This is a genomic window from Paenibacillus monticola, from assembly GCF_009664975.1.
GTDB lineage: Bacteria > Bacillota > Bacilli > Paenibacillales > Paenibacillaceae > Paenibacillus_AQ > Paenibacillus_AQ monticola.
Window position 1 is genome coordinate 56,411 of the sequence record NZ_WJXB01000009.1, and the last position, 94,955, is coordinate 151,365.

General features: G+C 47.3%; 79 protein-coding genes, 1 pseudogene and 3 riboswitches (1 of these 83 cut by a window edge). Of the genes and pseudogenes, 62 read left to right on the forward strand and 18 right to left on the reverse strand.

Going from position 1 to position 94,955, the window contains the following annotated elements; translation table 11 throughout:
* The 5 genes from GJB61_RS21125 to GJB61_RS21145 all read left to right on the forward strand — a co-directional run.
* Positions 1–1,247, forward strand: the 3' portion of a protein-coding gene (locus GJB61_RS21125; protein ID WP_154121018.1) for a phospholipase D-like domain-containing protein. It extends 355 nt beyond the left edge of the window; only the last 1,247 of its 1,602 coding nucleotides appear in the window; its start codon lies off the left edge, out of view; the stop codon is at positions 1,245–1,247.
* 60 nt (positions 1,248–1,307) lie between these two features.
* Positions 1,308–1,685 (forward strand): hypothetical protein, encoded by a 378-nt coding sequence (locus GJB61_RS21130; protein ID WP_154121019.1) that lies wholly within the window; start codon positions 1,308–1,310, stop codon positions 1,683–1,685.
* A 114-nt stretch (positions 1,686–1,799) separates the two neighbouring features.
* Positions 1,800–2,126, forward strand: coding sequence for an ArsR/SmtB family transcription factor (locus GJB61_RS21135; protein ID WP_154121020.1), 327 nt, complete (start codon positions 1,800–1,802; stop codon positions 2,124–2,126).
* 107 nt (positions 2,127–2,233) lie between these two features.
* The gene (locus GJB61_RS21140; RefSeq protein ID WP_154121021.1) at positions 2,234–4,012 is read left to right on the forward strand and encodes a SulP family inorganic anion transporter; all 1,779 of its coding nucleotides are present in this window, start codon (positions 2,234–2,236) and stop codon (positions 4,010–4,012) included.
* Positions 4,013–4,141: 129 nt separating this feature from the next.
* Positions 4,142–4,843, forward strand: a complete 702-nt coding sequence (locus GJB61_RS21145; RefSeq protein WP_154121022.1) for a DUF1361 domain-containing protein — start codon at positions 4,142–4,144, stop codon at positions 4,841–4,843.
* Here GJB61_RS21145 and GJB61_RS21150 read toward each other — a convergent pair.
* On the reverse strand, positions 4,840–5,157 hold the full coding sequence (locus GJB61_RS21150) for an MGMT family protein (RefSeq protein WP_154121023.1): 318 nt from the start codon (positions 5,155–5,157) through the stop codon (positions 4,840–4,842). The two genes, GJB61_RS21145 and GJB61_RS21150, sit on opposite strands and share 4 nt — an antisense overlap.
* 42 nt (positions 5,158–5,199) lie before the next feature.
* Between GJB61_RS21150 and GJB61_RS21155 the strand changes: the two genes are divergently transcribed.
* From GJB61_RS21155 to galU, 9 genes are all read left to right on the forward strand, one after another.
* Positions 5,200–5,709: a DUF2569 domain-containing protein gene (locus GJB61_RS21155; protein WP_195724422.1), complete on the forward strand. Its 510-nt coding sequence runs from the start codon at positions 5,200–5,202 to the stop codon at positions 5,707–5,709.
* Positions 5,710–5,831: 122 nt separating this feature from the next.
* Positions 5,832–7,382 (forward strand): spore germination protein, encoded by a 1,551-nt coding sequence (locus GJB61_RS21160; protein ID WP_154121025.1) that lies wholly within the window; start codon positions 5,832–5,834, stop codon positions 7,380–7,382.
* On the forward strand, positions 7,379–8,533 hold the full coding sequence (locus GJB61_RS21165) for a Ger(x)C family spore germination protein (protein ID WP_154121026.1): 1,155 nt from the start codon (positions 7,379–7,381) through the stop codon (positions 8,531–8,533). Before GJB61_RS21160 ends, GJB61_RS21165 begins: the two co-directional genes overlap by 4 nt.
* A gap of 231 nt (positions 8,534–8,764) precedes the next feature.
* Complete coding sequence (locus tag GJB61_RS21170; RefSeq protein ID WP_154121027.1) at positions 8,765–9,871, forward strand: GerAB/ArcD/ProY family transporter; 1,107 nt, start codon at positions 8,765–8,767, stop codon at positions 9,869–9,871.
* 96 nt (positions 9,872–9,967) lie between these two features.
* On the forward strand, positions 9,968–10,591 hold the full coding sequence (locus GJB61_RS21175) for an alpha/beta hydrolase (RefSeq protein WP_154121028.1): 624 nt from the start codon (positions 9,968–9,970) through the stop codon (positions 10,589–10,591).
* A gap of 18 nt (positions 10,592–10,609) precedes the next feature.
* Positions 10,610–11,422: an aminoglycoside phosphotransferase family protein gene (locus GJB61_RS21180; RefSeq protein ID WP_154121029.1), complete on the forward strand. Its 813-nt coding sequence runs from the start codon at positions 10,610–10,612 to the stop codon at positions 11,420–11,422.
* A 206-nt stretch (positions 11,423–11,628) separates the two neighbouring features.
* A complete protein-coding gene (locus GJB61_RS21185; RefSeq protein WP_154121030.1) occupies positions 11,629–13,779 on the forward strand; it encodes a glycosyltransferase family 39 protein in 2,151 nt (716 codons plus the stop codon).
* Between the two features lie 83 nt (positions 13,780–13,862).
* Entirely contained in the window at positions 13,863–14,846 is a 984-nt protein-coding gene (locus tag GJB61_RS21190) for a glycosyltransferase family 2 protein (RefSeq protein WP_154121031.1), read from the forward strand.
* A gap of 18 nt (positions 14,847–14,864) precedes the next feature.
* The gene (gene galU / locus GJB61_RS21195; RefSeq protein WP_338116010.1) at positions 14,865–15,758 is read left to right on the forward strand and encodes a UTP--glucose-1-phosphate uridylyltransferase GalU; all 894 of its coding nucleotides are present in this window, start codon (positions 14,865–14,867) and stop codon (positions 15,756–15,758) included.
* A gap of 165 nt (positions 15,759–15,923) precedes the next feature.
* Here galU and GJB61_RS21200 read toward each other — a convergent pair whose 3' ends face one another.
* The 3 genes from GJB61_RS21200 to GJB61_RS21210 all read right to left on the reverse strand — a co-directional run bounded on the left by GJB61_RS21200 (position 15,924) and on the right by GJB61_RS21210 (position 18,973).
* Positions 15,924–16,490, reverse strand: a complete 567-nt coding sequence (locus tag GJB61_RS21200) for an FAD-dependent oxidoreductase (protein WP_154121032.1) — start codon at positions 16,488–16,490, stop codon at positions 15,924–15,926.
* Positions 16,491–16,661: 171 nt separating this feature from the next.
* Positions 16,662–18,290, reverse strand: coding sequence for a sensor histidine kinase (locus GJB61_RS21205; protein WP_154121033.1), 1,629 nt, complete (start codon positions 18,288–18,290; stop codon positions 16,662–16,664).
* Entirely contained in the window at positions 18,287–18,973 is a 687-nt protein-coding gene (locus tag GJB61_RS21210; protein WP_154121034.1) for a response regulator transcription factor, read from the reverse strand. The genes GJB61_RS21205 and GJB61_RS21210 overlap by 4 nt, the downstream gene beginning before the upstream one ends.
* A gap of 466 nt (positions 18,974–19,439) precedes the next feature.
* Here GJB61_RS21210 and GJB61_RS21215 point away from each other — a divergent pair, with 466 nt between their 5' ends.
* The 3 genes from GJB61_RS21215 (at position 19,440) to GJB61_RS21225 (ending at position 24,269) form a co-directional block, all read left to right on the forward strand.
* Positions 19,440–20,603, forward strand: coding sequence for a glucose-1-phosphate adenylyltransferase (locus tag GJB61_RS21215; RefSeq protein ID WP_154121035.1), 1,164 nt, complete (start codon positions 19,440–19,442; stop codon positions 20,601–20,603).
* A 23-nt stretch (positions 20,604–20,626) separates the two neighbouring features.
* Positions 20,627–21,730, forward strand: coding sequence for a glucose-1-phosphate adenylyltransferase subunit GlgD (glgD, locus tag GJB61_RS21220; RefSeq protein WP_154121036.1), 1,104 nt, complete (start codon positions 20,627–20,629; stop codon positions 21,728–21,730).
* Between the two features lie 109 nt (positions 21,731–21,839).
* Positions 21,840–24,269, forward strand: coding sequence for a glycogen/starch/alpha-glucan phosphorylase (locus GJB61_RS21225; RefSeq protein WP_154121037.1), 2,430 nt, complete (start codon positions 21,840–21,842; stop codon positions 24,267–24,269).
* Between the two features lie 97 nt (positions 24,270–24,366).
* Here the strand turns inward: GJB61_RS21225 and GJB61_RS21230 are convergent, their stop codons facing one another.
* The gene (locus GJB61_RS21230) at positions 24,367–24,846 is read right to left on the reverse strand and encodes a GAF domain-containing protein (protein WP_154121038.1); all 480 of its coding nucleotides are present in this window, start codon (positions 24,844–24,846) and stop codon (positions 24,367–24,369) included.
* Positions 24,847–25,047: 201 nt separating this feature from the next.
* Here GJB61_RS21230 and GJB61_RS21235 point away from each other — a divergent pair, with 201 nt between their 5' ends.
* Together GJB61_RS21235 and GJB61_RS21240 are read left to right on the forward strand one after the other, a co-directional pair.
* On the forward strand, positions 25,048–25,338 hold the full coding sequence (locus GJB61_RS21235) for a hypothetical protein (RefSeq protein ID WP_154121039.1): 291 nt from the start codon (positions 25,048–25,050) through the stop codon (positions 25,336–25,338).
* 125 nt (positions 25,339–25,463) lie between these two features.
* Positions 25,464–26,018 (forward strand): GNAT family N-acetyltransferase, encoded by a 555-nt coding sequence (locus GJB61_RS21240; protein WP_154121040.1) that lies wholly within the window; start codon positions 25,464–25,466, stop codon positions 26,016–26,018.
* A gap of 115 nt (positions 26,019–26,133) precedes the next feature.
* On the opposite strand, the gene GJB61_RS21245 is transcribed toward GJB61_RS21240, so the two are convergent.
* Positions 26,134–26,601 carry a MarR family winged helix-turn-helix transcriptional regulator gene (locus tag GJB61_RS21245; protein WP_154121041.1) on the reverse strand — a complete coding sequence of 156 codons (468 nt, stop codon included), beginning with the start codon at positions 26,599–26,601 and terminating at the stop codon, positions 26,134–26,136.
* A gap of 347 nt (positions 26,602–26,948) precedes the next feature.
* On the opposite strand from GJB61_RS21245, the gene GJB61_RS21250 reads away from it, so the two are divergent.
* The 5 genes from GJB61_RS21250 to GJB61_RS21270 all read left to right on the forward strand — a co-directional run bounded on the left by GJB61_RS21250 (position 26,949) and on the right by GJB61_RS21270 (position 32,219).
* Entirely contained in the window at positions 26,949–28,292 is a 1,344-nt protein-coding gene (locus GJB61_RS21250) for an MFS transporter (RefSeq protein WP_154121042.1), read from the forward strand.
* A gap of 324 nt (positions 28,293–28,616) precedes the next feature.
* Complete coding sequence (locus GJB61_RS21255) at positions 28,617–29,426, forward strand: ABC transporter ATP-binding protein (RefSeq protein WP_154121043.1); 810 nt, start codon at positions 28,617–28,619, stop codon at positions 29,424–29,426.
* Positions 29,423–30,682, forward strand: a complete 1,260-nt coding sequence (locus GJB61_RS21260) for an ABC transporter permease (RefSeq protein WP_195724423.1) — start codon at positions 29,423–29,425, stop codon at positions 30,680–30,682. The genes GJB61_RS21255 and GJB61_RS21260 overlap by 4 nt, the downstream gene beginning before the upstream one ends.
* 81 nt (positions 30,683–30,763) lie before the next feature.
* Entirely contained in the window at positions 30,764–31,342 is a 579-nt protein-coding gene (locus GJB61_RS21265; protein WP_154121045.1) for an RNA polymerase sigma factor, read from the forward strand.
* On the forward strand, positions 31,335–32,219 hold the full coding sequence (locus GJB61_RS21270) for an anti-sigma factor domain-containing protein (RefSeq protein ID WP_154121097.1): 885 nt from the start codon (positions 31,335–31,337) through the stop codon (positions 32,217–32,219). The genes GJB61_RS21265 and GJB61_RS21270 overlap by 8 nt, the downstream gene beginning before the upstream one ends.
* 90 nt (positions 32,220–32,309) lie before the next feature.
* Here GJB61_RS21270 and GJB61_RS21275 read toward each other — a convergent pair whose 3' ends face one another.
* Positions 32,310–33,569 (reverse strand): BaiN/RdsA family NAD(P)/FAD-dependent oxidoreductase, encoded by a 1,260-nt coding sequence (locus tag GJB61_RS21275; protein WP_154121046.1) that lies wholly within the window; start codon positions 33,567–33,569, stop codon positions 32,310–32,312.
* Positions 33,570–33,753: 184 nt separating this feature from the next.
* Between GJB61_RS21275 and GJB61_RS21280 the strand changes: the two genes are divergently transcribed.
* The 3 genes from GJB61_RS21280 to nadE all read left to right on the forward strand — a co-directional run bounded on the left by GJB61_RS21280 (position 33,754) and on the right by nadE (position 36,973).
* Positions 33,754–35,472, forward strand: coding sequence for a two-component system sensor histidine kinase NtrB (locus tag GJB61_RS21280; protein ID WP_338116003.1), 1,719 nt, complete (start codon positions 33,754–33,756; stop codon positions 35,470–35,472).
* A 139-nt stretch (positions 35,473–35,611) separates the two neighbouring features.
* Complete coding sequence (locus GJB61_RS21285) at positions 35,612–36,046, forward strand: BrxA/BrxB family bacilliredoxin (RefSeq protein WP_154121047.1); 435 nt, start codon at positions 35,612–35,614, stop codon at positions 36,044–36,046.
* Between the two features lie 117 nt (positions 36,047–36,163).
* Complete coding sequence (gene nadE / locus GJB61_RS21290) at positions 36,164–36,973, forward strand: ammonia-dependent NAD(+) synthetase (protein ID WP_338116004.1); 810 nt, start codon at positions 36,164–36,166, stop codon at positions 36,971–36,973.
* A gap of 92 nt (positions 36,974–37,065) precedes the next feature.
* Here the strand turns inward: nadE and GJB61_RS21295 are convergent, their stop codons facing one another.
* On the reverse strand, positions 37,066–37,884 hold the full coding sequence (locus tag GJB61_RS21295; RefSeq protein ID WP_154121048.1) for an alpha/beta hydrolase family protein: 819 nt from the start codon (positions 37,882–37,884) through the stop codon (positions 37,066–37,068).
* Between the two features lie 419 nt (positions 37,885–38,303).
* Between GJB61_RS21295 and acpS the strand changes: the two genes are divergently transcribed.
* Entirely contained in the window at positions 38,304–38,705 is a 402-nt protein-coding gene (gene acpS / locus GJB61_RS21300; RefSeq protein ID WP_154121049.1) for a holo-ACP synthase, read from the forward strand.
* Between the two features lie 48 nt (positions 38,706–38,753).
* Positions 38,754–40,070, forward strand: a complete 1,317-nt coding sequence (gene mutY / locus GJB61_RS21305) for an A/G-specific adenine glycosylase (protein ID WP_154121100.1) — start codon at positions 38,754–38,756, stop codon at positions 40,068–40,070.
* A gap of 159 nt (positions 40,071–40,229) precedes the next feature.
* On the opposite strand, the gene GJB61_RS21310 is transcribed toward mutY, so the two are convergent.
* Positions 40,230–40,838 carry a superoxide dismutase gene (locus GJB61_RS21310; protein ID WP_154121050.1) on the reverse strand — a complete coding sequence of 203 codons (609 nt, stop codon included), beginning with the start codon at positions 40,836–40,838 and terminating at the stop codon, positions 40,230–40,232.
* A 479-nt stretch (positions 40,839–41,317) separates the two neighbouring features.
* Here GJB61_RS21310 and GJB61_RS21315 point away from each other — a divergent pair, with 479 nt between their 5' ends.
* From GJB61_RS21315 to folE, 5 genes and pseudogenes are all read left to right on the forward strand, one after another.
* A complete protein-coding gene (locus GJB61_RS21315) occupies positions 41,318–41,737 on the forward strand; it encodes a GNAT family N-acetyltransferase (protein ID WP_154121051.1) in 420 nt (139 codons plus the stop codon).
* A gap of 183 nt (positions 41,738–41,920) precedes the next feature.
* Positions 41,921–42,538 (forward strand): signal peptidase I, encoded by a 618-nt coding sequence (gene lepB, locus GJB61_RS21320; protein WP_154121052.1) that lies wholly within the window; start codon positions 41,921–41,923, stop codon positions 42,536–42,538.
* Positions 42,539–42,579: 41 nt separating this feature from the next.
* Positions 42,580–44,335 (forward strand): annotated as a pseudogene (gene queG / locus GJB61_RS21325) (tRNA epoxyqueuosine(34) reductase QueG).
* 104 nt (positions 44,336–44,439) lie between these two features.
* Complete coding sequence (locus GJB61_RS21335; protein ID WP_229522175.1) at positions 44,440–44,700, forward strand: YneF family protein; 261 nt, start codon at positions 44,440–44,442, stop codon at positions 44,698–44,700.
* A 52-nt stretch (positions 44,701–44,752) separates the two neighbouring features.
* On the forward strand, positions 44,753–45,346 hold the full coding sequence (gene folE, locus GJB61_RS21340; protein ID WP_154121054.1) for a GTP cyclohydrolase I FolE: 594 nt from the start codon (positions 44,753–44,755) through the stop codon (positions 45,344–45,346).
* A gap of 98 nt (positions 45,347–45,444) precedes the next feature.
* Here folE and GJB61_RS21345 read toward each other — a convergent pair whose 3' ends face one another.
* Positions 45,445–46,581, reverse strand: a complete 1,137-nt coding sequence (locus GJB61_RS21345; RefSeq protein WP_154121055.1) for a Fe-Mn family superoxide dismutase — start codon at positions 46,579–46,581, stop codon at positions 45,445–45,447.
* Between the two features lie 83 nt (positions 46,582–46,664).
* Positions 46,665–47,693, reverse strand: coding sequence for an alpha/beta hydrolase (locus GJB61_RS21350; RefSeq protein ID WP_154121056.1), 1,029 nt, complete (start codon positions 47,691–47,693; stop codon positions 46,665–46,667).
* 245 nt (positions 47,694–47,938) lie between these two features.
* Here GJB61_RS21350 and GJB61_RS21355 point away from each other — a divergent pair, with 245 nt between their 5' ends.
* Complete coding sequence (locus tag GJB61_RS21355) at positions 47,939–48,682, forward strand: IclR family transcriptional regulator (RefSeq protein ID WP_154121057.1); 744 nt, start codon at positions 47,939–47,941, stop codon at positions 48,680–48,682.
* Positions 48,683–48,823: 141 nt separating this feature from the next.
* Positions 48,824–50,611 carry a cellulase family glycosylhydrolase gene (locus GJB61_RS31310; RefSeq protein WP_195724424.1) on the forward strand — a complete coding sequence of 596 codons (1,788 nt, stop codon included), beginning with the start codon at positions 48,824–48,826 and terminating at the stop codon, positions 50,609–50,611.
* A gap of 168 nt (positions 50,612–50,779) precedes the next feature.
* Here GJB61_RS31310 and acnA read toward each other — a convergent pair whose 3' ends face one another.
* Positions 50,780–53,524: an aconitate hydratase AcnA gene (gene acnA / locus GJB61_RS21365; protein WP_154121058.1), complete on the reverse strand. Its 2,745-nt coding sequence runs from the start codon at positions 53,522–53,524 to the stop codon at positions 50,780–50,782.
* A gap of 205 nt (positions 53,525–53,729) precedes the next feature.
* Here acnA and GJB61_RS21370 point away from each other — a divergent pair, with 205 nt between their 5' ends.
* From GJB61_RS21370 to GJB61_RS21415, 10 genes are all read left to right on the forward strand, one after another.
* Positions 53,730–54,755, forward strand: a complete 1,026-nt coding sequence (locus GJB61_RS21370) for an amidase domain-containing protein (protein ID WP_154121059.1) — start codon at positions 53,730–53,732, stop codon at positions 54,753–54,755.
* 19 nt (positions 54,756–54,774) lie between these two features.
* On the forward strand, positions 54,775–55,866 hold the full coding sequence (locus GJB61_RS21375) for a D-alanine--D-alanine ligase (protein ID WP_154121060.1): 1,092 nt from the start codon (positions 54,775–54,777) through the stop codon (positions 55,864–55,866).
* A gap of 32 nt (positions 55,867–55,898) precedes the next feature.
* The gene (locus tag GJB61_RS21380; RefSeq protein ID WP_154121061.1) at positions 55,899–56,216 is read left to right on the forward strand and encodes a hypothetical protein; all 318 of its coding nucleotides are present in this window, start codon (positions 55,899–55,901) and stop codon (positions 56,214–56,216) included.
* Positions 56,213–57,220 (forward strand): UV DNA damage repair endonuclease UvsE, encoded by a 1,008-nt coding sequence (gene uvsE, locus GJB61_RS21385; protein WP_154121062.1) that lies wholly within the window; start codon positions 56,213–56,215, stop codon positions 57,218–57,220. The genes GJB61_RS21380 and uvsE overlap by 4 nt, the downstream gene beginning before the upstream one ends.
* Positions 57,221–57,358: 138 nt before the next feature.
* Complete coding sequence (fabI, locus tag GJB61_RS21390; RefSeq protein WP_154121063.1) at positions 57,359–58,129, forward strand: enoyl-ACP reductase FabI; 771 nt, start codon at positions 57,359–57,361, stop codon at positions 58,127–58,129.
* A gap of 51 nt (positions 58,130–58,180) precedes the next feature.
* Positions 58,181–59,065, forward strand: coding sequence for an inositol monophosphatase family protein (locus tag GJB61_RS21395; protein WP_154121064.1), 885 nt, complete (start codon positions 58,181–58,183; stop codon positions 59,063–59,065).
* 12 nt (positions 59,066–59,077) lie between these two features.
* Positions 59,078–59,368, forward strand: a complete 291-nt coding sequence (locus GJB61_RS21400; RefSeq protein ID WP_154121065.1) for a hypothetical protein — start codon at positions 59,078–59,080, stop codon at positions 59,366–59,368.
* 2 nt (positions 59,369–59,370) lie between these two features.
* On the forward strand, positions 59,371–60,765 hold the full coding sequence (locus tag GJB61_RS21405) for a stalk domain-containing protein (protein ID WP_229522177.1): 1,395 nt from the start codon (positions 59,371–59,373) through the stop codon (positions 60,763–60,765).
* 81 nt (positions 60,766–60,846) lie between these two features.
* The gene (def, locus tag GJB61_RS21410; RefSeq protein ID WP_338116012.1) at positions 60,847–61,443 is read left to right on the forward strand and encodes a peptide deformylase; all 597 of its coding nucleotides are present in this window, start codon (positions 60,847–60,849) and stop codon (positions 61,441–61,443) included.
* 394 nt (positions 61,444–61,837) lie between these two features.
* Positions 61,838–62,458: a hypothetical protein gene (locus GJB61_RS21415; protein WP_154121067.1), complete on the forward strand. Its 621-nt coding sequence runs from the start codon at positions 61,838–61,840 to the stop codon at positions 62,456–62,458.
* 130 nt (positions 62,459–62,588) lie between these two features.
* Here GJB61_RS21415 and GJB61_RS21420 read toward each other — a convergent pair whose 3' ends face one another.
* Complete coding sequence (locus GJB61_RS21420) at positions 62,589–63,905, reverse strand: glutamate-1-semialdehyde 2,1-aminomutase (RefSeq protein WP_154121068.1); 1,317 nt, start codon at positions 63,903–63,905, stop codon at positions 62,589–62,591.
* A gap of 135 nt (positions 63,906–64,040) precedes the next feature.
* On the reverse strand, positions 64,041–65,093 hold the full coding sequence (locus GJB61_RS21425) for an LCP family protein (protein ID WP_154121069.1): 1,053 nt from the start codon (positions 65,091–65,093) through the stop codon (positions 64,041–64,043).
* A gap of 102 nt (positions 65,094–65,195) precedes the next feature.
* Here GJB61_RS21425 and bcp point away from each other — a divergent pair, with 102 nt between their 5' ends.
* Both bcp and GJB61_RS21435 read left to right on the forward strand, forming a co-directional pair.
* Entirely contained in the window at positions 65,196–65,660 is a 465-nt protein-coding gene (gene bcp, locus GJB61_RS21430) for a thioredoxin-dependent thiol peroxidase (protein ID WP_154121070.1), read from the forward strand.
* A 124-nt stretch (positions 65,661–65,784) separates the two neighbouring features.
* Positions 65,785–70,071: an acyl-CoA dehydratase activase-related protein gene (locus GJB61_RS21435; RefSeq protein WP_154121071.1), complete on the forward strand. Its 4,287-nt coding sequence runs from the start codon at positions 65,785–65,787 to the stop codon at positions 70,069–70,071.
* Between the two features lie 70 nt (positions 70,072–70,141).
* Here the strand turns inward: GJB61_RS21435 and GJB61_RS21440 are convergent, their stop codons facing one another.
* A complete protein-coding gene (locus GJB61_RS21440) occupies positions 70,142–70,828 on the reverse strand; it encodes a DinB family protein (RefSeq protein WP_154121072.1) in 687 nt (228 codons plus the stop codon).
* 206 nt (positions 70,829–71,034) lie between these two features.
* Here GJB61_RS21440 and GJB61_RS21445 point away from each other — a divergent pair, with 206 nt between their 5' ends.
* A complete protein-coding gene (locus GJB61_RS21445) occupies positions 71,035–71,487 on the forward strand; it encodes a MarR family winged helix-turn-helix transcriptional regulator (RefSeq protein ID WP_154121073.1) in 453 nt (150 codons plus the stop codon).
* Positions 71,484–72,995 carry a DHA2 family efflux MFS transporter permease subunit gene (locus GJB61_RS21450; protein ID WP_154121074.1) on the forward strand — a complete coding sequence of 504 codons (1,512 nt, stop codon included), beginning with the start codon at positions 71,484–71,486 and terminating at the stop codon, positions 72,993–72,995. The genes GJB61_RS21445 and GJB61_RS21450 overlap by 4 nt, the downstream gene beginning before the upstream one ends.
* A 72-nt stretch (positions 72,996–73,067) precedes the next feature.
* On the opposite strand, the gene GJB61_RS21455 is transcribed toward GJB61_RS21450, so the two are convergent.
* Both GJB61_RS21455 and GJB61_RS21460 read right to left on the reverse strand, forming a co-directional pair.
* Positions 73,068–73,370: a zinc ribbon domain-containing protein gene (locus tag GJB61_RS21455; protein ID WP_154121075.1), complete on the reverse strand. Its 303-nt coding sequence runs from the start codon at positions 73,368–73,370 to the stop codon at positions 73,068–73,070.
* Positions 73,371–73,505: 135 nt separating this feature from the next.
* Positions 73,506–74,456, reverse strand: a complete 951-nt coding sequence (locus GJB61_RS21460; protein WP_154121076.1) for a helix-turn-helix transcriptional regulator — start codon at positions 74,454–74,456, stop codon at positions 73,506–73,508.
* A gap of 122 nt (positions 74,457–74,578) precedes the next feature.
* Here GJB61_RS21460 and GJB61_RS21465 point away from each other — a divergent pair, with 122 nt between their 5' ends.
* A complete protein-coding gene (locus tag GJB61_RS21465) occupies positions 74,579–75,856 on the forward strand; it encodes an MFS transporter (RefSeq protein ID WP_154121077.1) in 1,278 nt (425 codons plus the stop codon).
* On the opposite strand, the gene GJB61_RS21470 is transcribed toward GJB61_RS21465, so the two are convergent.
* Entirely contained in the window at positions 75,831–76,499 is a 669-nt protein-coding gene (locus GJB61_RS21470) for a DedA family protein (protein WP_154121078.1), read from the reverse strand. The genes GJB61_RS21465 and GJB61_RS21470 overlap by 26 nt on opposite strands.
* Before the next feature lie 112 nt (positions 76,500–76,611).
* Between GJB61_RS21470 and GJB61_RS21475 the strand changes: the two genes are divergently transcribed.
* The 11 genes from GJB61_RS21475 to GJB61_RS21525 all read left to right on the forward strand — a co-directional run bounded on the left by GJB61_RS21475 (position 76,612) and on the right by GJB61_RS21525 (position 94,594).
* On the forward strand, positions 76,612–77,949 hold the full coding sequence (locus GJB61_RS21475) for a polysaccharide deacetylase family protein (RefSeq protein ID WP_154121079.1): 1,338 nt from the start codon (positions 76,612–76,614) through the stop codon (positions 77,947–77,949).
* 81 nt (positions 77,950–78,030) lie between these two features.
* Positions 78,031–79,467 (forward strand): DUF58 domain-containing protein, encoded by a 1,437-nt coding sequence (locus tag GJB61_RS21480; protein WP_154121080.1) that lies wholly within the window; start codon positions 78,031–78,033, stop codon positions 79,465–79,467.
* Positions 79,436–81,694: a DUF4129 domain-containing transglutaminase family protein gene (locus GJB61_RS21485; protein WP_154121081.1), complete on the forward strand. Its 2,259-nt coding sequence runs from the start codon at positions 79,436–79,438 to the stop codon at positions 81,692–81,694. Before GJB61_RS21480 ends, GJB61_RS21485 begins: the two co-directional genes overlap by 32 nt.
* A 218-nt stretch (positions 81,695–81,912) precedes the next feature.
* Complete coding sequence (gene guaA / locus GJB61_RS21490) at positions 81,913–83,454, forward strand: glutamine-hydrolyzing GMP synthase (RefSeq protein WP_154121082.1); 1,542 nt, start codon at positions 81,913–81,915, stop codon at positions 83,452–83,454.
* Between the two features lie 257 nt (positions 83,455–83,711).
* Positions 83,712–83,811: riboswitch (purine riboswitch) on the forward strand.
* A gap of 124 nt (positions 83,812–83,935) precedes the next feature.
* Positions 83,936–85,336 (forward strand): NCS2 family permease, encoded by a 1,401-nt coding sequence (locus tag GJB61_RS21495; protein ID WP_154121083.1) that lies wholly within the window; start codon positions 83,936–83,938, stop codon positions 85,334–85,336.
* Between the two features lie 145 nt (positions 85,337–85,481).
* On the forward strand, positions 85,482–87,494 hold the full coding sequence (locus tag GJB61_RS21500; RefSeq protein ID WP_154121084.1) for a glycosyltransferase family 39 protein: 2,013 nt from the start codon (positions 85,482–85,484) through the stop codon (positions 87,492–87,494).
* Positions 87,491–91,315 (forward strand): glycosyltransferase family 39 protein, encoded by a 3,825-nt coding sequence (locus tag GJB61_RS21505; RefSeq protein ID WP_154121085.1) that lies wholly within the window; start codon positions 87,491–87,493, stop codon positions 91,313–91,315. The genes GJB61_RS21500 and GJB61_RS21505 overlap by 4 nt, the downstream gene beginning before the upstream one ends.
* Before the next feature lie 41 nt (positions 91,316–91,356).
* Positions 91,357–92,340 (forward strand): glycosyltransferase family 2 protein, encoded by a 984-nt coding sequence (locus GJB61_RS21510; protein WP_338116007.1) that lies wholly within the window; start codon positions 91,357–91,359, stop codon positions 92,338–92,340.
* On the forward strand, positions 92,330–92,734 hold the full coding sequence (locus GJB61_RS21515; RefSeq protein ID WP_154121086.1) for a GtrA family protein: 405 nt from the start codon (positions 92,330–92,332) through the stop codon (positions 92,732–92,734). The genes GJB61_RS21510 and GJB61_RS21515 overlap by 11 nt, the downstream gene beginning before the upstream one ends.
* Positions 92,735–92,753: 19 nt before the next feature.
* Positions 92,754–93,413 carry a class D sortase gene (locus GJB61_RS21520; protein WP_154121087.1) on the forward strand — a complete coding sequence of 220 codons (660 nt, stop codon included), beginning with the start codon at positions 92,754–92,756 and terminating at the stop codon, positions 93,411–93,413.
* A gap of 117 nt (positions 93,414–93,530) precedes the next feature.
* Positions 93,531–93,611, forward strand: a riboswitch (cyclic di-GMP riboswitch).
* Positions 93,612–93,689: 78 nt separating this feature from the next.
* A riboswitch (cyclic di-GMP riboswitch) is annotated at positions 93,690–93,770 on the forward strand.
* On the forward strand, positions 93,752–94,594 hold the full coding sequence (locus tag GJB61_RS21525) for a transglutaminase-like domain-containing protein (RefSeq protein ID WP_229522179.1): 843 nt from the start codon (positions 93,752–93,754) through the stop codon (positions 94,592–94,594). Its footprint overlaps the riboswitch before it by 19 nt.
* The last annotated feature ends 361 nt before the right edge of the window (positions 94,595–94,955 follow it).

Here is a 94,955-nt window from a genome sequence, read left to right on the forward strand (position 1 = left end):
GTCTAGAGATGCTCTTGGGTGAAATCGACAAAACACAGCGGTATATTCATCTGTCTGTGATGCTGTTCTTTAACGATATTTCCGGAAATCTTATTGCCGAGGAATTGCTTCGTGCGCTTGGACGTGGTGTTCAGGTCCGGATTATGGTGAACTATACCATCACTGCTTTAGGCCATGGGAACAATCTGGAGTTTGGGGAATTTTCCAAAATTTCTGCTCGGCTGGAGGCTGCGGGAGCTAAACTGCTGAATACGTCCAATTCCTGTTACACTACGGTGGGATGGAGTATGAAGCGGGAGGCATTGAAACAGCAGGGCGTCCCGGAAAACATCCTTTTTCTACAGGATAAAGTAGAGAAGGATGTGGAAATTTCTGGGCTGAATGTTATAGACCACCGAAAGTTTATGATCATCGATGGTATAACCTCAGTTATCGGCAGTTTGAATATTGGTGACCAATATACATACGAAACGCCTCTGAAGGAATCATCTATCGCAAGTATAGACGGGCAACGACTTGGAATCCCTAGTAAAGTGGAGGAGTGGCATGACGGTTGTTTTCGGGTTCGCGGAGCTGCGTCGTTGCCACTGAATGTCGTGTTTCAATCGAGATGGATGCTGCTCGGAGGTGATCATTTTGCGGCGGACGATTCCTTCTACCATCCAGATGTGAATTATGATTGCGGAGAGGAAGAATGTACGCTCTTTGTAAGCTTTCCGGGTAATCCGGTCAATCTGATGCAGCAGTATTATCTGGATTTAATCACTTATGCAGCCGAGGAGACGGTAATAGTGAATCCTTATCTGATCGATCAGGCTTTTTGGGATCGGCTGGGTGAGTTGGGTCCAGACTGTTCGGGTCACATATCGATCTGCAACCCACTGCTGGTCAATGATCACCCTACAAACCGTGCGGCGGTGCGCAGTAATATGTACGTACCCTTTTGCAACGGTGTATCTTTTTACGATTATAGCTTAACCGGCCGTTTCTCCCATTGGAAAATCACTTATGACCACAGATCGCGGGCAGTGTTCCATGGCTCTTATAATATCAATGAAAGAAGCGCTTGCCACGATTTTGAATTGGGGCTGCTGGTCAAAGGCGAAGCCTTTGCAAGCAAGGTGAAGTCGATGATCGATTATGATCTTGGCGTCTCCAGAAAAATAACGGATAAGAGGGAATTCTTCAAGCATCCCTGGCTTCATCCCAGTACATATGCGAATAAGTCTACCCAAAACTATACTTGATCGCGGAAGTCCAACTTCATGTATAATGTTCGGTATCACTATACAGATGGAGCTTATGATATGAAAATAATTATTTCCAAAATTGGCTTGAACAAAAATGAGGTCTTCTTTGTCACGGAATACGGTGAGGGCAAGGGCAACTGGTATGGGCCTCATGTGGAGCCTGGTACAGAGTGTGAGGTGGAATTTGAACTTACAGATCTGTTCATGCGATGGGTAGATATTGTGCCGTCAGACAGCGATCACTATAACATTCACCAGGACAGAGATACGATTAGTTTTATCGGTATATTGGATAATCTTGAAGAAGACGGCACGGGATATTTGCGGGTTGGCGATAGTCTAATGATGTTTGAGAGCTTGGGCGAGCCCATGCGGTTGGGCGTTTTTGTAGAGCTGAAAACCAAGGCAGTCAAGATATATCCGCTAGTCCTTTGAGCTAAAATAGGGTATTCCCCCGACTGTCTTCCCTGGAGGTGAGGTTTATCCACCGCTGCAGCTATGCTATGATAGCTAATAGAATCAGAAGTGAAGCAATAAGGAGCAGAGTCCATGAACAGCGAAATTCAGCAATTCAAGACGGAATTTTTTAAGGCATTGGCTCATCCCATGCGAATTCGCATCCTTGAGCTACTGAGCGAAGGCGACAAGAACGTAAATGAACTGCAGGCAATACTCGGTTCTGAAGGATCAGCAGTTTCCCAGCAATTGGCTGTATTACGTGCCAAAAATGTTGTAGCCACAGTAAAAGAAGGCACTACTGTTATTTATTCTCTCCGCGATCCCCTGATTGAAGACCTTCTGGCGGTAGCCAAGCAAATATTTGATAACCACCTTGTAAGTGCCATTTCTATGCTTGAAAGCATCCGTAGTGAGTGAATTTGGAAATCATGAATGTCATTTGGATGTTGACAAGAGCGACAAGCAGGAGTAATATTTACCTTATATTCAAATAATCAGATATTTAGAGAAAAGAAGGTTAGAAGATGACAGGGTGGGGCCGTTATAAAGGCTACAACATTGCTTCTCTGCGCAAGGATATTATCTCAGGGACAATCGTCGGCGTTATTGCCATTCCACTAGGGATGGCATTTGCTATTGCTTCCGGTGTGAAACCGGAGTATGGAATTTACACAACTATTGTGGCTGGTATTCTAATTTCACTGATTGGCGGGTCCAAGTTTCAAATCGGTGGCCCTACAGGTGCTTTTATCCCGATACTCTTCGCTATTGCGATGCAATATGGTTATGAGAACCTGCTGATTGCAGGGATGATGGCAGGTGTTTTTCTAGTCTTGATGGGGGCTCTAAAGCTCGGAGTGTTGATCAAGTTTATCCCGAAGCCGGTAACCATTGGCTTCACAGCAGGGATTGCCGTGATCATCTTCAGTGGACAGGTTGCCAACTTTCTAGGGCTAAAGGATATGGAACGGCATGAGAGCTTTGTCGACAATATGAAAGAGATTGGTATTCATATATCGACTATTAATATTTACAGCATCCTGACGGCTGCAATTTGCCTGATTGTTGTAATACTGACGATTCGGTTCGCTCCAAGAATTCCCGGATCGCTGATAGGTCTCTTATGTGCTACGGTGCTGGCGGCATTATTCTTCAGCGGCAAGGTGACGACTATCGGTTCAGCTTATGGCGCGATTCCTAATACACTGCCAAGCTTCCACTTTCCAGTAATCACTTGGGATAGAATTGTTACTCTAATTCGGCCTGCATTTGTGATCGCAATGTTGGGTTCGATTGAATCGTTGTTGTCTGCCGTTGTTGCAGACGGAATGACAGGTACTCGACATAACAGTAACCGTGAGTTGATCGGTCAGGGTGTTGCTAATATCATTGCACCGATGTTCGGTGGTATTCCCGCGACAGGGGCCATTGCCAGAACAGCTACTAATATCAAAAGTGGCGCTGTATCTCCTGTATCCGGGATTGTACATGGTATAGTTGTATTTCTTATTCTTCTGCTGTTTGCACCCTATGCTTCAAGTATTCCCTTGGCTGCCATGGCTCCAATATTGATGGTAGTGGCCTGGAATATGAGCGAGCGCAAGCAATTTCTTCACCTGCTTAAGATCAAGACTGGAGATTCGCTGGTATTGGCAATCACCTTCCTGTTGACAGTGTTTGCAGATTTGGCACTGGCGGTCGAAGTAGGACTTATTCTTGCCGTAATTCTCTTTGTGAAACGGATGGGTGAGGTTCATCTGGTCTCCAAAGTGCTGCCCGATCCAACTTCAGTTAAAGTGGGCGCACATATGGTTACGGAGAGCCATGATTGTCCGCAAATCGGGATTTATAATGTGGAAGGGCCTTTATTCTTTGGGGCTGCGTACAGGTTCGATAATACGATGCCAGGTTATGGTTCCGATCATCCTAATATTATTCTGCTGCGTATGGGAAAGGTTCCGTTCATGGATACGACCGGAGAAGCCAATTTGGCAGGGTTGATGAAGCAATTGCAGAAAACTGGCGGGAAATTAATGATTTCCGATATTCAGTCCCAGCCGCTTGATCTGCTCAAAAAAACCGGATTATATGAAGCCATAGGCGCGGAGCAATTTTATGACCATACTGGGGAAGCCATTAATGTAGCGCTTGGTGCACTTGATTATAACAAGTGTATCGGGTGTACCCATTCTGCCTTCAGAGAGTGTAAAGCACTTTCTGGTCTTGATGAGGCTGGGAGCCTGCGCGGCTTAAAGGTAGTTTCGAAGCCTGTAGTGGCGCGTGAGCTAAGCGGTGGCATCTGAGTATAGCCCATAAGCGCTTTCTTCAGAAACTGTATAGCAATGATCAACCCGGACGCTTCCTGCGTTCGGGTTTTTAGATTAGAATGAACTAATGCAACGGTATTCCTAATGATAAGGAGAATATTGCTAATGAGGGAACTGAATTATCCGAAGGTGTTTTTGTTCTTGGCTGGGTTGTCTCTGGCTACGCTGGCGGTGTATTATGTGGTTTCGCTGCGGACCGACACCTATTTTTCTTTTCTGATCTGGAATTTGTTTCTGGCCTGGATTCCTTTTTTATTCTCCATGGCTGCTTATGAATTGGACAAGAGGCGGGTTTGGGGACTACTACTAGTTCCATTGGGTATAGCCTGGTTACTGTTTTTTCCGAATTCTCCTTATATTATGACTGATCTGGTGCATTTATCGGGAGGAAAGGGTAAGTACATTGCAGGAGGTACTATTCAGAGCCGTTACTGGTATGATCTGGTCACTCTGCTGCTGTTTACTTGGAGCGGCTGGTTAACTGGATTCTTTTCTCTGTACCAGTTTCAAAGTGTGATTTATCGCAAAAGCAGTCTTCTGCTCTCATGGGTATTCGTAGTGGTTGCTTGTGCGCTGGGTGGTTACGGCGTATTGCTCGGCCGGGTGTACCGGCTTAACAGTTGGGATGTCTTGACGGACCGGCACCAATTGTATCAGTTAGTTCTGGATAGCCTAAACCGGCAATCGGTATTTTTTAGCCTGTTTATAGCCTTCGTGTTGCTTGTTATTTACGCTACGATGTATTTTCTGCTGAACGGTCTGAGCACGAGAGAAAGAGGGCCACATCCTAAGAGACGCAGAGTTTAATCGGTGGGTACAGGGTGATACTCATATTGGATTAGGTCTATAGCGCCTTTTTCATCAAAAAGTATACCTTCTCCCAGCAGATAGAGCTTCTGCAGTGAACTGGATTCCTCATCCATGATGGAAATTATGCCTTTTACATTAACGACTCTATGCCATGGCAGCTTATGCAGCCGGCTCATAGAATGAAGAATGCGAACGACCTGCCGAGCTCCTCTTGGGCTTCCTGCGGTACGGGCGATTCCTCCATAAGTCATAACCTTCCCCTCGGGGATAGACTGTATGATGTGGATAACCTTTGCTGTGAATGGTTTCATAGTGGAGCTCCTTTCATCAAAATATAACAGAGGATGTGTAAGATGGGGACGTTGATACCGGGCGACAAGAGAATGGAAATTATTCCGAACAAACCCAGCGGCTTGGGCGGCTGGATGATTCTGGTACAGATTGGACTTTATTTATCGATATTTCGCCTTATAGCTTTGATCTTTAATTATGTGATTCCATCGTTTAAACCGGAAATATGGGATGCTCTTACTTTACCGGATTCGCCTGCCTATGATTCGATGTGGAAGCCGTCGCTTATCTTTGAATCTGTAGCTAATGTTGTCTTCGTATTGTTTTCCATTTTCCTGCTGGTCTTGCTGTATCAGAAGAAATCCACTTTTCCTCGCTGGGCGATCTTTTATTATGTCACTAATCTGCTTGTACTTATTGTCGATTATGTGCTAATGGCTAATATCGAAGTTTTGCAGACGTTAGACGAAGGGAACTCTACGCAGGACATTGGAAGACTTGTCGTCTCTTGCGCCATCTGGATTCCTTATTTCATACGCTCAAAGAGAGTGCATAACACTTTTATACATTAAGAATCATTATAAGGGAAGTCGCTTATGGCGACTTCTTTTTTTTATGTATGTTCTTAGGAGAATAGGAGTGAGAGGTACGGGGGATAATCTCAAGGAAAGCTACTGTGACAGGAGTGACTACTGTGGAGAAACATCCCGCTGGAGCGAATAGCACCCGCACGCTGAGTAAGAGTGAACCTGCACAGACTCTTAGTACGTCACTGGATGGAACTTTGAGCCTGTTTCGGCGAATATTCAACAACGATGGAACTCTCAAGATACGAGTGATAAACAATATGCACAACGACAAGGTCCGCTGTGGCTTAATCTATATTGACGGGATGATTGACAGAGAGCTGGTTCAAGAGGGCATTATCAGACCGTTAACGAGCTTTGATTTTACCACAGCCGATATTAGCAAACCGGCCGAACTGATGGAGAGAGTCCGCACCCAGGTCGTCAATATTAGTGATGTGATAGTTTCTACAAATCTGGAGGAGTTAATTAGCGCTGTTGTCGCAGGAAAGACTTTATTGTTGTTGGATGGTTATGCTGGTGCGCTTAACCTTAACGCACAGGGCTGGGAGACACGAGCCATAACAGAGCCTACAACCGATAAAGCTGTCCGGGGTCCGCGAGAAGGATTTACGGAGTCGCTGCTTGTCAACCTGACACTTATTCGCCGTAGAATGCAGAATTCCGATTTGAAATTTATTTTTAGCGATATTGGGACACGCTCCAAGACACAAGTCTGTATCTGTTATATGGAAAGTCTGGCTTCACCGGATATTCTTAAAGAACTGCAAGGCAGGCTCGAACGGATTGAGATTGATCATATTCTAGATACTGGATATTTATCTGAATTAATTCGAGATGAGCCATATTCGCCATTCGAGATGATTGGAAGCACCGAACGGCCGGATTCTGTGGTGAGTAAAATGATGGAGGGTAGAATTACCGTACTGATAGAAGGGAGTCCCTTTGCATTGACACTGCCCTTTGTATTTGTAGAGAATTTCCAATCGAGTGAGGATTATTATATTAATTATTATTATGCCTCATTTAATCGATTCTTAAGGGTAATAGGGGCATTTATGTCCATAAGTATACCGGCTCTTTATGTAGCTCTGGTCACTTTCAGCCAGGAAATGCTCCCTACCATGCTATTGCTCAGTATTGCCACCGCCAGACTGGCGGTGCCCTTTCCTACCGTTGTAGAGGCAGTGCTGATGTTAACCATATTTGAGATTCTGCGTGAAGCTGGGGCCCGGATTCCCACCTCCATTGGCCAGGCTGTCAGTATCGTAGGCGCTCTGGTGCTGGGTCAGGCGGCTGTGGATGCGCGGATTGTCAGTGCCCCCATGGTTATCGTAGTGGGTTTAACAGGGATAACGACGTTATTAAATCCACGCTTGACAGGCCCTCTGATCATAGTACGGATATTACTGCTGCTTGCTTCTTTTTTCATGGGCATATATGGATATTTCTTCGCCTTACTTGGTTTGGTTATTCACTTGATGAGCCTGCGTTCCTTCGGAGTTCCCTATATGCTTGGAGTGGGTTCCATCCGGCCACAGGATATTAAGGATACAGCGATCAGAGCACCATGGTGGCATATGCATCAACGTCCAGCGATGATTGGGGCTCGTAATATGAAGAGAATGGCGTCCAAGAAAAAGGCAAGACGACCATGACCATAGGGAGAAGATGGCTGTTGTTCGTGATGTCACTGTTCATGCTGCCTAGTCTTTCAGGCTGTTGGAATTATGCTGAGGTTGAAGAGATGTCGATTGTTGCGGGCGTTGCCATTGACAAGAACGAGCCGGATGGCAAGCTATTACTGACTGCAGAGCTGTTCGATACCAAAGGGCAAATGCAGCAGAATCAGGCGAGCTTCAAGATTGTCAGTCTTACAGGGGAGACGATGTTTGATATTGTCCGGAATATGATCTCTTTGACGGGGAAAAAGTTGTTCTGGAGCCATGCCAAGGCGATTATCCTCAGTGAAGAGATTGCTAGGGAAGGAATCATCAAGGTAATTGATTGGTATAGCAGAGATACGGAAACAAGATCGGATGTTTATGTGTTTGTATCTTCAGAGAAGACAGCGGAGTCCATCTTTAATCTGAATACCATTTCAGAATCAATCATGTCCTTTGAGATCGCCCAAATGATGCGTGATGAGAAGCATGTCAGCACGGCTCCAGTGGTAGAAATCTGGGATTTCATTGACAAGCTGGAGACCTCGGGAAAATATGCAATAGCACCGCTTATCTATATTTATAAGAAAGCTGGACAACAAAATGAACGAGTGTACGGAACCGCTATCTTCGTTAAGGATAAGATGGTAGGCAAAATTAGTGGCGAAGAGAGTAAATATATGTTGTTCGCTACTAATAAAGTTACGGGAGGCGTGCTGGCTGTTAATAACAAGGAGGGGGTTCCTACCTATTCACTGGAGGTTTTATCCAATAGAACAGAACTTAAGCCCCAGTGGGTAAATGGCCGGCTGCAAATGAAAATCCATACAATATCACATACCAATCTGGACGAGGTGATGACAGCTGAGGGTTTCTCTACTTTGGAGAGTAAGAAAGAAATTCAGAAGCGGGCAGAGGATGAATTGCAAAAAAATATAGTCTCTGTAATCCATAAGTTGCAGCATGAATATCATGCAGATATCTTCGGATATGGAGAAATTATTCATCAGGATATGCCGAAGGCCTGGAAGAAGCTGAAGCAGGATTGGGAAGAGACATTTGTGGATATGGATCTAGATGTTACCTGCAAAATAATCATCGATAGCAGTGCCAAAACTTCAAGATCTATCAAACGGGGAGATTAAAATGGTCTTTATGGTTATGTTTGTATATATTTTCATCGTCCTATCCGATCCTTACGGGTTGCTGAAGCAGGGGATGAAGCGGGATTTCTATATGTGCTCGGCTTTGTGCCTTATATCCTTCTTCATTGCCTTCGCGATGGCTATGAAGTGGCCGATTCCTAGTCCTTCACCTATAATTGTAAGCTGGGTCAAAAAGTTATTATAGACCACACTCCTGAATGGAGGTAGAACATGAGTAAAGAGATTATACCGGCGGGACAGTCCATTAGTATTATTATCCTGTTTATTATCGGCAGCTCGCTCTTCATGGGAGTGGCAGGACAATCGGGCAATAGCAGTTGGATTGCCTTGCTGCTTGCTATAATGTTGGCGGTTCCTCTTATGCTCATGTACGCCAGATTCCATGTTCTTTTTCCGGGCAAGGATCTTTATGATATGCTGATACTCGTATTTGGGTCCTTATTCGGGAGAATTCTCTCTTGTTTGTATATATGGTATTCTCTGCATCTGGGTGCACTTGTGCTTAGAAACTTCGGGGAATTCAGTGCCACTGTAGCTCTAACTGAAACGCCAATGATTGCACCCATGTTATGTATTGGACTGCTCTGTATTTGGGTGGTTAAGGCGGGACTTGAAGTTCTGGGGAGAAGCGCTAAATTTCTGATGCTGTTCTCCATTATTGTGATTATTATTGTCCAGATTTTATCGATACCCAGATTCGATTACAGACACCTGAAACCGTTACTCGATAACGGTTGGCCAGTGGTTCTTTCCGATATGATGGGTTCCTTTACGTTTCCATTTGCTGAGATTGTAATATTCTTAGGCGCCTTCACGGTTCTTCCGAATAAAGGATCGGCCAAGCGGGTTCTATTAAGTGGAATGCTGATTGCCGGTTGGATTATCCTTGCAGTATCCGTGCGTAATTTGCTGGTACTTGGTCCTGATATTCTGTCCAGCTTATATTTCCCCTCTTACGTAGCCGTGAGCAGGATTAATATAGGTGATTTCCTGACCAGGATCGAGGGATCATCAGCCATTGTTTTTGTGACGGCCTCTTTTGTTAAAGTCAGTTTATGTTTATATGTAACGTGTAACGGAATCGCTAAAGTCTTCAAGCTCAAGAGCTACCGCTCTGTAGTACTGCAGATGGGATTGATCATGGTATACTTCTCCAAGTTTATATACAAAGATATTATGGAAATGCAATATTTTGCTTATCATATCTATAAGATATATGCGCTGCCCTTTCAGGTGGTTATTCCAGTGTTGCTATGGATTTGCGCCGAGATTACGGTCAAAAAAGGCAAGCAGAAGCAGCCAACAACACAGCAGTAGACTTGGCAAATAACGGTTTCCAAAGTCTGCATTAGATAGCTATAATAATAGAAAGGTCTGCTGTATGTAAGTATTATACAGAGGGGAGAGAGTCACTTGAGTGTCAACTACATTGTGATGCCCTCTTATTGGGGCAGAGAGGTTAGACATAAGCATATTTCACAGGGCTCTAAGGTGCTTGTTGTTATTTTTCCAGGTAAAAATTATTCGGCAGAGCGACCATTGCTGGAGTATGCGGCTAAAACTGCATGGGAGTATGAATGTGATATTCTGCTGCTGGAATACGGTTATCAGAGTGCCAGAGCAGAGTTTAAGCGTGAGGAAATCAGCATCGTTGTCGAAGAATGTATGGGAGCTATAGCCTCTCTTTCTGATTATGAGCAATTTATATTCATCAGCAAAAGTATAGGGACGGTTGTGGCAGGGAAGATAGCGAAAGCATTGGATATCCAGCAGAAGACAGACCATTTGTATTTAACTCCTTTGCCTGATACTCTGCCGCTGATTCGACAGAGTCGGGGCAGCCTTATTTATGGGAGCAGTGATCCCTTGTTCAGTGAACAGCATTCCGGAGAGATTAACGGGTTATCCAATATTAAAGTCTATCGCATCGATGATGCCAATCACTCTCTGGAGGTAGACTCTGTAAATGAGTCACTGGCTATACTTATTGTGATTATTAATATATACCATGAATTTTTCCGCACTGCGCTGGTCTGAACGAAATGGAGGGATTGCATGAATGGGAAGCTTGTAGGAGAAGGCCGGACAGCTGAAATTTGGGAGCATAAAGATCAGACGATTGTGAAGCTATACCGAGAGGATGTACTGGAGCAGCATATTATTCGCGAGTACGCCATCAGCCAATTCGTGCATGCACAGGGCATTCGTACGCCACAGCCTCTTGAGATCGTAACCATTGAAGAGCGTAAAGGTATTGTATTTCAACAAATTCATGGTCCTACACTATTGAAGGTGATGAGCGAGAAGCCTTGGAGGACCAGCGAGTATGCCAAGAAACTGGCGGAGTTGCACAACAACCTGCACAAACTTGAGGCGGGAGAAGGCATCGGAGAGCAGAAGGAAATGTTAAGGAGCTGTATCATAAAGGCGCCCATGTTAAGCGGAGATGAGAAGTCAGCTATTCTAACCCATTTGGAGAAGCTGCCACAAGGAATACATTTATGTCATGGGGACTTCCACCCTGACAATGTGCTTATGGATGGACAGACGTGGGTTATCGACTGGATGACTGGAATGGCGGGAGAGCCAGCTGGAGATGCCGCGCGTTCGGTAGTTATGTTTAGTATGGGGGCGATGCCACCAAGAGCGTCACTCGTGACTAAATTAATGATAGGTATCGTTAGGAAAAGATTAACTAAGGGATATATCCGGGAATATATCCGCTTGTCGGGACATTCTAATGTAGAAATTGATCGATGGATTCTGCCAGTAGCCGCTGCCAGGTTGGTGGAATGGCTTCCACTTCAAGAGAAGGAACAGCTCGTTAAAGAAATTCGTAAACGTCTGCACTCCATACCTGCCAGTTAATGAGGCAAGCTAAGGCTCCATGCCATGGAGCCTTTTTTTGCGTTGAAATAGAGGTTATCCTGCTAGGGTACTTGATTCAGCAAACATTCAGCCCGCATTCATTGTGAGTTAAGGTACGGGTGCAATAATACCATTATGGAAAGATTGAACCGGGAAGGCATAACTACCGGGATTATAGAGTTATAGATGGATAGGAGTGGAGAGACATGAGATTATTCAAGAAAATGGGTTCAGATGTTGTTCTGTTGGTCATCTTGCTGCTTGCAGCGTTTCTGTACGGTTATGGAATTTGGAATGATCAATATGCAAATTCGTATTATACAACTGCAGTAGGGAGCATGATGCAAAGTTTTCATAACTTTTTCTTCATTTCACTCGATTCCGCAGGTTCGGTAACGGTTGATAAGCCGCCGGTAACGTTCTGGATTCAGACTATTTTCGCTTTGATCTTCGGATTGCATGGCTGGAGCGTAGTTCTACCGCAGGCGTTAGGTGGGGTTGGTTCGGTATTGCTTGTATACCTGCTGGTTAAGCCTACCTTCGGTCGAACAGCTGCACGTTTAGCCGCACTGGCTATGGCAGTTACACCGGTAGCAGCGGCTGTCAGCCGCACGAATAACATTGATGCCCTGCTCGTATTCACTCTTTTGCTGGCTGCATGGTTTCTATTCAAAGGAACAAAGTCCAACAAAATGGGTAGTGTGCTTGCTGCCTTCGCACTGATTGGTGTTGGATTTAATGAGAAGATGCTGCAGGCTTATATGGTACTACCGGCTTTTTATCTATTTTATATCCTGGCAGCTAAAGTGAATTGGAAACGGAAAATAGCTGTACTGGCAGCAAGCACTATTTTATTAGTAGTGGTCACTCTATCTTGGGCAGTTACCGTGGATTCGATCCCTGCAAGTGAACGTCCTTTTATGGGCAGTAGTGGAACTAACTCTGTACTGAATCTTGCCTTCGGTTACAATGGGGTTTCCCGTTTGACCGGCGATCATGGTACAGGCGCTAGTGGTGGTGGCATGCCAGGCAACTTCCCAGCAATGAATGGTGAAATGCCAGCCATGAACGGAACAGGTGGACAAATGGCTACGGATAGCACCAGAACCGATGGTGGCCGAGGAACTGCAGGTCAGGGAAGCACAGCAACTGGCACCGAAGACGGCGGAATGCAAGGGCAGATGCCTAGTAATGGATCAGACGCTGACGGACGGAAATTTGGTGGCGGAGATGGAGGCCAAGGCACCCGTGGCGGCATGAATGGCGGTGGTGGTGCCGGTGGAATGTTTAATACAGGAACTGCTGGTCCATTACGGCTGTTCCAGAAAGATCTGTCGGGTCAGGCCAGCTGGTTACTACCGTTCTTATTGTTCGGCTGTATCGGAATATTCGCCAGTTTGCGCAGAAAAAACTTTACGCAAAAGCATAAAGAAGCTTTATTCTGGCTGGCTTGGCTGGTGCCCATTATGGGCTTCTTCAGTATCGCAGGTTTCTTCCATCAATATTATCTGGTGATGATGGCTCCGCCGATTGCCGCACTGGTTGGTGCAGGCTGGTCACAGTTATGGAGCTTATACCGGGAACGAACAGGTTGGTTATCCTGGCTCCTGCCAGTAGCAACGCTGGTCACAGCAGTCTTCCAATGGTACATCATTCATCCTTATGACGATACTATTGGCAGCGGTTGGTCCATAGGTGTACTGGCTGCCGGAATCGTAGTTGCTCTGCTACTGATGGTCATGAAAGGAAAGGATAAGCCCTTCATGTATGCATTAGGTGTTGCTGGATTGCTTGTTCTGCTAATTGGACCACTCTACTGGGCAACCACTCCAATAACTTATGGATTGAACAGTATGATTCCGGCAGCAGGACCTGATAGCAGCAGTAGTGGTATGGGTGGGTTCGGCCAAGGCGGGTTCGGTCCAGGAACAACAGATCAAGCTGCCACTAACCAAGCACTTGGCAGCCTGGGCGCCATGGGCCCAAACAGCTCTGCGGGGGTCAATGAGAATTTGCTGACCTATCTGCAGGAACATAATACTGGCGAGAAATACCTGTTCGCAGCTATGGATTACAGTACAGCAGCTCCTTATATCATCGATGAAGGTGCAGCAGTGGTCATTCTAAACGGCTTCAATGCTTCAGATACGGTATATACCACTGATACGCTGAAGGCGTTGGTTGAGAGTGGGAAAGTGAAATACTTCCTAGTATCGAGCGGAGGTATGGGCGGCGGACGCGGCGGAAACTCTGAACTGACTACCTGGATTACGGAGAATGGAACAGAGGTTCCGGCCGCAGATTGGCAGGGTACGGGTGCTAGCAGCGGTACATTATACGAAATTACTTTGAACTAAGATTGTGTTTAGTTAACCGGGAGCGCGTTTTCGAGCCTAGCTGTAGCGCGCTTCATGATTACAAATTAGAGGAGGAGCTGCTCATGAGTACTACAGTGCGCTATTCCATTATTATACCGATGTTTAACGAAGAGGCAGTTATTCAGGAAACGTACCGGCGAATCAAGAAAGTGATGGGAACGACCGGTGAGATCTATGAGCTTATTTTCGTCAATGACGGAAGTACTGACAATTGTGCGCAAATGATAGAGGAGTACAGTTACTGGGATGAGAGTGTAAAGCTGATTGATCTGTCTCGTAATTTCGGGCATCAGGTAGCGATCACAGCAGGAATGGATTATTCACTGGGGGAGGCAGTAGTCATTATTGACGCGGATCTGCAGGACCCTCCAGAGCTGATCCTCAAAATGATCGAGGAATGGAAAAATGGTTATCAGGTTGTCTATGCTAAGCGTATCAAACGTAAGGGTGAATCCTTATTTAAAAAGTGGACGGCTAGCCTCTTTTACAGAGTACTGCGTTATTCAACCGATATCTCCATCCCGGTGGATACAGGCGATTTCCGTCTCATGGACCGTAAAGTAGTCAATGAGCTTAAACGTCTGCCGGAGAAAAACCGCTTTGTACGAGGCCTGGTTAGCTGGGTTGGCTTTCGTCAGAAGGCGCTTGAATATGAACGTGACGAACGTCTGGCCGGAGAAACCAAATATCCGCTGAAGCGTATGATCAAGCTGTCGCTCGATGGCATTACTTCTTTCTCTTATAAACCGCTGAAGCTGGCTGGATATCTAGGAGCTCTGCTGTCCGCATCCGGGTTTCTGTACCTTATGTATGTGTTCTACTTGGCGATCTTTACGGACGAGGCCGTTAAGGGCTGGGCGTCGATGATCGGCATCACACTTACCTTCAATGGTTTTGTGCTTGTCATGCTGGGAATTTTGGGCGAATATGTCGGACGGATATATGATGAGTCAAAGGGTCGTCCGCTCTATATTGTTCAGGAGTTCTATGGAGGAAAGAAGCAGCAGGATGTACAGGAGCACCGGGTAGCCCATCTCCATAAATAAAGTGCAGGAGAGTGATTCATCGTGAAGATCAAAAAGGCTGTTATTCCTGCCGCTGGACTAGGCACTCGATTCTTGCCGGCAACCAAGGCCCAACCGAAGGAAATGCTGCCTATTGTCGACAAACCGGCCATTCAATACATTGTGGAGGAAGCGGTCCGATCTGGAATTGAGAGCATTATTATTGTGACAGGACGCAACAAGAAGTCGATTGAGGACCATTTTGATAAATCGGTGGAGCTGGAGCAAGTACTGCTGGAAAAAGGAAAGCTAGATCTGCTGCGCGAAGTGCAGGCGATCAGTGAACTGGCGACCATACATTATATCCGGCAAAAAGAACCGTTAGGCCTAGGACATGCCATCCTCTGTGCCGAGCAGTTTATCGGCGATGAACCGTTCGCAGTTCTGCTCGGCGATGATATTATGATCTCGGAAACCCCAGCGATTTCGCAAATGATGAAACTGTATGAGCAGACAGAGAAGACAATTGTTGGTGTCCAGCAAGTTCCTAGACAAGAGGTCAATAAATATGGGATTATCGCCTCTAATGGTTCCTTGAATGGTGTACATGAGGTGAGTGGACTAGTTGAAAAGCCAACGCCCCAGGCTGCACCGTCGGAGAACGCGATTATGGGACGGTATATCTTACAGCCTTCGATATTCTCGGCGTTGACTAAACTGGAACGTGGGGCTGGCGGTGAATATCAGCTGACGGATGCCTTGCATGAAGTATGCCGCAGCGAAGGGCTGCTGGCTCTTGATCTGATTGGCAAGCGATATGATATCGGTGACAAATTTGGTTACATTCAAGCTACGCTGGAAATCGGCTTGCAGCGGGAAGAGTTGCGCCCACTGCTGCTGCCCTATTTACGGAAGCTGGTCGCTGAGTTAACCGTAACGGCTAAATCACTCTAACGGAGGGTACAAAGCTTCGCAATTTATAAGGCTGTTCCAAATTGCCAGGGTCTACAGACCCTGCTAATTTGAAACAGCCTTTTTGCGTTATTATTTTTCAGTTAATGGCAAAAAAACTCCAGAAGGCAGACTCTAGGGAGTCCGCTTCCGGAGGTATCGAAGACATTATGCTTTTAGAACATCATGATCAACAAATCGTGCGCCGTTCAACTCGCTGATAATATTAATGGCAACCTTGGCTCCGTCGCCTGCAGTAATGATGGCATGTACACTTACTCCGGCTACGGTGCCGGCGGCCCAGATGCCTTCGATGTTCGTTTTGCCTTCTGTATTTACAGCGATGACTGTTTTGATTCTTGGCTCTGTGCCATCTTTAGTTTCTACGCCAGCCAGGGCTGCCAGATCGGTCAGAACGCCGGTGGCAAGGATTACATGTTTGGCTTCATAGCTTATGCCGCTCTCACTTTCAATAACAAAACCTTCGCCGCTTGGAGAGAGCTTGACGGCCTGTTCCGATACTAGCTCCGCACCAAACTTCACCGCTTGTTTATGTCCGGTCTCAACCAGATCGGGTCCCCCTATTTCGGAGATTCCGTAATAATTCTCATACCATCCTCTACGAGTCATACCTTTGTCATTGTCGATCAATAGCGTCTTTTTACCTGCTTTGGCGGCGAATAAGGCTGCGCTTGCGCCCGCAGGACCCGCACCAATAATAGCGATCTCATACATAATTTGGCCTCCTAAGTTTTATGGAGCATCTACTTCTTTGACATCACTTCGTAATAAAACCACATCGTAAGCATAAGCCTAGTTTTATGGAGCATCTGCTTCTTTGGCATCACTTCGTAATAAAACCACATCGTAAGCATAAGCTCCTAACACTTACTATTATAACGTTGGTTACAGCTCTTTAGCTAATCCTTTCAGACAAGGAAGGGTAACCAGGAAGGTGGTGCCTTCACCCGGCGTGCTGCTCACACTAATCTCTCCGCTATGGGCCTCTATGATGGACTTTGTAATGGATAGACCCAGGCCTGAGCCACCGTATTTGCGAGTGCGTGAAGAGTCGCTGCGGTAGAACCTGTCGAAGACATGTGGGATATGTTCGGCTGTGATACCAAAGCCATTATCACGAATGATCAGTTCTGCATGGGTATCCCGAGCATTCAAGGAGAGATGGATATCGCCCTGTTCTGCATCCGTATGCTGTACTGCATTGTGAAATAGATTGAGTATAACCTGCTTTATTTTATCAGGGTCGTACATACCACGTATGCCATAGGAGATATCGAAGGTGACCTTACGGTTTCCGGCCAGCAACAGAAGATTAGGCTTCATTTCAGCAATGACTTCCCCAATTAGCAGATTCGTAACCCGCAGTTGCGGAGCACCATCCATCCGAGCTAACAATAGCAGATCCTCTACCAGCTTGTTAATTCGCTTCGATTCACCATGCATGCTACGCAAGGCACTGTACAGTTGTTCTTGGTTGTCGGCGGCTCCACGCAGCAGTACTTCCAGAAAACCGTGAATGGAAGTAAGCGGAGTTCGCAGCTCATGCGATGCATCTGCTGCGAACCGGCGCATCTGTTCCTTGGCTTCCCGTTCATTTCGGAAGGATATTTCAAGCCGTTCCAGCATACCGTTAAAGGACTGGGACAATTTGTCAATCTCGGTCTGCCCCTGTTCAACAGGAAAGCGCACATCTAAATTCCCAGCATCTATGATCTGAGCGGCTTCACCCATATTGGATAAAGGAATCAGCGTTTTTCGCAGCGCGGGTAAATACATGAAGAGACCAGCCAGCAGAGCCACTACGGACAATGCTGCGAAAATAAGCAGCTGCTGCATGATCACATCTGTCAAAGGTCCCGTGTTCACACTCATTTGCAGCAATAGCTTGGAATTTCCGGGCCTGCCCAGATTCATGAATACGGCTAGGTGCTCACTGCCGTCTTCAGCTGTTATGAGCCTATAATCCCCTGTTGCTCGGTCTGTAGTGTGATTGAGCAGCAGCTTATTATATTCCTCATTGGTCAATTTTGGGGCAGTGGAATCCGCCAAAGTTTCTTGCTGGAAATCACGAAAGGTACCGTCTGAGCTATAAATAGCAATCGTCGTATGGGCATCCAGCAGAAGGGGGCGTCTATCCCCGGCTTTTCGTAGTGTGCCTTCACTATCGGTGATGCCTCCGCTCTTGGAATTAAAGCCGTTCCCGTTTGGAATTTCTCCATTGGGAGGGTTGAATTCTGCATTGGTATTGTTGTTGGCAGTACCGTCTCCACTTATTGTGTCATCCTCGGAGAGATACAGGAAGGTGTAATAAAATTCGCGTGGAACCGAACGCATTTGTGTTTCCATGGACTCCGCTCTATTGCTGTATATGAAATCCCGCATCAGAACATATTGCAGTACTCCGATTAGCAGAAGCAGTCCTGATAGAATAAGGAGTGAGATAGCCAACAACTGCTTGCGTAAGGAGCGTGGAGCAGGCAGTCGTCGGAAGAACTTCTTTATACGGGCAATCATACAAAGTCCACCCTGTAGCCAGCCCCCCGCAGGGTGCGTATGATCCGGTGTTCCTTATCCCCTAGCTTTTCACGGAGTGAACGGATGTAGACTTCAACAATATTTTCTTCGCCGCCAAAATCATAGCCCCATACCTTGTCGAGGATCATGGGCTTGCTCAGTACAAGGCCATGATTAATGACCAGATATTGCAGCAGTTCGTACTCCGTAGGAGAGAGTTCAAGAACCTCCTCCTTATGACGGATTTCTTTTCTCCTTCCATCGATTCGAAAAGGGCCACAACGAACCTCCCCGAGCAAGCCGGGAAACTGATTGCGCAGCCTTGCCTGAATACGGGCTAGCAGCTCGTCAAAGCTGAAGGGTTTGACCATATAATCATCAGCTCCAATAGACAATCCTTTAACGCGATCATCTATCTCGTCTTTTGCGGTAAGCATGATGACGGCAAGTTCAGCCTCCTCCGAACGGAGGTAGCGGCACAGCTCGAAGCCGTCCATACCTGGCATCATCACATCCAGAATTGCGACATGGGGCTTGAAATCTGCAGCGACAGCTATCGCTGTTAATCCGTCTGGGGCAGTTCTCACTTCAAATCCTTCATTTATCAAACCCAGTTCCAGGAACTGGAGTATATGTGGCTCATCATCTACGAGCAGCAGTCGCACACCTTGGGAAGCTTTCATTCGGACTCCTCCATTTTCAGTAATAGATAGATACATTATGACACACGCGGTTGAACGTTTGCTGAAGAATAGAGCATTGTTTTTAATATTGGAATAATAAAAATCTTTCATTTCTCATCAAATTGGTTAATCTAATAATAAGAAGGATTAATCTGATTAATAAGGAACCTGATCAAAAAATCAGGAGTTTTATGATCCAGTGATAAAGGGTTTTGACGGCTGCTCTAGAACACTTTACAATAAGGATAATATCCCGATTTTGGAGAGATGTCTCCATATTCGGTAACCTGTCCCGAATCTGTATGTTCCCCCGTTTGGTAACCTGATTAAGCTTCCTACCCATTATTATTTCTTTTTAGTTCCTTCATTTTTGAATATCTACTTTGGAGTCATTATTACACTGTATAATTCATTCAACCAAATTTTGTTTTGCTTCACTACCCATAAGTTTAAGGGAGGCTCTTCTATGAAGAAAAAAGAAATGGTAGCTATGCTATTGGCGGGAGGCCAAGGGAAAAGGTTGAAGGGATTAACCAAATCCATTGCCAAGCCCGCTGTTTATTTTGGGGGGACTTACCGAATTATCGATTTCCCCTTAAGTAACTGTACCAATTCGGGTATTGATACAGTAGGCGTGCTGACTCAGTATGAGCCGCTTGTGCTGCATTCATATATTGGAATAGGCAGCGATTGGGACTTGAACCGTAAGAATGGCGGCGTATTCGTATTGCCACCACATGAACGGGAGAACGGAAGCAGCTGGTATCGGGGAACGGCCGATGCGATTTACCGAAATCTAAAATTTGTTGATCAATTTGATCCCGAGCATGTTCTGATTCTTTCGGGTGACCACATTTATAAAATGGACTATAATGCTATGCTGCAGTATCACAAAGAAAGAAACGCTGATTGCACAATTTCTGTGATTGATGTTCCACTAGAAGAAGCAAGCCGCTTTGGAATATTAAATACAGATGAAGATCTGAAAATTTATGAATTTGATGAGAAACCTGCGAAGCCTAAGAGTACACTTGCCTCGATGGGGGTTTACATTTTTAAATGGGATGTTCTCCGTAAGCACTTATTGGAAGATGGCGAGAATGCGGGTTCCTCGCATGATTTTGGCAAGGATATTATTCCTTTGATGCTGGAAGACGGCATGTCTCTGTATGCTTATCCTTTTGAAGGATATTGGAGGGATGTAGGTACAGTGGACAGCTTGTGGGAAGCGAACATGGATCTGCTCAGCGATAATCCTCCGCTTAACCTAAATGATCCTAACTGGCGTATATTTACTCGCAACCCGAATCAACCGGCACAATATGTTGCACCGGGAGCCAAGGTGTCCAGCTGTATTATTAATGAAGGCTGCAGGGTATATGGCGATGTTAAACACTCGGTTCTCTTTTACGGCGTAGAAGTGGGTGAAGGCAGTGTGATTACGGATTCGGTCATTATGCCGATGGTGAAGATTGGTAAGAATGTGCGGATTCATAAAGCGATTATAAGTGAAAATACGGTAATCGAGGATTATATGGAAATCGGCGTCGAACGGGAGAATGAAAACGAAATTCTGCTGGTCGATAATCGTAGTCAAAAGCGGAAATCTGTTGCAGCCAAAACCATATAACCAGTAGAGGACGGTGGATTCTGATGAAGCAACTCATGGGGGTAATCAATCTTGACCATGAATTGGATAAATTAAATGAGTTAACCTATTTTCGCTGCGGCGCAGCCGTACCATTTGCCAGCCGTTACCGATTGATTGACTTTGTACTATCTAACATGATGCGGGCAGATCTGGAGAGCGTAGGGCTGTTCGTCCGTCGTAAATACCGCTCACTGATGGATCATCTGGGTGACGGTAAGTCTTGGGACATGAACCGTAAGCACGGAGGCCTCTTCATCCTGCCGCCAGACTGGAACGATCCAACGGATACGTCTCTTGGAGATCTGCAGCATTATCATAACAATTTGGATTTTTTCAAACGGGCAGCTGCTAAATATATCGTCTTCTCCGGTACTCAGCACATCAACAGCATTGATTTTCAGGACTTGTACCAGTTCCATATGGAGCAAGGGGCAGATGTTACGCTGGTGTATAAGAAGATTGATCAGCTTCAGCCGGAGCATGATCTATGTCTGCGGGTAGAAGTGGATGAAGAGAATAAAGTAACAAATATCCATCATGAGAAAGACCATCATAATCTATATTTGGATATTTTCATTATGGAGAAAAAGTTGTTTCTGGAGCAGGTGGAGTATTGTATCGCTCATGGTGAAAGTTACTTTTTTCGGGATATTATCCAGAAGAACAGACACAAATTCAAAATTTCTGGATATGAGTATAAGGGCTATCACTCCGTAATTAACTCATTGGAAAGCTATTATAAGAACAGTCTGGAATTGCTCCAGCAGGATAATTACTTCGGGCTGTTTAAAGAGAATCCAGTGCAGACGAAGATAAAATATGAGGCCCCTACCCGTTACCTGGAAAGTGCCAATGTCAGCAACTCGCTGCTCGCTAACGGCTGCATTATTGCCGGAACGGTGGAGAACAGTGTTCTCTTTCGGGGTGTGCAGGTACGTAAGGGAGCTAGGATTACTAACTCTATTATTATGCAGAAATGCATAATTGAAGAGAATGCCATCATTGAGAACGTCATTATGGATAAAGACGTACATTTGAGTAAAGATCGCATACTAGTCGGGGATAGCAAACGTCCATTCGTCATCGCTAAGAGCAGCAAGATCTAACAGCTATTTTTAGTTCAGGTGAATTAAAGTCACTCTTTAGTACACCTGAACTCCAAATGATAAGTCCATTGCGCTTCTAAATAAAGAGTTTGTCAGGAGGAACCAGCTGTTGTTTAACGATAAAGAAACTTTCAAACAAGTGTTCCGCGAGACACTCATCGGAAAATTGGGCAAGCCGCTCGAAGAAGCTTCTAACGCCGATATCTACAACATTTTGGGCAACATGATCCGCGAGAATGCCGGAAAAAATTGGGCGGATACCAATCAGAGGTACAAAGCCGATAAGGACAAGCAGGTATACTATTTTTCAATGGAGTTTCTGATCGGTAGACTTCTAGGCAATAACCTGCTGAATATGGGTGTGCTGGAAGTTGTGCGTGCGGGTTTGTCTGAGCTTGGTTTTTGTCTGCTGGATATTGAGGAGGAGGAAGCTGACGCGGGACTTGGCAATGGAGGCCTTGGCCGCTTGGCTGCCTGTTTCCTTGACTCACTGGCTTCATTGCAATATGCAGGGCATGGCTGCGGCATACGTTATAAATACGGCTTGTTCGAGCAGAAAATCGTTGACGGGTATCAGGTGGAACTGCCCGATTACTGGCTGCAGAATCCTAACGTATGGGAAGTACGCCGTGAAGACAAGCAGGTGGAAGTAAGGTTCTGGGGACATGTGGAGACTAATGCAGTAGACGGACATTTGACGTTTGAACATAAGGATTATGAAGCAGTCCGTGCCATTCCTTACGATGTGCCTGTTATTGGCGCTGACCAGCGGCATGTGAATACGCTGCGTAACTGGAGTGCGGAGTCCATTACCCAGCCCGCTCAAACCTTTGGCTCTTTAGCTGGAACAGACTATCATAAATTTTTGGAATACAAACGTTCTGTAGAATCCATTTCTGAGTTTCTCTATCCAGATGATTCACAGTACGAGGGTAAGCTACTTCGTTTGAAGCAGCAATATTTCCTCTGCAGCGCAGGATTGCAAAGTATTCTACGAACTTTTGGCAAGCTCGGGCTTCCATATGAATCTCTACCTGACAAAGTTGCCCTTCATATTAATGATACGCATCCGACGCTGGTTATCCCAGAGTTAATGCGGATTTTGATGGACGAGCATGGAATGGAATGGGAGCAGGCTTGGTCAATTACGAACCGCATGGTGTCGTATACGAACCATACGATTCTGAGTGAGGCACTTGAGAAATGGCCGATTCAGATGGTTAAGGAGCTATTGCCGCGTATTTTTCTCATTATCGAAGAGATCAATGCCCGGTTCTGCGGCGAATTGATGAGTAAATATCCAGGTGATCAGGACCGGATTTCCCAGATGGCGATTATTCATGATGATCAGGTCCGCATGGCTCATTTAGCCATTGTGGCCAGTCATAGCGTTAATGGAGTAGCGGCGCTACATACGGAAATATTGCAGAAACGCGAAATGCGGCTATTCAACGAGATGTATCCGCACCGGTTTAACAATAAGACGAACGGGATTACCCATCGGCGCTGGTTGCAGCATGCCAACCCGGAGTTAACTGGATTGATCAATGATTCAATCGGCACTCGCTGGATGCATCATCCCCAGGAAATGATTGGTCTGATCAAATACTGTGAGGATGCTTCATTCCAGGAGCAGGTTGCCGGTATTAAACGCCGCAACAAGCTGAAGCTTGCTAAATACATCAGCAGCAAGCATGGTGAGCTGGTCGATCCAGACTCTATCTTCGATGTGCAAGTAAAGAGATTGCATGCCTATAAACGTCAACTGCTGAATGTGTTGAATATTATTCATATGTATAATCAGATCAAAGATAATCCATCGATGGATATGGTGCCGCGTACGTTTATCTTTGGAGCAAAGGCAGCGCCCAGCTACCACTTGGCGAAGCGGATTATTAAGCTGATTAATACAGTTGCCGATGTGGTCAACAAAGACCCGGATGTGAAGGGTAAGATCCGTATCTTCTTCCTAGAGAACTATTCGGTTTCTCTCGCAGAGAAAATCATTCCGGCGGCTGATGTTAGTGAGCAGATTTCTACTGCTAGTAAGGAAGCCTCCGGCACCGGGAATATGAAGTTTATGATGAATGGAGCTTTGACCATCGGTACAATGGATGGAGCCAACGTGGAAATGCATGAAATGCTGGGGGACAATAATATGTTCCTGTTTGGTCTTCGTGCAGAGCAGGTGCTTGATTACTATCAATATGGTGGTTATCATGCACGTGATATCTATAATAGTGACAGCAGGGTAAAGGAAGTGCTGGATCAGCTAGTTACAGGGCCATTTGGTTCACACACCCAGGAGTTTCTACCGATTTTTCAGTCGTTGCTCGAGAACAATGATGAGTTCTTCGTACTCAAAGATTTTGCTAGCTATGTCGAGACCCATGTTGAAATTGACCGTGCTTACCGCAATCAGAAGGAATGGCTGAAGAAGTCGATTATCAACATTGGCCATTCGGGTAAATTCTCCAGCGATAATACAATCAGTCGATATGCTGCCGAGATTTGGAATATTAGTCCTGTCCGGATGTAATGGATTTACCTGAATAGCAAAAAAGGAACGGCTGCATCTTCTCCGGAAATGGGAAAAGAGCAGCCGTTCCTTTTATTTTGAACAAGACTAGTGCGGATTACATAACCCCTGACACCATAGCAGCAAACCGTTCGAGAAACCGGCGTTCTTCATCATCGAAGCGGTGCTTGAGCGGGCTGTCAATATCCATCACACCGAGCAGTTGGTCATTCTTAAGTAGTGGAACAACAATCTCACTGTTCGAGGCTGCATCACAGGAGATATGTCCTGGAAAAGCATGCACATCACCCACTACAAGGGTGCGGCGCTCTGTTGCGGCAGTTCCACATACTCCACGATTCAACGGAATTCGAATACATGCGGGTAAACCTTGAAAAGGGCCAAGTACAAGCTCTTTGCCGTCATATAAATAGAAACCTGCCCAATTGGTATCGGGTAAAGAATGTTTAAGCAGCGCAGAAGCATTCGCCAGATTGGCTATAACGTTGGGCTCATCTTTCATTAGGGCCCCGAGCTGGACTAGAACAGCTTCAAATTGCTCACTGCGTGTTCCATCGTAAGGCATAGCTTGAAACATGTTACATCACCTTCCTGTACGCTCAGTCAATTAGAACGATTATCTATAAATAACAACATAGTACAGCTATGCGGAGGAAGTCAAGGCTGGATATTTTTTTGGCTTGGATGATTAATATATTCATGGCGATGTTTCCAGTTTTCACCCAGAGGGTAATATTTTTTATTAATACCTAAAGCTTTGAGCTGAAAGGGGTGGACCATGCGCGCCGATGTACAGAACTTGTTCATAGGTATTCATATGCTTTATTGTGCACATGAAAGGGATCTGACCTTGTTGGAAATGCAGCCTGAATTAGAGAATCTAGGATACCGAGTAGCGGAACGTGAAGTGAAGCAGGAGTTGGAGCGCTTAACTCAGGAGAACTTTCTGACCGCCCATGGTGAGGCGTACAGTCTTACCGGCACAGGAATTGAAGAATTCAAAGCGATTCAGGCCAAGCTTCAAGTGTTATATACAGAGGTACTTAAGCCGATTAAAGCAGCAAACTAAAGATTTGAATACAGTCGTAACTGGGCAGCGTCTGAAGCAGGTAATGATTTCATTATTTGCTTCAGGCGCTATTTGGCTTGAACTCAAATGATGTATAATTGATAAGCTGAAAGGGGGCGAGCGCTTTGTACCTGTGCAATGGGGCAATACCTACACTGACCGGACGAAGACTAGAATTGCGCACGATGAAGAATGAAGATGCGGCAGCACTATTCCGCATTTGGAGTCATCCAGAGGTTGTTCCGTGGCTGGGAGCCCCACCTTTGTCTTCCGTAACCGAGACGGAACAGCTGATTGCTCTTCTGTCGAAAATGGCGCTGGAAGAGGAGAATCTTCGCTGGAGTATAGTGGGGCCTGGAGGTGAAGTCATGGGTAGCTGTGGTTACAATAGCTGGCAGTTGCCGGGAGCCTATCGGGGTGAAATTGGCTGTGATTTATCGCCTGACTTCTGGGGGCAAGGATATATGAAGGAAGCGTTAGAGCTTGTACTGGAATATGGCTTCACAACGATGGGACTGAATCGGGTCGAGGCTTATTGCTATCCGGACAATGTCCGCGCCCACCAACTGGTGGACACACTTGGCTTCCAGAGGGAAGGTCTATTGCGGCAGTACCGTCATACACCGTCCGGCTTTCAGGATGTGGATCTGTTTGCGTTGCTGCGTCAAGAGTGGCGATGAGCCATCCACAATCTCAGCAGTTCACAATAAACCGAAAAACCCCCAGTAAATCTCCAATCGGAGACTAGCTGGGGTTTAACTTTTTACAGTTTCGTAGAAAAGTCTTATAACGAATTTACTTACGAGGAAGTGGGGACAGCTTCTCAGCTTGTAGGCCCATCTTCTTGAGCAAGATAATCATCTGTTCCTTCTCTTCATCATTAAGTCCGCTGAAGGCAAGGTCAAGACGTTCCGAATACTTCGGATACATTTCGTTCATCAGGCGTTCGCCTTCCGTAGTCAACTCCGCAAATATCACACGGCGGTCGCTCGGACAAGGTTTGCGCTGCAGGTAGCCGCGCTCCTCAAGCTTGTCGATTACGTAAGTGACATTGCCGCTTTGCAGCAGTAGCTTAGCACCAATCTGCTGGATAGGCTGTGCACCCTTATAGTACAGAACTTCCATAACAGCGAAAGCTGTCGGATTGAAGCCTTCGATCTTGCTGCCGGTAACGGCATGCTCGTTGATGCTCTTGAAAGACTTGGCGAATACCCGGTACAAATGCAGTGTTAATTGAGTATCACGTTCATATGATTGTATCATTGCTTCTCCACCCTCTATCGTAATCGTGTGAACTCGTCGCACGGTCTTATGTCATTGCCTTAAATGCAAGGGTCCCTGTGCAGCGATCCTAATATAACCTTACAATACGGCAAAGAAAGAACGATGGACATGTGATTTGTCACAATGAGCACACTTTTAACTATTAAAAATCAAACAATTTTTTGAGAGGTATAAATAAAGTCCTTTTTGCCAATTCCGTCCCTGAACGTAGGGCAATATCATCCCCTGGTACCGCTACCGTTTACACCTCCGGCCCGATGAAAATGAGCTCCTAATATTTTACTATAAGGCAAGAGGTTATCAGCAGAACAGGGGAGTTGAGTGTTATGAACGAAATGCAGAATCATGAGGTCACAGCAGGAAAGTTGACGGCTAATAGGCCTTTTATGCTGCTAATGGCGGCACAGCTAGTGTCGAATGTAGGAGATTGGTTATACTTGCTAGCATTGCTGACGATGGTTGGTTTGAAATGGAATGCAACACCGTGGGAGATTACGGCTTTAACATTATGTATGGCAGTGCCTATGCTGCTGGGTGGACCATTTGCTGGCTACTTAAGTGATCGGGTGAACCGCAAGATGCTGATGATTGTTTCGGATATCGTTCGTGTTGGAATCGTAGGGGGTCTGGTGTTTGCCGGCTCACTATGGCAGGTATATATCTTGCTGCTGGCTAAAGGTGTTATGGATGTGCTGTTCTCTCCGGCAAAAAGCGGCAAGCTCAAGGAGCTTGTTCCCCCAGAGCAAATGGATAGTGCAGTTGCACTCAGCTCCTCCATAGAGCAAATCACCAAAATCGTCGGGCCAGCTCTTGGAGGTCTACTGGTGGCGGGATTCGGCATTTCCGCATGTTATGTGATCAACTCTGCGACTTATCTTCTGTCGGCGATCATTCTGCTGGGCATCCCGCGCGTTGGGATGTTCAAGGAAGTGCGCGGAGAGAACAGTGCTGGGAGGCTGCCCGTAAAGGAATCTTTCCGTGAGGAGATGGCTGCCGGTCTACGTGTGATTGCCGGAATGCCTGCGGTACTGAGTGGAATTGTCATGCTGGTTGCTGTACTGCTGGTCATGCAAATAGCCGATTCACAGCTGGTGACGCTCTTCAGGATCATTCCCGGAATTAACGGAGATCTGCTGGGTTGGTGCGTGGGAGCTAGTGGATTGGGAACACTGCTGTCGGCACTGGTGGTAGGACAGCTGGGGAGTGGTAAACGTCCGCTTATCTTTATGGGAACGGGTGCAGTGATTATGGGAGCCGTCTTTACTTGTGCAGCTCTGGCAACTGCTTTTTTTGAAGCGGGTCTTTGGTTGAATATAGCTTTGTTCGGTTCTTTCCTGCTCGCCGGAGTAGGTGCGGGTTTAGCTTTCATTCCCTTTCAATCCATGCTGCAACAGCGGACCCCAGAAGCGTATACGGGCCGCGTATTCGGAACCATAGCCAGCCTGACGAGTGCAGCTGTTGTTCTCGGACCGGTAGCTGGAGGGGCATTAGTGACCGCGTCAGGACCCATACCAGCCTTCATTCTGTCAGGGATGCTTACACTGCTGATTGGAGTTATGTTATTGTTCCTGCGTGCTGGAATTGAGCGGAAAGACGAAGCGGTTACCAAGCTCCAGAAGGGGGCAATAAATCTGTACCCTAGTGAGCTAGTTGGACAGACAAATCCTTAATGCAGAGGTGCTACAGGTTGGCAAGTATACCCTATATCTGAGCAAAGAGCTGATATTCAAATTAATGTTGAATACAGCTCTTTGCTATTTAAGGTTAAGCAATTTGGGCAAATCTTCTTGTATCATTCCTTACCAAGCTGGGAATAGATCAAATATCTGTGCATTTTGTGAAAAATACAGTTCCCATCTTTGCGAATATTACCGTATAGTACTATCATGTAATAGCGCTGGATAGCCGAGGATGATATGATCGCATTACTGTCTACCCTTGTACTAAACACCATAGGCTGAGACAAACAATATAGATGTAGGAGATGGAGTAGTATGAAAGAGACAGAGGAACCACAGGAGCTTAACGCTGAGGATGAAATAGAAGATGTGGTATATGACGAAGATGAAGATGAAGATGAAGATGAAGATGAAGATGAAGATGATGATATCGTTCTAGACGTTACCATTGATGAAGCGGGCTATGAAGCAGGAGATCCACGCATTACTAATATCTCATTTCAGGTGCGGCGGGGCCAATTGCTAGGCTTGATCGGGCCGAACGGTGCGGGGAAAAGCACAACTATCAAGACGCTGCTGGGTCTGCTGAAGCATGCCAAGGCTAAGGTAACGCTGGGTGGAGTTAACAAGTCTTACGCTTATGTACCGGAGCAGCCGGTTTTTTACGAAGACCTGACGCTTTGGGAGCACCTGGATTTGGCGGGAGCAGCCTATGGTCTGAAGTACGAGGTATTTGAGGAAACCGCTGAGAGACTGCTGAAGCAGTTCGGAATGGAAAATGTGCGCAATGATCTCCCTGCCGGGTTCTCTAAAGGGATGAAGCAAAAAATGATGCTAATGCTCGGTTTTCTGGTCCAACCGGATGTTTATATTGTGGACGAGCCTTTTTTAGGGCTGGATCCCCGTGCCACCAAGGATTTCTTGAAGCTGTTGCAGGCAGAGCGCAAGCGTGGGGCTGGTGTGTTGATGTCTACGCATGTTCTCGATACAGCTGAGAAAATTTGCGATGACTTTGTATTGATCTCCGGAGGCAAAGTGACCGCTTCGGGCAATCTGGAGACGATCCGATCCATCGCCGGATTACCGGAGGCGTCGTTGTTTGATTGCTTCGACGAATTGACATGAGTGATCGGGGACGTGTATCGTTTGCTTTTCCTACAGGTCCGCGGCTATTCCTGCGACGGCTGATCTCACATTGGCGTGAGCAAAGTGCTATCGTCCGTACGGCGGCAGACTGGACCGTGCTGCTCTACATTGTTATCCCAGGTGGGCTTCTGGGCGGACGTTTTTACTACGGCTTCTGGGTAGATGATCTTCCAGCCTGGAGTACATCTATACCGTTTATGATCATTCCCATATTACTTGTGTTGCTACTAGCTTCAGGAGGGATGGTGCTCTTGCTGCTGGAAGGCGACCTGTTATTTCTCAGGCAGCGAGAGACCTGGATCAGGGCGATTATACTGCGGGGGACTATCTATAGCCTTGTCGTAACTACGCTGAAGATAGCTGCTGTCATTGGATTGCTGCTGCCCTTTATCATTAGGGGTTATGGTTTAAGTTCAGAGGCGGCTCTATCGCTGTTGATCCTGTCGATTACCTGTGGCTGGAGCATCAAGCTGCTGGCGCACATAGTGAAAGTACAGCGCCAAGGCTGGCAGCGGTGGTTGTGGCAGATTCCGGCGATTGTCGTGCCTTGTGGTATATATTTAAGAGTGGTGCTGCTCTGGAATGACTACCCGGCTCTTTTGTGGGTAGCTGCTCTTCTATTTACTGTTGTTACTGGTCTGGCTATTCGTTATCGCCTAAAGCTGCGTGGAACCTTTATGAATGATGTGCGTGAGGATTACAAACAGCGGATGAAAATTGCGGCCTTAATGCTGCGCCGTGTTCTGGGTAAGCCGCGTCCAACACGTTACAAGCCCTGGATATTCCGCCGATCGCAGCTGCTGTTGTCCTCCAAGGAACCGGAGAGCAGACTTTCAGCCGCTGCCATCAAATCGCTCATCCGTAATCCCGCGAATTTGAAGCTTTATGCGAGCTTTACCAGTGTATCAGCTATAGCTATTCTTATTGTTCCCGCAGGGTTGAAGTGGATATTGCTCCTTATTCTTACATCCCTCATGGCCAATTGGCTGTTCTCGTTCTGGCGTACATTTGTAAGAGATGATTATATCGGTATCTTACCGTTCACCAAGGAACAGAAAGCCGAAGCGGGTTCCCGTGCAGTGCCTATCTTGTTGATGCCGTTCTCGGTAATGTGTGCCGCAGTGGTATGTTTCTCTATCTACGGTTGGTGGGGACTAATACTCTTTATTCCTTTCGGCGCCATGATCGGATTCGTGGTTGCCAAGGTATTCAGTACGATTCGTTTGGAGAGATAAATTCTGCTTAATGAAAGCTTTCCTCTTCAAAGCTTCCCGTGAAGGTTAATATAGAGGGAGAATAGTGAGAGGGGTTCCCTTATGGCAGAAGCTCTGGATGACAATGAGTTAATGAAACGAATCGGAGACGAGGACCCTGTAGCGCTGGAGTGGCTTTATGACCGCTATGAGAAGGCGGTGTATTCCTTTGCTTATAGAATTATGCAGGATATAGATGCAGAAGAGGTTGTGCAGGAGCTATTCCGGCGCGTCTGGTCACATAGTGAGCGATTTGATGATACTCAAGATAAGCTTGCAGCTTGGCTGTTTGCCTTAACAAGGAAGATAGCAGTAGATATGCTGCGCCGAAAATCAGTTAGGGACAGAGGTATTCCTGCGGAAGATACAACGTTAAACTCTGTAACCGGTGAGTGGGTAGATCCGGACGTACAGGTGGAGGTCAAAAGTGAGGGACAATGTATGCGCGAGATTCTGACCGAGCTTAGCCGGGATCAGAAGCAGGTCATCGACTCCATCTACTATGGCGGCATGACCCAGCAGGAGGTCTCGGCGCGCTACAATATCCCGCTTGGAACCGTCAACAGCCGCGTACGACAAGCTTTGAAGCAGATGAAAAAGCGCTTAGTGTTTGAAGGTAGGAGGGAAGGATATCATGGATAGCCTTCAGGATGAATTCTGCTTATGGGTGGAAATATACGTGCTGGGCGGTCTGGATGAAGCTGATCAACAAAAATTCGAAGAGCATCTGTCCGGCTGTGCGGAGTGCATGGAACAGTTGGGAGAGCTGAAGAGAATTATGGATGCGCTGCCGTTGGCAGCAGTCGAAGTAACGCCTCCGGTTAGTATGAAGAATCGTGTGCTAGGGCGTGTACTGGCGGCTGGCAGAGCTGCAGCTCCAAGCAGTACAGTTGATGATACCAGCACGAGAGAATCCTCGGAAAGTACAGAGGATCAGGAAATTTCTGTGCCAAGCAGTTCAGTTCCTTCTCCTCAAACGAAGCTGCACAGACTCCCAACTAAGCGCAGGAATCGACTGCGTATGGTATGTGCAGGTCTGGCGGTGTTGGCTGTAGCACTGGCTATTTATTCGGCAATACTGCAGGGGAATGTCAGCGGGCTGCGGACTGAGCTGGCGGCTTCCACTAAGGATGTGGCCGGTTTGCAGGAGCAGTTGGCGTTAGCTGGCGCCCCGTCCCAGGAGCTCAAGGTTGACAAAGTAGTTCAGTTAGCCCCAGCTGCTCAGGATATTGTAGCGCTGGGCTTAGTGACAATTGTGCTGGATACCAAAGGAACTCACTTGCTGGTACAGGCGGAGAAACTTCCCGAGCTGAGCGGCAGCGAGGCCTTCCAGGTATGGCTTATTAAAGGGGATGTCAAGCAAAGCGCAGGCACCTTCCTATCCTCACAGGGTACAGGCGCGATGTATTACACCTTTGATCCACAAGGGTATGATACAGTGGCTATCACACTGGAGCCGGACGGCCAAGGAGAGCAGCCGCGCGGACGGATGATTCTAACGGCCAAGTTAGCAGAGTAACAGCTGGAATTGGCTAGTAAACGGCTATATAAATAAAACAGCGTGACCCTACAGGGTTACGCTGTTTTATTTGATATGATAATTTATAGGCTATTCTACAGCTGCAGCATTAATCCCAGCCGTATACCCGGTTGTAAAAGCCGCGGTAATGTTATAACCTCCGGTGTAACCATGTATATCAAGGATCTCACCACAGAAAAAGAGACCCTTCGTCAGCTTCGATTCCATGGTTTTGGGATCGATTTCTTTTAAATTAACGCCACCACCGGTAACAAAAGCCTGTTCGATGGATAAAGTGCCATTCACCTCAATCGGGAAGGCCTTAATTAGTTTGGCTAAATTTAGCCAAGCCTGCTTGGGGATATTACTGAAGGTTATATCTTCATTTAATTCGGATTTACTCAGCAGTATTGGGATCATCCGTTCAGGCAACAATCCTTTTAACACGTTTTTGATCGCTTTTTTTGCATCATTCTTAGCTAAAGTTAAAGTGTCGCTGTAAATCTCATCCACTGTTTTTTCAGGAAACATATCTAACGTTATTAACACAGTCGGAACATCGAATTGCTTCAATGCTTTGACCACGTACTGACTGCAACGTAAAGAGGTAGGACCGGAAATTCCAAAATGCGTAAAAAGCATATCACCTTCATGCTCAATAATCTTTTTCCCTTTAGGATTCCAGACAGACAAGCTTATATTTCGAAGAGAAAGTCCCTGAAATTCTTTGTTTCTTATAAAAGATTCATTAGAAGTAAGCGGTACTTCGGTAGGGTAAAGTTCCGTTACGGAGTGTCCAGCACGTTCAGCCCACGCGTAACCATCTCCCTGTGAACCTGTTTGAGGAACAGATTTACCTCCAACGGCGACGATGACTGATTTACTGTTGAATATTTCACCAGATCTTAATCGGACCCCTTTGGCAGAACCATCCTGGTAGAGCACCTCTTTAACAGGGCTATTCACTTTGATATGAACTCCTTGCGAACGAATCTTATTCACCAGGGCGTCAACAACAGTTTTGGCTTTGTCGGATACTGGGAACATCCTGCCGTTGTCTTCTTCCTTGAGCTTGATACCCATGCCTTCAAAAAAATCTATAATATCTCTGTTGCTAAAAGAGGCCAGAGCACTGCGCAAAAAGCGTCCATTCCCCGGTATATGCTTAATCAAGTCCTCAATTTCTTTCGCATTGGTGACATTGCAGCGCCCCCCACCAGAGATTCCAAGTTTGCGCCCCAGAGTATCCCCTTTATCTATCAAGAGAACTTTTGCGCCAGATTGACTGGCGGATACGCTGGCCATTAATCCTGAAGAGCCACCGCCAATAACAATTACGTCATACATCATTCATCATTCATCATGCTCCTAAATTTGTCTTTAATAATATTCTATAGCATTCCGTAATAATAGCAAAATGACGGCGTTTATATTCGCATAAACAGCCATGTTAATTTTTTAGTTATTAACGTTGTAAAGAAAGCGCTTGTATGTTTTAATCAAAGAATAAAGGGTAATTTGTCCAATTTGGGGTGTGATTGCAATTATTGGTGCGGTTAAGGATACTTTATTGCAAATTTCGGCAGCGTGCTCCTTTCTATTTGTTTTTCAATGGTGGTTGGATCAGGGCCAAATGACCCGCAGAAACCGCAGGTTCCCGGATGACCAAACCTTTTTGTTAATCGGCTGTGCACTGAGCATCACGCTTTGCTCTATGCTGTCGACGACTTTACTTGGTATTGTCTATTTAAACTTGGCGATCTTGCCAGCATATATTGGTATATTATATGGCAACTATCGTTCAGGTTTAAGTTTGTCTGTTTTTTTTCTGTTGTGTAATGTATTATTCTCTGAGCCTTCAGGGTTAAGCAACATGATACTGAATACAGGAATTTTGTTGTATCCTCTGTTGTTTGGATTAGCAAGACCTTTTAAGAAGGGTACGGTTATTGAAAAGATTGGCATGCTCTGGATGGTCCTGTTCCCAAGCATGCTTTTTATTTCGCTCGTGCCCATTCTGAGCGGGGAGGATATCTATGAGACATACTCTGAAGATAAGCTCTTACTCATTGTATATCTGTTCCTTACCATCGCTTTAGGAGGATTCTTTATTTATTTTATTGAAACGGCTTGGGATAGACTACAGATCAAGGAACAGATGGAAAGCAGCTCCGAAAATTTCAAATGGGAGTCCGAAAAGCTGCAGCAGATTACCAATGTTATGCCACTTAGCATTATGTCACTGGATGAACATGGAATAGTAACCGGACTTAATGAATTTATGCTGAAACTGATCCATAATCATTTTCCACATCTGACAAGAGAGGCTCTATTGGGCCAGCCGGCTGGGAAATTTCTTAGTAAGGGAGTTCATGAGCAAGTATGTGAACGGCTGGGTAATTACGTAAGTAACAACCAAAGCTGCAGTGAAAAAATGACCCATGAAGCACGAACCTATCATATTTCTATGGCACCTTTGCCGCAGCGGATCACCGGTCTGCCGAGTGGGGTTGTGGTGATTGTTCAAGATATAACGGAAGAGGAGAAAATGCGTAGCGAGCTGGATAATGTGGAACGCCTGACCTTGGTTGGACAGATGGCTGCTGGTATTACTCATGAAATCCGGAATCCAATGGCGGTTGTACGCGGATTTCTGCAACTGATGAGGGAGAAGAGTCCGGACGAGATGAACTCGTATTACCAGATCGTCATGGAGGAGCTGGACCGGGCTAACAGCATTATTAATGATTTTCTTTCTTTGGCACAGAGCCGTATTTCGGTTAAGGAAAAAGTGCTTTTAGATCATATTATAGAAGAGCTAAGTCCACTGCTATGGGCTGACGCTAATCTTCGCGGTCAAAGTGTCGAAGTACACCTGGATCCTTCACTGCCACGATTGCATTTAAACGTAAGGGAAATTAAGCAGTTGATCCTTAACCTGGGGCGAAATGGTATGGAGGCGATGGGGGCTAAGGGTGTGTTGACCCTGGAAACGCGCAGAACGCTTGATAAAGTAGAGTTAATGGTTAGGGATACGGGGAGCGGGATATCGGAAGTCCAACGCAAGAAATTGTTTGTGCCTTTTTTCACAACTAAAAATCAAGGAACTGGCCTTGGATTATCATTGTGCCTTAGTATTGTTGAGCGGCATAACGGAACGATTATCGTCGAATCAGAAGAAGGAGTGGGAACAACATTCACCGTGTCCTTCCCCTATGAGGAGGAGGCGGTTGAGTTCATCGTTGTGGAGTGATCAGGATGGAGCCACCGGTTTAAGACACCTTGGGGGGCTCCTGCCGCTACTCTTGCTTTCACAGAGTATGCATGTATAATAAAGTTAGTAAGTCTGCTGTAATGTTATTTATCAAAAGTGTAAAGGAGAGTGCAGAAAAATGTCCATCCCGTTTAATCAATATATGAAGGATTCGGTTCAGCCAATGCGTGATGATCTGACAAGCATCGGGTTTCAGGAGCTCAAGACTCCAGAAGAGGTAGAAGCCGCTCTTCCTAACGCTAAAGGGATTTCGCTTGTTGTTGTCAATTCCGTCTGCGGTTGTGCTGCAGGCCAGTGTCGCCCAGGTGTTGCCCAGGCTCTGCAGAATGAAATTACACCGGATCATTTGTTCACGGTATTTGCAGGTCAAGAGAAAGAAGCTACGGCTAAAGCACGTGAATTCTTTGCACCTTATCCACCGTCTTCGCCTTCGATCGCATTGATGAAGGATGGAGAACTCGTGCATTTTATCGAGCGTCATGGAATTGAGGATCGTTCAGCTATTGAAATTGCTGCTGAGCTGAAGGATGTATTCAATCGTATCTGCCAGTAACAACTGTATTTCATATAATCTCGCAGCAGCCGCTAGTCCGGTTGTGGGCGAGATTTTTTTCTTAGTATAGGATATAATATTTCATATGAATCAGACTGATGAAACGGGGTGTAGTTTGTGAGTTTGCAAGAAGAGATTATTGCTGCCCTTGGGGTGAAGCCAACCATTAATGTTGAGGCAGAGGTACAAAAGAGAGTCGATTTCTTAAAGGCATATGTATTGCAGGCAGGTGCAAAGGGACTTTTGATCGCCATTAGTGGAGGTGTGGACAGCGCGGTAGCAGCGGGTCTGTGCAAACGGGCTACGGACGAGCTGTCAGCACAGGAGGGCAAAGAATATATTACGCTTGGCGTATTTCAGCCCTATGGTGTACAGGAGGATATCGAGCATAGCTATGCTGTAGCCACAGCTTTTGGATTAACCCATAAGGTAGAGACAAATATCGAGGAAGCCGTCAATGAAATGGCACTTGAGGTCGAGCAAGGACTGAAAGTCCTCGGCCAGCACCGTCATATGACGCATCAAGGCAAAGGGAATATTAAGGCGAGAACACGGATGGTTATGCAGTACGCGCTCTCTTTTGAGAATAACCTGCTCGTTGTAGGGACGGATCATGCTTCTGAGGCAATTACGGGCTTCTACACCAAATGGGGCGATGGTGCTGTAGATATTACGCCTTTAACCTCTCTCAATAAACGTCAAGTCCGCCAATTGGCTGCTTATCTTGGAGTGCCGGCAGATATTGTCACAAAGGCTCCAACAGCTGGACTATGGCCAGGACAGACGGATGAAATTGAGCTTGGCATTACCTATGATGATAACAGTGACTATCTGGAGGGCAAGCAGGTCAGTCCTGAGGTAGCTGAGAAGCTGGAAAGCTTTTACCGCAGAACGGCGCACAAGCGCAATGTAATACCCGGTATTTAGAGCTTGTTCAGAACAAACAAACCGCCGCATAATCTGTGTTTAGATGCAGATTATTGCGGCGGTTTGTGGTTGTGTTGAGGTTGTTCTGAACTTTATTTAGAAAGAGTCTGACTGATGAACTCTCCGGTTGTCTTAATAGCCTGCTCCAATTGTGGGGTAGGTCCGGCAAAAGGATGAACGGTGCCGAAGGTATGATTGCCACCCGGAATTTGAATCCAGCTAATATCAGGCCGGATATGGGTTAACAGCTCTGACCCCTGCCGTAGCCGCTCACCGTCCTGACTTCCTTGAATTAGGACAACAGGGAAGACGGAGGTCTTCATCCGCTCCAGAATATTATAGCGTTCCTGTTGTTGTTCCAAATCCTCAATAATAATAGCATCCAGCGGCATTTGTTGACCGGTGCGGCCGTTAAGAACATAGGTCCGTCCCTTTTCCTTCATCTCCTGCTTCTGTTCCTCAGTGAATAGGTCAAGATTGGTAACACCGTTCCAAGTAATCACCCCGGTGATCTCCCCAGGATGATCAAGTGCGTAGAGCAGACAGTCTCCGCCGCCCCGGCTATGTCCTAGTAGGAATAACGGCAGGCTGCCAAATTTATGATGCTGGCTAAGGTAGGAGAGCAGGATCTTCATATCTTTAAGTTCACGATGGTAGGTGTTGCGGGCGAATTTCTCCAACTCGGTGAAATTCTGCAGATCCTCGCCGATTCCGGCATGCGAGAAGTTGAACGTAATGACCTCATGCTCGCGGCTGAGCGCTTCTGCTGCGTAAGGGAACATCCCCCAATCTTTGAAACCCTTGTAACCGTGTGCAATGACAATGAGACTCTTGGCCTCAGTTTGGGCTGGGAAATGCGAACACCGCAGAACAGCTTCATCTCCTGCTGGTATTTCAAAGTTTCGACTCATAGGGATCGATCCCCTTTCATAAAATATCTCGGAGAAATGAAGCTTAGTGGTGCAAAATCTTTCGTCCTTGAGGACGCGTGAATAGACTTCCATTGCGTTTTCTTTTAAGATAGCAGAAAGCATTCAACACGACTAGCATAGTAGTTAACATGCATTTCTGCTGCTAAATTGAATCACACAACAATTGGAGAATGAAGGGTGAATCCAGCGATTTAGCAGCATTAAATGCTGTTAAATAAATAAAGTGACCCGAGTTTTGGTAAAGGTCGGGCATCCGTAACTTTTGGTTTTTATTATATCTGAATTTGCCGATTTATGGATATGAATATGAGTGCAGATAGCAGAGTTTGAACAATCTTTGTATAATCATATCATTATTGAGATAGTAAAGGATACATGGTCATAAGGAGCGTGGAGTTTTGATTTATGGAATCGGGCATGATGTGCTGGAGATTGAGCGAATAGCAAAGTTAATGAATAGAGGTCTGGGTGTTAAATTTATCAGGCGTGTACTGACAGCGAGAGAGCATCAGCTTGCCGAACGCCGGAACGGAAAACAAGCAGAATTCGTGGCCGGACGTTTTGCGGCTAAGGAAGCGGTTGTTAAGGCCCTGGGCTGTGGAATCGGTAGGTCTGTGGGCTTTCATGACATCGAGATCTTACCGGATAAGCTGGGCAAGCCAGAGGTAGTTCTGCTGGAAGCGGCTTGGGAGCGGCTGAATATGCCGGAGGGCCGAGAGTACACCATTCATTTAACGATAACACATGGCCGCGATCTAGCCTCAGCTTTTGCTGTGGTGGAGCAGGTTGCTTCAATATAAGTATAAATGGAAATTTGGGGCGAATATAAAGGGGCAAGGAGAATAATGATGACACAGCAAGAGCAGGATGAGCAAGAACAGCAGCAAGTGAAGTTATTTTTCAGCCGTAATTTATTGGAGTGGTATCAGGGGCAGAAACGGGATTTGCCTTGGCGCCGCCACCGCAATCCATATTATATCTGGATCTCTGAAATTATGCTGCAGCAGACTCGAGTAGACACAGTGATCCCTTATTTCAATCGGTTTATTGAGCGTTTCCCGACCGTTGAGGCGCTCGCTGATGCACCGGAGGAGGACGTGCTTAAATGCTGGGAGGGGCTCGGCTATTATTCCCGGGCCCGTAATTTGCAGCATGCGGCGAAGCAGGTCAAAGAGCTACATGGGGGTCAGGTCCCCAATGACAGGGATGCGGTATTCAGCCTCAAGGGAGTTGGCCCTTACACTGCAGGAGCTATTCTCAGTATCGCCTTTAACAGGCCGGAGCCAGCTGTAGATGGCAATGTGATGCGGGTGCTCTCACGCTACTTCCTGCTTGAGGATGATATCGCCAAAGGGCCTACTCGTGTGAAGATGGAGTATCTGGCGGCCGAGCTGATCCCGGAGGGGGAGGCCATGCATTTCAATCAGGCGCTGATGGAGCTTGGCGCGCTTGTATGTACACCGAAATCACCGCGCTGTCTTCCTTGCCCGGTGATGGAGCACTGCGCCGCACGACTGGCGGGCTGCGAGACTTCGCTGCCCGTCAAGACCAAGGCCAAGCCGCCGCGCCCGGAGGAGCGGCTTGCGGCTCTGATCGAGGGCCGCGGTGCCCACGCGGGCCGAGTGCTCATCCGGCAGCGGCCAGCGAGCGGGCTGTTAGCCCGCATGTGGGAGCTGCCGCACTGGCCGGCGCCGCCTGCGGAAGGCGCCGCGCCAAGCGCGCGGCTGCCAGAGGCCGCAGCGCTAGACCGGCTGCGCCGGTCCTTGCGGACGGCCGGGCTGTCTGCCCGGCCGGAAGAACACTGGATGGCTGCGGAGCATACATTCAGCCATATTGTGTGGACCCTGCAGGTGTACCGCTGCAGGGAAGAGGCGGTCCTTCCGCAGCCGCTGGCTGCAGAAGGACGGGTTCCGTATCAGCACGCAGGCGCTGCTAATACAGCGGTACAGGCAGGGATACAGGGTGAGGATTCCCTGTACCCCGAATCCGGAGTATTCCTCGACGGCACTCCGGTGGAGTTGTTTGCGGACGGGAATGAGAGCCCGGAAGATAGTGGTGCCATCCGCTGGATTAACCGTGAGGACATGGCCAATTATGCTTTTCCGAACGTGTTTCTGAAGCTGCTAAATTTATATTTTGCTGAACTCGAAGGTAAACCACAGTAACTATTCAGCCTATTAATAGGTTTCACACCGTTCTTAGACTCGTAACACAAATAGAAGGTATCTCTTTAGCCCCTTCCGGCTGCCGAGATACCTTCCATTATTTATATCCTCACACAATAAATGGGATGCCGTACGTTAGTAAGGCGAAGACGTAACTACTTATTTAGAGCTTTCGTAGCGTTTGCCGACTTCTTCCCAGTTCACTACATTCCAGAATGCTTTGATATATTCAGGACGTTTGTTCTGATAGTTCAGATAGTAAGCGTGCTCCCATACATCAAGTCCGAGAATCGGAGTAGCGCCTTCGCTAATTGGATTATCTTGATTAGGTGTGCTGGTAACGGCTAATTTACCGTCTTTAACAGTCAGCCAAGCCCAGCCGCTGCCGAAGCGGGTAGTTGCTGCAGTTGCGAAAGCTTCCTTGAACTTGTCAAAGCCACCAAGCTCACTGTCAATAGCTGCAGCCAATGCGTCAGTAGGTGCGCCGCCGCCGTTAGGTCCAATAACTTCCCAGAATAGGGTATGGTTAGCATGCCCACCACCGTTGTTGCGAACAGCGGTACGGATAGCTTCCGGTACAGCATTCAGGTCAGTAAGCAGTTCGTCGATGCTTTTGTCTTGCAATTCGGGTGCCTTTTCCAAAGCGGCGTTCAGGTTCGTCACATATGCGTTATGGTGTCTGTCGTGATGAATCTCCATCGTCAATGCGTCGATGTGCGGTTCGAGAGCGTTGTTCGGATACGGAAGTGCCGGTAATTGAAATGCCATGGAAAAATCCCTCCTGAGATTAATAGAATTGTTTATATAAAGAATTTTGGCCAGTTGAACGTCAAAATCCCTTATTTCCGATATTTGCTATGGGATATGTATCCGATAGGTTACTATTATTAAACCGTATCTGGAACAATAATGCAACATTAAACAAACTAAAGTGTTTATAAAGTCTTTTTTGTCAAAATGATCTTCTCATTTGTAAAAGCTGTGTTAACATTATAGAATTCCATAGGATGCAAAGGTTTATACCCGAAATGTTTCCTTATTAAAGAAATATTGTGACGGAATCTAATGTAAACGCTTCATATCAAGCGCTTACAAAAGAAAAGTGATGATATCACGAGAAAAGTATGCTTTAATAGATTTAAAAGCAGGTATTCCTCGTTTTTTGATGCTTTTTACGTCTCTACAGTGTTATGGGAACTCCTTCTTTTTGTAAAATTATAAGCCATAGAAAAGGGAGACTTTAAAGAATGCACGTACGTTCCTTTCAATTAAGCGACGTTAGTCCTGTAACTGAATTGCTGCAGACCGCACTTTCGGAAGAATGTTTCGAGAACACTATCGAGCCTTTCTCCAGGCAGCTTTCATGGGATTCAGATCTCATTGTAGTTGCTGAAGATGAAGGAGAGATTGTCGGTGTGCTAATCGGCACGATCGAGAAGAACCACGGCTGTTATTTCCGTATTGCCGTTCATCCCGATTATCGCCGCAGAGGAGTCGGTAGAAGTCTTGTATCGGCCATGGAGAATAGGTTTCAAACGCGCAAGGTCAGTGGTATTTTTGTAGCCGTCGATGAGCATAATTCTTTTGCATTACCGCTGTATGAAGCTATGGGTTATGATGAAGATCAACTTTTTAAATCGGTACGTAAGCTTAGCATTGTCGGATAATTTATTTGGATATCGGTACTGCGTAAGCGGAAACATTTTACTGAGTAGAGAACTATAGCGACTGAATAGTCTGTTCCATTATACTGAAGCATATCATCCCAAGTCCGTTGCAAATGGCTGGGAGATATGCTTTTCTATTGTTATAGGACTAATTCATTTAACAAGAGAGCAAGAGGGTGGCATATGAGTCAGGAGCTTGAAGAACCATTCATGCGAAGCCGCAAGCAGAAGCACAGATCTGACCTGCACAAAGCCTCCAGAATCGCACGAGGGCAGAGATGGTTCATGGGCATGAAGGATTGGCTACTTATTGCTGTCGCTGTTTTTGCAGTGATGTCGTTGCTCAATATTTTTGTGTTCAATCTATCAACGGTCATAGGCCAATCCATGCAGCCAACCTTGCAGGAAGGCGAAAGACTGTTTATTAATAAAATCACGCTGACGTTCACGAGCCCGAAACGGGGGGATGTCATTGTTCTACATGATCCAAGTACAGGCCTGGACCAGAAGGAATATTTGGTGAAACGAATCGTGGGTATACCAGGCGATAGTGTTGGGGTACAGAAACACAAACTATACGTTAACGGCACAGTAGTTGACGAGTCTTATATCGATACCGAGATTCAGGACCCTGATTTTGCTACGCTGACCGTAGAGAAGGGGAGTTATTTTGTGATGGGTGATAACCGACATGCCGGAGCTAGTAAGGACAGCCGTTATTTCGGTTTCGTTCCAAGAGACAGTATTGTGGGCAGAGCGGATTATATTTGGTGGCCATTGTCCAAACTGAAGGCACTGTAGGCGAAGAGCCTATTGATACTATATGAAAAGGAGAAGGCGGAATGAACAATGATTCTCAGTCAACCTATGCACTCCCGCCTTCAAAGTGGGCTAACCTCAAAGCTGAAATTAAAGAGGCTGCGTCGTCGCTAGGCATTGATGATATTGGCTTTGCTACGGCAGAGCCCTTTTTATATTTGAAGAACATCCTGCAGGAACACCGGGATCAAGGGTATGAGTCCGGCTTCGAGGAACCTGATTTGGATAGACGGACGATTCCTGCGCTGAAATCCGGCGAGCCCATGTCCATTATTGCCATTGCCGTAGCTTATCCATCCAAAATGCAGAATCCCCCCAAATCTGAACCAGGTGCCCGTAGAGGGATCTTAGCCCGTGCCTCTTGGGGAAGAGATTATCATCATGTACTGCGTGAGGCGCTGGCTAAACTAGAGAGCTTTATCCGCGAGCGGGTACCGGATGCCGTACTGGAGAGTATGGTTGATACAGGTGTATTGGTGGACCGGGCAGTAGCTGAACGAGCGGGGATTGGTTTTAGCGCCAAAAACTGTGCCATTATTTCTCCCAAATGGGGCTCATGGATCTATCTTGGCGAGATGGTGACGAATATCCCCTTTCCTCCGGATGTGCCTGTCCAGGAAGGTTGTGGGGACTGTACGAAATGTATTGATGCCTGTCCTACCGGAGCATTGGTGGGTCCGGGACAGCTTAACGCACAGGTTTGTATTTCTTATCTTACACAGACCAAAGGCTTCCTAAGTGAGGACCACATGACCAAAATCGGCAACCGGTTATACGGCTGTGATACCTGCCAGATTGTCTGTCCGCATAACCGCGGGAAGAACTGGGATCACCGTCCCCAGCTATTGCCTGATCCTGAGATTGTTAAGCCGCTCTTGCTGCCGATACTGGAGCTAAGCAACCGTGAGTTCAAGGAGAAGTTCGGCAGCAGCTCAGCTGCCTGGAGAGGCAAGAAGCCGATGCAGCGCAATGCTATTATCGCGTTAGGCAATTTCAAGGAGGCTGGCGCTGTACCGAAGCTGACGGAAATTCTGCTGCAGGAGCCTCGCCCGGAGATGCGTGGTACCGCAGCTTGGGCACTGGGCCGCATTGGTGGCGAGGAGGCTCTGTCAGCGGTGGAGATGGCACTTTCGGGAGAGGAAGACCTTACAGTTCAGCAAATGCTGCACCGGGCACAGGACAAGCTGCTCAGCGGGAGGAAACAAGAAGATGAACATCTTGGCGGAGAGTAACATTGTAACGGTCGTATATTATAGTGAACTAGCATCCTTGATCGGACCACTCACGCTTTGTTCAACAGATATGGGTCTATGTTTGCTGGAATTTGGTGCGTTTATAGACACGCAGGAGGACATTAAGAAGTGGGTTAAGGCCCGGTATGGCTCTGCCGAGTTATGTGCCGATGAGGAGCGACTTGCGGTAGCCAAAGGGCAGCTTGAAGATTATTTTGCCGGAAGGTTGCAGAGCTTCGAGCTTCCACTAGATCTGCGAGGGACGGCATTTCAACTGCAGGTATGGGAAGCCCTGTGCACCATTTCTTATGGAGAAGCGGCATCCTATAAAGATATAGCCCTATTGATAGGCAACCCCAAAGCTGTGCGTGCCGTCGGGGGTGCGAACAACCGCAATCCAGTACCTATAATCGTGCCCTGCCACCGAGTGATCGGTGCAAGTGGTTCCTTGATTGGCTATGCCGGAGGTTTAGCGATCAAAAGCCGTCTGCTGCAGTTTGAAGCTGAGCATGCTACGGGAAATGCAGATGGAGCGTATCTCTTCTAAGCGGTGTGAATTTTTCACAATTGCTGTCCAGTTCTTGAAATGCTATGATAGATTCGCGCGCCAAAAAGGCGTTGTAGACAATAGAGTACAGAGGTGGACATTAGATGAACATTGCATTACCTATTATTACGTTGGTCGTGGGTCTGATCGGTGGATTCTTCATTGGTGTGTATTATTTACGCAGACAAATGACTACGATGCAGAATGATCCTGAAATGCTGCAAAAGGTTGCCAAACAAATGGGTTATAACCTGAATGGCAAGCAAATGCAGCGTGCTCAGCAAATGATGAAGAGCAAGAATCCTGCAGGTAACGCTCCAGCGACAGGTAAAGGACAAGGACATAACCGTAAGAGCAGCAAGTAACCGGTCCCGTTATAGATAGAATGTTTACGCGGGTGCGGAAGGGGGAGATTTCATGGGGAACATCAAGGAATACTTAAACGGTGAGGTTTCGAAGAACCGTGAACAGATCGAGTATCACGTTGAGAAAATATTAGAGTTAATCGGTGAAGACACTGGACGCGAGGGACTGCTGGAAACGCCAGCGCGTGTCACGCGGATGTATGAGGAGATATTCGGCGGTTATTCGATAGATCCCCGCGAGGCGCTCGGCGTAACCTTTGATGAGTCCTATGAAGAGCTAGTTATCGTCAAGGATATTGTCTTTTACAGCCAATGTGAACATCACATGGCTCCTTTTTTCGGCAAAGTGCATATCGGATATATTCCAAGTGGTCGTATCGCCGGACTTAGCAAGCTGGCCCGGCTCGTGGAAGCAGTAAGCCGCCGCTTGCAGGTGCAGGAGCGGATGACGGCACAGATCGCGGATATTATGACAGAGGTGCTTGGCCCCCATGGTGTTATGGTTGTTGTAGAGGGAGAGCATTTGTGCATGTGTGCTCGCGGAGTGAAGAAACCTGGCAGCAAGACAGTAACGATGGCAGCTAGAGGTACTTTTCGTGAGGATGCCGCTGCTCGAGCGGAATTTCTGACTTTAATTAAGGATTAGCATATAACAAAGAACCCGTTCTCCTCAGGTAGTGAGGGGCGGGTTCTTTGCTGCGGATTTTGAAAATAGCCATTATGTGCTCACTTTATGTGTTCCTATCAGTAGGGCTGCCACACCAGCTTGCTGCCAGCAGCGTAACGCTCGGCCACGTACGGCCAATTGACGACTTGCCACCAGTCTTTAATATAGTCGGCACGGTTATTCTGATGCTTCAGATAGTAAGCATGCTCCCAGACATCGAGGGCCAACAGAGGAACAACATCCCACTGTGAGAGGTTCTGATGTTTCTCTGCTGTAAGTATTTCCAGTCTATGGCTGCGTGGACTCCAGACGAGTATAGCCCAGCCGCCGCCTTCTATGTTTTTTGCCGCTTCACTAAACTGCTGCTTAAAGCTGTCGTAGCTTCCGAAGCTGTGTTCAATGGCTGCAAGCAACGCTCCGGTTGGACGTCCGCCACCCTGCGGCGACATTACATTCCAGAAGATGGTGTGCAAATAATGCCCCGCCCCATTAAAGGCGAGCTCCCGTTCCCAATGTTTAACGAGGTCAAAGTCTCCGCTCTTACGGGCTTCAGCCAGCTTGGTCTCTGCCTTATTGAGTCCATCTACATAGCTTTGATGATGCTTGTCGTGATGTATTCTCATCGTTTTCTCGTCGATATGTGGTTCGAGTGCATTATAAGCATAAGGCAATGGAGGCAAGGTATGACCGCCGATAGGTACGGAGGCCAGCTCGCGAACTTCGGATAGCGTGGATGTGTTGGCTGGCAGTTCATCATTCTCTGTGTAAGGGCCTGCGAGTCTAGACAGCTGACCAGGGCTAGTAAGCGTTTCGAGAACGGCGAGGAAATATTCTGATTCGCGAATAATATGCAGAATGACAACTCCGGCCAAAGGCTGCGTATTCACGGCCACGCTGCCTTCCATTAAGGCATATAGCTGGCGGACGAACTCACGTGATTGAACACAGGCAATATGCAGCAATTGCTCGGTTTCGGCAATAAGTACTAAGTGGGACATAGGTGTTGGGGCGAATGCAGCTTCCAGCAAATTTCTAGCCGCTAGCTCTGTGGCACCAAAGACGACAGCCCATTCATTTAGCAGCTTTACATAAGGCTCTTCCAAGTTCGGCACGAGCGCTTTAATTACCTCGGTATGCTCTTTCTCTTGAGTCTTCCAGAATACGATTTCTTCTAGAATACGCACTGGCAGCAGCGGCCCGTATACATATAGCATTACATGCAAACCTCCCGTCATAAGTCTTCAACAGTCCAGTATATGAACGGCTGAGGAAGCTTATGAAGGGTCTGGGAGGTTCTTTATTTCGTTTCTTGGGATTTCGCAAAGGCTACATTGCCAAGAAAAGCGGAAACGCGCCGCAAGTATTCGCGTGGATGCTCACGGAATAGCAACTCATGATGACTGCCTTCTACAATCCAGGAGTCGGAGTAAGGGTTGGTCTGGTTTGCTGCAAGCTCTTCAGCAATAGGGTAAGGTGCTTTTTCATCCAAGGTACCGTGCAGGAATAGAATCGGGAAAGGATAATCCTCCTTCTTCACTTTAGAATAAGGAATCTGATTCAAGCCCGTACCGTTCAGCACTGGGAAGAGCAACTCCATAATCTCTAGGGAAGGCTGACGGGGCAGGTTAATATTATGCTTAATATTGTGATAGAGCGTATCTGGCTCCAGCAAAAAGGTACTGTCCAGAATCATGGCATCGACGTCCTTTGTCACCAGTCCTGCCTGTAATGCGGTGCCCGCACCCATGGAGAAGCCCCAGACCACAATCTGCCTTGCTCCGCGTTCCTTAGCGAACTGAATGGCGCCAAGCAGTTGCTTGGATTCTTTTTTGCCACCGGTTGCGATATCCTTATTGGTCTGAGAAGCGAAGCCGTAATCAAACATTACGACATTGAAGTTCAAGCTATGCGCATAGTGAGCAAGATCGTACATCGGTACCCACGTTTCCTCACGGTTAGCGCCGTAGCCATGGCTGAAGACGATAGTTTTGGTAGCTCCTTCTACTGGAATGTACCATCCCTGTAAGGTTCGGCTGCCGTCAATTGCTGGAAAGGTCACATTCTCATATTGTAGACCCTTGGCCATTGAAGGGTTGGAATATAGTGGGGCAACAGTAGGGTTAGACAGGACCCAAGCGATATAGGCATGCAGGGCGATAAAGCAGAATACAAAAAAGAAAAATACGGATAACAGCAAGGCTACGATAATATGCTTAATGCGGATCGTCCGCAGCGAGAGCTGTGTCGGTGGTATTGGCAGGCCGGACTTTTGCTCTTTGGGTTGGCGGGAGACCGGTGTACTGGTGTGGGATGGTGCGAGATCCATAAAGTCCCCTCCTAAAAGTTTAGTTATCAAGTATAGCCTAAGTAATTCATATATTTAATCGTATGTTTATACCCTTACAAAGTCAATGAATTAGGTCCTTTTGTAATCTAAATGTAAACTGCAGCCCATTCCTTTCCACTCTGTGAATCTGCTGGACTTTGCGTAGAGTTTTGCACTAAGATAGAATTAATTATAAATAATATTGTAACCGTGTTTCATTTGATGAAACAAAGGGAGGAATTGCTATGGAGGACCGCAAACTGACCGTACGCGCGGTGGACCGTGCGCTTGATATATTGCTTTGTTTTACGCGGAACAGTGATTTGGGATTGACGGAGATTTCTTCACAGATTGGCCTACATAAGAGTACTGTACATCGTCTGCTGACTACTTTGGAGGAGAAAGGTTTTCTTATCCGCAATGCAGCAACGGAGAAATATCGGCTAGGCATCCGTATTTGGGAGTTGTCGATGCATCTGCCTGCCTTTGACGAGTCAGCGGCTTTGCTGCTGCCGGCTATGGAACGACTGCGCGACCGCTTGGGGGAGACGGTTAGTCTTTATTTACGCGATGGCATTGAGCGTGTGCGCATTCAGGCCGTGCAGAGTCAGCAGGCGATCCGGCGGGTGGCACAGATCGGTGCGCGACTGCCATTGTCGGTAGGCGCCTCTAGCAAGGTGCTGGCAGCTTATGCTCCACCGGAAGTGCTGGCGGAACTGCTGGAGGGACCCGGCTGGCCGAGTTCCATCGAACGAGAAGTGTACAGAACACAGCTGAAGGAGATTATCCGCCAGGGTTATGCGACCAGCTTTGAGGAACGCGAACCCGGTGCGGCAGCGGTGGCTGTTCCTGTTACCGGACGCAGCGGAAATGTAGTTGCAGCCTTATCCCTTTCGGGTCCAGTAAGCCGCCTTTCTCAGGAGACGCTGGTGGAGTACGCTGCAGTGCTGGGTGAAGCTGCCAGTGAAATGGGCATGATGATTCCGTAGTTGTAACTCATGCCTTATCTATTCTATTCATATGAATACCTCAAACGATCCTGAGATAGACGGGATCGTTTTCTTTTTTCTACAAAAATAACAGCTGACTTCTTATATATTGGGTAATTCATATATGAGGGGGCTTATTCTATGAAGAGATCCATGTATCGAATTTTGCTTAGCGTGATTCTTTTTGCTCTGGTGGCCGGAACGGTACGAGGCGTCACGGCACCAGTATCTTCAGCAGCGAGTGCAAAAGGGTTTTATCATACAGCTGGGAACCGCATCCTGGATGCTGGAGGAACTCAGGCGTTTTTTAATGGTATTAATTGGTTTGGTTTCGAGACCGCAAACTATGCTCCGCATGGCCTGTGGAGTCGCTCCATGAATGACATGCTCGATCAGGTCAAGCAGCAGGGGTATAACCTTATTCGGTTGCCCTTCAGCAATGAAATGTTTAACAGCACCTCGGTAGTAAATGGAGTGGATTACAGCAAGAATCCAGATCTTAAAGGCTTAAAGCCAATTGAGGTCATGGACAAGCTGGTCACGAAGGCGGGAGCGCGTGGTATACAGATTATTTTGGATCGACACCGCCCGGATTCTGGCGCACAGTCAGAGCTTTGGTATACTGCTGCTTATTCGGAGGAGCGCTGGATTAAGGACTGGACGATGCTCGCCAAGCGCTACAAAGACAACTCGACCGTCATTGGTGCAGATCTGCATAATGAGCCGCATGGCCAGGCAAGCTGGGGCACAGGGGATACCCGCACGGATTGGCGGCTTGCTGCCCAGCGGGCAGGCAATGCGATTGGTGTTGTCAACAGTAAATGGCTGATTCTGGTTGAAGGGGTAGAGAAGAATGTAAAGGGACAGACCAGCTCCAGTTGGTGGGGTGGGAACCTGAAGGGTGTTGCCGATTATCCGGTTAAGCTTAAGATAGACGGCCGTGTCGTGTACTCGCCACATGATTATGGACCTGGAGTGTCGGATCAACCCTGGTTCCATGCTGCTAATTTCCCGACTAATCTGAGCGCAGTATGGGATGCCAACTGGGGGTATATTCATAAGCAAGGACTCGCGCCGGTGCTTATCGGTGAGTTCGGTGGACGGGCAGTCGATACCGTTTCCCTTGAAGGAAAGTGGCAGAATGCCTTGGTTCGGTATATTGCCAACAATAAGCTATATTGGACCTACTGGACGCTGAATCCGAATAGTGGAGATACCGGTGGTCTGCTGCAGGATGATTGGACAACCTGGAATGCGGCTAAACAGAAAATGCTGGCCCCTATAATGTATAAGCCCACATCAGCTGGCGGGAAGGTGAGCAATCCCGTACCCTCGGTGAATGTGCCTGTGCCAACCGCTCGGGTGAGTTCAGCTCCAATACAGCAGCCTACGGCAACTCCTGCTGAATGTGGTGTCACGTCAGATCAGCAGAAGACATCTCTGCCGAGAGCCAGCAACAGAGATACCACAGGGTTGAAGGTCTCACTTCTTTATCAAGGCAGTGAGCTTGGGACAGATGCCCAATCTATTCACGCCAATATGAAGCTGCTTAACGAAGGGACAGCTTCCCTATCTCTTAATGAACTCGTGCTGCGTTATTGGTATACGGCGGAGGGGATACTGGAACAGTCCTTTTATGTCGATTATGCCAAGCTTGGGAATGCTAACATCACCGGAAGATTTGTTACGCTTGCTGCTCCTCGAAACGGAGCGGATGTATACGTAGAGATTGGATTTGCTTCAACTGCTGGCAAGCTACTTCCCGGTGAGACAACGGGTGAAATGAAGCTGCGTTTTAATAAAAACGACTGGAGTTCCTATAATCGAGCGAATGATTACTCCTTTGATGCCCAACATGATTCTTATCTACCTTGGGACCGGATCACGGCCTATTACAAAGGCAGCTTGATCTATGGATTTGAGCCGTAACTTAAAAGGCAGTGACTCATGTTAAATGATCAACTTCGGTTCGCTCCTTATAATATGGAGTTCGCACAGGCCACTGCGGATCAAAAACGAAAACGAGCCAGTCTCCAATAACCGGAAGACTGGCTCGTTTTTAACTTTTACAGCTTTGAAGTGCACTTAATGCGAAGCTTACTCTACTGGGAGAGCAGACTCTGTAGCTGTGGCATCCGCCAGCATCTGGCGAAGTACAGTCTGCAGAATACCACCGTTGCGGTAGTAATCAATATCAACGGTGCTATCGAGCCGGGCGATGGCCGGGAAGTCGAACTTCGTACCATCTTCGCGGGTAGCGGTGACGGTAAGTTCCTGTCCTGGCAATACAAAGTTGTCCAGTCCTGTAATATCAAACGTCTCACGTCCAGTCAGTCCCAGGCTGGTCCAGCCGTGGCCTTCCTGGAATTGCAGTGGAAGCACGCCCATACCGACCAGATTGCTGCGGTGAATCCGTTCGAAGCTCTCAGCTATAACGGCTTTGACACCAAGCAGGAGCGTGCCCTTGGCGGCCCAGTCACGTGAGCTGCCAGTGCCGTATTCTTTGCCTGCGATAACGATTAGGTTCTGTCCAGCGGACTGGTACAGCATGGAAGCGTCATAGATGGACATGACTTCTTCACTTGGCAGGAAGGTCGTTACGCCACCTTCTGTACCTGGAGCAACGGCGTTGCGAATACGGATATTCGCAAATGTACCGCGCATCATGACTTCATGATTACCACGGCGTGAGCCGTAGGAGTTGAAATCTGCACGCTCTACACCATGTCCGCGCAGATATTCGCCTGCCGGGCCGGAGGAGGTGATATTACCGGCTGGTGAGATATGGTCAGTCGTCACAGAATCGCCTAAGAGTGCCAGCACGCGTGCGTTCGTAATATTCTGAATATCTTCAAGACCGTCTTCCAGGTGCTCGAAGAAAGGTGGATTCTGGATGTATGTGGAATTGTCATCCCATTCATATAATTCGCCTTCCGGCACAGGAATGGCATTCCAGCGTTCGTTAGCGGTGAATACATGCTCATATTTACGACGGAACATCTCTGGACTCAGAGAGCGACCAATCGCTTCATGAATCTCAAGCGAGGTAGGCCAAATGTCTTTCAGGAAGACAGGTTCTCCCTGCGGATCAAATCCGAGAGGTTCAGTCTGCATATCTATATCGACTGTCCCAGCCAGTGCATAAGCGACAACAAGCGGCGGTGAAGCCAGATAGTTCGCTTTAACCTGAGCATGCACGCGACCTTCGAAGTTACGGTTACCGGAAATTACAGCAGCGACCGTCATATCATTATCCGTGATGGCCTGACTGACTTCATCCGGCAGCGGGCCGGAGTTGCCGATACAGGTAGCGCAGCCATAACCAGCCAAGTAAAATCCCAGTGCTTCCAGTGGCTTCAGCAGATCTGCTTTCTGCAGATATTCTGTAACGACCAGCGATCCTGGAGTTAGACTTGTCTTAACATAACCAGGTCTGGTCAGTCCGCGTTCGACTGCCTTTTTAGCTAATATACCGGCTCCAAGCATTACACTAGGATTGGAGGTATTAGTACAGCTCGTAATGGCCGCAATAACGACTGCACCAGTACTGAGTTTGCTAGTGCTTCCGTTCTTATGCTCCACTTCTATAACCTGAGCGATCTTCTCATCGCTAAGACCATAACCGCCCTTGTCTACCGGTGTACGGATAATGCCTTCAAAGTTCTCTTTCATGTGCGTGAGCTCGATACGGTCTTGAGGACGCTTCGGTCCGGCCAAACTCGGAACGACAGACGCTAGATCAAGTTCAATGACATCGCTGAAATGCGGGTCCGGAGTATCTGAGGTGCGGAACATGTTTTGTGCTTTGTAATAGGTTTCTACTAGCTCCACCAATTCATCCGGACGTCCAGTGCTGCGTAAGTAATTCAGCGTTTCGTCATCCACAGGGAAGAAACCGATAGTAGCTCCGTATTCCGGGGCCATGTTGGCAACAGTAGCACGGTCAGCCAGACTGATGTTGGACAGACCAGGGCCATAGAATTCGACAAATTTGCCAACGACGCCTTTTTTACGAAGAATTTGCGTTACGGTCAGTGCCAAATCGGTTGCTGTAGCGCCTTCAATCAGACTGCCTGTAAGTTTGAACCCCACCACATCTGGTGTGACAAAATACAACGGCTGACCCAGCATGCCTGCTTCTGCTTCAATGCCGCCTACGCCCCAGCCTACAACACCAAGACCGTTGATCATCGTAGTGTGGGAATCCGTTCCTACAAGGGAATCGGGATATACTACAGTTTCGCCATCAGTAGTCTTAGTAGTCGCTACGGAAGCCAAATACTCCAGATTGACCTGATGCACGATACCTGTAGATGGAGGAACTGCCCGAAAATTGTTGAAGGCAGTCTGCGCCCAGCGCAGGAAGCGGTAGCGTTCCTCGTTGCGTTCAAATTCAACATTAATATTGTAATCCAAAGAATCTGCGGTGCCGAAGGCATCAACCATAACCGAGTGGTCAATAACTAGGTCAACAGGTACGAGGGGATTGATCTTCTTGGGATCGCCGCCTGCTTTTTTAACGGTATCGCGCATAGCTGCCAGATCGACTACTACGGGTACTCCGGTGAAATCCTGCAGCACGATCCGGGCCGGGATAAACGGAATTTCTTTATTGCGGTCAATGCCGCCTGACCAACCAGCCAGTTGTTTCACATGATCTTCTGTAATCGCCCGTCCGTCGTATTGGCGGACAGCCGCCTCAAGTAATACTTTAATGGAAAATGGTAGGGAAGAAATATCGCCCACCCCTTGTTCTTCAAGGGATTGTAGATGGAAATAGCGATAAGTTTTGCCGCCGGATTCCAGGGTGCGGGCCAGCGAAAAATGATCCTTGCTTGGCATATTTGCGCCTCCTTGTTTCATCTGTTGAAACTCAATTTCATATTGCATGTTATTTAAGTATAACGGTTACATTGAGGGTAGTAAAGTTTTTTTTCCTGTTTTGAGACCCATATTTCGGCTGCTCAATTCTATCTGTATAGCTGCAACCTTTCCTTCATATACATAGGATAGCAGCCAAACAGGGGAAGAAGGGGCGGAAAGAATAATGGAGCAACAATGGAAGCAAAGTTTGTATGTCTATGTAGATCAATTAAACAGGGGACGGGTGGAACCTAAGTCTGAGCCGCGTCGTGCTGCTGTCAAAGATCCGCGCTTTTTGGTGGAACAGGGGGAACGCTCACGCCGCCTTGCTGAATGGTATAACGAGCGCGGCATTACTCCGCTGCGCGGGGAGACGGGAGTAAGGACGCTGCGAACTGTTCGGCAGACTCCGTCCGAGGTAGTGGCCGAGGTGGCTCTGCATAGTGCACTTTATTATGAAAAAGGTGGCCTCACCCATCGTGAGGATACCATTGAGACGGAGCGACTGACGTTTGTGCGGGACGGTGATGGCTGGGAGATTGCTGCGGTAGAGCGCACCATACCTGAAAAGAACTCTGTGCGGCCGGCTCAGGCTGAGCTATCAGGGAGGCTCTCCAAATGGGGCGAGGCTATACCGGCCCCGCAGCCCTCACAGCCTTTGCTGAATCAGAATATATTCGGCGGGATTGCGGGTTCTAGGGAGGTTCGTTACAGTCGTGAGGAGGCGGCTGCCTATGCTGATCGCTGGTGGAAAGATGGCAACCCCGAGTTCGAAACCTTTGATGTGGACTGCACCAATTATGTCTCCCAATGTCTCTTTGCAGGGGGAGCACCTATCAACTATACTGGTAAAAGAGAAACGGGCTGGTGGTATAAAGGCTTCAATGGAAAACAGGAATGGTGGAGCTTCAGTTGGGCAGTTTCAGACAGTCTGCAGCGCTATTTGAGCGGGAGTCGCAGCCATGGATTGCGCGCTGAAGTCATGGAGCGGCCGGATCAGCTGATGCTCGGTGATGTCATCCAATATGATTGGGATGGCAATGGCCTTTATCAGCACAGCACAATCGTTACGGCTTTTGATGCAAGCGGCCTGCCGCTGGTCAATGCACGTACGGTTAGCAGCCGTCACCGTTTTTGGGATTATCGGGATTCCTACGCATGGACCGACAGAACGGTATACCGTTTTTTTCATATTAACGACTATTTATAATAGAGAAAGAGGTTAGGGCATGGGAAACACAAAATTGACCGTAGGACTGGTATACGGAGGTAAATCCGGAGAGCACGAGGTGTCGCTACAGACGGCGTTTGCAGTCATGAACGCTTTTGACTACGCTAAATACGAAATTGTACCTTTTTATATTTCCAAGCAAGGACTGTGGAAAGTAGGGGAGATACTGGGAGCCCCTTTCAGCGGAATTGAGCTGCTTAAGCTTGCCAGTGCTTCTGAGGATATGAGTTCTGCTCTGAACGCGGTCTTTAGTGGACTGTCCGGTGGGGAGAGAACAATAGATGTGATGTTCCCGCTGCTGCACGGTACGTATGGGGAAGATGGAACGATTCAGGGCTTGTTCGAAATGGCTAATATCCCTTATATCGGGGCAGGCGTTCTTGCCTCGTCGGCAGGTATGGATAAGGTTGTGATGAAGAAGCTGTTTGCAGAAGCCGGTCTGGATCAATGCGAGTACTGTTATTTTAATGTGAGTTCCTGGAAAAGCAAGAGCCATGAGCTTATTGTTGGGGTAGAGGATAAGCTCGGATATCCGGTATTCGTGAAACCGGCCAATCTGGGCTCGAGTGTAGGTATCTCCAAAGCTAATGATAAGGAAAGTCTGATCAAGGCTGTCGATTTCGCTTTTCGTTATGATACAAAGGTAATTATTGAAGAATTCGTGGATGCTCGTGAGGTGGAGGTCAGTGTGCTTGGCAATGATGAGCCTGAGGCCTCCGTTCCGGGTGAAATCGTCTCTTCCGGAGAATATTATGATTATGCTGCAAAATATACGGATGGCAAATCGCAGATGCTGATTCCGGCACCTGTGGATTCCGAGGTTGCTGACCATTTGCGTGATGCAGCTATAGCGGCTTTCCGAGCAATTGAGGGCAGCGGAATTACACGGGCAGACTTCTTCCTGCGCAAGTCTGACGGTAAGATTCTGATTAACGAAGTGAATACGATGCCAGGCTTCACTCCATACAGTATGTATCCGCTGCTGTGGCGTGAGACTGGTTTATCCTATAGCGCTCTACTGGACCGTATGATCGAGCTGGCATTGGAGCGATATGATTACAGACAAGGCTTGAAGTATGATAACGAATAGTGTGTAACGGGCCGAGAAAGGAGAGATGAAAGATGGGTTTTCAAATGGAATTCAATTCGATCTGCAAGTTCAAGAATGAGCAAGAACTGTACGAGCTGTTGGAGTATGGACGCACCAAAATGGTGAAGCAGGGTTTCCGTGTATATCCGACAGGGGAGAAGGTCATTGCCTATACTCCAGAGAATGTTGCCGTCGCGATTGTTAAGATATCGGCTTCAATCGCCGAAATAAATTTTCAGGGACATGAGGTTACCGCTGTAGAGATGGACCTGGTGCGTAAGCTGAATGAAGAAGAGTCCAGAGTGCAGACTGCGTTGGCTTATGAGATGTTTTTTGGGGAACAGAGATGATTGTACGGTTCGGTTATGTGGCAATGTCCACTGTTATCAAGGACTGCTCTCCATCCAAAACGATGACAATGGCCACTTTCAAGAAGTTGGACGACCGCGAAGCTGCGCTGCGTCGTCTGGAGAACATCGCCCGCATGAACCTGCACAATACGCTGCGCCTGTTAAAGCATAATGCTGCTTCAGGGATTAAGGTTTACCGTCTCACCTCCAAGCTGATTCCGCTGGCGACGCATCCTGATTTGCAGGATTGGAATCCATTTGCGGCGTTGGTTGAGGAATTTGCCGAAGTGGGACAATATATCAAGAAACACGGGCTGCGGGTATCTTTTCATCCCGATCACTTTACAGTCCTTAGTACACCTCGTCCCGAGGTGCTGGAAAGCTCAATTCGGGATTTATGGCACCATACAGATATGCTGAATGCCATGGGACTAACGGCAACCGTTAAGAATAATATTCATATTGGCGGTGCATATGGGGACAAGCCTGTGGCAGCGGCACGGTTTCAGGAGCATTTTGCTGATCTGCCAATAGAGCTGCAGGAACGCATTACGCTGGAGAATGATGACAAGACATTTAACGCAGTGGAGACGCTGGCTGTAAGCCGGAGTCTTGGGTTGCCGATGGTGCTGGATATTCATCACCAGTGGGTGAACAATGAAGGGGAGCTTCCGTGGGAGCTCTGGCCTGACATTCAACGAACATGGAAGTCTCCACTGGCGCTGAAGGATGTTCTGCCGGGAGAGCTTTTGCCGCCCAAAATTCACGTTTCGAGTCCTCGCAGCCCATCTGAGCCACGGAGTCATGCTGATGGGGTCGAGCCTGCGCCCTTGCTTGCTTTTCTGAGGCGCATAGCGGCTGTTACTCCTGCGGTTGATGTTATGATTGAAGCGAAGTCGAAGGACGGAGCATTGTTTGAATTAATGGAGGCGCTGAAGGAGCTGGCGCAAGCGGGCAACGGAATTACTCTTTTAGACGGAGCTAGCGTTAATATTGAACCTTAAACTAGGATAATATGAAGATATGATCAGAACACGGGGCCAGTCTTTACTTGATAAGTGACCAGAAATAGGGTACGTTGAATGAAACTGAGGAGTGAGTGGAGCTTAGGCTCTATGAAACTTTGATAAGGAGTTAGGGAAATGGGAGAATTGCTCACGGGCAAAAATATCGTCGTTATGGGCGTGGCGAATGACCGCAGTATCGCTTGGGCAATTGCCAAAAGCTTGTCTGAACAAGGAGCACGCCTTGCATTTACATATGAGAACGAACGGGTAGAAAGCCGGGTGCGTAAGCTGGCAGAGACTCTTCCAGACTCGGTAATTCTGCCCTGTGATGTAACAGTGGATGCGGATATTGACAATCTTGCTGTAGAGCTACAGGAGAATTTCGGTGTACTTCACGGTATCGTTCATAGTATTGCATATGCTAAGAGTGAGGATTTGGAAGGACGTTTTGCCGATACCTCCCGTGCTGGTTTTGCACTGGCAAATGACATCAGTGCATATTCACTGGTTGCTGTAGCGCAGCGTCTGCATACTCTAATGACTGAGGGGGGATCGGTCCTCACGATGACATATATGGGCTCGCAGCGTGTGTTGCGTAATTACAACGTGATGGGTGTGGCCAAGGCAGCACTGGAAGCCTCGGTTCGTTATTTGGCAAGTGATCTTGGACCAGACAATATTCGTGTGAATGCAATATCGGCAGGTCCCATTCGTACATTGTCGGCGAAAGGTATTAGTGATTTCAACACCATTCTCCGTATTGTGGAGGAAAAAGCACCGCTGCGGCGGGGCACGGATACGGCAGAAGTTGGAGATACGGCCATGTTCATGATGAGTCATCTGTCACGCGGAATTACTGGAGAAGTGATTTATGTCGATGGGGGTTACCACATCATCGGCGGTTAACGTTCATGCTGTGGAGTCCACGATTATTTCTAAAGAAAGCGGAGTGAAGAGATGAGTCCTATAGATCCTAATAACAAGAATGAAAGGGAACCTTATGTAGTTAGTGGCAAGGGATATACAGCCGTTGCCATTAGCGCTGCTGCCAAGGCCGGGGAATGGATCAAGAGCAGACAGGGGCAGGTAAAGGAACTCGGCACTAAGACATCAGCCCAGGATCTTGTTACGGAAGTGGACAAGGGCGTGGAACAGATGATTCGCAGGCTGATTCTGACCCATTATTCCGATCATGCTATTCTCGGAGAAGAGGGCGTTCCACCAGGCGCAGCTGCGGCTACAGCAGCAGTGGAAGAAGTCCGGGAGAACGATTATTTATGGATTGTAGATCCTGTGGATGGCACCACAAATTTTGTACATGGATTTCCGTTTTACTGCGTCTCTATTGCCCTGGTGGTTCGAGGTGAATTAACAGTCGGTGTTATCTATGATCCAATCCGGGATGAAATGTTCGTTGCTGAAAAAGGTAAAGGCGCCTATATGCATGGTGTTCCTACTAAGGTTTCTGTGGAAAATGAATTTGGAGACAGCCTGATTGCTATGGGCTTCCCTCCGGATCGAGAATTCGCGCAGCCCGTGAATATGGCGGGACTGCAAAGTATTCTTCCACAGATTCGTGGCGTACGCGCAGGCGGTTCCGCTGCACTGCATCTAGCCTATGTGGCAGCAGGTCGGGTAGATGGATACTGGGAAGTCGGCTTGAACCCTTGGGATTGTGCGGCGGGCGTATTGCTTATATTAGAATCAGGCGGGAAGGTTACGGATACACTGGGAAGACCGTATGATATCAGTACACGTCATATAGTAGCAAGTAATGGACGTATTCATGATTATCTGGTGAAGTCCTTGGTGGATGCCGAAGCAACCGGATATAAGCTTTAGGAGGTTACTGGCATGAGCGAAAAAGATGATTTGGAGCGCAAACTAAGTGAACTGCTGGAAGATGGCGAGATGGAGCAGGAAGACCGGACGGCCAAGGAAATTCGGCAAATTTCACCCAAATATGAAATTCGTATTCAGACCACACTTGATCCCATTGTGGAAGAGACGCGGCGTTACCGTAAGATAGGTCACGAATTGGATGACCGTTACGACAAATATTTGGAACGGACTCGTGGGAATTCTGACCTGAAAGGTATTTCTACCCAAGGACAGGATACGGAATCCGGCAAGAGCCAAGAATAGCCATGGATCATACTGAAGAGCGGTTTCCTGGATACGGGAAACCGCTCTTTTGCACAGCTGGCCGGAATGGTAGAATAGAATTATTACGAATGGGGAGAGATACGATGCTGAACTTTTGTAAAAAGACTCTGGTAGCTGGCGCAAGTAGTCTGCTGTTATTCTCTGTACTGATAGGCGCAGGTGCCGGGTCGGCTAATGCGGCAGAAGCGGCGATTGTATCACAAAGCCCGCAGCAGGATGTCTTTCGCATCGTAGCGCTTGGGGATTCCATAACAGCCGGTTATGAGCCGGGAATGACGGAAAGCACAAAGCCCTACGGATACGCAGAGAGATTACTAGAGCAAGGCTGGTATCACGGTAGAAGCGCGCTGAACAATTACGGAATCCTAGGATTGACTACAACCGGGTTAAGTAATTATACGGAAGCCATCAGACAGGGCACGGCGACAACCCCTGATGGAATTCAGGCAGGGCTTCCTGATCCGCGGATTGCCCAGTTTGCTGCTCTAGTTCCACAAGTGAGAGCGGAGCTTACGGAAGCCGATCTTATTACCATTACGATTGGTGGAAATGATGTGAGCAGCCTGCTTCTACAGGCGGGTGAACTGAGCGAGGCAGAATTTGCCTCTAAGGTCGAGCAATTGCTTGCCGTATATTCGTCCAATGTGAAAGCTTCACTGGAGAATATACGCTCGATAAATCCCCAGGCGACGATTATATTGGCTGATCAATATCAGCCTGCACCCAAAATTGCTGCAGGTCAGACCTACACCAAGCTTATGAGCGCAGCGGAACGATTTACAGCTGCTGCGGAAAGCGTCGTTGCAAGCGTAAACCAGAACGGAGCGCCAGTGCTGTTAGCTCATGTAGCGGCACAGTTCGCAGGTGTGGAAGGTTCGCTGACACATATTATTGGGGCAGGCGACCCCGATTTCCATCCAACGCAGCTTGGATATGAGAAGATCGCGCGAGTGTTTACTGAGCTGCAATGGGGAGCGTATCGTACGCCAGCTGTAGCCGCGATGACATCTGCGGCTGTACCGATGGCGATTGTTGTTAATGGGGTAGAGTTGAACACCCCCAATAAGCCGATCCTTAAGAATGGCCAGAATTTTTTGGCGCTAAAAGATGTTCTGAATGCAGTAGGAGCAACCGGGAAGTGGGATAACAAAACCTCCAGTGCAACAATTATCTACGGTGGGCGGACGGTCGTTATTACAATCGGCGCGAAGTTCATTAAGGTAAATGGGGCAAATGTAGCGATTGATACACCAGCATTTCTGCAAAAGGTAGGCAAAGAGGATAAAACCTACTTACCACTCGCTGCGCTGGCAACAGGTCTTGGCTTTGATGTGAATTACAGCAGCCAACTGCGGACAGCTTTCATTAATCCATAATACTGCATATTCTAAAATTAATCGCAGAACCCTTTTTATATTAAATTAAGCCTGTAAGGCAAAGGTGGATGAATGTTGTTGATTGCTAAATTTAATGCTGATTATATCATTACAATGGATGATATCGTACGGGAAGGCCATCCTGTGCTCCGTACTGTAACAGATCCAGTAAAACTTCCCTTGCAGAAGGAGGTACGTGAGGCGCTGCAATGTATGATGCAGTTTCTAAAGAACAGCCAGAATCCGGAGATTTCAAATCAATATAAACTGCGCTCTGGAGTAGGGATATCTGCGAATCAAATTGGTCTGAACCAGCGGATGTTCGCAATGTATCTGACCGATGCTAAGGGGAATATAGTTGAACATGCTCTGTTTAACCCCAAAATCATCAGTCATTCACTGTCCATGATTTATTTGCCGGAAAGCGAAGGCTGTCTGTCTGTTGACCGCCCAATACATGGTTTTGTGCCGAGGTATGAAACAGTTAAACTGAAGGCTTATAATCTGGATGGCAAGGAGGTTGTCCTGAGATTTAAGGGCTACCAAGCTATCGTTGTCCAACATGAAATAGATCATCTGGATGGCATTATGTTTTTTGACCGGATCAATAAGGAGAATCCCTTTAAGCTGCCGCAGGGTGTGGAGATCCGAAGTCTGTATGAACCGAGGAGTAAATAACCAAAGTTAACGGTCTTTGTCCCGATATGGGAGAACGGCCGTTTTTTCTTGTAAGGGGAGAATAGTGATACAATCATTAATTATAGCGCCCTATTGCGGTAGCTTAGCTTACATAAGGGGGATTTATGGGCGATACCTACATGATGACTACCATCTATATATTATTAGCACTATTGATCATTTTCACGTTTATCTACAGGATTCGAAAGCAGATTTTTAGAAAGTATATTTATGCCCAAGCAGCGATGATCATAAGTTTCATTCTAGTTTCTCTAGCTTTGGGGGGCGTCTCTTTATGGATACGGCTGGCAGCATTATTAGTAATAATTGTTATATTTATGTATGGTAGACGGAGTGAAATATAAGGTGGATTTATTATTAGGGAGGGAATTAAATGGGCTGGAGCACAAGCGCATTAAGAGGAATACCCAATGATTATAATGATGAGGCGAAGAAGATTGATGAACAGATTTTGGGGTTGATCCAGCAACGCAAAGCCATTAGCGGCGGAAAACGTCTTTTCCCGGAACAAGAGGTTTTGGAGCAATGGGCAGCTAAGTTTGACCTTGAGCTTAACCAAATATCGCTTATTCTGAGCAGCCTTAATGAAGGTTTGCCCAGACGCCACTTTTGGGACGAGCCAGGGTTACTGTTGGGTGTCCTTCCGATCATGAAGAGAATAGTAACCGAGGATTTCGAATATGTGCTTTCCCATGCGATGCAGCATGAGAAGCTCAGCATTGTCACTTTGGAGATTAAGTACCTGAAAGAAACAACGGATCAGGTTCATATCAGACCGACGCTTGATTTGGTAGTCCTGAGCGACACGGAGTATGAGGTGACTCGAAACCATGGTCACGGCGGCGGCGGGCAGATCCAAATGCGGTTTATGGTCTCACCTCCGCTACCTAATGATCTGACTTCCGTTGAATTTTCTCTGGTGCCCGGCAGCGACAGATTTATGGGGCCTTCTTACGAGGAGATCAAGTTGGACAAGCAGATTGATTTCTATTAAGTGATTCATTGAATCTAACAGTAAAAATAGCCCATCGCAGATTAATACCTGCAGTGGGCTATTTTCGAATATATTACGCCAGAAAATATAGTTTATTCTATTCCACCAAGCTGGATTCATGCAACGAATTCTACTGCTCTGTTGCCATGGCGCTGAAGGATTCCTCAGCCGCTTCCAGCGTAGCATCAATATCTGCATCCGTATGCGCCGTAGTCAGGAACCAGGCTTCATATTTCGACGGGGCCAGGTTGATCCCCCGGTTTAGCATATGCCGGAAAAAGCTGGCGAATCTTTCGCCGTCCGTATCCTGTGCTTCTTCGTAGTTCGTAATCGGATGATCGCAGAAATGGGTGGAGAAGGAGCCGCGAATGCGGTTAATGGTCAGCGGAATGCCATGGCGGTCCGCTGATTGCTGAAGTCCGTCTGCCAGACGGTTGGCCAGACGTTCCATCTCGTCATACACACCTTCAGCGCGCAACACCTCAAGGCAGGCTATTCCTGCCGAGATGGAGGCCGGATTTCCTGCCATCGTACCGGCCTGGTAAGCCGGGCCGAGCGGAGCAACCTGTTCCATCACTTCTTTGCGGCCGCCGTAAGCGCCGATTGGCAGGCCACCACCGATGATTTTGCCAAGCGCGGTCAAGTCAGGCGTAATATCATGATGGTTCTCCAGTCCGGCATAGGTCTGTGTGGAGCCGTAGTGGAAGCGGAAAGCTGTAATGACTTCATCATAAATAACTAGTGAGCCATTATCGTGAGTCAGCTTGCAGAGGCCTTCTAGGAAGCCGGGCTGTGGCATAACCATGCCGAAATTGCCGACAATCGGTTCTACCATAACAGCCGCAACATCTTCGCCCCATTTCTCCAACGCTTCCTGCAGACTGTCCAAATCATTGAAGGGAACGGTAATTACCTCCTGCGCAATGCTCTTGGGAACTCCCGCACTGTCCGGAATGCCTAACGTGGACGGCCCGGAACCTGCGGCTACAAGCACAAGGTCAGAATGGCCATGGTAACAGCCAGCGAACTTGACGATCTTACTGCGCTTAGTAAAGGCACGTGCTACACGGATGGTTGTCATTACGGCTTCCGTACCTGAATTGACAAACCGCACCTTATCCATGGAGGGAATAGCTTCTTTTAGCATTTTGGCCAGCGTGATTTCGAGCTGTGTCGGTGTGCCGTAAAGAACGCCATTCTCTGCAGCCGCGATAATCGCTGATGTGATATGAGGATGCGCATGACCGGTAATGATCGGTCCATAAGCTGCCAGATAATCTATGTACCGATTGCCGTCTTCGTCCCAAAAGTTAGACCCGCTGGCCCGCTTCATAAATACGGGTGCACCGCCGCCGACAGCTTTGAAGGAACGGGAGGGACTGTTGACCCCTCCAACGATATGCAATAAGGCTTCCTGATATAATTTCTCTGATGTAGAACGGTTCATGTATTAGTCATCCTTTCTTGTTCTTCTTATCCATACTCAAGGGAACGGGCGAACTGGCGGTGAATTCCGCTGTCCGCCCGTCTTGTTGTAAGTACGGTAATATTCAACTCTAATCATACTCATGCTATATAATTTTTAGTTGGCTCCAGTAGTTGCGTTAGCACTGCTACCTGCCGAAGCTTCCGGCGAAGCAGAGGGTGCAGGATCGCTCAGAGTGTCCTGCACGAATTGTTGTAATTCCTCGTCGCTGCTTACGCCGATTACAGCCGAGCCACCGCTTGTCTTCTCTTCCACAAGCAGATCCATCGGTGGAATTTGCGCATTGCCACTCATGGTGCTGGAGTAACCTACGTTCGCAAGCTTCCACATATCATTTACCGACAGGTTGGTGTCGATATAAGGCGTGACCTCGCCAAGAATGCTAGGCAGCTTGATAAGTGAAGTAGTGCTCTTCACCTTGTCTGCAACAGCGCTAAGGAATCCCCGCTGACGTTCGGTCCGAGTGAAATCGGAGGTAGCATCATGTCGAAAGCGTACATATTGCAGCGCCATATTGCCGTCGAGATGCTGGAAGCCTTTTTTTAAATCAATGTCGTATTCAGGGCCGTCAGCAATAGTCTTGTAGACCATGTCCTTCTCAACATCGTAATCGATGCCGCCCACAGCATCTACCAGCTTAATGAAGCCTTGGAAATCCGTGTAGACATAATATTGAATCGGGATGCCGAGCAGGTCGCTTACCGTCTGCATCGCCGTGTTGGGTCCATGTGTAATGGCTGTATTGATGCGGTCCTTACCGTGATCAGGAATAGATACGTACGTATCCCGCAGAATGGAGAATACATGAATCTTCTTCTTCACCGGATCAAGAGAGGCCACCAGCATCGTATCCGAGCGCGGAACTTCACCCTTCTTCACACCCCGGGCATCCACGCCCATGAGTAGAATATTAACGGGTTCCGTACCTTCCCAATTTGGAGGATCTGGGGTATCCACATCGACAGTTTCTACATTCTGAAAGGGCGAGTTTTCGCCATCCTTTTGCATACTGTCAAGCTGATTGTAGATTGAGCTGAAATAGTAAACTATGAAGCCGATAATTAGGAGAAGAATAATAGCGAGTGTCCAAAGCAGTGGCTTCTTCTTTGATTTCCCGGCTTTTGCGTGCCTTTTATTTCGTGGTGGCATTTCTCGTTCTTCCTTTCGCATTTACATTCTCTACATTATAATTTCTTTTAGGGATACAAGCAATTTAGGAATAATAATCCATAAACTTAAGGAGATAAACGAATGAACGAACTCAGCATTGGACAAGAAGTACCGGACTTTACCCTACCCGCTTCTAACGGACATGAAATCAGCCTAAGCCATTATCGGGGCCAGAAGGTAATCCTGTACTTTTATCCCAAAAATATGACTCCGGCCTGTACGCAAGAGGCTTGCGAATTCCGCGACGCCCATGACCAGATTACAGCGCGGGGCGCAGTAGTTCTGGGAATCAGTCCAGATGGCTTGGCTTCGCATGCCAAGTTTATTGCGAAGAATGAATTGCCTTTTCCGCTACTTGCTGATGAGGATCATCAAGTAAGTGAAAGGTTTGGGGTATGGCAGCTTAAGAAGCTGTATGGCAAAGAGTTTATGGGTATCGTACGCTCTACCTTTCTTATTGATGAGCGGGGAATATTAGTGGAAGAGTGGAGGAAAGTGCGGGTTAAGGGCCATGTCGCAGCTGCGCTAGAGGAAATTGGTAAATAAAAGAGCTTATTAGCAATTAAATGTAAAAGTCTGTTACATTTCTCACAGCTTTCATAAGGCTCACTCGTGATATAGTTGCCTCATATTACTTCAAATTTGGAGCAAGGCATGGTGATTAGTGGTGATGATGCTGCGTATTGGGCTTGATATCGGATCAACTACAGCCAAATTGGTTGTTATGGAGCAAGGTACTATTGTTTATCAGGATTATGTAAGACACTATAGCGATATAAAAAAAGCGGCGCTCTCTCTTCTGTCGGATGTTCGTGATCGATATCCGCAGAGGGAAGCCACGCTCACTGTAAGCGGTTCCTCGGGCTTGTCCTTATCTAAACTAGGCGGAGTCCCTTTTGTTCAGGAGGTAATTGCCTGTACGCAGGCAATCAGAGAGCTCATTCCATTATGTGATACGGCAATAGAGCTAGGTGGGGAAGATGCCAAGATTATCTATCTTAGCGGAGGCATTGAACAGCGCATGAATACGGCCTGTGCGGGCGGTACAGGAGCATTCATCGATCAGATGGCTTCACTGCTGCAGACTGATCCTGCCGGGCTTGATGCGCTAGCTGAGAAGCATGAACGAATCTATCCTATAGCATCCCGCTGCGGCGTATTTGCCAAAAGCGATGTACAGCCGCTGCTGAATGAAGGGGCGCGCCGCGAAGACGTAGCTGCCTCGATCTTTCAGAGCATCGTCAATCAGACGATCAGTGGCCTAGCATGCGGCCGGCCGATTCGTGGCAAGGTGGCTTTCCTAGGCGGGCCGCTCACCTTCTTGCCGAGCCTGCGTGTGCGCTTTGCCGAGACGCTGGGGCTGGCGGAAAGTGACATCCTGTTCCCGGAGCGCTCACAGTACTTTGTGGCGATCGGCTCGGCGTTATCGCCTGCTGATCCGGTTTCCTTACCGCTGATTGACTGGCTTAACCGGATAGCGGCGGTAGACTTTAAGGCGGATAGTGCCGAGGATGCCGAGCTGCCCGCGTTGTTCGCAACGGCAGATGATCTGGCTGAATTCCGGCTGCGACATGGCAAAGCTACAGCACCTAGGTCGGAGTTGGCCCTTTACCAAGGGCCTTGTTACCTGGGGATTGATGCCGGTTCAACTACCACAAAGTTGGTGCTCACAGGCGCGTCTGATGAAATTCTATATACTTTTTACGGAAGCAATAAAGGCAATCCGCTGCATTCTGTTAACGAAGCTTTGAAGGAAATCTATCGTATATTGCCGGAGGGCTGCCGTATCGCTGGCTCCTATGCAACCGGATATGGTGAAGGACTGATCAAAGCCGCGCTTCGTACAGATGGCGGGGAAGTGGAGACGGTGGCCCATTACAAGGCGGCTTCCAAATTCATGCCAGAGGTAGACTTTATTCTCGATATCGGCGGACAAGATATGAAATGCATCAAGATTCGTGGCGGTGCCATCGACAGTCTAATGCTGAACGAAGCCTGTTCGGCAGGCTGTGGATCCTTTCTGGAGAGCTTCGCTTCTGCACTTGATCTTGGTATTGAGGAATTTGCCAAGTCTGCACTGGAGGCCACCAAACCCGTTAATCTCGGTTCGCGTTGTACGGTATTTATGAACTCCAAGGTGAAGCAGGTACAGAAGGAAGGGGCCTCTCTCGCCGATCTTTCGGCGGGTCTTGCTTATTCCGTGGTTAAGAATGCTCTGCAGAAAGTAATCAAGATTCGCAACCCTGAAGAGCTGGGGCAGAATATTATTGTGCAAGGCGGGACTTTTTATAATGAAGCCGTGCTTCGTGCTTTCGAGAACCTGACGGGTAGAACAGTGGTGCGTCCGGATATTGCCGGGGTGATGGGAGCTTATGGCTGTGCGCTTATCGCCAGAGAGAATGCGGGAGTTAACGGCACCAGTAAACTGCTGGGACTGGAAGAGCTGGAATCTTTTAAATACGAAGTATCCCCAGGCCGTTGCGGCCGTTGTGGCAATAACTGTGCGCTGACCATCAGCCGTTTCCCGGATAAGAGCTTTTATGTGACCGGAAACCGCTGCGAGCGCGGTGCCGGGGGGAAGAAAGAGAAGAACACGCTGCCGAACCTGATGCAGTACAAATACGAACGCTTTTTCGAATATGAGCCGCTGCCGGAAGCTCAGGCGGATCGGGGCACCATCGGCATTCCGCGGACGATGAATATGTTTGAGAACTATCCATTCTGGCATTCATTCTTCACAACTTTGCGCTACCGGGTCGTACTGTCACCGAAATCCAGCAAAAAGCTTTATGAGAGTGGTATGGATACCATTCCCTCGGAATCGATTTGTTATCCTGCCAAGATGGCTCATGGACATGTGCAGAGTTTGATCGGCAAGGGCGTTGATTTTATTTTTTATCCGGCAATTGTGTACGAGAAAAAAGAAGATGACGCGGCGCAGAATCACTTTAATTGTCCTGTTGTCGCTTCCTATCCGGAAGTCATTCGCAATAATATGGATGGGCTAAAAGAAAGCGGGATTCAGCTAGTCAGCCCGTTTCTGACTTTTGACGATATTTCAGCATTGACCAAGGTCCTTGCCAAAACATTCACGAAGATTCCCAAAGAAGAGATAGCAGCAGCAGTACAAGCGGGTCTTGCTGAAGCCGATCGTGCCAAAAGCGATTTACGCACCAAAGGAGAAGAAACATTAGCGTTTCTAACCCAAACAGGCACCAAAGGGATCTTGCTCTGCGGTCATCCCTATCATGCTGATCCTGAAATTAATCATGGAGTAGCGGATTTAATTACAGGGATGGGACTCGCTGTGCTGACAGAGGATTCCATTTGCCATCTGGACCGAAGCGTTGGGGATGTGGGGGTCGTTAATCAATGGACCTATCACGCCCGTATGTACCGTGCGGCCCGGCTCGCGGCAGGCAGAAGTGATCTGGAGCTGGTCCAACTGACCTCCTTCGGTTGTGGCATCGATGCTATTACTTGTGATGCCGTTCAGGAAATCATGGAGCGTCATAATAAGGTCTACACCTTGCTCAAAATTGATGAGATCAGTAATCTTGGGGCCGCGCGTATCCGTCTGCGTTCGCTGCTGGCAGCCATGCATGAGCGTGAAAAAGGCAAAGTGCTGCCGAAGCAGCTGTATAAGACGCAAGCAAACGTGATTTTTACGAAGGAAATGAAAGAGACCTATACTATCCTTGCTCCACAGATGTCGCCGATTCATTTCGAATTAATTGAGCGGGTCTTCCGCGATGCCGGATACCGCCTGAAGATCCTAGAGACAACTGGGCCGGAGGAGACTGAGGAAGGGCTGAAATATGTCAACAACGATGCCTGCTACCCGGCAATTGTAACGATTGGACAGATTCTGTCAGCGATCAAGAGCGGTGATTATGATCCAAATCGCACCGCGGTTATTATGTCGCAGACAGGTGGGGGTTGCCGGGCAACCAACTATATCTCTTTGCTGCGTAAAGCGTTAAAGGATTCCAATCTGGAGCAAATTCCGGTCATCTCACTGAATGCCTCAGGTATGGAGAATCAGCCGGGCTTCCGCATTAATCTTAAGCTGGCCAACCGACTGATTTCGGCAGTCTGCTATGGTGATCTCTTGATGCGGTTGTTAAATCGTTTCAGACCTTATGAGGTTATCCCTGGAAGCGCGCAGGCGCTGTTCCGCAAAGGAATGGAACGCTGCAAGAACAGTCTGTCTACCTTCTCGTTCCGGGAATATAAACGGTTGATCCGCGAGATCGTTGCGGAATTCTGCCAGTTGCCGGTTAGATCAGTCGTTAAGCCGAGAGTGGGTATTGTTGGTGAGATTCTAATTAAGTTCCACCCGGATGCCAACAACCGCATTATCGAGATGATAGAGGCTGAGGGCGGAGAGGCGGTTATGCCTGATTTTCTCGATTTTATCTTTTATTGCATCTATAATCCGATCTACAAGGCAGATCAATTCGGCAAAAGTAAACGGTTAGGGTACATTAATCCTATGTTGATCTCCTATTTAGAAATCTATCGTAAGCCAATCAAGGTTGCGCTAGAAGAAGCAGGGCTGGCGAAAGGCCGAGAAAATATCTATGGTCTTGCTGAGAAAGCGAGCCGGCTGGTATCTGTTGGAAATCAGATGGGCGAAGGGTGGTTCCTGACGGCAGAGATGATGGATTTGCTGGATAATGGCGTAAATAATATTGCCTGCATTCAGCCGTTCGCTTGCCTCCCGAATCATATTACCGGACGAGGAATGATTAAGGGCTTGAAGGAATTGTATCCTGGCGCCAATATCGTCGCCATCGATTATGATGCCGGAGTCAGCGTGGTGAACCAGAATAACCGGATTAAGCTGATGATGTCGATTGCCAGTGGGTTGGAAAGTGGAACGAAGTCATCCCCCACAGAGACGCTCAGCGTTCTGCCGCAAACCATTCTGGAGAGTGCCAGCAGCGGAGTATGAAACTGACATAACTATATAAAACCTAATAAAGAGGGGACCAAGTTACAGCTTGGTCCCCTCTTTATGTTTTTTAACCTTGGAGTTTATGCTTGATATGCATAGATTTATTCAAGTGTATAAAGTTATGTCTTGTGGCAGGCATCAGAACCAATCCGGCTATACTTTTGTTTCGCCAATACTCAATAAGCCAATCCTCACTAGCCTTTACGGCCTTCTCCTCAGACAATCTTTTAATTCGTTCGGTTGAGATTTTTGCTTTTAACTGCTCGGGTTGAAGTGAGGTAATGATTGAACGGGTCCTTTTTCCAACATCCAGGCGGTAGGCCAATAAAGTATCAATATCAATCGCGGAGCTTAAGCCAGCAACTTCCTCTTCACTCATGCCGTTTCCCGAATGAATGAACCCGGCATTCATTCGATGTGCGTAGTTGTCAGTATGAAGGATCTGGTCGTTGTCAACTGCCAGTATATTCATGGTGATGTCTTCAATTCGGGCACTATGCCATAAATGCCAGACGATAGAGTTTTTTGTGCCCTGGCTATGAACAGGATAGGTGCGGAAAGTCTTTTCCTTCATACCCGTTAATAGCTCGTCCTCTAAGGTTAAATCCTCGCTATTTGTCATTTGGGATACGTATAACAAAGCATGTTGGTTGAGAAACAAGTCGATAGCTTTAGTGTGTTCTGCCGGTTTTGCAAACATCCCCGTCAAAATTTTGTGATTTTCGTTCCATGTTTTACGCTGTTGCAAGTCCATTCGGAATCCCCACTTTCTTGAAAATGAAGAACAACAATTTGATTATAAATTAATTTCCAACTATAAAAAATGATTATTCCTTGTAAGATAAAATATTAATTTCAGAAAGTTTCTGCAAACTATTGACGAATAAATAGGTAAATAGTAAAATAGTTCGCATTCGAAGTATTAATGATTAAGCTATAAACTATTGGAGGTTAAGGACGTTGAAGGAGAATGAGCAACAGCTCGATGAAATTGTTTCCTCTTTCCGCCGCATCAGTCATGCTTTTCAGCAACTGCTTTGGAAAGACGCTGAGGAATTGGACATTACACCTACCCAATTGATAGTGCTGCGTAAGTTGTCTGTCAATCCTGATATTGGAATTACAGAGCTTGCGGAGCTGCTGCATTTAGGGAACAGCGCGGCAAGCGGCGTAGTTGACCGGATGGTGAAGGCCGAGTTGATTACAAGACAACGCTCAGAAATCGATCGGCGCATATTCAATCTGGCGCTGACCGATAAAGGCATTGATATACGGGAAAGAAGCAAACAATCGCTTAGAACGCATCTGCTACCGTTAACGAATATTCCTTTGGAGGATGTCGGAGAACTGCTGCGGATACATGGTGAAATTGTAGAAATATTAGAACAAGGGAGAGAGAAAAAGAAGCTATGAGTACAATAACTGCTAACGCTGCTGTGGCTACCAAGACGATACGTAGAGGACCGATCATCGCGGCGTTGCTCATTGGTGCATTTGTGGCGCTTCTGAATCAGACGCTGATGAATGTGGCACTGCCCAAAATGATGGAGGATTTGAACATTGTCGCCAATACGGCACAATGGCTAACGACGGGCTTCATGCTTGTTAATGGGGTACTTGTGCCCATTAGTGCCTATCTGGTGGTGAAATTTACGACCCGCCAGCTTTTTATTACGGCAATGGTCCTCTTTTCCATAGGTACGCTGATCTGTGGAGTCGGGCCTGGCTTCGAAACGATTATGGTCGGAAGAGTTATTCAGGCTGTTGGTGCCGGTATCCTGATGCCATTAATGAATATTGTGTTCTTGCAGATCTTCCCGATTGAAGAACGTGGGAAAGCGATGGGCCTGATGGCGGTTGCTATGATTTTTGCCCCAGCTGTTGGCCCTACACTTTCAGGTTGGGTAGTACAGAATTATTCTTGGCGGGTGCTATTCTTTATCGTACTGCCTTTGGCTATTTTTTCTACCCTGCTGGGTATGAAGACGATGCGAAATGTAGGGACCATAACCTCTCCTAAGCTGGATAAGCCGGGCATCATTTTTTCTACGCTGGGTTTTGGTGGATTGCTCTATGGTTTCAGTGATGCTGGAACAGACGGCTGGGGAAGCACAACTGTAATCGCCTGCCTTATTCTGGGTGTTGTTTCTTTGGTTGTATTCGTAGTGCGAGAGCTTACGACTAAAACTCCATTACTGGAATTCCGTATTTTCCGTTATAACATGTATTCACTGACAACAGTGATTAATATCATCGTGACCATGGCGCTGTATTCAGGTATGATCCTCCTGCCGATCTATTTACAGACCATTCGCGGCTTTACGCCTATGGAATCCGGGCTTATGCTGTTGCCAGGTGCTATTCTGATGGGAATTATGTCTCCGATTACAGGTATTATATTTGATAAAATTGGCGCCAGATGGCTGGCTGTGATTGGACTGGTTATCACTACCGTAACTACGTGGGAGTTCAGCCAAATTACAGATAGTACAACTTATACTCATTTAATTATTACTTACACGGCGCGGATGTTCGGTATGTCGATGCTGATGATGCCTATTGTAACAGCCGGTTTGAATCAGCTGCCGCAGCGTCTAAGCTCACACGGTACGGCGATGTCCAATACACTTCGGACGGTTGGGGGGGCGCTTGGGATGGCGTTGTTTGTCAGCTTGATGACTAATCGGACCAAAAGCAACATTACAGATGCAGTAATGAGCGGTGCGGTGTCCCAGACTGATAAGGCTGCGATGCTTAAGCTTACGCAGGAAGCCACGATAAACGGGATTACTCATGCCTTTACTGTGGCTACTTGGATAACGGTTATTGCTTTGGTACTTTCTTTATTTATCAAGAAGACCTCGCCACAGCCGGATTTCCTGAAGACCGAGGAAACAAAGCCACAGCAGGCTAATGTATAAAGTCAGACTGAAATTTATTTGATAAAGGGCCTTCTTAAGAACCTACGAGTTCGTTAAGAAGGCCCTTTTTATTTACATTCCGATACTTCCAGCTGTACTATTCCACCGCTTCAAAAGAGGTAGCGTATCAGCAAGCACCTTGCGGGCCGCTGTTTCTTCCATTCCCTCCTCCACCATGTAGCCGGTACAGAGATCAGTCATGCCTTGTAGTGTAATATCGGGCTGCTTGAATTCTCCAGCTTCATAACAGTACATGCAGTATTCTGTGGTCTTATTTCCATCTGCTTCACTTCCCAATAATTCTCCACCGTGCATCGGCATACCACAACTTTGGCACATTAACGCCTCTTCCTGCTGTGTCTGTTCTTGCTCCATATTCAGCACACTCCTTAACATTTTTACGAGTCAGCCGCGTCAGCTAAACCGCTTATAAGTATGTTTTCTCGTTTAGCGAAGCTGCTGCCGTCCGTAATAAATTCATTATAAAACAACAAACCTGACGGCATTCCGTCAGGTTTGTCTTGCTGATTCCATATATTTGGCAGCAATTCCTGCAGCAAGCTCGGCGATCTTATGCCGGATGTGCTCCGGTTCCAGCACCTCGACTGCTGTTCCGAAGCTGAGCAGAAAGCCATACAACCATCCATCCTCAGGGTAGTCGATTGTGATGGTATATCCACCGCTTCCATCCGGCTGCAGCTCAGTAGAATCGAAACGATCCTCGGCGAGATGCTTGCCTTCAGCGGTGAAATGCAGAACCACCCGGGCTTGCCCACCCTCTCTCTGCCACTTAGAGCTCCATGGGAGCTCCTTCAAAGGGAAATCCTGCCTTATATATTCCCGGTGCTCCTTAACAAGCGATTTCATGCGCAGCAGCTTGAAAATCCGGAAATCCTCACGCTGTGCACAGAATCCATATAAATACCACGCCTGCCCTTTAAGCACAAGGGTATAGGGTTCTACTGAACGCAGGCTTGCCACCCCGTCGGCACTGATATATTCAAAGGAGACCGCAACGCAATCCTCCAGTGCTTCTTTCAGAATCGTTAACTTCTCTTCTAGCGGGCCTTGAAGACCCCAGGGGGAGAAGTCAACGATGAGCTGTGTAGTTTTGCTGCGGAACGCGGCGGTTTGTGAGGGCGGGATTACACTGCTGATCTTTTCCATGAGCAGAGTGTGTTCAGTTCCGCCATAGGAGGAGACACTTTGCAGGGCATTAAAAATAGCGGCCAGCTCGCGGTCTGTAAGAACATTGCGATCTAGACGATATCCCTCCATAAGACCGATTCCGCCATTGGCCCCCTGATAGGTAACAACGGGAATTCCGGCTCCATTAATACTTTCAATATCACGATAGATGGTGCGTACAGACACCTCGAACATGTCAGCAAGCTCTTTAGCTTGAATCAGGCGGCGGTTCATCAATAGGATAACGATGGAGAGCAAGCGATCTATTTTCAAAAGGGAAATCCTCCTTTTCTGTAATCTTAGCAAAAATAAGAAAATAAAGCATTGCCATAAATGTTAAATTCGATTAACATCTAATTAGATTATTATGTAATTAGATTGCGAGGATTAAACGGATGAGAAATGCTACAGCAATTTTAACAAATCGTCGGGGCTATTCACGGCTGTTCACGGCCGGACTGATCAACGGAATTGGAGATCGCTTTAGTGGGATTGCTATGTTGGCACTGGTACTGCATCTGACCGGATCGGGGATGGCGGTAGGCATATCGCTTGGTGTGCGCATGCTGCCTTATCTATTCCTAGCACCGCTTGGAGGAATGCTCGGCAGCAAGTTGCCGCGGAAGTATATTATGATGACTACTGATATTTTACGGGTGCCGGTAGCTTTATCGTTTCTGTGGGTAGATGGAGAAAACAAGCTGTGGCTGCTGTATGCAGGGAGTTTCTTGCTGGCGGCGGGTGAAGCTATTTATAGCCCCATTCGTAAATCGACTATTCCACTGCTTGTGAAGCGCGATGCGCTGCTTACGGTTAACGGATTGGAGCAGCTTATGACAGGCTGTGTACTGATTCTGGGAGCTTTTTCTGGTGGCGTTGTGTCACTTTGGTTCGGTCCGAGAATGGCTTTTATCATGAATGCAGCATCATTTCTGGTGGCAGCGCTGCTAATCTACGGTATTGATTTCAAAGCGAGTGCTGCTTCAGAAGAGGAGGGGACTCTATTAATCGCGTCTGATAAGTCGCTGATAAAAGGGGAGAAGCTCCAAAAAGATGGTGTATGGCGAAGCCTAGGGTTTCTGATTGCTGGCAGTCTTCCGCTGCAGATTGTACTTGGGTATGAATTGCTTGTGCCGCTTACAAATGGTTTAGACAACGTACTCATCAGTGTGTATGCGATACAGGAATTCCATGCTGGCGATATCGGAGTAGGGGCATTTTACGCGGCGCTTGGTATCGGACTCAGCTTAAGTTTTTTTGCCGGCCGATATTTAAAGCGGGGTTTGTTGCTTGTTGCACTAACAGGACTGCTTATGGAGGGCTTCTTGCTGATGGGTATTAGTACCGCCTCTAATTTTACGGTTGCCTTTTTTCTGTACATTGTGCTCTCACTTGCTGGAGGAGTAGGTAATGTCTGTCTGGATACCTTGCTGATGAGAGAGACTCCGCTTGCGCTGCAGCCAGTCTTGTTTGGGATAGTTTCAGCGGTGGGCAGTACATTGATAGGAATATCGATGCTGGTTACGGGCTGGCTACTAGATGCTGTGGAACCGCGGATGTTGGGATTTGCCGGTGGTGCAGGGGGTGTCGCGATTACTGTACTGCTGGGAGGATATAGTTGGGTGCGCAGGAATAAGAACGGCAGCTTCACCGTCCCTTGGAAGTCTCTTTAACCTTAGTTTTCAGCTTTAAATCAGCCTTGCGCTGGAGAAAGCGGGAGAATAAGCGTTTGCGGTAGCGGTACATCACAATCATTGCAACAATCACCACTCCGCCAGAGATAATCCACTTGGAGTAAAGCTCGAATAGGTGAAAAATACCCATCCATTGCGGCCCGAATATCCGTCCGATGCCCAGAAAGAGCAACACCCAGAATAACGCTCCGCTATACGCATATAAAGCGAATTTACGGAAAGGCAGGGCGATAATGCCAGCGAAATAGCCTGTAAAGTGGCGTACACCTGGAACAAAATAGCCGATGAAGATAAGAACGCTGCCGTATTTCTCGAACCAGACTTGGGTCTTGGCAAGCTTGGCGGGTGAGAATAGAAACCATCTTCCGTAGCGCTGTATAAAGGGTAGTCCAGCCTTCAGCCCAACAAAATACGTGACCGTCATCCCGACAGTAGTGCCTGCATAGGCCACTGCCATCAGGGTCATGAAATCCAGTCTTCCGGTATAAGAAAGGAACCCTGCAAAGGCCATTGTAGTCTCACCGGGAAAGGGGAGCGCTACGAACTCCAGCAGCAATCCGAAGAACATTACGTTATATCCGTATGTGGCGAATAATTCCTGTATCCAATTCAGCATTTCCATAAAGATCGTCACTCTCCAAGAGGCAGATGCCTTATTTATTCTAATTTGAAGCTTGTCTTCATACAATCTACCAAAAGGATTTTATGCCAATAGAATGCTGGAGGTAGAGAAGATGATTGGGAACAAAAGCGAACACAGCCGCCGGATCGTGATCCGCGGTTTGCTTGTTATGGCATTAATATTCATCGTTATGTCAGGCTGGGGTGCAGGTGAATATCTGGGCGCTTGGAAGATCCAGCCTCTGCAGGCTGCAAGCGTAGAATCTCTTTCTTTTCAGAATAAACTTCCCGGTGCAGTGATGCAACATTTGCCAGCCGCTACTGAAGGAGTGACGGCAGCCATCGCGATGGCTCCAAGCCCGCAAGCAAGTGCTGTTCCGCAAACATCCAATCCGAAAACGGTATATCTCACCTTTGACGATGGCCCTAGTGATATTACCCCCAAGGTGCTGGAGATTTTGCAGCGGGAGGGTGTGCGGGCTACTTTTTTTGTCATTGGAAACCAGGCACAGAGCCATCCTGAGTTGATCAACGCTATTTGGGAGCAGGGTAATGCGATTGGCAATCATACGTACAATCATAATTACTCCGAGTTATATAGAGGGTTTACTACGTTTTGGAGTCAAATCAAGCGTACGGAAGAAATTGTCCGGGGCATTACCGGGGTTCGCCCACAGCTGATACGTGCGCCCGGAGGGACCTTCGGTCATTTTGATAATACCTACTTCTATCTCTTGAAGCAAGCGGGCTATTTAGTCACAGATTGGACGGTGGATAGCGGCGATTCCAAGCGAAAGGGAGTGCCTGCTTCAGAAATCTTACAGGAGGCGACCTTGGGATTGACTGCCTCCAAAGTTGTTCTACTGCTGCATGATGGTGGAGGACACGCAGAAAGTGCTAAAGCGTTGCCTGAGATTATTAACCGTTATAAGGCAGCTGGGTATGTTTTTGATATATTGGACGATCAAGTGAAGCCCGTGCAGTTCAGAGTATCTCCGAAGACTGCAGACGCGGGAAGATCCACACCTTCGAAAGCCTGGATCACATCCAATATCAACCCCAATGCAGAGCTGTTTGGACCTGGTAAATCCCTTGTTCTGGAGGTGGGGAAGCTGGAAACAAAGCTGAGTCCAGGGGAATATGTCATTAGCAAAGGACAATATATGGTGCCGCTTCGTGCTGTTATTGAACGGCTTGGAGGCAGGATAACTTGGGACACCGTAAACCGTAGCGGAAGGGTCAATTGGAATGGGACGGCTGTCACGGCAGATGTGGGGAACAAGGAACTGACCTTAAACCGGCCTGACGGTGTGCAGGAGGCGAAATCTTCAAGAGTGGAGATGATCGGCGGCTCCATCTGGGTATCATTGCGGGAACTGCTGGAGACTGTCGGTCATCCCCCGCTAAATATAAGCGTTTCAGAGAAGGAACGCAGAGTAAAAGCGCTCTGAAGAAACCAGTCTATGTCTGGGCACTCTTTTTCATGGGAAGAATAGACAGTAATAAGTCTATTAACCAAAGGAAGTGTCCCATTGTCCTCCAGATCTCTCTATGAACGGAAACAGCAGAAGAATACGAAGAATCTGAGAAGCGTATCCTTACCGCGAACCCGCCGCGTTGTGGGTGAATGGCTGCGGATGTTAAGCGTGACCGGTATTATCGGTATTTTATATGCTTGGCGCGGGGGAGGCTCATTGTTATTCCTCCTGATAGCCCTTGGAATAATTATGCTTAACGGTCTGGGGCTACAGCTGTTTGGCCCACGGAGAATAAAGTTAGTTCGGACGATTACTCCTGCCCGACCTGTAGCCGGAGATATACTCCATGTGAAAGTACAGGTCAGCTTTCACGGGCGGCTTCCGCTTCCATGGATGACCATTGTCGATTATTGGAGTGGCATCCGCCACCATGAACTGTTGTTTCCTGGATTTCGGCGTTCCTTTAGTTATACCTATACCTTGGAAGGAATGCCGCGGGGCATTCATCATCTGCAAGGTTGCAGAGTTACTTGGGGAGACTTGCCAGGCTGGTTCACGGGTAGAATCGAGCCTGAAGATAACGAGGTATTCAGGGTGCTGCCAGCTCCCTTGTACTTTGGCGGTATGCTGCCAGATAGCGGGGTTATTCCTGGAGCGGGTATGTCCACTAAGAGAGGCCGGAGCATTGGTGAAGAGGCGTTGGACATTCGTGATTATACGCCGGGAGATCCGCAGAATCGAATTCATTGGAAGAACAGCGCCCGGAGGGGGTCATTGCAGACTAGGGTACCGGAGCGGGAAAGAGGGCAGATGAGCTGCGTGGTGCTCGCAAATTGTCCTAAAAGCTATGAAATTCCTACGGGTGCCTTAGCGCCTCGCAGCCATAGAGGTGCTACGCCACCAGCATTTGAGAAAGCAGTATCGGCGGCGATGGGACTTATGCTCTCTGCCGAGCGAACGGGCACTTATATTCAACTGTTTAGCGGGGGCTGGCCAGAAGGTACAGCCAGACATGAAGGACTAGGCAAAATCCCGGGCAGAGTGCTGGATTTCCTAACGGGAATTTCTCCAGATAGCACACGTAGTTTATCACAGTTGCTGGAGGATGCCTCCCGGAGCTGGATTCCGGGAATGACAGTTTCCATTATCACTGGCCAATTGGAGGAGGAATCCGCCAAGGTCATCGCCCGTTTTCTGGTGCAAGGGGTGAAGGTTGATCTTTACTATGCCTGGGATAGCCCGGCGCCAGGAACTGCGGATACCCTATCACAGGCTCATCTACAGCCGAGTGATGCCATGTTTCAGGCCGATTCGCAGCCTGTAAGTGGAAGTGTAACATCGCAAGCCTATCGGCAGTCCTTTAAGGGATCGGTTGGAGACAGCCTAACGCGTCTTGGGGCACGTTTATATCGTCTGGATACTGCGTTGCCGGCTTCAAGTTATAAGGAGGTTGAGTTCCATGGGCTATCCGGGAAACCAACTCTACGGTAGTAGTATACAGGGTGCTGAAGTGATGCAGAGTTCGCTCACTATAGAGAACAGTCCTGCCGGAAAACAGGGGGAATCGCCCCTGTACTACCGCTTGCTGTTCTCTTTGCCTATCATGGGGCTATTTATTCAGTGGCTGCTGCCCTTATACCGATCCACAGCGGAGGCTCAGACTGCGCAACTGCTTGTTACACTGATGATATCAGCGGTAGTACTGCTGCTGTGGGGAATGCTTCAGCTTCCCGGTTGGCTTATTCTAAGCATCCAGATCCTGTTCATTTCCCTGACCTGGTTCTATATTTGTGCCGCTGATGAAGGAATAGCGTGGGTTACCAGTTATTTGGCAGGAATCAAGGATGATGCCATTTTGCTTCTTTCGGGACAGGTTTCCCAGCTTAGTGGAGACAACAGGCAACTGATATTAATCGTCGGCTGGGGGTTACTGGTATGTTCAGTACAGCAGCTAGCCCTTTACCGGGGAAGTACGTTGCTATTCACGGTGTTAACAATGGTCTATTTACTTATTCTGGATATGGGCTTTGGCGTAAATACAACGATGAATCTCATCATATCGTCAGGCTTGATTGTATGGCTGCAGGCGATGAGCGGATTGCTTCATCTTCGAGAGCGTACGCAGAGTATCAGGATACCTTATGCCCGTTGGGGAGGACTAGCTCTAGCCGCGGCCGTTGCATTGACAATTACAGCCTGGTTGGGTGAGCAGCTCTACGGTTCGCGGCCTGTAGCCCAAATCTCGCTGCAATCAGCATTTGGCAGTTTGCAGGAATGGGCTTCCGGGCATCTTCCAGACCGCGTGGAGGAGCTTCAGACAGGAACGACGGGTTATAGTTCAGACGGTGGGGAGCTCGGAGCTCCGTTGTCACGCAGTACTGAACCTGTCTTTACTGCTGTGAGCAGTATCCGTTCCTATTGGCGAGGAGAGAGCTTGGCTTATTATGATGGACGTCGCTGGATCAAGGCAGCAGATGAATATCTTCCGCTTAATCTATCCAGTCTTCCGATGAAGGGAACATCTATAGCAGATATTGGGGGAGACCGGACGCTGGTTCAGCGGATACAATTTGTTGTTCCTTCATCCGGCGGGCTTCCTCTATTTAATGCGGGGACTGTAAAAGATGTTAAGGCTATTCAATTGACTGATGGCAGTCTTCTTGGTTTTGTGCTGGCCAATAAAGAGAATGAAAGCTTTCGACTACCGGACCTTGCAGGCTCGGCAAGAGTAACAGAGTATACTGTGAAGTCGCTGCTGCTTGAGAGCGATCCAGCGGTTCTACGGACACTGAACGGTTATGATCCGCAGCCAATTACAAGTGAGTATTTAGAACTGCCCGCATCACTGCCCGAGCGGGTTGCCACTCTGGCAGAGCAGCTAACGGCTCCTGCCGGGAACCGCTATGATGCCGCCGCTGCGGTTCGGGATTATTTGCAGAGCCGGTATGCTTATAACCTGAACACTTCGATCCCTCCCTCCGGAGTTGACTTTGTAGATGACTTCTTATTTGACACTAGACAAGGCTACTGTGTTCATTTTGCCACAGCAATGACGATACTGTTGCGCAGCGCGGGTATTCCAGCCCGTTACGTTCAGGGCTACGGGCCAGGAACACTGGAGGCAGACACCGAGCCGCAGCGTTATACTGTCACCCAGGGCGATGCCCACGCCTGGGTGGAGGTTTATTTTGCTGGCGCAGGCTGGGTTCCCTTTGACCCGACGCCTGGCTCAAGCGGCGCTGCCGGCTTCGCGCCGGCAGCACTTCCCGCGGCAGCTTCAGCCGCGCCGCCCAGTGCTACCCCGCCCGCGGCGCGTGCGCGGGGGGGCTTGCCCACCCTGCCGCAGGCGGGTGGGGCCGATACAGCGCCGCTCGCCGCGGCGCTGCTCTTGCCCGCCGCCGCTTGGCGCTGGCGGCGGAGCTTGGCCCTGCTGCTGGCTGCGCGCAGCAGCAGGGCAGGCAGCAGTGAGCGGCAGCTGCGCGCAGCCGCTCTGGCTTGGCACGGGCTGGCGGCGCGCTACGGCCCACCGCCGCCCGGGATAACGGGCAGGGAGTACGTCGCCTCCCTGCCGATTGAAGATGCCAGACTGCGCGCAGCCGTCCGGCAGTTTGTTCGCCGCTATGAAGCCTTGGCGTACAGCAAAGGCAGGGCGGCCGCCGTCTCAGATCCGGCGGCATTTAGACGGGAATGCTTAGCGATCACATTTCGGTTAAGTTGATGGATGTGGTTGTAACCCTCATCTCCAAAGCACCAGAATGTTCTATGGAAGCGGATACTAACCTTAATCGGACCTTGCAGCTCTTTCGAGCAGAGCAGTAAAGTTTAATATTGTTCACAGATATCTCCCAAAAAGCTTAGGCATAACGTGATCTCCTTTCCTTGACGGTGTGAATTATCCATGAGTATAATGAATCCAATAATCAAGGGAGGCACGTAATGAACAAGCCAAATGAAATAATCGTCGTTCTCGATTTTGGAGGACAATATAATCAACTTATCGCGCGCAGAATTCGGGATTTAGGGGTATACAGCGAGCTGCTGCCGTACAATACGCCAATTGACAAGATCAAAGCACTCTCGCCAAAGGGGATTATTTTCTCCGGAGGTCCTAGCAGTGTGTATGCTGAGGATGCGCCACATGTAGACCCAGCCGTTTATGATTTGGGAGTTCCAATTTTTGGGATTTGTTATGGCATGCAGCTTATGGCTCAACAGCTGGAGGGTGGCAAGGTAGAGAGCTCCTCCAAACGTGAATACGGCAAAGCCGATATCGACTTTGAACAAGGAGCCCAGCTGGTTGCTGGATTGGAGAGCCGCCAGACCGTATGGATGAGCCACGGCGATCATGTCGTAGAGCTTCCGGTGGGCTTTAAGCTGGATGCTGGAACCGAAAGTGCTCCGATTGCAGCCATGAGCAATGATGAACTGAATTTTTATGCTGTTCAATTCCATCCAGAGGTTCAACATTCCGTACACGGCAACCAAATGATTTCTAACTTCCTGTATGAAGTTTGTAACTGTGAAGGCAAATGGACCATGGAATCTTTTATTGATGAAGCGATTAAAGATATTCAGGATAAAGTTGGGGACAAAAAAGTACTCTGCGCACTTAGCGGCGGGGTTGATTCTTCGGTAGTGGCTATGCTGATTCATCGGGCCATTGGTGCCCAGTTGACTTGTATGTTTATAGACCACGGTTTGCTACGCAAAGGTGAAGCCGAGAGCGTTATGGAAACGTTCGTCGGCAAGTTTGATATTGACGTAGTGAAGATTGATGCACGCGATCGCTTTATGAGTAAGCTGGCTGGAGTCGATGATCCTGAGCAGAAACGCAAAATTATCGGCAATGAGTTCATCTATTGCTTCGATGAAGAGTCTGCCAAGCTAGGAGATTTCTCGTTCCTTGCCCAAGGAACGCTGTATACAGACATTGTAGAGAGTGGAACAGCAACTGCACAGACGATCAAATCACATCACAATGTGGGTGGTCTGCCGGAAGATATGAAGTTCAGTTTGATTGAACCGTTGAACACGCTGTTCAAGGATGAAGTCCGCAGACTGGGTGAAGAATTGGGAATGCCACATGCTATCGTCTGGCGCCAACCTTTCCCGGGTCCGGGACTTGCCATTCGTGTATTGGGCGAAGTTACGGAGGAGAAGCTGACCATCGTGCGGGATTCCGACTATATCCTGCGTGAGGAAATCGCCAAGGCTGGACTGGATCGTGAGATCTGGCAATACTTCACCGCATTGCCTAACATGAAAAGTGTAGGCGTTATGGGTGATGCCCGTACCTATTCCTACACCGTAGGCATTCGCGCCGTTACCTCCATCGACGGCATGACCGCCGACTGGGCACGTATTCCGTGGGACGTGCTGGAGAAGATTTCAGTTCGTATCGTTAATGAAGTAGAGAACGTCAACCGTATCGTCTACGACATTACCTCGAAACCACCGGCAACGATTGAGTGGGAATAGAATAAATAATATAAGCCTGGGAATGCTTGATTGTAGAAGCATTTCCGGGCTTTTTTGAAATTATATGAAATAGTTATCGTGGATTTCTGCCATCCAGAGTAAATTAACAGCATGAATTGGGTGTATAGCCATAAACCTAGAGCCCAAGTCACAAGAATACAGGAAAAATGTCTGTTTTACGAACGTTATCAAGAACCTGACGTGTAATGTTCGCATTTACCATTGACAAGTCATGTCATGTCCACCTAAAATGATAAAGCACAACAACAACAACTATTCGTATAATTCCGGGGATTGGCCTGGAAGTCTCTACGAGGTCACCGTAATGGCCTGGCTACGATTAAGAAGAGCAAACCTATAGACTCTCGACTTTTGTCGCTGGTTTACAAGGGAGCTACTCTTTTTTTGAGCCGCTATCTACCAAAGATGCCGGCTTTTTTTGTTGCTGTCAGACACCAAAACACCTTAGGGGGAGAACAATTTGAATCGCTTTTTCAAGTTGAAAGAGAATGGCACCACAGTACGTACAGAGATTATGGCCGGGTTGACCACTTTTATGGCAATGGCTTACATCCTGTCAGTTAATCCTAACACTTTGACAGCTTTTGGCCGTATTGATATGGGCTGGTACTCGGTATTTTTGGCTACAGCGCTGGCAGCAGGTATTTTCACTATTGCGATGGGCCTGTTCATAAACTTTCCGGTAGCTCTGGCGCCTGGTATGGGCCTTAACGCATACTTTGCTTCCGTAGTTCTATCTTCCGCAACAACAGATCATCCATTCACTTGGCAAATGGGTCTGACAGCAGTATTCATTTCGGGGTTGATCTTCATCCTGCTGACCATTACCCAAATACGGCAAATACTATTAACAGCTATTCCAGATAGCTTGAAGCATGCAATTACGGTGGGTATCGGTATGTTTATTACGATTATCGGCCTGAAGAACAGCGGCATAATGACGATTGGTGTTGAAGCCGGCAATGACATCGCTGCTAATAAGTTCACGGACGTGCTGTCCTTTGAGACAGTGATCCATATGGGCAGCCTGGAGAACACAAACGTTCAGCTAGGAATTATTGGTCTGCTGTTGATTTCTATCCTGATGGTGCTGCATGTACGCGGTGCAATTCTATTCGGTATTCTGGGCACTACATTAGTTGCCATCCTAATGGGCGCAGTTGATTTCAGTGCTTTGTCCAGTCCACAATCACCTTGGGTTCCTGACTTTACGCAATTGAACTTTATGGAGTTTGATTGGGACGGTATCCTGCATACAGGAATTATCTCGGCCATCGCTACCTTCACTTTTGTAGAATTGTTCGATACTTTCGGCACATTGGTCGGTACAGCAGAACGTGCTGGTATTATGAAGGACCCTGAAGAAGGCAAAAAACGTGTCGGAAAAGCAATGTTCGTGGATGCAGTCGCTGTAGCAGGTGGTGCTATGCTGGGTACTTCCACGACAACAGCATACGTCGAGAGCGCAGCTGGTGTTGCTGAAGGGGGCCGCACCGGTCTGACAGCTGTAACAACAGGGGTTTGCTTCCTCCTTGCTCTGTTCCTTGCTCCTGTGGCTGCACTTATTCCAGGTTCTGCAACTGCAGCAGCATTGATTATTGTCGGTGTACTGATGGCTCAATCCATCCGCCAAATCGACTTTGAGGATATGGTTGTAGCCATTCCGGCCTTCTTGACCTTCGTAATCATGCCTTTCACTTACAACATTGCTAATGGTATTTCCTTTGGGATCGTCACTTATGTCATTCTTGCTTGCGTAGCTAATCTTGGCGGCAAGAAGAAATACGATATCCACTGGATGATGTGGCTGCTCGCCATCCTGATTATTCTCCGTTATGTATTTATCGGCAGTCAGGGCTAAGCCTGAGCGAAATAGCAATCCGCGGCCCCTTCATAACTGAAGGGGCCGTTTCTTGTTTCTATGCCGAGAATTAGTCCGGGGCAACCTTTGCTCCGGACTTTTCAACGTCTAGTATTTAGATTATATTGTTGAAGAGGTGATTAGGTTGTCCAGCAGATTAAATAGTGGGTATAACTACATTAAGCGCAATCCCTGGCCGCTGCTATTATTCCTGCTGGGAGCTGTAATTCGGATTTTGTATTTAGGGTCTATTCCGCCAGGGTTGAATCAGGATGAAGCTTCGATAGGTTATGACGCTTACGCTATCCTTCATTTCGGTATGGATCGGAATGGTGTTCATCTGCCCATACATCTCATAGCTTGGGGCAGTGGGCAAAATGCACTGTATGCCTATCTTTCCATGCCTTTTATATTACTGTTTGGTCTCACCCCAATGTCTGTACGGGCAGTTAGCCTAATTATGGGCCTAGTGGGTATGGTTATATTTTATCTGATGGCCAGACAGCTGTTTGTTTCCAGAGGGGCTGGCCTTGCCGCCATGTTCTTCATTGCAATTAATCCTTGGCATATTATGATGTCGAGATGGGCACTGGAATCGAATTTATTTCCTACTTTGATATTGCTTGCCGTTTATTTTCTTTTGAAATCACTAGTCAGCTCAAAATGGTCCTACGGTTTTAGCATGATGCTGGCTCTTTCATTGTATGCTTATGGAACGGCCTACTTTTTTGTCCCGATATTTGCCTTAGGCACCTTAATTCTTCTATTGTATAGAAGGGTAATAAATTTCCGAACCGTTCTCTGGAACATTGCACTGTTTATATTGCTGGCTCTGCCTATTCTTATATTTATAATCATTAACCGTATGAAGTTGCCGGGGGTCGAAACTCCACTGTTTTCTATCCCTAGATTGACAATGCCGCGTATGGATCAGGTATCATCTGTTTTCAGCGGGCAAATTGTACATACTGCCTTAAGTAATTTCAATGAGTTTATTAAGCTTTTGCTTAGCGGGAGCGACGGTTTGCCCTGGAATTCAATCTCACCCTATGGATATGCCTATCCTATCGCATTGCCCTTTGCCCTGATTGGACTTATGGTATTGATAAAAGCGGTGCGAAACCGTGATCAATGGGGAACAGGGCAGGCAGTTATACTGCTTTGGCTATTGGTTGCGGTGCTAATGACCTTTATTACAGATGTGAATATCAACCGGATTAATGTTATTTTCTACCCGCTAGTATTATTGGTTGTTGCAGGTTTTATGTGGTTAAGCCACAAATTGAGAGCAATCGGTATTCTTTCCGCTGCTGTCTTTAGCCTTTTCTTTATTTTATTTACGACCTTTTATTTCCGGGACTTCCCTCAAAACATTGGACCTGCCTTCTATGAATCTATTGGTGAGGCCCTCCACTATGCTTCAGAGGAGAGTACGGGGAAGATTTACGTCACAGATGAGGTTAACATGCCTTATATTTATGTCCTTTTTTATGAGCGGATCAATCCGCATGATTTCTTGAAGACTGTTAATTATGTTAATCCAGGAGATGCGTTTCAGAAGGTAGCTTCTTTTGACAGATATGTATTTGGTTATCCGAACATCGTTTCGGGAGAGTCAGCGGCTTATATTTTTGGGAATGGGGACTCTATTCCTGCCGAAAGTGAGAATTATACGATTAAACGTTTTGCCAACTATACTGTAGTAATCGCAAAGAGCACAGCAGCCGGAGCAATCTCTTCCAGCGACCCTGCAGAACCTGAGTCAATGCTTTCTGATTTTGTGAATGGAAATTTTGAAGAAGGGAAATCGGGCTGGAGGTTTACGGAAGGGACGGGGGTGGCGACCAATAATTCCTATAAGGGAAGTTATCTGGGCTATCTTGATCTGGGTACTGGAACAAGCATTACACAATTCTTTCTCACCAAGGAATCTGGTGAATATAAGCTATCCGCGATGGTTAGCGCTGGTGGTGAAGGAGGAAGGATGGGGATACGGACGAAGGATACTGTACTTGCGGAAGCCGAAATCACGGCCGGAGATGCATACCATGCACTTACGCTTCCGGCTTTTAGATTGGATCAGAATCAACAGGCGGAGATTTATATAACCGGCGGGACTGGCTGGATTAACATTGACGAGGTGAAATTGGAACGATGATTAAAAATACACGTGCGGCTGCAATGATCGTTGTAATGCTGTTATTGTTCATACTTCCGGTGACTAGCATACATGCAGAAGGAAATTTATTGTTGAACTCCGGCTTTGAGGAGGGGGACAATGATAGTCCGACTAGCTGGACCAAAGACATGTGGATTTCTGGAGACAGCTCCGGTGTATTATCGGTGCAATCAGAGGTAGTTCATTCCGGCAGTAAAGCGGCGGTGATCGAGAATCTTGAACCTAATCATCTGAAATGGGTACAGAATATCAAAGTTACTCCAGATAGTTATTATAAAATATCCGGTTATACCAAGGTAGTTAGCACGGCAGGCGAGGGTTTTGGTGCTAATATATTTGTCGTCGGAGTCGGCAGTGGTTATCCTAGCACTGTGGATACGGCTGGAGATTGGCAGTATCTCGAATTCATTGGCCAGACCGGACCGGACCAGTCAGAAATTGCGATTGGTGCAGCTCTTGGCGGCTATGCAAGTCTGATTCAGGGCAAAGCCTATTTCGATGATCTGTCCGTAGAACGCTTGGAAGCTGCTCCCAAGGGGGCGAATGTAGTTTCGTTGGTTAATACTGCAGCAGCTCCGGCTGCTGGCGACGATGCGGCGGCTACTCCGCATAAAGTATCTCCGGCAAAACTGTTGCTGATTTCGGCGTTGTTCAGTATTTTTTTCGTTGTGCTCTTCAATAAAGCGCTCCGCAGTGAGAAGTTTCTGGGACGGACGGAGAACATCTATGCAAGATGGCTTTATGCTGCAATGGGCTTGGCTTTTATCCTACGGGTATGGATGGGTCTAACCGCACAGGGTTACCAGAATGACATGAATACATTTATAGCTTGGGGGCAGCGGTTGGTTGATATGGGACCTGGCAAGTTCTACGAAACAGGCTATTTTGCCGATTATCCACCAGGGTATTTGTACATATTGTATCTGCTCAGCCTTATTCGTGGAGTATTTGGCTTCGCGCATGGAACGGGTGGGGAGAACTTGCTGTTCAAGCTTCCGGCAATTCTTTCCGATCTGGTGTTGGGTTACTTGATATATAAAGTGGGACGTAAAAAACTTGGCTCTGGCATAGCTTTCAGTTTAATGCTGCTGTTTCTGTTCAATCCGGCTGTGCTTATTAATTCAGCCGCCTGGGGCCAAGCAGATTCATTCTTTCTGATCTTCCTGCTGCTCAGCATTCAAGGAGCGGCGAATAAATCCTTCGTTCGCTCAGCCATATGGTTTGCTCTGGCTACGCTAATTAAGCCGCAGGCGCTGATCTTTACTCCTGTGCTGCTATTTGCTTTCTATCATCACCGAGCCTGGAAGCAGCTTGCCGTCGGCGCTCTTTACGGGTTGGGTATATTTGGCCTGCTGGCTGCACCTTTTTTCTGGAATAACGGAGGTCTCAGCGGACTTATTAATCTGTACAAAGCAACCTTGTCCTCTTACCCGTATTCTACAGTTAATGCATTTAACCTATATGCACTGACAGACCCCATGTGGTCAGCGCTTGATCTGACTTGGTTAGGCATTACGTACCGTGTGTGGGGTTTTATTTTTATCCTGGTCGCGGTAGTACTTGCAGCGTTTTATTCCTTCAAAAAGGACCGTCTGGATCTGTCGAAATCCTATTTTATCGGTATGGTACTGATCGTAACGGTGTTTGTATTAGGTACTAAAATGCACGAGCGTTACATGTATCCGGCGCTGATCCTCTGTTTGTTTACTTATATACAGAACAGGGACCGCAGGTTTCTAACCTTGTTTCTCGGCTTCAGCTTAACGCAATATATTAATGTGGGCTTCACGCTGGCCCATCTGAACGCTGGTGACAATCCACCATCAGATGGAATCGTTTTGGTCACGGCTATCGCTAATCTGGCCTTGTTGGTATATATGCTATACATCGGGTACGATGTATATATCCGCAATAGGATTAAGCTTCTTCCAGTACCTTTTACACGGGTGCAGAATTATGAAAAAGATGTAGAGGTCGTGGAGGGAATCCGGCCGCTTCAGGAAAGAGGCAAGGGTGTGAAGATGAAGCTTGAGCGCAAGGACTGGATATGGATCATTGCCATAACCGCAATTTACGCGGCCCTTGCCTTATATAATCTGGGTTCTACCAAATCTCCGCAAACTCTATGGGAGCCCTCCACGAAGGGTGAAAGCTTCTACCTGGATCTGGGGCAGAGCAGACAGCTGGAGCGAGTAAATGTATTTGGAGGCGTAGGCACCGGTAAGTTCAAACTGGAATTCAGTGAGACTCCTGATGCCTGGAGCAGTCCTTTGGATGTGAATGAGGATGTTGGAAATGTGTTTATATGGAAGAGTCAGCCGCTTAACGTTGCAGCGAGATACGTGAAACTCACGGTGAACTCACCAGGCTTTACCTTAAATGAAATGGCCCTGTACGAGCAGGGGGGGAATCGTATTCCACTCCCGATTGCCAGTGTTACGCCTGATGCTGACGGAACTCCCAAAAGAGGGGCATCGGCGAATCTATTCGACGAACAGTCACTGATCCCGGAATACTCAAGTTTTATGAATGGAACCTATTTTGACGAAATCTATCATGCACGTACTGCTTATGAATACACACACGGTATTGTTCCCTATGAGAATACGCATCCACCGCTTGGTAAGCTGCTGATAGCCGTAGGGATGGAGTTGTTTGGGGTTACTCCTTTTGGCTGGCGCATTATGGGTACGCTATTCGGGATTGCCATGCTGCCGTTGATCTATGTGATGGCCTTGCGTTTATTCAGACAGAGTAAGTATGCCATTCTTGCAGCAGGACTGTTCGCTCTGGATTTTATGCATTTCACACAGACAAGAATTTCTACAATAGATGTCTATGGCGTATTTTTCATTATGCTTATGTTCTATTTCATGCAGCGTTATCACACGTTGAATTTTTATCGGACTTCGTTAAGGAAAACACTGGTTCCACTGTTCTGGTCCGGCTTGTTCTTCGGAATCGGAGTGGCCTCCAAATGGATTGTACTGTACGGGGGGGCCGGATTGGCGATCATGCTGGCGCTGGTTCTCTTTGAACGCTATAGAGAATACCGGGCGGCGGGGCGTGTATTGGCTGAGGGCAAGCTTAAGGATCAGGAATTAATCATTGCCTGTCGCGATGCAAGCAGGAAGTTCTGGAAGAACACAATCATCACACTGCTCAGTTGCCTTGTTTTCTTTGTGCTTATTCCGGTGGGGATTTACAGCCTATCCTTTATTCCAGCTCTAACCGCCTCACCTGAAGGCTTTACCATAAAAAGGTTGATTGATGCCCAGATCAATATGTACGACTATCACAGTCAGCTTGTGGCTACACATCCCTTTGCCTCATCGTGGTGGGAATGGCCGTTTATGAAGAGACCTGTCTGGTTCTTTAGTGGCGATGAAGGTTTGCCGGTAGGCAAGGTCAGCAGTATTGTGACCATGGGTAATCCACTTATTTGGTGGACGGGGATCTTCGCGATGCTTAGCACACTTTGGCTTACGATAAAGCGTAAGGATAAGACCTTGTACATGATCTGGATTGCCTTTTTCTCGCAATATGTACCTTGGATGCTTGTCCCGCGCGAGACGTTCCTTTATCATTATTTTGCTATGGTGCCGTTTATGATTCTTGGTATTGTATATATGATGAAGCTGCTTGACGATAAATACCCACGAGCCAAATACATTCGTTATGCTTATGTTGCTGTGGCAGTGCTGCTCTTTGTAGCATTCTATCCCGTGCTGTCGGGCATGGAGGTCAGCGGTAGTTATGTGACGACCATGCTGCGTTGGTTCCCTTCTTGGGTTTTCTAAGGGAGGTTTAGACGCTCATAAAAATTTTAGGAGGAACAAAGGTGAAAGCCAGATACAGTGTAATTGTCCCCATGTTTAATGAGGAGGAAGTTATTAAACATACGTATGATCGTTTGAAAAAAGTAATGGACCAAAGCGACGACTCCTATGAGCTGGTCTTCGTTAATGATGGCAGCCGAGATCATACAGCTGAGATTATGCGTGAGATCAGTAGCAGGGACGAGAATGTGAAGTTAATCGACTTCTCCCGTAATTTCGGACATCAAGTAGCGATTACGGCCGGTATGGACTACGCTGAAGGAGATGCTGTCGTTGTTATTGACGCAGATCTCCAGGACCCGCCTGAGGTTATTTTACAGATGATCGAGAAGTGGAAGGAAGGCTACGAGGTTGTTTACGGGAAACGTCTGAAGCGTCAAGGAGAGACCATTTTCAAAAAAGTCACGGCAAAGATCTTTTACCGGCTGCTCAGCAGCATGACGAGTGTCGACATTCCTACGGATACGGGGGATTTTCGTCTCATTGATCGTAAAGTATGCGATGTTCTACGTGGTCTCAAAGAGAAGAACCGTTATGTAAGAGGTTTGGTGAGCTGGGTGGGTTTCCGGCAGACGATGGTGGAATACGATCGTGAGGAGCGTTTTGCTGGTGAAACCAAATATCCGCTCAAAAAAATGATTCGCTTCGCGCTTGACGGAATCACTTCCTTCTCGCACAAGCCGCTGAAAATTGCATCGTATATTGGCTTTTTTCTATCATTCTCCAGCTTCCTATATTTATTCTTTGTATTATTTCAAAGAGTCTTTACCTCCTGGACCGTTCCAGGCTGGGCCTCCATTGTAGGCGTTAATTTACTCTTCAATGGTATCGTGCTTATGCTGCTCGGAGTCATCGGCGAGTATATCGGCCGTATTTACGATGAATCCAAGGACAGACCGTTGTATATTGTGCGGGAGACTAAAGGCTATCTTGATGTAGAGCAAGAACATAGTCATATCCGGAAGGGAAACGATTATGTCAGATAAGAACCTGCGCGCAGGAGTGATTCAGTTCCTGAAATTTAATGCTGTTGGCTTGCTGAATACCCTTATTGATTTCGCAATCTTTACACTTTTGAACTCACTTGGGTTGGTATATACCCTAGCGCAGGTCATTTCTTATAGTGCAGGCACGGCCAATAGCTTTATTTTGAATAAAAAAGTAACCTTTCGGGACAGTGATCGTGGGAAAAAGGATAGCTTTGACCGGATGCAGTTGCTGAAGTTTATCATACTGAACCTGATTGTACTGGGAATATCACTGCTGCTTATGCATTTGTTAACAGATAAACTGGGCATCCAAGTGCTGATCTCCAAAGTTTTGGTTACATTCGTCACTGTAATCATCAATTTCTTCGGAAGCCGCAAGTGGGTTTTCTAAAAGTACGGAGGTGAATATCATGCGTAAATTTTCCTATTTAATCATACTTGCAGGAATACTTGTTATGCTGTTCCCCAAAGCTAATGAATGGTATAACGACTGGCAGCAGCAGAAACTTTTGGACGAGGCGGAACAGAGTTATAGTAACACTGCTCCAGCCGCGGTTGATCCTGATCTGAAAAGTAAATATGCCGAGGTAACCCAACTGCTCTCAGAAGAATCTTCATTGGATGAGCAGCCTCCGAGTGATACTCCTGTAAAGGCGGAACCTCAAGTCGTGCTCGGGGGAAATGTAATTGCGTTAATCGAAATTGATAAGATCAATCTGTTGCTGCCTGTGCTTGAGGGGGCGACGAAAGCCAATATGAAGCATGCAGCTACACATATGAAGGAAACAACACCTATCGGTCAGATTGGCAATGCCGCTATAGCAGCACATAGAGCCAGAACGACAGGCAGATTGTTTAATAGATTGAATGAGGTTGCAGTAGGCGATATTATCACCGTGAAGACAAGCGAACAAGCGTACAACTATGAAGTATACAAAATATCTATCGTCGAGCCTACGGATGTTTCTGTGTTAAATGGGAATAACAAAGACAAAATTCTTACACTGATTACGTGTGACCCACTAGTAAATCCCACACATCGTCTAATTGTACAAGCCAAACTACCCTAACAGGCATAATGTCATAAAATAGAAAGTTTCAAAAATTTATTATAAAATAATGGAAATCTAGCAGTATACGTCTTGAATCTAGGCGTAAATATGGTAGTATATAACTATAAAAGCTAAGCACGATAACGGCAAACCTATCGAAAGATAGGGACGCAAAGCTAAAGGGCCTTCCCGACAGGATGGCAGCCAGCTACCGAATGAAGAGGCTTTTTTTGTTTGTTCCTTGTCCAAGAATCTAGCATTCTTCCTAGTACATTTAAAGGATAGATAAAGCTTTTACGATAACGGCAAACCTATCGAAAGATAGGGACGCAAAGCTAAAGGGCCTTCCCGACAGGATGGCAGCCAGCTACCGAAAAGGGGTTTTATCATTGAAGAAATTTTATCTCATGTTATTGACGATATTTGTAATGGCTACTTCTGTTCAGTTAACTTCAGCTCAAGCTGCGGGCATAGAAACGGGTTGGCTCAATACATCGCAATTAAACCAAGGCATTATCGGAGTTCAATATGATGTACCGAAAGACAAACGGATCAAACTTATGATCACCAAAGGCAGTAGCAGCTACACTTATAATCTTTATGCTTCTGGACAAACTGAAATCTTCCCATTGCAACAAGGTAATGGATCTTATAAAGTCTCCGTTCTTGAGAACACAACGGGTAACAAATACAAAGCTCTATATTCTGAAGTAGTGGACTTATCTTTAAATGATGCGAATGCAGTATATTTAAGCTCAGTTCAGAATGTGAAATGGAGTTCTTCTAATAAAGCTATTCTTAAGGCAAAACAACTTACCCTAGGTAAGTCAACAGATCAAGAAAAGGTTAAAGCAATCTATAATTACATCGTTGCTAATGTGCAATATGATTATTCACTGGCTAGCAGTGTAACAACTGACTATATCCCTAACATTGACAATACCCTGGCCAGCAAAAAAGGTATTTGTTACGATTACTCTTCATTATTTGCCGCAATGCTTCGCAGCGTAGATGTTCCAGCTAAATTGGTCATGGGAAACTCCACTTATGTTACTCAATACCATGCGTGGAATGAAGTCCTTCTTAATGGCAAATGGGTTACTATTGATACAACGGTTGATGCTGGTTTGGTTAAGAGCAATAAAGCCGTAGAACTGATCAAGAATTCTAGTAAATATACGGCAGTCAAATACTACTAAGAGCAGTTAAAATATTATAAGAACAAATAGACAACCAGCTTAATTATTAAGCTGGTTGTTTTTCTTTTGATTAGGGGTTGCTTTTACACTAGTAGATAGGGTATTATAAGTGAGCGCTGTTGGAAGAGCGGACAAGCAAATGAATTAACAAGAAATAAAAAGCTTGCTTTTCTAAACACCGTATGATATATTATAAGAGTTGCTGGTGAGACATTAAAAGCCTACAACGAGAATTTGATCTTTGAAAACTGAACAACGAGTGAGTGGGATTTTACGAAAGTAAAATCCAAAAGAAGATGAGTTTCACGGCATTTATGCTGAGTGAACTTGTCGGTTAGAGAATGTAAATTCTCGTCAGATG

Excerpts from the sequence above, each read along its gene's own strand:
- GJB61_RS21130 (WP_154121019.1), top strand. The coding sequence starts at position 1,308 with ATGAAAATAATTATTTCCAAAATTGGCTTGAACAAAAATGAGGTCTTC.
- GJB61_RS21260 (WP_195724423.1), top strand. The coding sequence starts at position 29,423 with ATGAGTGATCGGGGACGTGTATCGTTTGCTTTTCCTACAGGTCCGCGG.
- GJB61_RS21155 (WP_195724422.1), top strand. The coding sequence starts at position 5,200 with ATGGGGACGTTGATACCGGGCGACAAGAGAATGGAAATTATTCCGAAC.
- GJB61_RS21525 (WP_229522179.1), top strand. The coding sequence starts at position 93,752 with ATGGCAGCCAGCTACCGAAAAGGGGTTTTATCATTGAAGAAATTTTAT.
- GJB61_RS21275 (WP_154121046.1), bottom strand. The coding sequence starts at position 33,569 with ATGATGTATGACGTAATTGTTATTGGCGGTGGCTCTTCAGGATTAATG.
- GJB61_RS21485 (WP_154121081.1), top strand. The coding sequence starts at position 79,436 with ATGGGCTATCCGGGAAACCAACTCTACGGTAGTAGTATACAGGGTGCT.
- GJB61_RS21475 (WP_154121079.1), top strand. The coding sequence starts at position 76,612 with ATGATTGGGAACAAAAGCGAACACAGCCGCCGGATCGTGATCCGCGGT.
- GJB61_RS21505 (WP_154121085.1), top strand. The coding sequence starts at position 87,491 with ATGATTAAAAATACACGTGCGGCTGCAATGATCGTTGTAATGCTGTTA.
- GJB61_RS21450 (WP_154121074.1), top strand. The coding sequence starts at position 71,484 with ATGAGTACAATAACTGCTAACGCTGCTGTGGCTACCAAGACGATACGT.
- GJB61_RS21380 (WP_154121061.1), top strand. The coding sequence starts at position 55,899 with ATGGGTTTTCAAATGGAATTCAATTCGATCTGCAAGTTCAAGAATGAG.
- fabI (WP_154121063.1), top strand. The coding sequence starts at position 57,359 with ATGGGAGAATTGCTCACGGGCAAAAATATCGTCGTTATGGGCGTGGCG.
- GJB61_RS21425 (WP_154121069.1), bottom strand. The coding sequence starts at position 65,093 with ATGCCACCACGAAATAAAAGGCACGCAAAAGCCGGGAAATCAAAGAAG.
- GJB61_RS21415 (WP_154121067.1), top strand. The coding sequence starts at position 61,838 with ATGGGCTGGAGCACAAGCGCATTAAGAGGAATACCCAATGATTATAAT.
- GJB61_RS21435 (WP_154121071.1), top strand. The coding sequence starts at position 65,785 with ATGATGCTGCGTATTGGGCTTGATATCGGATCAACTACAGCCAAATTG.
- GJB61_RS21170 (WP_154121027.1), top strand. The coding sequence starts at position 8,765 with ATGAGTAAAGAGATTATACCGGCGGGACAGTCCATTAGTATTATTATC.
- GJB61_RS21230 (WP_154121038.1), bottom strand. The coding sequence starts at position 24,846 with ATGTTTCAAGCTATGCCTTACGATGGAACACGCAGTGAGCAATTTGAA.
- GJB61_RS21455 (WP_154121075.1), bottom strand. The coding sequence starts at position 73,370 with ATGGAGCAAGAACAGACACAGCAGGAAGAGGCGTTAATGTGCCAAAGT.
- GJB61_RS21375 (WP_154121060.1), top strand. The coding sequence starts at position 54,775 with ATGGGAAACACAAAATTGACCGTAGGACTGGTATACGGAGGTAAATCC.
- GJB61_RS21270 (WP_154121097.1), top strand. The coding sequence starts at position 31,335 with ATGGATAGCCTTCAGGATGAATTCTGCTTATGGGTGGAAATATACGTG.
- GJB61_RS21515 (WP_154121086.1), top strand. The coding sequence starts at position 92,330 with ATGTCAGATAAGAACCTGCGCGCAGGAGTGATTCAGTTCCTGAAATTT.
- GJB61_RS21315 (WP_154121051.1), top strand. The coding sequence starts at position 41,318 with ATGCACGTACGTTCCTTTCAATTAAGCGACGTTAGTCCTGTAACTGAA.
- mutY (WP_154121100.1), top strand. The coding sequence starts at position 38,754 with ATGACACAGCAAGAGCAGGATGAGCAAGAACAGCAGCAAGTGAAGTTA.
- GJB61_RS21440 (WP_154121072.1), bottom strand. The coding sequence starts at position 70,828 with ATGGACTTGCAACAGCGTAAAACATGGAACGAAAATCACAAAATTTTG.
- GJB61_RS21265 (WP_154121045.1), top strand. The coding sequence starts at position 30,764 with ATGGCAGAAGCTCTGGATGACAATGAGTTAATGAAACGAATCGGAGAC.
- GJB61_RS21335 (WP_229522175.1), top strand. The coding sequence starts at position 44,440 with ATGAACATTGCATTACCTATTATTACGTTGGTCGTGGGTCTGATCGGT.
- GJB61_RS21355 (WP_154121057.1), top strand. The coding sequence starts at position 47,939 with ATGGAGGACCGCAAACTGACCGTACGCGCGGTGGACCGTGCGCTTGAT.
- GJB61_RS21295 (WP_154121048.1), bottom strand. The coding sequence starts at position 37,884 with ATGAGTCGAAACTTTGAAATACCAGCAGGAGATGAAGCTGTTCTGCGG.
- GJB61_RS21470 (WP_154121078.1), bottom strand. The coding sequence starts at position 76,499 with ATGGAAATGCTGAATTGGATACAGGAATTATTCGCCACATACGGATAT.
- GJB61_RS21370 (WP_154121059.1), top strand. The coding sequence starts at position 53,730 with ATGGAGCAACAATGGAAGCAAAGTTTGTATGTCTATGTAGATCAATTA.
- acnA (WP_154121058.1), bottom strand. The coding sequence starts at position 53,524 with ATGCCAAGCAAGGATCATTTTTCGCTGGCCCGCACCCTGGAATCCGGC.
- GJB61_RS21190 (WP_154121031.1), top strand. The coding sequence starts at position 13,863 with ATGAGTACTACAGTGCGCTATTCCATTATTATACCGATGTTTAACGAA.
- glgD (WP_154121036.1), top strand. The coding sequence starts at position 20,627 with ATGAAGCAACTCATGGGGGTAATCAATCTTGACCATGAATTGGATAAA.
- GJB61_RS21165 (WP_154121026.1), top strand. The coding sequence starts at position 7,379 with ATGACCATAGGGAGAAGATGGCTGTTGTTCGTGATGTCACTGTTCATG.
- GJB61_RS21255 (WP_154121043.1), top strand. The coding sequence starts at position 28,617 with ATGAAAGAGACAGAGGAACCACAGGAGCTTAACGCTGAGGATGAAATA.
- GJB61_RS21140 (WP_154121021.1), top strand. The coding sequence starts at position 2,234 with ATGACAGGGTGGGGCCGTTATAAAGGCTACAACATTGCTTCTCTGCGC.
- GJB61_RS21205 (WP_154121033.1), bottom strand. The coding sequence starts at position 18,290 with ATGATTGCCCGTATAAAGAAGTTCTTCCGACGACTGCCTGCTCCACGC.
- guaA (WP_154121082.1), top strand. The coding sequence starts at position 81,913 with ATGAACAAGCCAAATGAAATAATCGTCGTTCTCGATTTTGGAGGACAA.
- GJB61_RS21285 (WP_154121047.1), top strand. The coding sequence starts at position 35,612 with ATGTCCATCCCGTTTAATCAATATATGAAGGATTCGGTTCAGCCAATG.
- GJB61_RS21245 (WP_154121041.1), bottom strand. The coding sequence starts at position 26,601 with ATGATACAATCATATGAACGTGATACTCAATTAACACTGCATTTGTAC.
- GJB61_RS31310 (WP_195724424.1), top strand. The coding sequence starts at position 48,824 with ATGAAGAGATCCATGTATCGAATTTTGCTTAGCGTGATTCTTTTTGCT.
- GJB61_RS21520 (WP_154121087.1), top strand. The coding sequence starts at position 92,754 with ATGCGTAAATTTTCCTATTTAATCATACTTGCAGGAATACTTGTTATG.
- folE (WP_154121054.1), top strand. The coding sequence starts at position 44,753 with ATGGGGAACATCAAGGAATACTTAAACGGTGAGGTTTCGAAGAACCGT.
- GJB61_RS21185 (WP_154121030.1), top strand. The coding sequence starts at position 11,629 with ATGAGATTATTCAAGAAAATGGGTTCAGATGTTGTTCTGTTGGTCATC.
- lepB (WP_154121052.1), top strand. The coding sequence starts at position 41,921 with ATGAGTCAGGAGCTTGAAGAACCATTCATGCGAAGCCGCAAGCAGAAG.
- GJB61_RS21350 (WP_154121056.1), bottom strand. The coding sequence starts at position 47,693 with ATGGATCTCGCACCATCCCACACCAGTACACCGGTCTCCCGCCAACCC.
- GJB61_RS21310 (WP_154121050.1), bottom strand. The coding sequence starts at position 40,838 with ATGGCATTTCAATTACCGGCACTTCCGTATCCGAACAACGCTCTCGAA.
- GJB61_RS21145 (WP_154121022.1), top strand. The coding sequence starts at position 4,142 with ATGAGGGAACTGAATTATCCGAAGGTGTTTTTGTTCTTGGCTGGGTTG.
- GJB61_RS21465 (WP_154121077.1), top strand. The coding sequence starts at position 74,579 with ATGAGAAATGCTACAGCAATTTTAACAAATCGTCGGGGCTATTCACGG.
- uvsE (WP_154121062.1), top strand. The coding sequence starts at position 56,213 with ATGATTGTACGGTTCGGTTATGTGGCAATGTCCACTGTTATCAAGGAC.
- GJB61_RS21345 (WP_154121055.1), bottom strand. The coding sequence starts at position 46,581 with ATGCTATATGTATACGGGCCGCTGCTGCCAGTGCGTATTCTAGAAGAA.
- GJB61_RS21395 (WP_154121064.1), top strand. The coding sequence starts at position 58,181 with ATGAGTCCTATAGATCCTAATAACAAGAATGAAAGGGAACCTTATGTA.
- GJB61_RS21420 (WP_154121068.1), bottom strand. The coding sequence starts at position 63,905 with ATGAACCGTTCTACATCAGAGAAATTATATCAGGAAGCCTTATTGCAT.
- GJB61_RS21210 (WP_154121034.1), bottom strand. The coding sequence starts at position 18,973 with ATGAAAGCTTCCCAAGGTGTGCGACTGCTGCTCGTAGATGATGAGCCA.
- GJB61_RS21200 (WP_154121032.1), bottom strand. The coding sequence starts at position 16,490 with ATGTATGAGATCGCTATTATTGGTGCGGGTCCTGCGGGCGCAAGCGCA.
- GJB61_RS21180 (WP_154121029.1), top strand. The coding sequence starts at position 10,610 with ATGAATGGGAAGCTTGTAGGAGAAGGCCGGACAGCTGAAATTTGGGAG.
- GJB61_RS21235 (WP_154121039.1), top strand. The coding sequence starts at position 25,048 with ATGCGCGCCGATGTACAGAACTTGTTCATAGGTATTCATATGCTTTAT.
- bcp (WP_154121070.1), top strand. The coding sequence starts at position 65,196 with ATGAACGAACTCAGCATTGGACAAGAAGTACCGGACTTTACCCTACCC.
- GJB61_RS21405 (WP_229522177.1), top strand. The coding sequence starts at position 59,371 with ATGGATCATACTGAAGAGCGGTTTCCTGGATACGGGAAACCGCTCTTT.
- GJB61_RS21400 (WP_154121065.1), top strand. The coding sequence starts at position 59,078 with ATGAGCGAAAAAGATGATTTGGAGCGCAAACTAAGTGAACTGCTGGAA.
- GJB61_RS21150 (WP_154121023.1), bottom strand. The coding sequence starts at position 5,157 with ATGAAACCATTCACAGCAAAGGTTATCCACATCATACAGTCTATCCCC.
- GJB61_RS21215 (WP_154121035.1), top strand. The coding sequence starts at position 19,440 with ATGAAGAAAAAAGAAATGGTAGCTATGCTATTGGCGGGAGGCCAAGGG.
- GJB61_RS21250 (WP_154121042.1), top strand. The coding sequence starts at position 26,949 with ATGAACGAAATGCAGAATCATGAGGTCACAGCAGGAAAGTTGACGGCT.
- GJB61_RS21135 (WP_154121020.1), top strand. The coding sequence starts at position 1,800 with ATGAACAGCGAAATTCAGCAATTCAAGACGGAATTTTTTAAGGCATTG.